This window comes from Streptomyces sp. NPDC024698 (assembly GCF_055559015.1).
The window spans coordinates 1-113666 of sequence record NZ_JBVHLK010000011.1; the positions used below are offsets into that span (position 1 = coordinate 1).

Annotated in this window: 99 protein-coding genes and 1 pseudogene (1 of these 100 running past the window's edge); 63 read left to right on the top strand and 37 right to left on the bottom strand. The window is 72.4% G+C overall.

Annotation, left to right across the window (positions count from 1 at the left end; translation table 11 throughout):
- Nucleotides 1-199 precede the first annotated feature (199 nt).
- The gene (locus tag ACZ4AA_RS23675) at nt 200-1114 is read left to right on the top strand and encodes a HipA family kinase (protein ID WP_467605982.1); all 915 of its coding nucleotides are present in this window, start codon (nt 200-202) and stop codon (nt 1112-1114) included.
- A 46-nt stretch (nt 1115-1160) separates the two neighbouring features.
- On the opposite strand, the gene aceB is transcribed toward ACZ4AA_RS23675, so the two are convergent.
- Both aceB and ACZ4AA_RS23685 read right to left on the bottom strand, forming a co-directional pair.
- Entirely contained in the window at nt 1161-2795 is a 1635-nt protein-coding gene (aceB, locus tag ACZ4AA_RS23680; RefSeq protein ID WP_467605987.1) for a malate synthase A, read from the bottom strand.
- 306 nt (nt 2796-3101) lie between these two features.
- Nucleotides 3102-3701, bottom strand: coding sequence for a nucleotidyltransferase family protein (locus tag ACZ4AA_RS23685; protein ID WP_467605991.1), 600 nt, complete (start codon nt 3699-3701; stop codon nt 3102-3104).
- Between the two features lie 210 nt (nt 3702-3911).
- Between ACZ4AA_RS23685 and ACZ4AA_RS23690 the strand changes: the two genes are divergently transcribed.
- On the top strand, nt 3912-4235 hold the full coding sequence (locus ACZ4AA_RS23690) for a DUF5955 family protein (protein ID WP_467605997.1): 324 nt from the start codon (nt 3912-3914) through the stop codon (nt 4233-4235).
- A 56-nt stretch (nt 4236-4291) separates the two neighbouring features.
- Here the strand turns inward: ACZ4AA_RS23690 and ACZ4AA_RS23695 are convergent, their stop codons facing one another.
- On the bottom strand, nt 4292-4924 hold the full coding sequence (locus ACZ4AA_RS23695) for a response regulator (RefSeq protein ID WP_467606000.1): 633 nt from the start codon (nt 4922-4924) through the stop codon (nt 4292-4294).
- The gene (locus ACZ4AA_RS23700; RefSeq protein WP_467606004.1) at nt 4921-6279 is read right to left on the bottom strand and encodes a sensor histidine kinase; all 1359 of its coding nucleotides are present in this window, start codon (nt 6277-6279) and stop codon (nt 4921-4923) included. Before ACZ4AA_RS23700 ends, ACZ4AA_RS23695 begins: the two co-directional genes overlap by 4 nt.
- A 156-nt stretch (nt 6280-6435) precedes the next feature.
- On the opposite strand from ACZ4AA_RS23700, the gene ACZ4AA_RS23705 reads away from it, so the two are divergent.
- Together ACZ4AA_RS23705 and ACZ4AA_RS23710 are read left to right on the top strand one after the other, a co-directional pair.
- Entirely contained in the window at nt 6436-7476 is a 1041-nt protein-coding gene (locus tag ACZ4AA_RS23705; protein ID WP_467606009.1) for an ABC transporter permease, read from the top strand.
- A gap of 17 nt (nt 7477-7493) precedes the next feature.
- Nucleotides 7494-8192, top strand: coding sequence for an ABC transporter ATP-binding protein (locus ACZ4AA_RS23710; RefSeq protein WP_467606013.1), 699 nt, complete (start codon nt 7494-7496; stop codon nt 8190-8192).
- Nucleotides 8193-8314: 122 nt separating this feature from the next.
- Here ACZ4AA_RS23710 and ACZ4AA_RS23715 read toward each other — a convergent pair whose 3' ends face one another.
- A complete protein-coding gene (locus ACZ4AA_RS23715) occupies nt 8315-9118 on the bottom strand; it encodes an IclR family transcriptional regulator (protein WP_467606017.1) in 804 nt (267 codons plus the stop codon).
- Nucleotides 9119-9350: 232 nt separating this feature from the next.
- On the opposite strand from ACZ4AA_RS23715, the gene allB reads away from it, so the two are divergent.
- Both allB and alc read left to right on the top strand, forming a co-directional pair.
- Nucleotides 9351-10691: an allantoinase AllB gene (gene allB, locus ACZ4AA_RS23720; RefSeq protein WP_467606021.1), complete on the top strand. Its 1341-nt coding sequence runs from the start codon at nt 9351-9353 to the stop codon at nt 10689-10691.
- Between the two features lie 46 nt (nt 10692-10737).
- Nucleotides 10738-11862, top strand: a complete 1125-nt coding sequence (gene alc, locus ACZ4AA_RS23725; protein ID WP_467606026.1) for an allantoicase — start codon at nt 10738-10740, stop codon at nt 11860-11862.
- A gap of 48 nt (nt 11863-11910) precedes the next feature.
- On the opposite strand, the gene ACZ4AA_RS23730 is transcribed toward alc, so the two are convergent.
- Entirely contained in the window at nt 11911-13386 is a 1476-nt protein-coding gene (locus tag ACZ4AA_RS23730; RefSeq protein WP_467606030.1) for a sensor histidine kinase, read from the bottom strand.
- Nucleotides 13379-14056, bottom strand: a complete 678-nt coding sequence (locus ACZ4AA_RS23735; RefSeq protein ID WP_467606033.1) for a response regulator transcription factor — start codon at nt 14054-14056, stop codon at nt 13379-13381. The genes ACZ4AA_RS23730 and ACZ4AA_RS23735 overlap by 8 nt, the downstream gene beginning before the upstream one ends.
- 149 nt (nt 14057-14205) lie before the next feature.
- On the opposite strand from ACZ4AA_RS23735, the gene ACZ4AA_RS23740 reads away from it, so the two are divergent.
- The gene (locus tag ACZ4AA_RS23740) at nt 14206-14790 is read left to right on the top strand and encodes a hypothetical protein (protein ID WP_467606036.1); all 585 of its coding nucleotides are present in this window, start codon (nt 14206-14208) and stop codon (nt 14788-14790) included.
- A 142-nt stretch (nt 14791-14932) separates the two neighbouring features.
- On the opposite strand, the gene ACZ4AA_RS23745 is transcribed toward ACZ4AA_RS23740, so the two are convergent.
- Together ACZ4AA_RS23745 and ACZ4AA_RS23750 are read right to left on the bottom strand one after the other, a co-directional pair.
- Nucleotides 14933-15904, bottom strand: coding sequence for a M56 family metallopeptidase (locus tag ACZ4AA_RS23745; RefSeq protein WP_467606040.1), 972 nt, complete (start codon nt 15902-15904; stop codon nt 14933-14935).
- A 4-nt stretch (nt 15905-15908) separates the two neighbouring features.
- Nucleotides 15909-16337 carry a BlaI/MecI/CopY family transcriptional regulator gene (locus ACZ4AA_RS23750; RefSeq protein WP_467606044.1) on the bottom strand — a complete coding sequence of 143 codons (429 nt, stop codon included), beginning with the start codon at nt 16335-16337 and terminating at the stop codon, nt 15909-15911.
- Between the two features lie 141 nt (nt 16338-16478).
- Here ACZ4AA_RS23750 and ACZ4AA_RS23755 point away from each other — a divergent pair, with 141 nt between their 5' ends.
- From ACZ4AA_RS23755 to ACZ4AA_RS23770, 4 genes are all read left to right on the top strand, one after another.
- A complete protein-coding gene (locus tag ACZ4AA_RS23755; RefSeq protein WP_467606048.1) occupies nt 16479-17864 on the top strand; it encodes a glycosyltransferase in 1386 nt (461 codons plus the stop codon).
- Entirely contained in the window at nt 17861-18766 is a 906-nt protein-coding gene (locus ACZ4AA_RS23760) for a polysaccharide deacetylase family protein (protein ID WP_467606051.1), read from the top strand. The genes ACZ4AA_RS23755 and ACZ4AA_RS23760 overlap by 4 nt, the downstream gene beginning before the upstream one ends.
- Nucleotides 18763-19578: an AIM24 family protein gene (locus ACZ4AA_RS23765; RefSeq protein ID WP_467606054.1), complete on the top strand. Its 816-nt coding sequence runs from the start codon at nt 18763-18765 to the stop codon at nt 19576-19578. The genes ACZ4AA_RS23760 and ACZ4AA_RS23765 overlap by 4 nt, the downstream gene beginning before the upstream one ends.
- 121 nt (nt 19579-19699) lie before the next feature.
- The gene (locus tag ACZ4AA_RS23770) at nt 19700-20308 is read left to right on the top strand and encodes a dihydrofolate reductase family protein (protein ID WP_467606057.1); all 609 of its coding nucleotides are present in this window, start codon (nt 19700-19702) and stop codon (nt 20306-20308) included.
- 85 nt (nt 20309-20393) lie between these two features.
- Here the strand turns inward: ACZ4AA_RS23770 and ACZ4AA_RS23775 are convergent, their stop codons facing one another.
- Together ACZ4AA_RS23775 and ACZ4AA_RS23780 are read right to left on the bottom strand one after the other, a co-directional pair.
- Nucleotides 20394-22022, bottom strand: coding sequence for a S53 family peptidase (locus ACZ4AA_RS23775; RefSeq protein ID WP_467606061.1), 1629 nt, complete (start codon nt 22020-22022; stop codon nt 20394-20396).
- Nucleotides 22023-22142: 120 nt separating this feature from the next.
- Nucleotides 22143-25082, bottom strand: a complete 2940-nt coding sequence (locus ACZ4AA_RS23780; RefSeq protein WP_467606065.1) for a helix-turn-helix transcriptional regulator — start codon at nt 25080-25082, stop codon at nt 22143-22145.
- Nucleotides 25083-25494: 412 nt separating this feature from the next.
- On the opposite strand from ACZ4AA_RS23780, the gene ACZ4AA_RS23785 reads away from it, so the two are divergent.
- Complete coding sequence (locus tag ACZ4AA_RS23785; RefSeq protein WP_467606068.1) at nt 25495-26670, top strand: cytochrome P450 family protein; 1176 nt, start codon at nt 25495-25497, stop codon at nt 26668-26670.
- Nucleotides 26671-26836: 166 nt separating this feature from the next.
- Here the strand turns inward: ACZ4AA_RS23785 and ACZ4AA_RS23790 are convergent, their stop codons facing one another.
- A complete protein-coding gene (locus ACZ4AA_RS23790; RefSeq protein ID WP_467606071.1) occupies nt 26837-27850 on the bottom strand; it encodes a Gfo/Idh/MocA family protein in 1014 nt (337 codons plus the stop codon).
- A 116-nt stretch (nt 27851-27966) separates the two neighbouring features.
- Here ACZ4AA_RS23790 and ACZ4AA_RS23795 point away from each other — a divergent pair, with 116 nt between their 5' ends.
- The 14 genes and pseudogenes from ACZ4AA_RS23795 to ACZ4AA_RS23860 form a co-directional block, all read left to right on the top strand.
- The gene (locus ACZ4AA_RS23795; RefSeq protein WP_467606619.1) at nt 27967-28716 is read left to right on the top strand and encodes a GntR family transcriptional regulator; all 750 of its coding nucleotides are present in this window, start codon (nt 27967-27969) and stop codon (nt 28714-28716) included.
- Between the two features lie 256 nt (nt 28717-28972).
- Entirely contained in the window at nt 28973-29977 is a 1005-nt protein-coding gene (locus ACZ4AA_RS23800) for a sugar ABC transporter substrate-binding protein (protein WP_467606074.1), read from the top strand.
- Nucleotides 29974-31029 (top strand): ABC transporter permease, encoded by a 1056-nt coding sequence (locus ACZ4AA_RS23805; RefSeq protein WP_467606078.1) that lies wholly within the window; start codon nt 29974-29976, stop codon nt 31027-31029. Before ACZ4AA_RS23800 ends, ACZ4AA_RS23805 begins: the two co-directional genes overlap by 4 nt.
- Before the next feature lie 14 nt (nt 31030-31043).
- A complete protein-coding gene (locus tag ACZ4AA_RS23810) occupies nt 31044-31850 on the top strand; it encodes an ATP-binding cassette domain-containing protein (protein WP_467606081.1) in 807 nt (268 codons plus the stop codon).
- 129 nt (nt 31851-31979) lie between these two features.
- The gene (locus tag ACZ4AA_RS23815) at nt 31980-33167 is read left to right on the top strand and encodes an ROK family glucokinase (protein ID WP_467606087.1); all 1188 of its coding nucleotides are present in this window, start codon (nt 31980-31982) and stop codon (nt 33165-33167) included.
- Nucleotides 33164-33745: a sugar kinase gene (locus ACZ4AA_RS23820; RefSeq protein ID WP_467606092.1), complete on the top strand. Its 582-nt coding sequence runs from the start codon at nt 33164-33166 to the stop codon at nt 33743-33745. The genes ACZ4AA_RS23815 and ACZ4AA_RS23820 overlap by 4 nt, the downstream gene beginning before the upstream one ends.
- A gap of 111 nt (nt 33746-33856) precedes the next feature.
- The gene (locus ACZ4AA_RS23825) at nt 33857-36901 is read left to right on the top strand and encodes a DEAD/DEAH box helicase (RefSeq protein ID WP_467606097.1); all 3045 of its coding nucleotides are present in this window, start codon (nt 33857-33859) and stop codon (nt 36899-36901) included.
- On the top strand, nt 36898-39393 hold the full coding sequence (locus ACZ4AA_RS23830; protein WP_467606102.1) for an SWIM zinc finger family protein: 2496 nt from the start codon (nt 36898-36900) through the stop codon (nt 39391-39393). Before ACZ4AA_RS23825 ends, ACZ4AA_RS23830 begins: the two co-directional genes overlap by 4 nt.
- A 389-nt stretch (nt 39394-39782) precedes the next feature.
- Nucleotides 39783-40037 carry a DUF6059 family protein gene (locus tag ACZ4AA_RS23835; protein ID WP_467606106.1) on the top strand — a complete coding sequence of 85 codons (255 nt, stop codon included), beginning with the start codon at nt 39783-39785 and terminating at the stop codon, nt 40035-40037.
- A gap of 107 nt (nt 40038-40144) precedes the next feature.
- A complete protein-coding gene (gene pcaDC, locus ACZ4AA_RS23840; protein WP_467606109.1) occupies nt 40145-41437 on the top strand; it encodes a bifunctional 3-oxoadipate enol-lactonase/4-carboxymuconolactone decarboxylase PcaDC in 1293 nt (430 codons plus the stop codon).
- Nucleotides 41438-41531: 94 nt separating this feature from the next.
- Nucleotides 41532-42167, top strand: a complete 636-nt coding sequence (locus ACZ4AA_RS23845; RefSeq protein WP_467606112.1) for an MBL fold metallo-hydrolase — start codon at nt 41532-41534, stop codon at nt 42165-42167.
- A gap of 111 nt (nt 42168-42278) precedes the next feature.
- The gene (locus ACZ4AA_RS23850; protein ID WP_467606116.1) at nt 42279-43058 is read left to right on the top strand and encodes an exodeoxyribonuclease III; all 780 of its coding nucleotides are present in this window, start codon (nt 42279-42281) and stop codon (nt 43056-43058) included.
- Between the two features lie 267 nt (nt 43059-43325).
- Nucleotides 43326-43766, top strand: coding sequence for a DUF6278 family protein (locus tag ACZ4AA_RS23855; protein ID WP_467606120.1), 441 nt, complete (start codon nt 43326-43328; stop codon nt 43764-43766).
- Nucleotides 43767-44117: 351 nt separating this feature from the next.
- Nucleotides 44118-44321, top strand: a pseudogene (locus ACZ4AA_RS23860) (amino acid ABC transporter permease); the annotation flags it as partial.
- A gap of 46 nt (nt 44322-44367) precedes the next feature.
- Here ACZ4AA_RS23860 and ACZ4AA_RS23865 read toward each other — a convergent pair.
- Both ACZ4AA_RS23865 and ACZ4AA_RS23870 read right to left on the bottom strand, forming a co-directional pair.
- Nucleotides 44368-45942, bottom strand: a complete 1575-nt coding sequence (locus tag ACZ4AA_RS23865) for an alpha/beta fold hydrolase (protein ID WP_467606122.1) — start codon at nt 45940-45942, stop codon at nt 44368-44370.
- Between the two features lie 138 nt (nt 45943-46080).
- The gene (locus ACZ4AA_RS23870; RefSeq protein ID WP_467606124.1) at nt 46081-46905 is read right to left on the bottom strand and encodes a hypothetical protein; all 825 of its coding nucleotides are present in this window, start codon (nt 46903-46905) and stop codon (nt 46081-46083) included.
- Nucleotides 46906-47008: 103 nt separating this feature from the next.
- Here ACZ4AA_RS23870 and ggt point away from each other — a divergent pair, with 103 nt between their 5' ends.
- Nucleotides 47009-48826, top strand: coding sequence for a gamma-glutamyltransferase (ggt, locus tag ACZ4AA_RS23875; protein ID WP_467606130.1), 1818 nt, complete (start codon nt 47009-47011; stop codon nt 48824-48826).
- 229 nt (nt 48827-49055) lie between these two features.
- Here the strand turns inward: ggt and map are convergent, their stop codons facing one another.
- The gene (map, locus tag ACZ4AA_RS23880; protein ID WP_467606134.1) at nt 49056-49823 is read right to left on the bottom strand and encodes a type I methionyl aminopeptidase; all 768 of its coding nucleotides are present in this window, start codon (nt 49821-49823) and stop codon (nt 49056-49058) included.
- A gap of 32 nt (nt 49824-49855) precedes the next feature.
- Here map and ACZ4AA_RS23885 point away from each other — a divergent pair, with 32 nt between their 5' ends.
- The 10 genes from ACZ4AA_RS23885 (at nt 49856) to ACZ4AA_RS23930 (ending at nt 63053) form a co-directional block, all read left to right on the top strand.
- Nucleotides 49856-50110 (top strand): helix-turn-helix domain-containing protein, encoded by a 255-nt coding sequence (locus tag ACZ4AA_RS23885; RefSeq protein ID WP_467606139.1) that lies wholly within the window; start codon nt 49856-49858, stop codon nt 50108-50110.
- Between the two features lie 203 nt (nt 50111-50313).
- On the top strand, nt 50314-51276 hold the full coding sequence (locus tag ACZ4AA_RS23890) for an HAD family hydrolase (protein WP_467606142.1): 963 nt from the start codon (nt 50314-50316) through the stop codon (nt 51274-51276).
- 258 nt (nt 51277-51534) lie between these two features.
- Nucleotides 51535-53577, top strand: a complete 2043-nt coding sequence (locus ACZ4AA_RS23895) for a hypothetical protein (RefSeq protein ID WP_467606145.1) — start codon at nt 51535-51537, stop codon at nt 53575-53577.
- A 332-nt stretch (nt 53578-53909) separates the two neighbouring features.
- Nucleotides 53910-54752: a nitrilase-related carbon-nitrogen hydrolase gene (locus ACZ4AA_RS23900; protein ID WP_467606148.1), complete on the top strand. Its 843-nt coding sequence runs from the start codon at nt 53910-53912 to the stop codon at nt 54750-54752.
- Nucleotides 54749-56032, top strand: coding sequence for an aspartate aminotransferase family protein (locus ACZ4AA_RS23905; RefSeq protein WP_467606154.1), 1284 nt, complete (start codon nt 54749-54751; stop codon nt 56030-56032). Before ACZ4AA_RS23900 ends, ACZ4AA_RS23905 begins: the two co-directional genes overlap by 4 nt.
- Before the next feature lie 149 nt (nt 56033-56181).
- Nucleotides 56182-57771, top strand: a complete 1590-nt coding sequence (locus ACZ4AA_RS23910) for a PucR family transcriptional regulator (protein ID WP_467606157.1) — start codon at nt 56182-56184, stop codon at nt 57769-57771.
- 145 nt (nt 57772-57916) lie between these two features.
- Entirely contained in the window at nt 57917-58759 is an 843-nt protein-coding gene (locus ACZ4AA_RS23915) for a nitrilase-related carbon-nitrogen hydrolase (protein WP_037621540.1), read from the top strand.
- A 196-nt stretch (nt 58760-58955) separates the two neighbouring features.
- Complete coding sequence (gene hydA / locus ACZ4AA_RS23920) at nt 58956-60356, top strand: dihydropyrimidinase (RefSeq protein ID WP_467606167.1); 1401 nt, start codon at nt 58956-58958, stop codon at nt 60354-60356.
- Nucleotides 60357-60374: 18 nt separating this feature from the next.
- Nucleotides 60375-61397 (top strand): TIGR03842 family LLM class F420-dependent oxidoreductase, encoded by a 1023-nt coding sequence (locus tag ACZ4AA_RS23925; protein WP_467606170.1) that lies wholly within the window; start codon nt 60375-60377, stop codon nt 61395-61397.
- A 129-nt stretch (nt 61398-61526) separates the two neighbouring features.
- Nucleotides 61527-63053, top strand: coding sequence for an NCS1 family nucleobase:cation symporter-1 (locus tag ACZ4AA_RS23930; protein WP_467606174.1), 1527 nt, complete (start codon nt 61527-61529; stop codon nt 63051-63053).
- A 20-nt stretch (nt 63054-63073) separates the two neighbouring features.
- Here the strand turns inward: ACZ4AA_RS23930 and ACZ4AA_RS23935 are convergent, their stop codons facing one another.
- Nucleotides 63074-63742, bottom strand: coding sequence for a hypothetical protein (locus ACZ4AA_RS23935; protein ID WP_467606178.1), 669 nt, complete (start codon nt 63740-63742; stop codon nt 63074-63076).
- Between the two features lie 391 nt (nt 63743-64133).
- Here ACZ4AA_RS23935 and ACZ4AA_RS23940 point away from each other — a divergent pair, with 391 nt between their 5' ends.
- The 5 genes from ACZ4AA_RS23940 (at nt 64134) to ACZ4AA_RS23960 (ending at nt 69965) form a co-directional block, all read left to right on the top strand.
- Nucleotides 64134-64955 carry a DUF4232 domain-containing protein gene (locus ACZ4AA_RS23940; protein WP_467606184.1) on the top strand — a complete coding sequence of 274 codons (822 nt, stop codon included), beginning with the start codon at nt 64134-64136 and terminating at the stop codon, nt 64953-64955.
- Nucleotides 64956-65071: 116 nt separating this feature from the next.
- A complete protein-coding gene (locus tag ACZ4AA_RS23945; RefSeq protein ID WP_467606189.1) occupies nt 65072-66799 on the top strand; it encodes a gamma-glutamyltransferase family protein in 1728 nt (575 codons plus the stop codon).
- Nucleotides 66800-67021: 222 nt separating this feature from the next.
- A complete protein-coding gene (locus tag ACZ4AA_RS23950; RefSeq protein WP_467606193.1) occupies nt 67022-67888 on the top strand; it encodes an inositol monophosphatase family protein in 867 nt (288 codons plus the stop codon).
- Between the two features lie 164 nt (nt 67889-68052).
- Nucleotides 68053-69462, top strand: a complete 1410-nt coding sequence (locus tag ACZ4AA_RS23955) for a phytoene desaturase family protein (RefSeq protein ID WP_467606196.1) — start codon at nt 68053-68055, stop codon at nt 69460-69462.
- Complete coding sequence (locus ACZ4AA_RS23960) at nt 69459-69965, top strand: O-acetyl-ADP-ribose deacetylase (RefSeq protein WP_467606199.1); 507 nt, start codon at nt 69459-69461, stop codon at nt 69963-69965. The genes ACZ4AA_RS23955 and ACZ4AA_RS23960 overlap by 4 nt, the downstream gene beginning before the upstream one ends.
- Before the next feature lie 107 nt (nt 69966-70072).
- Here the strand turns inward: ACZ4AA_RS23960 and ACZ4AA_RS23965 are convergent, their stop codons facing one another.
- From ACZ4AA_RS23965 to ACZ4AA_RS23975, 3 genes are all read right to left on the bottom strand, one after another.
- Nucleotides 70073-71005, bottom strand: coding sequence for an endonuclease/exonuclease/phosphatase family protein (locus tag ACZ4AA_RS23965; protein WP_467606204.1), 933 nt, complete (start codon nt 71003-71005; stop codon nt 70073-70075).
- A 132-nt stretch (nt 71006-71137) separates the two neighbouring features.
- Nucleotides 71138-72037 carry a M48 family metalloprotease gene (locus tag ACZ4AA_RS23970; RefSeq protein ID WP_467606206.1) on the bottom strand — a complete coding sequence of 300 codons (900 nt, stop codon included), beginning with the start codon at nt 72035-72037 and terminating at the stop codon, nt 71138-71140.
- Nucleotides 72034-72417: a BlaI/MecI/CopY family transcriptional regulator gene (locus ACZ4AA_RS23975; RefSeq protein WP_339132380.1), complete on the bottom strand. Its 384-nt coding sequence runs from the start codon at nt 72415-72417 to the stop codon at nt 72034-72036. Before ACZ4AA_RS23975 ends, ACZ4AA_RS23970 begins: the two co-directional genes overlap by 4 nt.
- A 244-nt stretch (nt 72418-72661) precedes the next feature.
- Between ACZ4AA_RS23975 and ACZ4AA_RS23980 the strand changes: the two genes are divergently transcribed.
- From ACZ4AA_RS23980 to ACZ4AA_RS23990, 3 genes are all read left to right on the top strand, one after another.
- Nucleotides 72662-74167 carry a hypothetical protein gene (locus ACZ4AA_RS23980; protein WP_467606210.1) on the top strand — a complete coding sequence of 502 codons (1506 nt, stop codon included), beginning with the start codon at nt 72662-72664 and terminating at the stop codon, nt 74165-74167.
- A 308-nt stretch (nt 74168-74475) separates the two neighbouring features.
- Nucleotides 74476-75402: a lysylphosphatidylglycerol synthase transmembrane domain-containing protein gene (locus tag ACZ4AA_RS23985; RefSeq protein ID WP_467606622.1), complete on the top strand. Its 927-nt coding sequence runs from the start codon at nt 74476-74478 to the stop codon at nt 75400-75402.
- Between the two features lie 70 nt (nt 75403-75472).
- Complete coding sequence (locus ACZ4AA_RS23990) at nt 75473-76321, top strand: COG4705 family protein (RefSeq protein ID WP_467606214.1); 849 nt, start codon at nt 75473-75475, stop codon at nt 76319-76321.
- Nucleotides 76322-76365: 44 nt separating this feature from the next.
- Here the strand turns inward: ACZ4AA_RS23990 and ACZ4AA_RS23995 are convergent, their stop codons facing one another.
- The 4 genes from ACZ4AA_RS23995 to ACZ4AA_RS24010 are packed head-to-tail and all read right to left on the bottom strand — an operon-like array spanning nt 76366 to nt 79756.
- Entirely contained in the window at nt 76366-77793 is a 1428-nt protein-coding gene (locus ACZ4AA_RS23995; protein ID WP_467606217.1) for a sensor histidine kinase, read from the bottom strand.
- Entirely contained in the window at nt 77790-78452 is a 663-nt protein-coding gene (locus ACZ4AA_RS24000) for a response regulator transcription factor (RefSeq protein ID WP_467606221.1), read from the bottom strand. Before ACZ4AA_RS24000 ends, ACZ4AA_RS23995 begins: the two co-directional genes overlap by 4 nt.
- Nucleotides 78453-78461: 9 nt before the next feature.
- Nucleotides 78462-79085, bottom strand: a complete 624-nt coding sequence (locus tag ACZ4AA_RS24005; protein ID WP_467606224.1) for a phosphatase PAP2 family protein — start codon at nt 79083-79085, stop codon at nt 78462-78464.
- Entirely contained in the window at nt 79082-79756 is a 675-nt protein-coding gene (locus tag ACZ4AA_RS24010) for a DedA family protein (protein WP_467606227.1), read from the bottom strand. Before ACZ4AA_RS24010 ends, ACZ4AA_RS24005 begins: the two co-directional genes overlap by 4 nt.
- A gap of 118 nt (nt 79757-79874) precedes the next feature.
- Here ACZ4AA_RS24010 and ACZ4AA_RS24015 point away from each other — a divergent pair, with 118 nt between their 5' ends.
- The 8 genes from ACZ4AA_RS24015 (at nt 79875) to ACZ4AA_RS24050 (ending at nt 87321) form a co-directional block, all read left to right on the top strand.
- Nucleotides 79875-80270, top strand: a complete 396-nt coding sequence (locus ACZ4AA_RS24015) for a BlaI/MecI/CopY family transcriptional regulator (protein ID WP_467606231.1) — start codon at nt 79875-79877, stop codon at nt 80268-80270.
- Nucleotides 80267-81196 (top strand): M48 family metalloprotease, encoded by a 930-nt coding sequence (locus tag ACZ4AA_RS24020; protein WP_467606234.1) that lies wholly within the window; start codon nt 80267-80269, stop codon nt 81194-81196. Before ACZ4AA_RS24015 ends, ACZ4AA_RS24020 begins: the two co-directional genes overlap by 4 nt.
- Nucleotides 81197-81333: 137 nt before the next feature.
- Nucleotides 81334-82920 carry an AlkA N-terminal domain-containing protein gene (locus ACZ4AA_RS24025; RefSeq protein ID WP_467606237.1) on the top strand — a complete coding sequence of 529 codons (1587 nt, stop codon included), beginning with the start codon at nt 81334-81336 and terminating at the stop codon, nt 82918-82920.
- The gene (locus tag ACZ4AA_RS24030; protein ID WP_467606240.1) at nt 82917-83402 is read left to right on the top strand and encodes a methylated-DNA--[protein]-cysteine S-methyltransferase; all 486 of its coding nucleotides are present in this window, start codon (nt 82917-82919) and stop codon (nt 83400-83402) included. The genes ACZ4AA_RS24025 and ACZ4AA_RS24030 overlap by 4 nt, the downstream gene beginning before the upstream one ends.
- 180 nt (nt 83403-83582) lie before the next feature.
- Nucleotides 83583-84215, top strand: coding sequence for a hypothetical protein (locus ACZ4AA_RS24035; RefSeq protein WP_467606242.1), 633 nt, complete (start codon nt 83583-83585; stop codon nt 84213-84215).
- A 126-nt stretch (nt 84216-84341) separates the two neighbouring features.
- Complete coding sequence (locus ACZ4AA_RS24040; RefSeq protein ID WP_467606244.1) at nt 84342-84671, top strand: ferredoxin; 330 nt, start codon at nt 84342-84344, stop codon at nt 84669-84671.
- Complete coding sequence (locus ACZ4AA_RS24045; RefSeq protein ID WP_467606248.1) at nt 84661-86052, top strand: NAD(P)/FAD-dependent oxidoreductase; 1392 nt, start codon at nt 84661-84663, stop codon at nt 86050-86052. Before ACZ4AA_RS24040 ends, ACZ4AA_RS24045 begins: the two co-directional genes overlap by 11 nt.
- A 30-nt stretch (nt 86053-86082) precedes the next feature.
- The gene (locus ACZ4AA_RS24050) at nt 86083-87321 is read left to right on the top strand and encodes a cytochrome P450 (RefSeq protein ID WP_467606251.1); all 1239 of its coding nucleotides are present in this window, start codon (nt 86083-86085) and stop codon (nt 87319-87321) included.
- 243 nt (nt 87322-87564) lie between these two features.
- Here ACZ4AA_RS24050 and ACZ4AA_RS24055 read toward each other — a convergent pair whose 3' ends face one another.
- Complete coding sequence (locus ACZ4AA_RS24055; protein ID WP_467606254.1) at nt 87565-88299, bottom strand: SIR2 family NAD-dependent protein deacylase; 735 nt, start codon at nt 88297-88299, stop codon at nt 87565-87567.
- 119 nt (nt 88300-88418) lie between these two features.
- A complete protein-coding gene (locus ACZ4AA_RS24060; RefSeq protein ID WP_467606257.1) occupies nt 88419-89849 on the bottom strand; it encodes a DUF2252 domain-containing protein in 1431 nt (476 codons plus the stop codon).
- A gap of 625 nt (nt 89850-90474) precedes the next feature.
- On the opposite strand from ACZ4AA_RS24060, the gene ACZ4AA_RS24065 reads away from it, so the two are divergent.
- Nucleotides 90475-91809, top strand: a complete 1335-nt coding sequence (locus ACZ4AA_RS24065) for a chloride channel protein (protein WP_467606262.1) — start codon at nt 90475-90477, stop codon at nt 91807-91809.
- Here ACZ4AA_RS24065 and ACZ4AA_RS24070 read toward each other — a convergent pair.
- Both ACZ4AA_RS24070 and ACZ4AA_RS24075 read right to left on the bottom strand, forming a co-directional pair.
- Nucleotides 91763-93577, bottom strand: a complete 1815-nt coding sequence (locus ACZ4AA_RS24070; protein WP_467606265.1) for a glycoside hydrolase family 15 protein — start codon at nt 93575-93577, stop codon at nt 91763-91765. The genes ACZ4AA_RS24065 and ACZ4AA_RS24070 overlap by 47 nt on opposite strands.
- Before the next feature lie 14 nt (nt 93578-93591).
- On the bottom strand, nt 93592-95010 hold the full coding sequence (locus ACZ4AA_RS24075; protein WP_467606269.1) for a DUF2252 domain-containing protein: 1419 nt from the start codon (nt 95008-95010) through the stop codon (nt 93592-93594).
- A gap of 370 nt (nt 95011-95380) precedes the next feature.
- On the opposite strand from ACZ4AA_RS24075, the gene ACZ4AA_RS24080 reads away from it, so the two are divergent.
- Both ACZ4AA_RS24080 and ACZ4AA_RS24085 read left to right on the top strand, forming a co-directional pair.
- Nucleotides 95381-96025 carry a GAP family protein gene (locus ACZ4AA_RS24080; protein WP_467606271.1) on the top strand — a complete coding sequence of 215 codons (645 nt, stop codon included), beginning with the start codon at nt 95381-95383 and terminating at the stop codon, nt 96023-96025.
- Between the two features lie 184 nt (nt 96026-96209).
- Complete coding sequence (locus ACZ4AA_RS24085; RefSeq protein ID WP_467606625.1) at nt 96210-96629, top strand: DUF6325 family protein; 420 nt, start codon at nt 96210-96212, stop codon at nt 96627-96629.
- 81 nt (nt 96630-96710) lie between these two features.
- Here ACZ4AA_RS24085 and ACZ4AA_RS24090 read toward each other — a convergent pair whose 3' ends face one another.
- Nucleotides 96711-97142 (bottom strand): DUF7144 family membrane protein, encoded by a 432-nt coding sequence (locus tag ACZ4AA_RS24090; protein ID WP_467606275.1) that lies wholly within the window; start codon nt 97140-97142, stop codon nt 96711-96713.
- A gap of 252 nt (nt 97143-97394) precedes the next feature.
- Here ACZ4AA_RS24090 and ACZ4AA_RS24095 point away from each other — a divergent pair, with 252 nt between their 5' ends.
- Entirely contained in the window at nt 97395-97670 is a 276-nt protein-coding gene (locus ACZ4AA_RS24095) for an SHOCT domain-containing protein (RefSeq protein ID WP_467606279.1), read from the top strand.
- 140 nt (nt 97671-97810) lie between these two features.
- Here the strand turns inward: ACZ4AA_RS24095 and ACZ4AA_RS24100 are convergent, their stop codons facing one another.
- Both ACZ4AA_RS24100 and ACZ4AA_RS24105 read right to left on the bottom strand, forming a co-directional pair.
- A complete protein-coding gene (locus ACZ4AA_RS24100; RefSeq protein WP_467606282.1) occupies nt 97811-98302 on the bottom strand; it encodes an NUDIX domain-containing protein in 492 nt (163 codons plus the stop codon).
- A gap of 204 nt (nt 98303-98506) precedes the next feature.
- Nucleotides 98507-99571 carry an ADP-ribosylglycohydrolase family protein gene (locus ACZ4AA_RS24105; protein ID WP_467606284.1) on the bottom strand — a complete coding sequence of 355 codons (1065 nt, stop codon included), beginning with the start codon at nt 99569-99571 and terminating at the stop codon, nt 98507-98509.
- Nucleotides 99572-99738: 167 nt separating this feature from the next.
- Between ACZ4AA_RS24105 and ACZ4AA_RS24110 the strand changes: the two genes are divergently transcribed.
- Nucleotides 99739-100857 (top strand): glycerate kinase, encoded by a 1119-nt coding sequence (locus ACZ4AA_RS24110; protein WP_467606628.1) that lies wholly within the window; start codon nt 99739-99741, stop codon nt 100855-100857.
- Between the two features lie 33 nt (nt 100858-100890).
- Here ACZ4AA_RS24110 and ACZ4AA_RS24115 read toward each other — a convergent pair whose 3' ends face one another.
- Nucleotides 100891-102120, bottom strand: a complete 1230-nt coding sequence (locus ACZ4AA_RS24115; protein WP_467606288.1) for a PucR family transcriptional regulator — start codon at nt 102118-102120, stop codon at nt 100891-100893.
- Between the two features lie 180 nt (nt 102121-102300).
- Here ACZ4AA_RS24115 and ACZ4AA_RS24120 point away from each other — a divergent pair, with 180 nt between their 5' ends.
- The 5 genes from ACZ4AA_RS24120 to ACZ4AA_RS24140 all read left to right on the top strand — a co-directional run bounded on the left by ACZ4AA_RS24120 (nt 102301) and on the right by ACZ4AA_RS24140 (nt 107412).
- A complete protein-coding gene (locus ACZ4AA_RS24120) occupies nt 102301-103107 on the top strand; it encodes an ABC transporter ATP-binding protein (RefSeq protein ID WP_467606291.1) in 807 nt (268 codons plus the stop codon).
- Nucleotides 103108-103306: 199 nt separating this feature from the next.
- The gene (locus ACZ4AA_RS24125; protein ID WP_467606630.1) at nt 103307-104092 is read left to right on the top strand and encodes an ABC transporter ATP-binding protein; all 786 of its coding nucleotides are present in this window, start codon (nt 103307-103309) and stop codon (nt 104090-104092) included.
- Nucleotides 104089-104979, top strand: coding sequence for a branched-chain amino acid ABC transporter permease (locus ACZ4AA_RS24130; protein WP_467606295.1), 891 nt, complete (start codon nt 104089-104091; stop codon nt 104977-104979). Before ACZ4AA_RS24125 ends, ACZ4AA_RS24130 begins: the two co-directional genes overlap by 4 nt.
- Before the next feature lie 61 nt (nt 104980-105040).
- Nucleotides 105041-106153, top strand: coding sequence for a branched-chain amino acid ABC transporter permease (locus ACZ4AA_RS24135; RefSeq protein ID WP_467606634.1), 1113 nt, complete (start codon nt 105041-105043; stop codon nt 106151-106153).
- Entirely contained in the window at nt 106150-107412 is a 1263-nt protein-coding gene (locus ACZ4AA_RS24140; protein WP_467606301.1) for an ABC transporter substrate-binding protein, read from the top strand. The genes ACZ4AA_RS24135 and ACZ4AA_RS24140 overlap by 4 nt, the downstream gene beginning before the upstream one ends.
- Nucleotides 107413-107508: 96 nt before the next feature.
- Here the strand turns inward: ACZ4AA_RS24140 and pssA are convergent, their stop codons facing one another.
- The 6 genes from pssA to ACZ4AA_RS24170 form a co-directional block, all read right to left on the bottom strand.
- The gene (pssA, locus tag ACZ4AA_RS24145) at nt 107509-108327 is read right to left on the bottom strand and encodes a CDP-diacylglycerol--serine O-phosphatidyltransferase (RefSeq protein WP_339135874.1); all 819 of its coding nucleotides are present in this window, start codon (nt 108325-108327) and stop codon (nt 107509-107511) included.
- Between the two features lie 22 nt (nt 108328-108349).
- Complete coding sequence (locus tag ACZ4AA_RS24150; RefSeq protein WP_328552592.1) at nt 108350-108997, bottom strand: phosphatidylserine decarboxylase; 648 nt, start codon at nt 108995-108997, stop codon at nt 108350-108352.
- Between the two features lie 170 nt (nt 108998-109167).
- The gene (locus ACZ4AA_RS24155) at nt 109168-110373 is read right to left on the bottom strand and encodes an acyl-CoA dehydrogenase family protein (RefSeq protein ID WP_467606307.1); all 1206 of its coding nucleotides are present in this window, start codon (nt 110371-110373) and stop codon (nt 109168-109170) included.
- 2 nt (nt 110374-110375) lie between these two features.
- A complete protein-coding gene (locus ACZ4AA_RS24160; RefSeq protein ID WP_261705053.1) occupies nt 110376-110903 on the bottom strand; it encodes a MaoC family dehydratase in 528 nt (175 codons plus the stop codon).
- Nucleotides 110904-110908: 5 nt separating this feature from the next.
- Nucleotides 110909-111928, bottom strand: coding sequence for an HpcH/HpaI aldolase/citrate lyase family protein (locus ACZ4AA_RS24165; RefSeq protein ID WP_467606314.1), 1020 nt, complete (start codon nt 111926-111928; stop codon nt 110909-110911).
- On the bottom strand, nt 111925-113666 hold the 3' portion of the coding sequence (locus tag ACZ4AA_RS24170) for a protein meaA (protein WP_467606318.1). The gene runs 328 nt beyond the window's last position; only the last 1742 of its 2070 coding nucleotides appear in the window; the start codon falls outside the window, past its right edge; the stop codon is at nt 111925-111927. Before ACZ4AA_RS24170 ends, ACZ4AA_RS24165 begins: the two co-directional genes overlap by 4 nt.

A 113666-nucleotide genomic window follows, 5' to 3' on the forward strand; every position in this document is an offset into this window, starting at 1 on the left:
TGGCCGACCAGCTCGACGCCGCCATCGAACAGAACGGCAAGGGCGACCTCGCCGCCCTCCTCGCCGGCGGCGACACCTGGACCGTCATCGGCTGATCACTGCCGGCATCCGGCGGACCGATCCGGGAGTATTCGCGGGGTCGCGACGCGTTGGAACGTGTCGTGGAAGGTACGACGAAAGAACCGTGGGGTCCTGGATCATGCTGAGGACGGTCGCTGCAACGCGCTATGTCGCGCCCCTGCACTCGGGCGGCTCCGTGCCGGGGGTCGTCGAGGCCGACGACCTCGGGACCTACGTCGTGAAGTTCACGGGGGCCGCGCAGGGCCACAAGGCGCTGGTCGCGGAGATCATCGTCGGGGAGCTGGCCCGGGCCCTCGGGCTGCGCTTCCCCGAGCTGGTCCTCGTGCACTTCGATCCCGCCGTCGGCGGCCACGAACCCCATCAGGAGGTCCAGGACCTGCTGAGGGCCAGCGCCGGCCTCAACCTCGGCATGGACTATCTGCCGGGCGCGAAGGACTTCACCCCGGAGGTCGCGCGGACGTTCCGGGTCGACCCGCTGGAGGCCGGCAAGGTGGTCTGGCTGGACGCCCTCACCGTCAACGTGGACCGGACGGTGCACAGCTCGAACCTCATGATCTGGCCCACCCTCGGCGTCGCGCCGCCCCGGCTGTGGCTGATCGACCACGGTGCCGCCCTCGTCTTCCACCACCGCTGGGACGGCTCGGCGCCCGAGAAGGCCTACGACTTCAGGAGCCACGCGCTCGGCGGCCACGGCCCCGACACCCGCGCGGCCGACGCCGAGCTCGCCCCCAAGGTCACCGAGGAGCTGCTGCGCACGGTTCTGGCCCAGGTGCCCGACGCCTGGCTCATGGACGAGCCGGGCTTCGCGAGCCCGGACGCGGTCCGTGACGCGTACGCCGGGTATCTCCTCGCCCGTGTCCGCGCCTCGGCGGCCTGGCTCCCCACCGACTTCCCGAGCCGTGAACAGCTCGCCGCCGAGGACGCCGACCGCGCCCGGCGCACCCGCAGCGGCCGCCCGGACTGGCTCAAGCACGTCCCGGACCTGCACGGCAAACCGGCCGCCGAGCAGGACTGGACGGTGCACCTGGGGTGACGGGCCGGCCGGGGGACCCGGTCGGCCCGTCACGGCACGCCCGGGGTCAGCCGGTCAGCTGCTCGTAGGCGGGCAGGGTCAGGAAGTCCGCGTAGTCCTCGTCCAGCGCGACCTTCAAAAGCAGGTCGTGCGCCTGCTGCCAGCGGCCGGCCGCGAAGGCCTCCTCGCCGATCTCGGCGCGGATGTCGGCGAGCTCCCGCGCGGCGATCTCACGCGCCAGCTCCGGGGTGGCCGGCACGGTCTCGCCGTCGTGCTCGAAGACGACACCCGCGTTGATCCACTGCCAGATCTGCGAACGGGAGATCTCGGCGGTGGCCGCGTCCTCCATGAGATTGAAGATGGCGACCGCGCCCAGGCCGCGCAGCCAGGCCTCGATGTAACGGATGCCGACCTGCACGGCGTTGACCAGACCGTCGTACGTCGGGCGCGCGTCGAGCGAGTCGACGGCGATGAGGTCACCGGCCGCGACCGACACGTCCTCGCGCAGCCGGTCCTTCTGGTTCGGCCGGTCGCCGAGGACCGCGTCGAAGGAGGCCATCGCGATCGGGACGAGGTCGGGGTGGGCCACCCACGAGCCGTCGAAGCCGTCGCCCGCCTCACGGTCCTTGTCCGCCTTGACCTTCTCGAAGGCCACCTTGTTGACCGCCTCGTCGCGCCGCGAGGGGATGAACGCGGCCATGCCCCCGATGGCGTGGGCACCCCGCTTGTGGCAGGTGCGGACGAGGAGTTCGGTGTACGCCCGCATGAACGGGGCCGTCATCGTCACCGCGTTGCGGTCCGGAAGGACGAACTTGGTCCCGCCGTCACGGAAGTTCTTGACGATGGAGAAGAGGTAGTCCCACCGGCCGGCGTTCAACCCCGAGGCGTGGTCGCGGAGTTCGTAGAGGATCTCGTCCATCTCGTAGGCGGCCGTGATCGTCTCGATCAGGACGGTCGCGCGGACCGAGCCCTGGGGGACGCCGACGTAGTCCTGGGCGAACACGAACACGTCGTTCCACAGGCGGGCTTCGAGGTGGGACTCGGTCTTGGGCAGATAGAAGTACGGGCCCTTGCCGAGGTCGAGCAGCCGCCGGGCGTTGTGGAAGAAGTAGAGACCGAAGTCCACGAGCGCGCCGGGCACGGACGTGCCGTCGGCGGCGACGAGGTGACGCTCGTTCAGATGCCAGCCGCGCGGGCGCATCACGACGGTCGCGAGCTCCGCGTCCGGCCCGAGCGCGTACGACTTGCCGGAGCCCGGGTCGGTGAAGTCGATGCTCCGGGTGTAGGCGTCGATCAGGTTCAGCTGGCCCAGGATCACGTTCTCCCAGGTGGGTGCCGAGGCGTCCTCGAAGTCCGCGAGCCACACCCGGGCGCCCGAGTTGAGCGCGTTGATCGTCATCTTGCGGTCGGTGGGCCCGGTGATCTCGACCCGCCGGTCGTTCAGCGCGGCCGGAGCGGGGGCCACCCTCCAGGTCTCGTCGGCGCGGATCGCGGCGGTCTCCGGGAGGAAGTCGAGCGTGGAGGTGCGGGCGATCTCGGCGCGCCGCTCCGCGCGGCGGACGAGGAGCTCGTCACGCCGGGGCGTGAACAGCCGGTGCAGCTCGGCCACGAAGGCGAGGGCCGCCTCGGTGAGGACCTCCTCCTGCCGGGGCAGGGGCTCGGCGTCGACGATGGCCAGCGGGGACGGCGCTGGTGCGGACATGAGCAGTCACTTCCTTCAGCGAGCTTCGTGCGGGCGAGCCGGCCACGGGCGGGCCGCGTACGGGTCCTGCGGGAGCGCCGTACACCGGTCGAACGAGCGAATCATGGACGGCGTCACCGCGCCCGGCACTCCGTGCCACGGCGTGCCGTGTCGGCGAGCGGCCGGAAACGGATGCCTACGGCGTACGGCTGACCCGCGAGGCGCTTCTGATCAGTGGATACTAATTTCCTCATGGTGGAAGTTCAATGGTTTGTTGATGTCGAGACTCTTCAGGTCGACCGAAGGTGGCGCCCGGTGCCACCCCGCTCACTCGAGGTGGACCAGATCGGCCTCCGTGTCGATGTCGTACGCGCGGGCCACGTCCCCGCACTCGACGAGGGTGATCTCGTCGTCGTGGGCCCGCAGATAGGCGCGCGCACCCCGGTCGCCGACGGCCGTCGCCGCGATCCCGGCCCAGTGACCGGCCCCGAACAGCACCGGATGGCCGCGCTCACCGTCGTACGCCGCCGCGGCGAGTGTCAGCGGAGAGGTGTACGCGGCCAGCACCCGGGCCACCGCCTCCCCGCCGATCCCCGGCTGGTCGACCAGCGAGACCAGTGCGGCCCGCGCGCCCGAGTCCGCCAGCGAGTCGAGCCCGGCCCGCAGCGAGGAACCCATTCCCTCCTCCCAGCCGGGGTTGTCCACCAGGACGCACCCGGCCAGGGACGCCCGCTCCCGCACGTCCTCGGCCCGCGCGCCGAGGACGACATGGATACGGGCGCAGCCGCCGGCGCGCAGCACCCCCACCGCGTGTTCGACGAGAGGCCGCCCCCGGTGGGGCAGGAGTGCCTTGGGTCGGCCCCCGAGACGCCGTCCGCCTCCGGCCGCCAGCACCAGCCCCGCCACCTCGCCCTCGTTCTCCGTCATGCCCCCTGCATACCCGACCCGGCCGCGGCACGCCCCGGAAGCCGGCCGTCACCTCGGCGTCCCCGGGCTGAATTTCGGTCCGCGCAGTGGCGCCCGGCGCACCGGGTGGCGTTTACTGACCCGCGTCCCCCGGCGCCCGACCACCGCCACGGGGAACCGGATACCGGCATGGGCGGGACCGACGCACAGCGGCGTGCGAGGGGGAGAGCTGTGTTGCGGAGCTTGGGGCAGAGACCGTTGACGGGCAGCGACGAGGATCCGAGGGTGGCGGGGTTGCGTACCGCCGTCGCCCGGCTGCGCCGTGAACTCGCCGTGCATCCGGTCGAGTTCCCCGACCGGGGCATCGCCGAGGACGAACTCGCGTCCCTCGCCGCGATGGCCGCCGGAGGCCTCCCGGAGATTCCCCGGCTGCGCCGATCGCTCCTCCTGGTCGCGGGAGCGATCGGCTCGGTGAGCGCTCTCGCGACCCGCCTGGCCGACGTCCGCGACGCGGTCGAACTCTTCGGGGAACCCCCGCACCGCAGCCGACGGTGACCCCCAGGCGCCGCAGCCGACGGTGCCCCCCGCACCGCAGCCGACGGTGACCCTCCTCAGCGCCCCCGGCGGATGACACCCCGCTCGGTTGCCGCCGCCACGGCCGAGGTGCGGGAGTCCACACCCAACTTCGCGTAGATGTGCACCAGATGGGACTTCACGGTCGCCTGGCTCAGAAACAGTTCCTTGCTGATCCGCTGGTTCGACATCCCGTCCTTGACCAGTTCGAGGACCTCCAGTTCCCGGCGGCTGAGGGCGGCCGCGGGGGCGCGCATACGGTCCATGAGCCGGTCGGCGACCTTCGGGGCGAGGGCCGAGTGACCCGAGGCGGCGGTGCGCACGGCGGCGGACAGCTCCTCCGGAGGGGCGTCCTTGAGGAGGTAGCCACAGGCGCCCGCCTCGACCGCGGCGAGGATGTCCGCGTCGGTGTCGTACGTGGTCAGGACGAGGACCCGGGGCGCCCCGGGGCGGGCCGCGATGGCCGCCGTGGCCTCCGCCCCGTGCATCCCGGCGCCGAACTGGAGGTCCATGAGCACGACGTCCACGCCGCCGGCCCCGGCCCGCTCCACCGCGGCCTCCGCCGTCGGAGCCTCCGCGACGATCTCGAAGTCCGGCTCCGCGGACAGCACCGCGCGCAGTCCGGCACGCACGACGGGGTGGTCGTCCGCGAGCAGCAGGCGGACGGTCATGCCCGGCTCCCCGCGGTGCGCGCCGATCCGGGCCGTGCGCCGAGGACGGGGGACGCGGCGGCAGCCGGGGGTGCCTTCGGCCCCTCCCCGGAGACCGGGAGGGGCAGCGTGACCGCCACCGCCGTGCCCTGTCCTGGCGCCGACTCGACGGTGAACGTCCCGCCCAGCGACCGCGCGCGCGAGCGCATCGCGGGAAGCCCGAAGCCGCCGTCCACCCGGTCTCCCTCCACCCGGTCTCCCTCCACCCGGTCTCCCTCCACTTGGTCTCCCTCCCCCCTGGCTCCGTCCACGCCGTCCCTGGCCACGCACTCCCCGTCCGGGCCTATGCCTCCCGGGGTGAAGCCGGTCCCGTCGTCCACCACGTCCAGCGTGACGGAGCCGTCCATGAAGCTGAGCGTGATCTCCGCGCGATCGGCGTGCGCGTGGCGCAGCGTGTTGCCGAGCGCCGACTGCGCGATCCGCAGCAGGGCCACCTCGTACGGCGTCGGAAGCCCGGCAGGCGTGCCGCTCACCGAGAAGCGGACCTTCGGTGTGTCCACGGCGGCCGACCGGCACAGCCGCTCCAGCGCGGCGGCCAGCGAGCCGTGCTCCAGACCCGGCGGGGTGAGCGCGCGGACGAAGCGGCGGGCCTCGGCGAGGTTGTCCTGCGCGGTCACCCGGGCCTGCTCCAGATGCGGGGCGGCCGGGGAGTCCGCGGGCAGCAGCCGCTGGGCCGCCCGCATCAGCAGCTGGATGCTGGACAGGCCCTGGGCGAGGGTGTCGTGGATCTCGCGGGCGAGCCGCTCCCGTTCGGCGAGCGTGCCCGCCGCGCGTTCGGCCTCGGCCAGCTCCGCGCGCGTGGCGATCAGCTCCTCGATCAGCTCGCGGCGGCGCTCGCTCTCCCGGTACAGGGCCTCGTACCCGAGGACCGTGGCGACCGCGACCCCCGCGCCGAGCAGGGGACCGATGAACGCGCCGGGGGTGAGCGGCGCGCCGTGCGCCACGAAGCTCGCGACGGCCGCCCCCGCGGTCAGGGCGACCGCGGGCAGGCTCCAGCGCACCGGCAGCAGATGCAGTTGCAGGAAGTAGAGCGGGAACGCCACCCACAGCCCGTCCGGTGAGAGCGCGACCAGCGCCAGCCAGCTCGCGCCGAGCGCGGCCACCCACAGCGCGGCCGCACGCCGTGAGCGGCGCACCGCGGGCGAGACCGCGCCCGCCACGAGCACGGCGCCCGTCACCAGGACCGACAGGACGACCGCGGTCGGGTGCCCGGTGTCCCCGCTGCGGACGGCGGCCAGCAGCAGGAGGCCCGCGAGCAGGGCGTACAGACACAGCCGCAGGACGGCGACGACGGGGGAGTGGCGGCGGACGTTCATGGTCGTTCCAGGGTAGGCGGGGCGGGCCCGGACCCGGTCAACCGAAAGGTTGAAAGCGGGCCGCTCCCTTCGACGGCGGCGGGCCGCCCCTTCGGCCCGGGGGAACCGAGCGGCGGGGTGATGCCCGGGGCCCGGCCCGGACGGCAGGGTCGAGGCATGTTCGTCGCATGGAGAGACCTGCTGTTCGCCAAGGGGCGGTTCGCCCTGATGGGATCCGTGGTCGTACTGATCACCCTGCTCGTGGGGCTGCTGTCCGGGCTGACCGCCGGGCTCGCCGAGGAGAACACCTCGGCCGTCACCGCGCTGCCCGCCGACCACCTGGCCTTCGCCGCGCCGGCCGCGGGACAGCCCGTGTCGTTCACCGGCGTCCCGGTGCCCGCCCGCGCCCGGGAGAGCTGGGCCGGCAGGCCAGGCGTCCTCTCGGCCGAACCGATCGGCGTCCGCACCCTGAACGCGGCCGCCGGGAGCCGTACGACCGCGGTGTCCTCGTTCGCCGTACGGCCGGGCTCGGGCATCGCACCGCCGGGAGTCGCGCCCGGCCGGGCCGTGCTGTCCGGAAAGGCCGCCGCCGCGCTCGGTGTGACCTCCGGGGACCGGATACGGCTCGGCGGCGCCGAGCTGACCGTCGCGGCCGTCGCCGGCCGGGCCTCGTACAGCCACACCCCGGTCGTGTGGACCGCCTTCTCCGGTACGGCGACCGTGATCGCCCTGCGCACCCACGGCGCCGACCTGCGGGCGGCCGACCGCGCCGCCGGTACGAGGACCTTCACCCGGGGCGACGCCCTCACCGCCATCGGCTCCTACCGGGCCGAGAACGGCTCCCTCCAGCTCATGCGCGGATTCCTGTTCGTCATCTCTGCGCTCGTCACCGGGGCGTTCTTCACCGTCTGGACGATCCAGCGGTCGCCCGACATCGCGGTCCTGAAGGCGCTGGGCGCCTCCACGCCGTACCTGCTGCGCGACGCGCTCGGGCAGGCGGTGTTCCTGCTCGTCACCGGGACGCTGCTCGGCACCGGGCTCGCCGCCGTGGCGGGCGCGCTCGTGCGACGCGGGGGCGAGGTGCCCTTCGCCCTGGACGCCCCGACCGTGCTCGGCCCCGTCGCCGTCACCATCGCCCTCGGGGCGCTCGGCGCGGGCCTGTCCGTCCGCCGGATCACCGCCGTCGACCCCCTGACCGCGCTGGCGAGCGCCCGATGAGAACGGGAAGTCCCCTCATGAGCCTGACCCTCGAAGACATCACCCTCACCTACCCCGACGGCGACGGCCGTCTGACCGCTCTGGACCGAGTCGGCCTCCTGGTGCCGGCCGGAACGGTGACGGCCGTCGTGGGGCCCTCCGGTTCCGGCAAGTCCAGCCTCCTCGCGGTCGCCGCGACCCTGGTCGCCCCGGACCGCGGGCGCGTTCTCGTCGGCGGTACGGAGACGGGGGCGCTCACCGCGGCGGAGCGGGCCGTCCTGCGGCGGCGCGAGATCGGCATCGTGTTCCAGCAGCCGAACCTGCTCCCCTCACTGACCGTGCTGGAGCAGCTCCAGGTGATGGGTCACCTGGACGGGCGGCGCCGAGTGACGGGCCGAGCGCGGGAGTTGCTGGACGCGGTCGGACTCGGCGATCTGGCGCACCGGCGCCCGCATCAGCTGTCCGGCGGCCAGCGGCAGCGGGTGAACATCGCCCGCGCCCTGGTCAACGAGCCGTCGGTGCTCCTGGTCGACGAACCGACCAGCGCCCTCGACCACGAACGCGGCACCGCCGTGCTCGATCTGCTGCTCGGGCTCACGCGCGAACGCGGCACGGCGACCGTCCTCGTGACGCACGACCGCGCCCACCTCGGCGAGGTGGACGCGGTGCGGGAGATGACGGACGGGCGCCTGGAGACACCCGCCACCGTGCCCGCCGCGGGGCGCGGGGCGCTCTGAGCCGGGCGGGGAACGAGGTGCGGCCCGCCGCTCCCCGCCGCACCGCCCGCCCCCGCGGGCACGGCCTGGGCCCGCGCCCGCCTGGTTCGGCTCGGCCCGCGCCTGGTTCGGATCCGCCTGATTCAGCCGGCGCCCGGACCCGAGCTCGCCAGGGCCTCCGACAATTCCACCGCGACCTGCTGGAGCACCGGCACGATCGTGTCGGTGGCGGCCTCGGTGACCCGGCCGGCCGGGCCCGAGATCGAGATGGCGGCGGCGGTCGGGGAGTCGGGCACGGAGACGGCCAGACAGCGGACGCCGATCTCCTGCTCGTTGTCGTCGATGGCGTATCCGGTCCGGCGGACCTCGGCGAGCGCGGCGAGGAAGCCGTCCGGCGTGGTGATCGTCTTCTCCGTCGCGGCGGGCATGCCCGTACGGGAGAGCAGCGCGCGCACCTCGTCGTCCGGGGTGTGCGCCAGGAGGGCCTTGCCGACGCCCGTGGAGTGCGGCAGGACCCGGCGGCCCACCTCGGTGAACATGCGCATCGAGTGCTTGGAGGGGACCTGGGCCACGTAGACGATCTCGTCCCCGTCGAGCAGCGCCATGTTCGCGGTCTCGCCGGTCTCCTCCACCAGGCGCGCCAGATAGGGGCGGGCCCAGGTGCCGAGCAGCCGGGAGGCGGACTCGCCGAGCCGGATCAGACGGGGGCCGAGCGCGTACCGGCGGTTGGCCTGCTGCCGTACGTATCCGCAGGCCACGAGGGTGCGCATGAGCCGGTGAATGGTGGGCAGCGGCAGCCCGCTACTCGCGGAGAGCTCGCTCAGACCGACCTCGCCCCCGGCGTCCGCCATGCGCTCCAGCAGATCGAAGGCGCGCTCGAGGGACTGGACGCCGCCACTGGGAGCGGAGGATCGGGCGTCGGTGGTGCTGGCGCTGGACGGCGGCACGGCGGCGGTCCTTTCGGGGCGCGGAATCGAGCGGGGTGACCCGAAGAGTCTCGAAGGGGGCGGCGGCGGGGCGGGCAGAGACGCAGCCTACCCGGCAGCGGACAGGCCGCCGGGGGACCCCTTGACGGCGCGGGGGCCGGAGTGAAGACTTCTTCAACAGAAAGTTGAATTCCGTTCCGCGGAAGCAACCCGGCGGCAACGGGAGTCGACGGAGGCGGAGAGAGGGGTCCGGGTGTCCGAAGCCGAACTGGTGCTGCGCTCGACGCGTGTCATCACTCCCGAAGGGACGCGCGCCGCGTCGGTCGCGGTCTCCGCGGGGAAGATCACGGCCGTGCTGCCGTACGACGTCGAGGTGCCCTCCGGAGCCCGCTCGGAGGACTTCGGCGACGACGTCCTGCTGCCCGGTCTCGTCGACACCCACGTCCATGTGAACGACCCCGGCCGCACCGAGTGGGAGGGGTTCTGGACCGCGACCCGCTCCGCGGCCGCCGGCGGCATCACCACGCTCATCGACATGCCGCTCAACTCCCTCCCGCCGACGACGACGGTCGCGGGCCTGCGCGCGAAGCAGGACGTGGCCCGCTCCAGGGCGCACATCGACGTGGGCTTCTGGGGCGGTGCGCTGCCCGGCAACGTCAAGGATCTCCAACCCCTGCACGAGGCAGGGGTGTTCGGGTTCAAGGCGTTCCTGTCGCCGTCCGGGGTCGAGGAGTTCCCCGAGCTGGACCAGGACCAACTCGCCCGTTCCCTGGCCGAGATCGCCGGCTTCGGCGGCCTGCTGATCGTGCACGCCGAGGACCCGCACCACCTGGCCGCCGCCCCGCAGAAGGGCGGTCCCGACTACGCCGACTTCCTCGCCTCGCGCCCCCGTGACGCCGAGGACACCGCCGTCGAGAACCTCGTCGCCCAGGCCAGGAGACTCGACGCCCGGGTGCACGTCCTGCACCTGTCGTCGAGCGACGCGCTCCCGGTCATCGCCGCGGCCAAGGCCGACGGGGTCCGGCTCACCGTGGAGACCTGCCCGCACTACCTCACCCTGACCGCCGAGGAAGTCCCGGACGGCGCGAGCGAGTTCAAGTGCTGCCCGCCGATTCGCGAGGCCGCCAACCAGGACCTGCTGTGGCGGGCGCTGGCCGACGGCACGATCGACTGCGTGGTCACCGACCACTCGCCGTCGACCGCCGACCTCAAGACGGACGACTTCGCCACCGCGTGGGGCGGCATCTCCGGCCTCCAACTGAGCCTGTCCGCCGTCTGGACCGAGGCCAGCGGGCGCGGCCACGGTCTGGAGGACGTGGTCCGCTGGATGTCCTCGCGCACGGCACAGCTGGTCGGCCTGGACGGCCGCAAGGGTGCCATCGCGCCGGGCCACGACGCCGACTTCGCGGTGTTCGCCCCCGAGGAGACGTTCACCGTCGACCCGGCCGCGCTCCAGCACCGCAACCGGGTGACGGCCTACGCGGGCAAGACCCTCGGCGGCGTCGTGAAGTCGACGTGGCTGCGCGGCGAACGCGTCTTCGCGGACGGCGAGTTCACCGCTCCGAAGGGTCATCTGCTGACCCGTACGACCTGACCCGCGCCCCCCACCAGCCGACTCCCGAAAGGAACCCCTGATCACCGTGACGGCGACCCAGAGCTTCACCGGAGACGCGCGACCCTACGGAGGCGGCGACCCGTACGCGGACTACCGCACCGCCGACTTCCCCTTCACCCGGTACGCCGACCTCGCGGACCGGCGGCTCGGCGCCGGAGTCGTCGCCGCCAACGACGAGTTCTTCGCCCAGCGCGAGAACCTCCTCCTGGCCGGGGCGGCGGAGTTCGACCCCGAGCACTTCGGCCACAAGGGCAAGATCATGGACGGCTGGGAGACCCGGCGGCGCCGCGGTGTCTCGGCCGAGCACCCGTGGCCGACGGCCGAGGACCACGACTGGGCCCTGGTACGCCTCGGTGCCCCCGGTGTCGTCCGCGGGATCGTCGTCGACACCGCCCACTTCCGCGGCAACTATCCGCAGGCGGTGTCGGTCGAGGGCGCCTCGGTGCCCGGTTCGCCCTCGCCCGAGGAACTCCTGGCGGACGAGGTGAAGTGGACGACTCTGGTACCGCGCACGCCGGTAGGCGGTCACGCGGCCAACGGGTTCGCCGTCTCCGTCGAACAGCGTTTCACCCATCTGCGGGTCAACCAGCACCCCGACGGGGGGATCGCGCGCCTGCGCGTGCACGGCGAGGTCGTGCCCGACCCGCGCTGGCTGTCCGCCCTCGGCACCTTCGACGTGGTCGCCCTGGAGAACGGCGGACAGGTCGAGGACGCCTCCGACCTCTTCTACTCACCCGCCACCAACACCATCCAGCCGGGCCGCTCGCGCAAGATGGACGACGGCTGGGAGACACGCAGGCGACGCGACCGGGGCAACGACTGGATCCGCTACCGGCTCGTCGCCCCGTCCGAGATCCGTGCCGTCGAGATCGACACGGCGTATCTGAAGGGCAACAGCGCCGGCTGGGCCTCGGTGTCGGTGCGGAACGGTGACGAAGGGGACGCGGGGGAGTGGACGGAGATCCTGCCCCGCACCCGCCTCCAGCCCGACACCGACCACCGCTTCACCCTCACGGCGCCCACCCTCGCCACGCACGCGCGCGTGGACATCTTCCCGGACGGCGGAATCTCCCGCCTGCGCCTCTTCGGCTCCCTGACCGAGGAGGGGAGGTCGGCCCTGACGGCCCGGCACCAGGAACTGGGCGGCTGAGCGGTACCGGAAGCCGGCCCGGGCCCGCTCCGCGGGTGCCGCCCGGCCTCAGTCCCGGGTGCCCGTCGTGAGGCGGGTGCGGAACGTGGTGCCGGCCGGGGTGTCCAGGACCGTGATCGTGCCGCCGTGGAGGGCGGCGATGTCCAGGGCTATGGGCAGGCCGAGGCCTGTGCCGCCGTCGTCACGGCTGCGGGCGTCGTCGAGACGGGCGAACCGTTCGAAGATCTTCTCCCGGTCGGCGGCGGCGATCGGAGGGCCGTCGTTGGTGACGTCCAGGACCGCGTCGCCGGTCTCCCGGTCCTCCGACAGCCGGACCACGACGGTGTGCCGGGCGTGACGCTGGGCGTTGTCGAGGAGGTTGGTCAGCAGCCGGCCGATCCACAGGGCGTTGCCGGGGACGGTGACGCAGCCCACGGCGTGCAGGGTGACCGGGTGGGGGTCGGTGGAGCGGACGGCGACGGTCGTGCGGGCGAGTTCGGTGAGGTCGACGGGTTCGGTGGGCCCGCTTCGGCCCGTGGCGTCCAGGCGGGCGAGCAGCAGCAGGTCGGCGGAGAGCGCCTGGAGGCGCTCGGTGTCCTGGAGGGCACCCGCCACCAGGGTGTCCCGCACCTGCGGATCGGGGTGGGTGAGCGCGACCTCCAGCTGGGTGCGCAACACCGCGAGGGGGCTGCGCAGTTCGTGCGAGGCGTCGGCGATGAACTGCCGCTGCCGCGTACCGGCGGCCTCCAGCCGTTCGAGCATGGCGTTCATGGTGTCGGCGAGACGGGCGATCTCGTCGTCCCCGCGCGGGGCGGGAACCCGGCGGTCCAGGCCGCGGTCCCCGATGGCGGCGACCTCGGCGCGGATGGCCTCGACCGGCCGCAGCGCGCGTCCGGTCGTACGCCAGGTCAGGGCGCCGACGGTGAACAGCAGCAGGGCGCTCAGCGCGGCGAGGGCCGCGGCGGTGGTGTCCTCGGCGGCGTCGGCGGTGCGCAGAGAGGCCCCGACGTGGATGGTGACCGGGCCGGCGGAGGTGGGGGTGGTGACCGTGGTGACGCGCTGGTGGCGCTCCTTGCCGAGGGCGTCGAGGTCGTACGTCCGGTGGCCGTTGTGGGTTCCGGTGGGGGTGAGGGCGGGCCTGCCGGTGAGGTTCTGGCTCTGCGCGACCACGTTGCCGTGGTCGTCGACGACCTGGATGAAGTCGGTGCCGGGGCCGAGCGTCAGCGGCTCGGGGAGGCGTCCGGTGGAGGCCAGGCGGGCGACGTCCTTCGCCTGCGCGAGGCCGCCGGTCTCCACGGTGCGCTCCAGGTTGCCGCGTAGCATCATCAGGACGACGGCCGACGCGGCGACCATGACGACGGCGACGCTGACACAGGCGGCGAGCGTGGTGCGGGTCCGGACCGAGCGCGGTGCGAGCCGGCGTATCAGCGCGGCCGCCCGGGGACGACCCGTCAGGCGGTGCAGCGCGGTACGGGCCCGGCGGCGCGTGGCGGCGACGATCCCCGGGCGCCCGGGTTCCCGGGGGGAGACGTCCGGCTCAGCCACCGTCGGCCGCCAGTCGGTATCCGGCGCCGCGGACGGTCTGCACCGCGGCGCGTCCGAACGGGGTGTCGATCTTGCGCCGCAGGGCGCTGACATGGACCTCGACGGTGTTGGGGTCGCTGTCCTGGCCGCTGTCCCACACCTCGTCCAGGATCTCCCGCTTGGAGACGGCCTCCCCGGCGCGCCGGGCCAGGTGGTCCAGCACGGCGAACTCGCGCGGGGTCAGCGGGACGGCCACGCCCCCGCGGGTGCAGGTGCGGGCGGCGGAGTCGACCACCAGGTCGCCCAGCACGGTGCGCCGCGGGGCCCGGCTGCCGATCCGGCGGGCCAGTGCCCGCAGACGGGCGACGAGGACCACGAAGGAGAAGGGTTTGGACAGGTAGTCGTCGGCGCCGGTGTCCAGCGCCTCGGCCTCGTCCCACTCGCCGTCCTTGGCGGTCAGCATGAGGATGCCGACGTTGCTGCCGGTGGCCCGCAGCCGCTGGCACACCCGGTAGCCGTTGAGGCCGGGCAGCATGATGTCGAGCACGACGACGTCGTAGGCGCGCTCGGTGGCCTTGGCGAGCCCGGTGAGACCGTCGTGCGCGATGTCCACGCTGAAGCCCTCGGCGGTCAGGCCGTGCTGAAGCGCCAGGGCCAGCCGGCGCTCGTCTTCCACCACCAGTACACGCATGCCCCCAGGGTGGCAGGTCGCCGGGTGGGGAAGGCGCCAAGCTGAAGGCGTCTTCAGGTCTTCAGGAAGTCTTCAGCACGTTACGGCGATGCTGTGCCCGGACGACCGGGCGCAGGGCCCGGACTCTCCAGGAGATCGGGGTGGGCGCAGTGAGTGAATCCATCGGCGCGGGGGAACCGCAGCAGCAGCCGGACGAGGACGATCCGGGTACGACGGCGACGAAGCCGGCCCGCGGGCGCGTCCTGCGCGGACGCCGGGCGCGCTGGACCGTGGCCGGTGCCGCGGCCGTGGTGGTGATCGGCGGCGGTGTGGCCGCGGCGGCCTTCCACCACCACGAGGAGGGACACGGCGACCGCAAGATGGTGTCCGCCGAGGGCCCCGGGTGGCGCGGCGGGTTCCGTGCGGAGCCCGGAGGCCGTGACGGCCAGGACGGCCCGAAGCCGTTCGACGGCCGGATCCGGGAGGGCCAGGACGGCTCGCGTGGTGAGGACGGCCCCGCGTCGTCGGCGGGCGAGGCCCCGGCCCCGCTGCCCTCGCTCTCCGCGGCGGACGCCGTGGACAAGGCGGCCGCCGCCATCAAGGACGGCAAGGTCGAGTCGCTGGCGCCGGTCACGGAGCAGGGTGGCGGCCGGGCCTGGCGGATCGTGGTCGTCGGACCCGACGGGGTGCGGCACGCGGTCACGATCGACGGCACCGGCGGCACGGTGACCGGCAACACCGTCCTGAACGGCTGAACCGGAACCCCCGAGCGGCGCGGCCCCGGCCGCGCCGCACAGGTACGAGGGCGGCTTCGCACCGAAGGAGCCACGCAGGTACGAGGGCGGCTTCGCACCGAAGGAGCCGCACGGGAACGAGGGTGACCTGGCTCCGTGGGAGCTACGGCCTTTCGTCGTGACAGGCACAACGCGGCTCGGCCGGGTGCGGTGCGACGGCCTGGCACTGGGCGCGCTGGGCGTCGTCGAGCAGGTCGTCGCTGTCGGCCGCCGCGTTGGCCAGACCGGCACAGCACAGGAGCAGCAGCAGCGCTCCGGCGGCGATGGGCAGCACCCGGCGCGGCGGGGGCGGTGCCAGCAGGGCTCGTACCCGCTGCGGTACGACACCGCCGGTGAGGGCGAGTGCCCCGGTGCCGCCCGAGGGGCGGGCCGCGGCCGCGAGAGCCGCGCGTCCGACCGCCCGGGCCACCACACCGCGGTCGCCGACGCGGGCCGCCGCGTCCTCGTCTGCCCAGCGTTCCAGGGCGAAGCCGCCGGCGACGGCGAGCGGCCGCAGCAACGGGTTGGCGGCGGCCGTGAGGTGCCACAGGGTCTGGAAGTGGTGATGGCGGTGGATCAGATGGGCCCTCTCGTGGGCGAGCAGGGCCTCGCGTTCGGCGGGGGCGAGGCACTGGAGCATGCCGCGCGAGACGACGATCCGGCCGGGCGATCCGGGCAGGGCGAAGGCCCGCGGTCTGTCGTCGTCGACGACGGACAGCTCGCTGTCACCGGTCAGCGCGGCGCATTCGCGGCGCGCCCACAGGATCTGGCGGGTACGGCGGACGAGAGCGAGGCCCAGGGAGACCAGCTGGGCCGTCAGGACGAGGGCGCTGACCACCGCGACCGTGAGGTGGACCGGATCCTCGGCCCGCAGTGCGGGGACGGACCAGCGTCCCGCCTCCGCCACCTCGGGGATCTGGGCGACGGCGGTGAAGGCGAGCAGCGCCATCGATCCCATCCAGCCGACGGTGGTCACCACCGCCGCGCAGGCGAGGGCCAGGGCGGCGGGACGCGGAGCGAGCAGGCGGGCCACCGGGGACGCGAGCACGGTCAGCACGGCGGTGACGACGAGCGGAACGTACACGCTGATCAGCACCGGTTCACTTCCCGCCGTCGACGTCGCTTCGGCGGCCCTGGTGCCCCTCGTGCGCGGACAGTAGTTCGTGCAGCAATCGCTCGTCCTGATCGGACAGTTCGGAGACGAAACGGCTCAGCACCGCCTCGCGGTCGGAGCCCTCGTCCAGCAGGGACCGCATCCGCCGCGCCGTGTGCGAGGCCTCGTCGCGCACCGCCGCGTAGGCGTAACCGCGGCCCTCGGGCCGCCGGACGAGCATGCCCTTGTCGTAGAGCCGCGACAGGATCGTCAGGACGGTCGTGTAGGCCAGTCCGCCCGGTAGCCGCTGAAGCACCTGACGGGCGGTCAAGGGGTGGTCGGCCGACCAGAGCGCGGCGAGTACGGAGCCCTCGAGTTCGCCTCGGGCGCGCCTGCCGGTCGTGCCGGAGGCTGCCTCGCTCCTGGGTTCCTTCACCGTTCGCCCTTCCGACGCCCTGTCTTCGGGCAAGGCTACCCCGGTGACCTACTACTAGTTGTAGGAGGTATGCTCCGGTCTCGATCTCGGCCTACTACATCATGTAGTTGCTCGGTCTCCCACCTACGCAGAGGACAGCCCATGGCCAACGGCGGACGAGCGCACCTGACACCGGCGGGCACGGGTGTGTCCCCCGGACGTCTCGCGGAGGCGCACCGGGACCGTGTCGCGATCGTCTCGGCGAGCGTCGGCGCCGGCCACGACGGCGCCGCCACCGAACTCCAGCGCCGCCTGACGGCGGAGGGGATCGCCGTCGACCGGTACGACCTGCTCGACCTCCTGCCCGCTCGCCTCGGCCGGACCGCCAGGGACGCCTACCACCTGATGCTCGACCGCGCCCCCTGGCTCTACCAGCGGATCTACTCCGGCACCGAGCGCGCCGGAGGCGGTGGCCGCGGCGCGCGAGCCCTGCTGAGGTCCGCCGAGAACCGCGTCCTGAAGGCCCTGCACCCCGGGACCGGCGCCGTCGTGTCGACCTACCCCGGTGCCAGCCGCGTCCTGGGCAACCTCCGGCTCGACGGCCGCCTCGGCATCCCCGTGATCACCTATCTCACCGACTTCTCGGTGCACCCCCTGTGGGTGGCGGCCGGCGTGGACGTCCATCTCGCCGCCCACGCCGTACCCGCCGCACAGGCGCGGGCGGCGGGAGCCGAGGACGTCCGCGTCCGCGGACCCGTGGCCGACCCCCGCTTCCACCCCTGCGACACCCGGCGGCGCCGGCGCGCGCGGGAGAAGTTCGGGCTCCCCGACGGCGCCCCGCTCGCGCTCCTGGTGGCCGGCTCCTGGGGAGTCGGCCCCGTCCGGCGGGTCGCCCGGGAGCTGCGCGACTGCGGCGCGGTCGTCCCGGTCGTCGTCTGCGGCCGCAACCAGGCGCTGGCCGCGCGGTTGCGCGCCGACGGGATCGAGCACGTCCACGGCTGGGTCGACGACATGCCCGCCCTGATGCACGCGGCCGACGTCCTCGTGCAGAACGCGGGCGGACTCACCACCCTCGAAGCCTTCTCCGCGGGGCTGCCCGTGGCCAGTTACGGCTGCATACCCGGCCATGGCCTGACGAACGCCGAAGCCCTCGACGAGGCCGGTGTGGCGGTCTGGATCCGCGACCGGGCCCAACTCAAGGAAGTTCTCGCCGACTTGGTCGACGGACCGCTCGGGCCGCGCCAACGCGCCGCGGGACTCGCGCTGTTCGCGGACTCCCCGGACCGCGGCCCGGCGGCGGAGACCGCCCGCGTGCTGCGCTCCGCGCGGCCGCCCGTGCTGCCGCCGCCCACCGGACGGCGACGCGTACGGGTCCGACGGCTGGTCACCACGGCCACCGTGGCCTGCGCCGTGTGGGCGTCCGCCGTCGCCACCGGGGTCGCCACCAGCTATCAGGGCCCCACGCTGGTGCACACGGTGAGCTGGCACCTCGACCTGGACCTCGTCTCCAGCGTGGCCGGTCACGGCCCGGAAGGACACCACTCATGACCCGGCCGCGCATGACCCGATCCCTCACGACGAGCCCCCTCACGACGAGCCCCGTCACGACGCTCTCCCTCGTGACGCGGCCGCTCACGACACGGCCGCTCAGGACGGCGTTCCTGCTCACGGCCGTCGCCGCGGCCGTGCCGGCTGCGCTGGCCGCCGCCCACTGCGCGCCGGTCGTCTCCACGTTCGGGCCGCTGCGCAACCGGGTGATGCCCCGCCTCGCCGGCAAGGGCCGCGCGGATCACGTGGCCCTCACCTTCGACGACGGCCCCGACCCCCGCTCCACGCCCTCGTTCCTGCGCCTCCTCGCCGCGAGGCACGTACACGCCACCTTCTTCCTGCTCGGCAGCCAGGCGCACCGCTCACCCGGCCTGGTCCGCGAGATCGCGGCGGCGGGCCATGAGATAGGCGTGCACGGCTGGGCGCACCGCCCGCTGCTGCTGCGCGGTCCGCGCGCGACCCACACGGATCTGGCCCGCGCGCGTGACACCGTCGCCGAGATCACGGGCACACCGCCCACGCTCTTCCGGCCCCCGTACGGCGTCATGTCAGGCCCGGCCCACCTGGCCGCCCGCCGTCTCGGACTCACCCCGGTCCTCTGGACGTGCTGGGGCGAGGACTGGACCGCCAGGGCCACCCCGGAATCGGTCCACCGCACCGTCGTCGCCGACCTGCGCGGCGGCGGCACCGTGCTGCTCCACGACTCGGACTGCACCTCGGCGCCGGGTGCGTGGCGCTCCGCCCTCGGCGCCCTTCCGCGCATTCTCGACACGTGCGAGCGACGCGGGTACGAGGTCGGTCCGCTCCGCGAGCACGGATCCCCGCCTCCCCGGCCCGTCGTCCCGCATCTCACCCGGCCGGCCGGAACTCTTCGCTCCGTCTCCCGCGTTCTTCCGGCGTGACCCTTCAGCAAGAAATCGTCGGCAACGCCATGCAGATGGCGGTCGTCAACCTGCGTCCCGGCCAGACCGTGTACTGCGAAGCGGGAAAGTTCCTGTTCAAGACGACCAACGTGACCATGGAGACACGGCTCTCCGGGCCGTCGGGCGGCGGGGGCGGCGGGCAGCAGGGCGGCGGTGGCGGCATGGGCGGCATGCTGCGCCAGGCCGTGGGCACCGCCATGCAGGCGGGCCAGCGCGCCCTCGCGGGCGAGTCGCTGGCGTTCCAGTACTTCACGTGCACGGGCGGTGAGGGCACGGTCGGTTTCGCGGGGGTGCTGCCCGGTGAGATGCGCGCGCTGGAGCTCGACGGCACGCGCGCGTGGTTCGCCGAGAAGGACGCCTTCGTGGCGGCGGAGTCGACCGTCCTGTTCGGCATCGCCTTCCAGGGCGGGCGGACCGGGCGCAGCGGCGGGGAGGGATTCGTGCTGGAGAAGTTCACCGGACACGGCACGGTGATCATCGCCGGCGCGGGCAATTTCATCGATCTGAACCCCGCCGACTTCGGCGGCCGCATCGAGGTCGACACGGGCTGCGTGGTCGCCTTCGAGGAGGGCATCCGGTACGGCGTCCAGCGCATCGGCGGCCTCAACCGCCAGGGGCTGATGAACGCCGTCTTCGGCGGCGAGGGCCTGTCACTGGCCACCCTGGAGGGCAATGGACGGGTGATCCTCCAGTCCCTCACCATCGAGAGCCTCGCCAACGCCCTCAGAAAGGCCCAGGGCGGCGACAAGCAGGGCCCGACGGGCGGACTGTTCTCGACCGACGCGGGGTGAGCCGGGAGCGGGCCCCGTGGACGGAATCCGCAGGACCGTGTCGCGGGACCGATGAGTTGCGGGCGCCGGTGGGGTCTGCCCTGATGTCAGCAGACCCCACCGCAAGGAAGCAGGCACCGCCATGGGCAAGCTCACCCTCACCGCGTTCGTCAGCATCGACGGAGTCCACCAGGCGCCGGGCGGTCCCGAGGAGGACCCCAGCGGCGGCTTCGACCAGGGCGGCTGGAGCGTTCCCTTCGGTGACGAGGACTTCGGGAACTTCGTCGTCGACAACTTCTCGCGCGTCGACGCGTTCCTGCTGGGCCGGCGCACGTACGAGATCTTCGCGGGCTACTGGCCGAAGATGACCGACCCGGCCGACCCGATCGCCTCCAAGCTGAACGCGCTGCCCAAGTACGTCGTCTCCTCGACCCTCACGGAGCCCGCCTGGGAGGGCACCACCGTGATCACCGGCGACCTCGGCAAGGAGGTCACCGCCCTCAAGGAGCGCACCGGGGGCGAGCTCCAGATCCACGGCAGTGCCTCCCTCGCCCAGTCCCTGCTGGCGCTCGGCCTCATCGACACCCTGCACCTGATGACCTTCCCGGTCGTGCTCGGGGCGGGCCGCCGCCTCTTCGCCGACGGCGCGCTGCCCACCGCGTTCCGCCGGACCGGCGGCACGATCACCGGCTCGGGGGTCACCGTCAACACGTACGAGCGCGAAGGCCGCCCCACGTACGGCAGTTACTAGCTTCGCGGCCCGCTCATGGCGACGCGGCGCGGGTGGGAGTGATCCCGGCCCGCGCCGCGTCGGCCGCTCCTCGGCCTTCGTGGGGTCAGCCGAGCAGCTTGCTCGCCAGCGTCGAGGCGTTGTACGAGCCCCATCCGCTGGTGAAGTCCCATCCGGTGGCGGCGGAATAGGCGCCGTTGCTGCCGCTGGTGACGTCGTGGAAGCCGGTGCCGTTGGCCGTGTACAGAGCGGGGTTGGCGAACCCGAGGTTGGCCTTGCCGGCCGCCGCGGCCTGCTGGTTGTACAGCGCGGCGAACGCCGCCCACTCGGGCGCGGCGGCGCTGGTGCCGCCGACCGAGGTCCAGGAGCCCTGCGAGTAGACCGAGACACCGGGGCTCGGGTTGGCGTGGGCCGAGACGTCCGGCACCTGGCGGAAGCCGCCGCCGGCGCTCTTCTGCACCGCGGTCTGCCAGCTGGGGATCTTGAAGACGGAGGACTTGCCGCCACCGCCGCCGGACCAGGCCACCTCCTTGCTCCAGGCGTTGGACGAGGTGACGGTCAGCTTGGTGCCGCCGACACCGGTGACGTACGGGTCGCTGGCCGGGAAGTCGACGGCCGTGCCGCCGTTGCCCGCGTCGTCGGAGCCGTCGTCGCCGGAGGCCGCGTAGAAGCCGAGGCCCTGGGCGGCGCCCGCCTTGAAGACGGCGTCCACGGCGTTGATGTTGGACGTGGTGCGCGCGCTCTCGGCGGCGCCCCAGCTGATCGAGGTGGTGGGGATCCCGCTGTCGACGATGGCCTGGTAGGTGTCGACCTCACCGGCGTCGGAGTTGGGGCCCTCGAAGACGGTGACGTTCGCCTTGGGCGCGATCGCGTGCAGGACCTCGATGTCCAGCTCGACCTCGACCTGGCCGTCGCCGAGCGCGCCCGAACCGCCGTCCACCTTCTGCACCGCCGGGGTGGGGGAGCCCAGGCTGTAGTTGGTGTCGTACTTGGTGATGTTGGACTGCTGGAAACCGTCGAACTCGATCAGCGCGATCTTCTGGCCGCTGCCGGTGTACGTGCCGGAGACGTTGTAGCCGCCCTTGAGCTGGGCCGGGGTGTAGCCGCCGCCCGGGCCGTTGTGGGGGGTCACGGTGGAGGGCCCCTGGTGGCGCAGCTGGGCGCGGTTGTTGAGTCCGGCCACGTCGCTGACGAGGGAGGCGACGGCGGCCGGCAGGGTCGGCGCCGCGTCGTTGGCGTAGAACGAGCGTCCCGAAGCGCCGTCCTTCCAGGTCGACAGCTTCGTACCGAAGGCCTTCTCCAGCTGGGCCGCGGTGCCGCTCGCGTCGACCAGCAGGTTCCCCGAGTGGACGGCGGTGACGGTGAGCCCCTGCGCCCGCAGGTAGTCCTTGAGCCGCTTGACCTCGGCGTCGGTCCGGCCGAAGCGGGCGGCGAACTGGTGCTTCGTCAGATAGTGGCCGTACGAACTCGACCGCGGGTTGCTGACCTTCGCCACGAAGGTGTCAAGTGCCTTGGCGTCTCTGGGAGTCAGGCTGATCGCCACCGATATCCGCTTCCCGGCGGCGACCTTGCCGGTGCGGGTCGCGTTGCTGTTCAGGCCCTTCAGGACATCTCCGGTGACGGCGGCGCGGGCCGGGTGCGGCTCGGAGGCGCCGACGGCGTAGGCGGTGGGGACGGCGGCGGCGAGCAGAGCCGGCGCGGCGACCAGGCCGACCAGTTTCAGGCGTGACTTCACTGAGGTCCTCCGGAGAGTGGGGGTGATGTCCCGAAACGGAACTGCTTCAACGTAGGAACATCAGCCCCACCCGCATAAGCGGGGGAACCCTTGCATCACGTGTTAACTGCTGATGTCACGTCAACGGCGTGTGTCGAGCGCACGGGGAATCCGCAGGGCGCCGGACTGACTGATCGTCACTGTTTGCGCAGGCGGCCTCACTTGGTCGTCCTCGCCGGCATCCACCGCCGCGCCCGAAGCGATCACGGCGGCCGCCATCGCGTGCGCCAGCGCGGTGCGCGAGCGGACGCCGAACTTGCGGTAGACCCGCGACAGGGCGCCTTCCACCGTCTTCACGCTGATGAACAGCTCGGCCGCGACTTCCCTGTTGGTGGCACCGCCGCCGACCAGTCCGGCGATCCTGGCCTCCGTGGGGGTGAGTTCGGGCCCGTCCGTGCCCGGCTCACCTCTGCGCTCCCCGGCCTCCAGCCGCGTCAGCTCCTCCCTGGCCCGCGCGGCGAGCGGAGCGGCGCCGATACGGGTGGCGGTCTCCAGCGCCTCGGCGAGGGCCGTCCGCGCCGCGTTCCTGCGGCGCCCGCGACGCTCGACCGCGCCGAGCGCGATGAGGGTGCGCACCAGCTCCACGGGCAGCGGAAGCCGGCGCAGCAGCTCCACCGCGGCACGCAGCCGCAGCGCCCCCTCCTTCGCCCGCCCGAGCCCCGCCTCACGCAGCCCCTCCGCGCGTTCGAGAGCCGCCAGTACGCTCCCTGGCGCGTCGCCCGACACCCGCGCGCGGGCCTCGCCGATCACCGCCCCGGCGGCGTCCGACTCGCCCAGCACGACCAGCGCCTCGGCCAGATCGCCGTACCAGCGCAGCAGCGGCGGATCGGCCGCGGACATGGCCTCGCCGAGTTCCTTGACGCGGTGCAGCGCCTCGACCGCCGCGGCCGCTCCGTGCGGGTCGCCGGGCAGCAGCTGGGCCTGACCGAGCACCGCGAGCGCGCGCAGCAGGAACAGCCGGTCGCCGTCCGCCTCCGAGGCCCGTACCGCCTCTCCGGCCAGCCGCCGGGCCTCGTCGACGCTGCCGCCCGCGGTGGCCGCGAGCGCCGCCGCGTACAGCGTCGGAGCCGCCTGTACGCCCGTCTCGGCCAGGGCGCGCGAGCAGCGGGCGGCGGTGCGCAGCGCCTCACGGCAGTCCCCGGAGCGCACCTGGATGCGGGTCAGCGCCACCAGCGTCGCCATGACCTCCTCGACCCCGGCGAACTCGCCTATGTCCGCGAGGAGTCCGGTGACCTGCTCCCGGGCCTCGGTCACCTTGTCGGAGTCCAGGGCGAGGATCGCCCGCATCCGGATCAGCCCCCAGCTCTCCGGGCCGGCGTCGGCGCCGCCGACCAGGGCGAGCGCCTCCTCGAGCGCGGCGTCGGCGGCGACCGGCTCCCCGGCCAGGGACCGCACCCGGGCGAGGGTCGCGAGCGCCCCGATCCGGGTGTCCGTGTCTCCCGTCCGGGCCGCCTGCCGGGCGGCGCGCCGGGCGAACCGGGCCGCGTCCTCCAGCTCCCCGCACAACAGGCCGCGCAGTGCCGCCCAGTGGTGCATCCACGCCTGCGCCTGCGGATCGCCCTCGGCGTCCCTGAGGCCCTCCTGGATCAGATCGTGGGTGCCCTCCAGCGCCTGCCCGGCATTGCGCAGCAGGATCAGCCGGGCCCGTACCCGCTGCCGCGGCGCACCCGACGTGGCGAGGACGGCCCCGGCCACCTGGCCGGCCTCCTCCAGCCGACCGGCGTCGCAGGCGTAGTCGGCGGCCGCCAGCAGCCGTTCGCCGCGGTCCACGGGGTGGTCGCCCGGAGTGCGCCGGGCGGCGAACCCGGCCAGTTCGAAGGCGGCGTCGGGTGCTCCGTCGCGGCGTGCGTACGCGGCCGCGGACATCAGCGCGCGGGCGACGGACTCGTCCTCGTGCGGCTCGGAGAGGGCGAGGTGGCGGGCCTGTTCCACGGGCTCGGTGACCACGCGGGCCAGCAGGGCGTGTGCCTCCCGGCGGCTGTGCTCCGGGGCGTCGGCGTAGACGGCCGCCCGGAGCATCGGATGCCGGAAGCGTACGGTGCCGTCCGTGTCGACCGCCGCGACGCCTGACCGGTCGCCGTCCGCGAGGTCCGCGATGGGGTCCGCGCGGTGTACGGCGGGGTTCGCGGAGAGATCCGCGGCCGGGTCGGGGAGTCCTGCGGCCCGCAGCAGGGTGAGGCTGGGGCGGGCGGCGGCGCTCGCGACGAGCAGGGTGTGCCGTGCCGCCTCCGGCAGCGTGCGCACCCGGTCGAGCAGCAGGGCGCGCAGCCCTCGCGGCACGGGCAGCGCCCGGCCGGAGCCGAGGGGTGCTCCGCCGCGCAGTGCCTCCCGCGCCAACTCCGAGGCGTACCAGGGGTTCCCGGCGGCCGTGTCCTGAACGGCCCGCAGCAGTGCGGGCGGCAGGCCGGGCCCGAAGCCGGTGCGCACGAGGTGGGCCACCTCGTCGTCCGTCAGCGGGGGCACGGGAAGCGCGACCGTGCCCGGTGGGCAGCAGCGCAGTCGTTCGGGCTGCTCGCCCTCGGCCACCCGCTCGGTGGCGACGATCCGTGGACCGCTGCCCTCGACCCGGCGCGCGACGAAGGCGAGCACCTCGGCGCTGGGCTCGTCGAGCCACTGGAGGCCGTCGACGACCAGCAGAACGGGGCCGGTGGCGGCCAGGGTTCGCAGCACTTCGAGGACGGCGACGCGCACCGCGAGACGGCTCCGGTCGTCGGCCGGTTCGGGGCCGCGCATCAGCGCCGCCCGCAGTGCCGTCCGGGGCACGGGCGCCAGGGTCTCCAGGCAGCTCTCGGGGACGCGCGCGAACAGGTCGATGAGGCCGACGAAGGGGAGCCGGGCGTCCTCCTCCGCAGGCGAGCAGGAGAGCACCGTGCCGACAGGCCGTTCCCGCGCGGCCGAGGGCGTCAGGAGGGCGGCCACCAGCGTGGACTTGCCGATCCCCGGGGGACCGTGGAACAGCACCCCTGGACGGGCGGCCAACTCGGTGCGGGCGGTGTCGAGCAGCTCGCGGCGCCCGGTCAACGACCGTCCTTCCGCGGCGGCCGTACGTTCTGCGACCGGCGGGCGGCACCGGCCGTCCTCGCGCGTGCGGCACCCGGGTACGGGCGACGACGGACGCCGAGGGCGCAGCCGTCGGCTCGGTGGGCACGGCGGATCCCCAGGCATCGCGGCAGCATATGTTCATGACAACCGCCGCGGATTCGGCTTGTCAATGACGTCCGTCACGTGGCCGGCCGACGTCGCGGGATCTCCTTGCCCGGCTCGACCAAGGTCCGAACCGGGGCGACTCCGGCCGACTTTGGCCGACGACCGGGCTCGGCCCCTCCACTCCTGGGGGCGGATCGCGCTGCCGGCGTACGACGCGGGACTGCCGGAGGAGGACGGGCACTGACCGGGGGCCCCGCGCGTTGAGCGGTGTGACGAGAGGAGAGCCGTGATCGATCTGAGCGAGTACGGACCGGGGTTCGCCGAGGACCCCCATCCCGTCTACGCCGAGTTACGCACGCTCGGTCCCGTGCACCGGGTGCGGCTGCCGGCGCCGGACGAGACCCACGAGACCTGGCTCGTCGTCGGGTACGAGGAGGCGCGGGCCGCGTTGGCCGACCAGCGGCTGGCCAAGAACCCGAACACGGCGGGCTTCGTCTTCGTCGGCGAGGAGCTGATCGGCGAGCACATGCTCCTGTCCGACCCGCCGCAGCACACCCGTCTCCGGACGCTAATCGCGGGCGAGTTCACCGGCCGGCGGGTGGCGGCCCTGCGCCCCAGAGTCCAGGAGATCACCGACGAACTGCTCGACGCGATGCTCCCGCGCGGGCGGGCCGACCTCGTCGAGTCCTTCGCCTATCCGCTGCCGCTGACCGTCATCTGCGAACTGCTCGGCGTGCCCGAGCCGGACCGGGCCGCGTTCCGCGCGCTGTCCACCGAGACGGTGGCTCCCACCAGCGCCGAGAGCCATGAGAAGGCCTTCGTCGAACTGGCCTCCTATCTGAGTGATCTGATCGAGGACAAGCGGTGCGCAGGCCCCACGGACGATCTGCTCAGCGGGCTCATCCGCACCACCGCCGAGGACGGCGACCGGCTCTCACCGCGGGAACTGCGCGGCATGGCCTTCCTGCTCCTGATCGCCGGACACGAGACGACGGTCAACCTCATCACCGGCGTCGTCCGTTCCCTGCTCGGCCACCCCGATCAATTCGCCGCGCTGCGCGCCGACATGACCCTCCTCGACGGCACCATCGAGGAGACCCTGCGCCACGACGGACCGGTGGAGAACGCGACCTTCCGCTATGCCGCCGAGCCGCTCGACATCGGCGGCACGGCGATCGCGGCCGGGGAAGAGGTGATGATCTGCCTCACCGCGGCCGACCGTGACGCGGCGCGCTATCCGGCGCCCGACCGCTTCGACCTCCGCCGCGAGACCCGCGGCCATCTCGCCTTCGGGCACGGCATCCACTACTGCCTGGGCGCCCCGCTGGCCCGCCTCGAAGCCCAAGTGGCCCTCCGTTCCCTGCTGGAGCGGTGCCCGGACCTGGCGCTCGACGGACCGCCGAGCGGCTGGCTGCCCGGCATGCTGATGCGCGGCGTGCGCCATATGCCGGTGCGCTGGTGAGCGGCCCGGTGCCGGGTGGGGAGCGTCGCCCGCGCCGCGTACGGGGGAGATCACCGCGGAGCTGACCGGACCCGAGGAGAGCCACCGGCGCCGCCGGCGCTCCCGGCTGGAGTGAACCCGTCCGCCCGGCGGCCTTCGGCCCCGGGCGGACGGCGACGCGCGTTGCTCAGAGCCTGCCGCCCGGGATCTCCGCCGGGGAGACCGCGCGGCGCTCGCGTCGGGACAGTTCGCAGGCCTCGGCGATCCGCAGGGCCTCCAGTGCCTCGCGGCCGTCGCACGGATTGGCGCGCTCACCGCGGACCACCTCGACGAACGCGGCGAGCTCCGCTTCGTACGCGGGGCCGAAGCGTTCCAGGAAGCCCGTCCACGGCTTGTCCGCGGGCGGTGGCCCGGCCGGCTCGGTCGAGGCGATCGGCGTACGGTCGTCCAGACCGACGGCGATCTGGTCCAGTTCGCCGGAGAGCTCCATGCGGACGTCGTAGCCAGCGCCGTTCATCCGGGTCGCCGTCGCCGTGGCGAGCATGCCGTCGTCGAAGGTGAGGACGGCCGCGCCGGTGTCGATGTCGTTCGCCTCGCGGAACATCGCGGGCCCGGCGTCCGAGCCGGTCGCGTACACCTGGACGACCTCGCGGCCGCTGACCCAGCGCAGCATGTCGAAGTCGTGGATCAGACAGTCGCGGTAGAGCCCGCCGGAGAGCGGGAGGTAGCCGGCCGGGGGCGGCGACTGGTCCGAGGTCATCGCGCGTACGGTGTGCAGCCGGCCGAGCCGGCCGGAGCGCACCGCCTCGCGGGCGGCCGTGTATCCCACGTCGAAGCGGCGCTGGAAGCCCATCTGAAGAACTGTTCCGGCCGCGTCGACCTCGGCGAGCGCGGCGAGCGTCCCCGCCAGGTCGAGAGCTATGGGCTTCTCGCAGAAGACCGGGAGCCCGGAGCGCGCCGCCCGGCCGATCAGCTCGGAGTGGGCCGAGGTGGCGGCGGTGATGACCACCGCGTCCACGCCCCAGGTGAAGATCTCGTTCACGGTCGGCGCCGCCGTCGCGCCCAGCCGGTCCGCCAGCCGCTGGGCCCGTACGGGATCCGCGTCCGTGACGATGAGGGAGCCTCCGACCTCCCGGTGGCGGCTGAGCGTGGTCGCGTGAAATGTGCCGATACGGCCCGCTCCGATGAGTCCGATGCGCATGGAAACAAACTGGGGGGCGACCCGTCGCGCTGTCAATGGTTTGTCCGGACAATCGAACTTCACAACTTCCCGTCAACATGTCACGGGGCTACGCTCGATCCGTGGCCAAACCAGTTGTGGATCCGACCGTGTCGCTCCAGCTCGGCGTCGACCGCACCAGTCCGGTCCCGCTGTACTTCCAGCTGGCGCAGCAGCTCGAAGCGGCCATCGAGAACGGCGTGCTGACCCCCGGCAGCCTGCTCGGCAACGAGATCGAGCTCGCCGCGCGGCTCGGTCTGTCCCGCCCCACGGTCCGCCAGGCCATCCAGTCCCTCGTCGACAAGGGGCTGCTCGTACGGCGCCGAGGCGTCGGCACCCAGGTCGTGCACAGCCAGGTGAGGCGCCCCCTGGAGCTCAGCAGTCTCTACGACGACCTGGAATCGGCCGGCCAGCGCCCCGCGACCCAGGTGGTCCTCAACACCGTCGAACCGGCGTCCACCGAGGTCGCGGCCGCTCTCGGTGTCGCCGAGGGCAGCGAGGTCCACCGCGTCGAACGGCTGCGTCTCGCGCACGGCGAGCCGATGGCGTACCTCTGCAACTTCCTTCCCCCGAAGCTGCTGGAACTCGACGACGACCGGATGGAGGCCACCGGCCTGTACCGCCTGATGCGCGGCGCCGGCATCACCCTCCACAGCGCCCGGCAGTCCGTCGGCGCCCGCGCGGCCAGCGCCGAGGAGGGCGAGCGGCTCGGCGAACCCGCCGGGACTCCCGTCCTGACCATGCAGCGCACCACCTTCGACGACACCGGCCGTGCGGTCGAGTTCGGCACCCACATCTACCGCGCCTCGCGCTACTCCTTCGAGTTCCAGCTCCTCGTACGGTCCTGACGGGGCGGCCCCTCGTACGGTTCCGGCGCGGCGACCCGTCGTACGGTCCCGAGGCGCCTCACGCATCCCCGCGCGCCCACGGTCGCGGCCGTGGAACACCCTGCGCGTCGTTCGTGATTTGGGCGGATGATCCCAATGATCGATACTTGGCCGTTTGGGCTGGTACGAAACCGGCCACCAAGGGCCCGCCGGAGGGCCCCCGGGCCGGTCCTCACCGCCCGGTACACCAAGAGCACGGCAAGAAGGGCACGGCCTCGTGGCACGGACACGGACCTGGGTGGGCATCGCGCTGGCGGGGGCGCTGACGGCGTCCCTCGCGGGATGCAGCAGCACCGGGGGGAAGCGAGCCGAGGACGCCCGCAGAGCGGCGGCGGCCCAGGGGAGGGCCGCCGTGAACACACCCCGGTGGACCTTCGCGATGATCACCCACTCGGGCGACGGCGACACCTTCTGGGACATCGTCCAGAACGGCGCCGAGCAGGCCGCCGTCAAGGACAACATCAACTTCGTGTACTCGCACGACGACGAGGCCCAGCAGCAGGCTCAGCTCGTGGACGCGGCCGTGGACAAGAAGGTCGACGGCATCATCGTCACGCTGGCCAAGCCCGACGCCATGAAGGCCGCCGTCGCCCGCGCCCGCAAGGCCGGCATCCCGGTGATCACGGTGAACTCCGGCTCCGAGGAGTCCAAGGCCTTCGGGGCGATCACCCACATCGGCCAGGACGAGACGATCGCCGGAGAGGCCGTCGGCGAGGAACTGAACAAGCGGGGCCGCAAGAAGGCCCTGTGCGTCCTGCACGAGCAGGGCAACGTCGGCCACGAACAGCGCTGCGCGGGGGTGCGGAAGACCTTCGACGGGACCGTCGAGAACCTCTACGTCACCGGCACCGACATGCCCGACGTGCAGTCCTCCATCGGCGCCAAGCTCCAGGCCGACCGGTCGATCGACTCGGTCGTCACGCTCGGCGCGCCCTTCGCGGACACCGCCGTCAAGGCCAGGAACGACGCGGGCAGCAAGGCCGAGATCGACACCTTCGACCTGAACGCCAAGGTCGCCGCCGAGCTGAAGAACGGCACTCTCGGCTTCGCCGTCGACCAGCAGCCCTGGCTCCAGGGCTACGAGGCCGTCGACCTGCTCTGGCTGCACAAGTACAACGCCGACGTCCTCGGCGGCGGCAAGCCCGTCCTGACCGGACCGCAGATCATCACCAAGGACCAGGCCTCCGAGCTGGAGCAGTACGCGGACCGGGGGACCCGATGACCGCCACGGCACCCGCGCCGGCGCCCGGTCCCCGCACCGACGAGCGCCTGCTGAAGACCTCGCCCCTGCGCAAGCTGCTGAGCCGCCCCGAGCTCGGCTCCGTCGTCGGCGCGGTCGCGGTCTTCCTCTTCTTCGCCGTCTTCGCGGACAGCTTCGTACGGGCCGCGAGCCTCAGCACGGTCCTGTACGCGGCGTCGACCATCGGCATCATGGCCGTCCCGGTCGCGCTGCTGATGATCGGCGGGGAGTTCGACCTCTCCGCCGGCGTCATGGTGACCAGCTCCGCACTGATCTCCTCGATGTTCAGCTACCAGATGACCGCGAACGTCTGGGTCGGCGTGGTCGTCTCGCTCTTCGCCACCCTCGCGATCGGTGTCTTCAACGGCGTGATGCTGACCCGTACCGACCCGCCGAGCTTCATCATCACGCTCGGCACCTTCCTGATGCTGACCGGCATGAACCTCGGCTTCACCAAGCTGATCAGCGGCACCGTCTCCACCAAGTCGATCTCCGACATGGAGGGCTTCTCCTCCGCGAAGGACGTCTTCGCCTCGACGATCACCATCGGCGGTGTCGACTTCAAGATCACCATCCTGTGGTGGCTGGTCCTGGTCGCCGTGGCCACCTGGATCCTGCTGCGCACCCGCGCCGGCAACTGGATCTACGCCGTCGGCGGCGGCGAGGAGGCGGCCCGCGCGGTCGGTGTCCCGGTCGACAGGACCAAGATCGGCCTCTACATGGGCGTCGCCCTCGGCGCCTGGATCTCGGGCCAGCATCTGCTGTTCTCGTTCGACGTCGTGCAGTCAGGGGAGGGCGTCGGCAACGAGCTGATCTACATCATCGCGGCCGTCATCGGCGGCTGCCTGATCACCGGCGGCTACGGCTCCGCGGTCGGCGCGGCCGTCGGCGCACTGATCTTCGGCATGGTCGGCAAGGGCATCGTCTTCGCCGAGTGGAACCCGGACTGGTTCAAGTTCTTCCTGGGCGTGATGCTGCTCCTCGCGACCCTGCTCAACCACTGGGTCCGCAAGCGCGCGGAGGCCACGAAGTGACCACGGAGACCGACATGACGGAGGAACCCGCCGCCGCGCGACGCCCGGCGCTCGTCGAACTCGACGACGTCAGCAAGTACTACGGCACCGTCCGCGCCCTCGAAGGCGTCTCGATGGAGGTCCACGCGGGCGAGATCACCTGTGTCCTCGGCGACAACGGCGCGGGCAAGTCCACCCTCATCAAGATCATCGCGGGCCGGCACCGGCACGACGGGGGCACCCTGCGCGTCGAGGGCGAGGAGATCAGGCCGGCGTCCCCGCGCGAGGCACTGGACCGGGGCATCGCCACCGTCTACCAGGACCTCGCCGTCGTCCCGCTGATGCCGGTCTGGCGGAACTTCTTCCTGGGGTCCGAGCCCCGGAAGGGCTTCGGCCCGTTCAAGCGTCTCGACGTCGACCACATGCGGCGCACCACCCACGCGGAGCTCCTGCGGATGGGCATCGACCTGCGTGACGTCGACCAGCCGATCGGCACCCTGTCCGGAGGCGAGCGCCAGTGTGTGGCGATCGCCCGCGCCGTCCATTTCGGTGCCAAGGTCCTCGTGCTCGACGAGCCCACCGCCGCCCTCGGGGTGAAGCAGTCCGGGGTGGTCCTCAAATATGTGGCCGCCGCACGGGACGCCGGACTGGGTGTTGTTTTCATCACCCATAATCCGCATCACGCCTATCTCGTGGGTGATCGTTTCGTCCTGCTCAAGCGCGGCACCATGTCCGGCAGCCACCTCCGGGACGGGATCACTCTGGACGAGCTGACGCGCCAGATGGCGGGCGGGAGCGAGCTCGACGACCTGCGGCACGAGCTGGAGAGCCGGGGCGTCTGAGGGGCGCGGAACCGCGTCCCGGACGGCCGCGCGGACCGGCCGGGACGCGTCGCGGAGGCCGCACGCGTCACATGTGTCACGGCGCTTCCACGGTGCGGCCCCGGTGCGGCGTAGGGCAGAATCGGCGCGATGAGCACCTACCGCGACCTCGCGCTGCCCCGAGCGCTCGGCTCCGCCCGCGCGGGGGGCACCCCCATCGGTTCCGCGCGGGCCACCGTCCTGCGGACCGTGGGCACACGCGAGCGCCGTTCCCATCTGACGGCACCCCGCGTCCCCACCGTCGGCATCGACATCGGCGGCACGAAGGTGATGGCGGGCGTGGTGGACGCCGACGGCAACATCCTGGAGAAGGTCCGCGCCGAGACACCGGACAAGTCCAAGAGCCCCAAGGTCGTCGAGGACACCATCGTCGAGCTGGTGCTCGACCTGTCCGACCGGCACGACGTGCACGCCGTGGGCATCGGGGCGGCCGGGTGGGTGGACGCCGAGCGCAACCGCATCCTGTTCGCCCCCCACCTGTCCTGGCGCAACGAGCCGCTGCGCGACCGCCTCGCCGGGCGGCTCGCGGTGCCCGTCCTGGTCGACAACGACGCCAACGCCGCCGCCTGGGCCGAGTGGCGTTTCGGCGCCGGGCGCGGCGAGGACCACCTCGTGATGATCACGCTCGGCACCGGCATCGGTGGCGCGATCCTGGAGGACGGCCAGGTCAAGCGCGGCAAGTTCGGGGTCGCGGGAGAGTTCGGCCATATGCAGGTCGTGCCCGGCGGCCACCGCTGCCCGTGCGGCAACCGCGGGTGCTGGGAGCAGTACAGCTCCGGCAACGCGCTGGTCCGCGAGGCCCGCGAACTCGCCGCCGCCGACTCCCCGGTCGCGTACGGGATCATCGAGCACGTCAAGGGCAACATCGGCGACATCACCGGTCCGATGATCACCGAGCTGGCCCGCGACGGCGACGCCATGTGCGTCGAACTCCTCCAGGACATCGGTCAGTGGCTCGGCGTCGGCATCGCCAACCTGGCCGCCGCCCTCGACCCCTCCTGCTTCGTCATCGGCGGCGGGGTGAGCGCGGCCGACGACCTGCTGATCGGTCCCGCCCGCGACGCCTTCCGCCGGCACCTCACGGGCCGCGGCTACCGCCCCGAGGCCCGGATCGCGCGCGCCCAGCTCGGACCCGAGGCCGGCATGGTCGGCGCCGCGGACCTCGCGCGGCTGGTCGCCCGCCGCTTCCGGCGGGCCAAGCGCCGCCGCGTGGAGCGCTACGAACGCTACGAGCGCTACGCCGAGACCCGCCGCACCACGCAGCAGGAGTCGCGGTGACCGCCTCGCTCCCTCGCCAGGCCATGTCCCCGGACGAACCCCAGCGGCCCCCCGAGGACCCGCGCCACAGGTTCCGCCGCCGTGCCCTGACCCTGCTGATCATCGTGCTGCTCATCGGTGTACCGGCCGGCTATCTGGTCATCTCCGCCGACCAGAGCCGCAACAGCGGCAAGGACAAGGAGGCCAAGTACTCGGCGACCGGTCTCACCGCCGCCTGGCCCTCGCGCGTCCAGCGCCGCCTCTACCAGGTGCCCATGCCCGCCGACTCGACCCAGGTCGCGTACTACGAGACGAACAACTGGAAGACCAGCCGGCTGTACGTCCAGTTCCGCACCACCCCCGGGGGCCTCGACTGGTTCCTCAAGACCGTCGGCACCAGCAGATCCGCCCTCAAGAAGGACCACATCACCATCAACGACCGCAACCAGAAGGTCGTCGGCTGGGACTTCACGGGCGCCGGCCCCTGGTCGGGGCTCGTGCACAAGCAGAAGGACCCGGCACCGACCCAGGACATCGTGGTGAACGGCGTGGAGACGGACCACCCCATGGTGTACCTCGTCTCGCGCACGATCCCGTAGCCCGGGCGCGGTCCGTGGCCGCCCGCGGCGGCCGTGGGAGCCGATTGTCAGACCCCGCCCGTACAGTCGAAGACAAGTGATGCGACCGACGGGCGGGAGGTGACCAGACGTATGCGGGACGGTGTGGACGTGGTGAGCGCGCGGGTGCCGTCCGCGGGCGTCCCTTTGCTCCCGACGTACTCCGCGTCCGGCGCGGATCCGCGCCCGCGGGAGCTCGCGGGCCCTTCCTCCGGCCCGCCGCCCTCCGCGCGGCTGGCGGCCGTCTTCCTGCCCGCGCCGCTGCCCCGCGCGTCACGCGTCGCCTTCTGGGACCCGAGCGGCGCACACCTGCCCGCCCCGGACGACGGGGACAGCCCCCGGCCGGGGGAGCACCCCGACGGGCCGGCGCCGTCCCGACCCGGCACGGTGACGTCCGCGCGCGAGCACCCCGACGGGCCGATGCCCTCCTCACCCGGCACCGGCACGTCCGCGCGCGAGCACACCGAACTGACCGTCGTACGACCGCACGGCCAGGGAGTCCGCAGGAGCACCGTCCCCGCGCTGATCCTCTCCCTCGCCGAGGCCCTGCCCCTGCTCGCCGGGGCGCGGCGGGACCCCGCGGCCCATCCCGCCACCGTCTGCTGGGGTGCCGCCGCCCTGCACGCGCTGCGCCTCGTCGCCCGCGGACGCCTGCTGCCCGGGCTCACCCCGGAAGGCTTCGACGCCTGGCGCGCGGGCCCCCTGGACCCGGACGACATCGCGCACCTGAGGGCGGTCGCCGAGGCCCTTCCGTACGAGGGGCACGCCGTCCCCCTCCCCGGCAGGGGACCGCTCCGGCTGCCCGATCCCGAGACGCTGATGCGCGCCTTCCTGGACGCGGTCGCCGACACCCTGCCCCGCACCCCCGCCGCCCCCCACACCTCCGGCAAACCCTTCGCGGCCCGCGAGCCGCAGCGGCTGACCGGCGCCCAGGACTGGGCCGCCGAGGTGGCCGCCGGCATGGACGCGGGCGTCCGGATCTCACTGCGCCTCGACCTCTCGGCGCACCAGCTCTTCGACGACGGAGAGGGAGCACGGCGTGCGGGCGCCGCCGTCGTCCAGGTGCACAGCCTCGCCGACCCCACCCTCGTCGTCGACGCCGCTTCCCTGTGGGCGGGGGACGCCGACACGGTGTTCGGACCCCGCGCCCGCGTCGACGCGGCCCTGGCCGTCCGCCGCGCCGCCCGGGTCTGGCCACCCCTCGACCGCCTGTCCGAACAGGACGTGCCCGCCGTGCTCGCCCTCTCCGAGGACGAACTGTCGGATCTGCTCGGAGTCGTCGCGACCCGGCTCGGCGCCGCCGGTGTCGCCGTGCACTGGCCCCGGGACCTGGCGCACGACCTGAGCGCCACCGCCGTGGTGCGTCCCGCGCCCGGATCGGCGACCGACGGGACCGGATTCTTCGAGAGCGAGGAACTCCTCCAGTTCCGCTGGCAGTTGGCCCTCGGCGGAGACCCGCTCACCGAGGCCGAGATGGACACCCTGGCCGAGGCCCACCGGCCGGTCGTGCGGTTGCGCGACCAGTGGGTTCTGGTCGACCCCGCCCTCGTGCGCAAGGCCCGCAAGCGCGAACTGGGCCTGCTCGACCCGGTGGACGCCCTCTCCGTCGCCCTCACCGGAACCGCCGAGGTCGAAGGGGAGACCGTCGAAGCGGTCCCGGTCGGCGCCCTCGCCGCACTGCGCGACCGCCTCACGGCCGGGGTGACCCCCGTCGAGCCCCCGCCCGGCCTGGACGCCCGTCTGCGGGACTACCAACTCCGCGGTCTCGCCTGGCTGGACCTCATGACCTCCCTCGGACTCGGCGGCTGCCTCGCCGACGACATGGGGCTCGGAAAGACCGTCACGCTCATCGCGCTCCACCTGAAGCGGGCCCACAGCCAACCGACCCTGGTCATCTGCCCCGCCTCCCTCCTCGGCAACTGGCAGCGGGAGATCACCCGGTTCGCCCCCGGCGTCCCCGTGCGCCGGTTCCACGGCCCCGACCGCACCCTCGACGGACTCGACGGAGGCTTCGTCCTCACCACGTACGGCACGATGCGGTCCGCCGCCGCCCACCTCGCCGAACAGCCCTGGGGCATGGTCGTCGCCGACGAGGCGCAGCACGTCAAGAACCCCTACTCCGCGACGGCGAAAGCCCTGCGGACGATCCCGGCCCCGGCACGCGTCGCGCTCACCGGCACACCCGTGGAGAACAACCTCTCCGAACTGTGGGCGCTGCTCGACTGGACGACCCCGGGGCTGCTCGGCCCCCTCAAGTCCTTCCGCGCCCGGCACGCACGCGCCGTGGAGAACGGAGAGGACGAGGAGGCCGTGGCCCGACTCGCCCGCCTGATCCGCCCGTTCCTGCTGCGCCGCAAGAAGTCCGACCCCGGCATCGTGCCCGAACTCCCGCCCAAGACGGAGACCGACCACCCCGTCCCGCTCACCCGCGAACAGGCCTCTCTGTACGAGGCGGTGGTCCGCGAGTCCATGCTGGCCATCGAGACCACCGACGGCATCGCCCGCCGGGGACTGGTCCTGAAACTGCTGACCTCGCTCAAGCAGATCTGCGACCACCCGGCGCTGTTCCTGAAGGAGGACGCGCGGGCGGCCGCGCTCGGGACCTCCACGCGCTCGGGCAAACTGGCCCTGCTCGACGAGCTGTTGGACACCCTGCTCGCCGAGGACGGCTCGGCGCTCGTCTTCACCCAGTACGTGGGCATGGCCCGCCTCATCACGGAACACATGACCGCCCGCGCCGTCCCGGTCGAGCTTCTGCACGGCGGTACGCCGGTCGCCGACCGCGAACACATGGTGGACCGCTTCCAGAGCGGCGCGACCCCCGTCCTGGTGCTGTCGCTCAAGGCGGCCGGCACCGGTCTGAACCTCACCCGCGCCGGGCATGTCGTCCACTTCGACCGCTGGTGGAACCCCGCCGTCGAGGAGCAGGCCACCGACCGCGCCTACCGCATCGGCCAGACCCAGCCCGTCCAGGTGCACCGGCTCATCACCGAGGGCACGGTCGAGGACCGGATCGCCGAGATGCTGGAGGCCAAGCGGGCCCTCGCCGACGCGATCCTCGGCTCCGGCGAGGCGTCCCTGACGGAGCTGACCGACCGCGAGCTGTCGGACCTCGTCTCGCTGCGGAGGCCCGCATGAGCGGCACCGAGGAAGAGGAGCCCCGCGTGACCGGGGCCGACGGCGCTGAACCGGCCGACGGCGCTGAACCGGCCGACGGCGCTGAACCGGCCGAAGCCGCCGGACCGGCCGAAGCCGCCGGACCGGCCGAAGCCGTCGAACCGGCCGAAGCCGTCGAACCCGCCGAAGCCGCTGAACCGGCCGACGGCGCCGGGCCGCAGCGCGCCGCGACCGTGGACCGTCCCGCCGACGAGGCCCGCCGGGCCCTGCGCGCCGCACGCAGGACCGCGGCGGCCGACGAGCACGCGGGTACGGGCTCCGGCGGGCCTAGCTCTGGCCCTGGCCCTGGCCCTAGCTCTAGACCTGGCCCTGGATCCGGATCTGGCTCGGCGGACGAACGGGCCGAGAACGCGGACGGCACGCGACCCGGAGACATCGCTCGGGGGGCGTTGCGGGCGGCCGGCGTTTCGGCGGGACGGACGGTGGGACGGACGGGGACGGCGGAGTCGGCCGCGACAGCGCGTTCCGGCGGCGAGGCCGGGGGAGGCGCGCGACCCGGTGACATCGCCCGCGAGGCGCTGCGCGCGGCGCGGCGGCTTCGGGAGCGGGAGACGGAGGACGGCGGCGAGCCGTCGGCGGAGGGCAATGGCGGGGGAGCCGGGCCGAGGAGCCGGTCCGCCAGGACGTCCCCTGCCGGAGCCGGGGGGCGCCGGAATCCCGCGCACCCCGTGACCGCGGAACGGGTGTCCCAGCAGCGGCAGCTCCGCGATCTGCTCGCGGACGGCTTCCGGCTGCCCCCCGACCTGATGGACGAGAACGGGGAGCCGTCGAGTTCGTCCGACGACACAGGCGTGGCGCCCCGCGACTTGAGCGACGACCGGAGTGGCGTCCCGAACCACGATCGACCCGGGCGCCCTCGGCACGCCGAACCCGTCGATCACCCCGAACCCGTCACACACGCCGACCGCCCCTCCCGCCCCGAGCATTCCGCCCACCCCGACCGCCCCGAACACCCTTCGTTCCCGGCACACTTCACACACCCCGAAGACCATCCCGAAAGTCCCGCACCCGCCGAACCCTCCCCGCCCTCTGTCCCCGAGCGGGAGGAGCCGGCGGATGTCGAGCCCTTCACGGTCGGCTCCCTCGGCCTGGACTTCCTCACCGCCGAACCGGGCACCGAGGTGCGTGAACCCGGCACGGCTGCCCGCGAACCCGGGGCCGCGCCCCGCGAACCCGGGCCTCACCGCTCCATGGCATCCCCGCGCCGCGACGGCGAGTTGCGCCGGACCTTCCCCGCCTTCCCCGCGCGACTCCGGGGAGAGGACGGCTTCGCGGAGACCTGGTGGGGAAACGCGTGGGTCACGGCACTGGAGGAAGGAGCGCTGGACGCGGCACGGCTGGCGCGCGGGCGGACGTACGCCGGACAGGGGTATGTCGACGCCGTCACCGTCACACCGGGTCTGGTGCTCGCCTATGTGCACGGGAGCCGGCCGCGGCCGTACCGCGTCCAGGTCAGGGTGCGGACGCTGACGGACGGCGACTGGGACCGTTTCCTCGACGCCGCTGCCGAGCGGCCAGGACACATCGCGGCGCTGCTCGACAAGGAGATGCCCAGATCGCTCGCGGACTGTGGAGTCGACCTGCTTCCGGGCCCCGGCGAACTCGAACCGCAGTGCAGCTGCCCCGACTTCGGGCACCCGTGCAAGCACGCGGCCGCCCTCTGCTATCAGACGGCCCGTCTGCTGGACCAGGACCCGTTCGTCCTGTTCCTGCTGCGCGGCCGGGGCGAGCGCGAACTGCTCGACGCCCTTTCCCGGCGCAACGCCACCCGAGCCGCCCGTGCCGCCCAGGAGCGGGAACCGGCCCAGCCCGCCGGCGTCCCGGCCCGTGACGTTCTCGCGCGACGCGTGCTGCCGCCCCTGCCCGCTCCGCTGCCGCCGCCCGCGCACCCCGAGCAGCCGCCGGCCTACCCGGGCGCGCCGGGCGGCCCGGACGCGTTCGCGCTGGACCAGCTGGCCACGGACGCGGCGGCCCGCGCGTACACACTGCTCACCTCGGGCCGTGATCCCGTCGCGGAACTGACGCTCTGGCAGGACGCGGTGCGCGTCGCCGCGGCCCGTCCCGGGTCGGGGCTCACGGCCGCGACCCGCGCCCTGTACTCCTCGCTCGCCTTCGCGACCGGCCGTACCCCGATCGAGCTGGCCCGTGCGGTCGCCGCCTGGCGGCAGGGCGGCTTCGAGGCGCTCGGCGTGCTCGAAGAGCCCTGGGACCCCCCGGCGGGACGGTTCGACCGGGCCCGGCCGCTGCTCATGGCCGCCGACTTCCCGGCGTTCCGGCCGTGGCGCAACCACCTCACCCACCCGAGCGGCCACGCGCAGCTCCGCCTCGGCCGCAACGGCCTGTGGTACGCCTACGAGTCCGAGCCGGGCCGTGACGACTGGTGGCCCAGGGGCACCCCGGACCTCGACCCCGTCGGCGCACTGACGGGGCTCGGCGCACCGGAGGAGTTCTGACACCCGTCGCGTTCCCGTGACGCCCATCGGGCTGTCGCGGCAGTCGCCGTGACTCCGGCCCGGGTCCCGCCCCAACCAGCCTCCGGTGCGGGCGGGTTGGGAGCGCGGATGCCCGGGGTCACCCGCGCGGACCCCGGAGGGCGGCGGTCGACCCGGTGAGAATCCTCGGGTCGCCGACCGCTTCGTCGTCCTGCGCCGAGGCCGGGTCACCGCGTCCGGTTCGACGGCCGGGGTTCTGGGCAGATCTCAGGTCGACCACACCAGGCGCCTGGTCGCCGCCCTGCCCGTCCCCGACCCGGCAGAGCCGCCTCCGGCACCTGGCCACCGACGATCCCGAGACCCCGACACCCCCCCGCCAACCCCGAGACCTCCGCCGCGGTGAGCCCACGATGAGACACGCACGCCGATGGGCCGACGCCCTCGCCCGATGGACCCCGGGCCTGCTGGCGGTCGGCTGCCTGCTGTCCGGATGCCCGCTGCCCGGGCCGGCGCTCCACCAGGAGCAGCCGGAACCGGCCCCGGAGCCGTGCGGTCGGCCCCCCTCCGGCCATCCGGAATCGTGCGCCGCGCACATTCCGCCGACGGACGTGGAGCGGGAGCTGTGGTCCGCCCTGAGCCTCGGTCCCCCGCCGGCGCGTGGGTGAAGCCGGCCGGGAGAGACCTTCACGGGGCTATCACATGCGAGGACGGCTTGCACAGGGCCCGCGCCCCAAGGACGTGAGAATCGGCGAGATGTGAGAACGTGCAGGGCGTGAGTGAGACGAAGACCCCTGCCCTGCAATACCGCCTCGACGGCCCGGAAGACGCCCCGGTCCTCATACTCGGACCCTCGCTCGGCACCACCTGGCACATGTGGGACAGGCAGATCCCCGAGCTCGCGAAGAGTTGGCGGATCTTCCGCTTCGATCTGCCGGGACACGGCGGAGCGCCCGCCTATCCGGCCGGCTCGGTCTCCGAACTCGCCGGGCGGCTGCTGGCCACGCTCGACGGGCTGGGCATCCAGCACTTCGGCTACGCGGGCTGCGCCTTCGGCGGGGCCATCGGCCTCGAACTGGCGCTCCGCTGCCCGGAGCGCGTGGCTTCCCTCGCGCTGATCGCCGCCTCGCCCCGCTTCGGCACGGCCGACGAGTTCCGGCAGCGAGGAGTGATCGTGAGGTCGAACGGCCTCGACCCGATCGCCCGTACCTCGCCCGAACGCTGGTTCACGAGTGGCTTCGCGGCGGCCCAGCCCGCGATCACCGAGTGGGCCGTGCAGATGGTGCGCACCACCGATCCCGGCTGCTACATCGCGGCCTGCGAGGCGCTCGCCGCCTTCGACGTGCGGGACGAACTGGGCCTCGTGGGAGTGCCGACCCTCGTGCTGGCCGGCTCCGACGACCAGGTCACCGGTCCCGCGGAGGCGCGCACCCTGGTCGCCGGGATACCGGACGCCCGCCTCGCGGTCGTCCCCGGTGCCTCGCACCTGGTTCCCGTGGAACAGCCCGCCGCCGTGACGGATCTGCTCGTACGGCACTTCGCCGGCGCCTGGCTGCCCGCCTTCGACTCGGCCACCGGGCAGATGGCGGTCCAGGTCCCGCAGGCGTACCCCGTGCAGGCGCCGTCGCCTGTGGTGCCCTTCGCCGAGATCGCCCCGGCGCCCGTGGCGCCCGAGCTCGGGGGGCGTCAGGATCCGTACGACATCGGGATCAAGGTGCGCCGCGAGGTGCTGGGGGACGCGCACGTCGACGGGGTGCTCTCGTCGGCGGACGACTTCTCCGGGGACTTCCAGGAGCTCGTCACCCGCTACGCCTGGGGCGAGGTCTGGGACCGGCCCGGACTCGACCGGCGTTCGCGCAGCTGTGTGACGCTGACCGCGCTGGTCGCGGGCGGCCATCTCGACGAGCTCGCCGTCCACACTCGTGCCGCCCTGCGCAACGGTCTCACCCCGGTGGAGATCAAGGAGGTGCTGCTCCAGACGGCCGTCTACTGCGGTGTGCCGGCCGCGAACAGCGCCTTCCGGGTGGCGCAGAAGATCATCCACGAGGAGACGACCCCCCAGGAGTGAGCGAGCGCGGCTCCGCCCGCCCACTCCCGCGGTGGGCGGGCGGAGCCGTCCGCAGAAGTGACCTCCGGGGCGGGCGCGGGGGCAGGATGTACCCATGAAGCTCACGAAGAAGTCGCACGCCTGCGTCCGTCTGGAGAAGGACGGGCGGACGCTCGTCATCGATCCCGGGGGTTTCAGCGAGGAGGACGCGGCTCTGGGCGCCGACGTCATCCTCGTGACGCACGAGCACCCCGACCACTTCGACGAGGAACGGCTGCGCACGGCCATGGAGGCCGACCCGGCGGCCGAGATCTGGACCCTGCGGTCGGTGGCGGAGAAGATCTCCGCGGCCTTCCCCGGCCGGGTGCACACCGTCGGTCACGGCGACACCTTCACCGCCGCCGGGTTCGACGTCCAGGTGCACGGCGAACTGCACGCGGTGATCCATCCGGACATCCCGCGCATCACGAACGTCGGCTACCTCGTCGACGAAGGCCGCGTCTTCCACCCCGGGGACGCCCTCACCGTCCCCGGTCGTCCGGTCGAGACGCTGATGCTCCCCGTGATGGCCCCGTGGAACAAGATCTCCGAGGTCATCGAGTACGTCCGCGAGGTCGCGCCGCAGCGCGCGTACGACATCCACGACGCCCTGCTCACCGACCTCGCCCGGCCGATCTACGACCGCCAGATCGGTGCCCTCGGCGGTTCGGAGCATCTGAGGCTGACGCCGGGAGCGTCGGCGGAGGTCTGAGCCGGCCGCGCGGGGCCCCGGGGGCCCGCGTCCCGTCCCGGTGGCGCGGACGGGCGGCACGGGGTGTCCGGGGCGGACCCGTTGTCGTACCCGCCCGGTAGGTTGTGAGGCATGCGTATCGCGACCTGGAACGTGAACTCGATCACCGCCCGCCTCCCGAGGCTGCTGGCCTGGCTGGAGAGCAGCGGCACGGACGTGCTGTGCCTCCAGGAGGCCAAGGTCGCCGCGGAACAGTTCCCCTCCGAGCAGTTGCGGGAGCTGGGGTACGAGGCGGCCGTGCACGCCACGGGACGGTGGAACGGCGTGGCGGTGATCTCCCGGGTCGGCCTGGAGGACGTGGTCAAGGGCCTGCCCGGCGGCCCTCAGTACGACGGTGCGGAGGAGCCCCGGGCCGTGTCCGCTACATGCGGCCCGGTCCGTGTGTGGTCGGTGTACGTACCGAACGGCCGCGAGGTGGACCACGCCCACTACACGTACAAGCTGGAGTGGTTCGAGGCCCTGCGAGCGGCGGTGGCGGGCGACGCGGCGGGCAGCCGCCCGTTCGCGGTGATGGGCGACTACAACGTGGCGCCCACGGACGACGACGTGTACGACGTGGCGGCGTTCGAGGGCCTGACCCATGTCACGCCGGCCGAGCGTGCCGCGCTGGCGGCCCTGCGCGAGACGGGTCTGACGGACGTGGTCCCGCGTCCCCTCAAGTACGACCGCCCGTACACGTACTGGGACTACCGCCAGCTCTGCTTCCCGAAGAACCGCGGCATGCGCATCGACCTGGTCTACGGCAACGAAGCGTTCGCGGCGGCGGCCAAGGACGCGTACGTCGACCGTGAGGAGCGCAAGGGCAAGGGTGCCTCGGACCACGCACCGGTCGTGGTGGACCTGGACGTCTAGGACGTCCGCCCGGGCAACTGGGCGGCCTCGGCACCCCTGATGCCGCGACGGGCACGTAGCGCCTGTCGCGGCACAGGCATTCGACGGCGCGATCGCGGGCATCCTCTCCCCACGGACGGCTCGGGAAGCCGGTGGGGATCCCGGGTATCTTCGAGCACCATGATTCGCCTTGTTTGCCCGATTCCGTGATGAAATGCCGCTAGCTGTGTTGTGTTCACGTGACGGGACATGGAGCTTCGACGATCGCACCCCACGGAGAGGCCGGTCATGAACATCCCCTTCTTGGACAAGCTGCTCAAGCGGCATCCGGTGCGGCGGGACCGGCCCCTCGCCAAGGCCTTCGAGGACGATCCGGTGGGTGTGGCCGAGCTGCTCTCGGAGTGCGAACTGCTGCGCTCCCAGGCCGCGGCCGTGGGTCTCGAACTGGACGACACCCCTGACTCGTTGGTGGCGCTCGACCAGCTCCTGCCGCTGTGGCGCGACGACCCCGAGGCGCTGCCGTGGCTCGGCAACGACGCAGGCCTCTATCTCGGGACCGTCGTGGTGCGCACGGTGCCCGGTGCCTCCTGGCATGTCTGGCCCGGCGGCAGTCCGGCCGTCCGGCTCCCCTCGGGCCGTGAGATCCCGGTCGTCGAGGCGGGCCTCGACTGGGCCGTGCAGGGCGTCCCCGAGCTGTCCCAGATGTACGCCGAGGCCACGGAGGCCTGACCGAAGCGCCCGAAGGGGCGTCCCCATGATCGCCCGGAGCGTCGTGATCCGCTCTTCGTCCGGCCGCAAATACGGCTAATGCCCTGACGTGCGTGTCGCCCCATAAGTGACGATTTGCGCCGATAGTTTGCGGTGGCCGACGCGGCCGGAAGCGATCGGCACCGGCATGGCCGTCGATCCGCCGATCGACCTGTACGACGACACCACGCACTTCGGGGAGCCGCATGTTCCGCAGGACGACGACCTCGCCTTCGGTACGGGAGGGGTGGTCGATCACCGGCCCGTCGGACAGATCCCCGACCGTCCGGTGAGGCGGACTTCCCCGGGCCCGGGAGGCCGGGCCCGGCGATCCTCGACTACGATTTGCCGTTCATCCCCGTGGTGACGGTGACCTCGCCGATCCGCATCGGGATGTGTGTGCCGCTCTCCCGGTCCGCCCCCCGGGCGTACGGGCGGGTGCGGCACAGTCCCGAGACCGAGGCCGTGGGCATGGCTCCGGCCGAACCAGGGACGCTGCTGCCGGGTGGGGCACCCCACACAGCCTCGACGCTGTAGGGGGCAGCAGCTCACAGGGCCAGGCCCGACCGGCGCCAGCCGGAGATCACTGCTCGCGCAGGGGTACCGACACGTACGACGGGTCGTGCTCCGGCGAGGAGAAGGTCAGCTGCGCGCCGGACGGGTTGTGCTCGATGTACAGCGGGTCGACCGTGTCGACGACCACGGCCAGGTGATGCCCGGCCGGCACGTCGTAGGCCGTGGAGAACAGGTCCAGGTCCACCCCGAACGGCTCGCCGGGCGTCCGGCCGTGGAAGGTGTACGGCGCGTTGCTGATCAGCTTGCCGATGCCGAGCGGGCCCACGTCGTAGAGATAGGCGATGAACGTGCCGCTCTCCTTGGTGCCGGTGACCGTGGTGTGGAGTCTGACGGTGCCCCGCACGCGCTGGGGGTTCGCGTACGTCTCCGAGCGCCACACCGCGGCCCAGTAGCGCGGCAGCAGCGGGATCGAGGCCATCGGCGGGATCCGGGTGAGCTGGTCGAGGATGCTGGACAGGAAGATGACCCCGCCGTCCGCGCCCGAGTCGACGTTCGTGTGGATCCTGGTGGTGCCCTCCAGGGCGATCTTCCGGGTGGTCGCGCCGACCGACTTCCAGTCCGGGTAGCCCTCGTAACCGCCCGTGGAGCGGGACTTGAGCTGCACCGGCTGTTCCCGGTCGATGCCGTTGTCCTTGCCCGCCAGATAGTGGTCGAACCAGCGGCCGGTGTCGGTCCACACGTCGTTGGGGAGCCCGAACAGGCCCGTGATCTCGGCGGTCGCGTGGTCGCCCGGGCGGAACTCCAGCCGCTTGGGCCCGGTCAGCTCGTCGTAGAACTTCGCGTACTGGTTGGCCGAGAAGATCGTGTCGCCCCAGGTGTTGGCCATGAAGACGGCGGGGCGGTTCTTGTCGAGCTGATCGAGGTAGGTCTCGGGTGAACGTTTCTTCCCCCAGTCGATCAGATCCTGTTCCTTCGACAGATTCGAGGCGAAGAAGTCCTTGAAGACCTGCTGGGTCTCGGCGCTGGGGCGCCCCGTGATGTGCCCGACGCCGTCCAGCAGGGCGGCCGCCTGGACGTGTTCGGTGCGTCCGGAGTAGATCGACGTGGTCAGATCCGCCCAGCCGCTCAGGGCCGCGACCGCCTTGATGCGCTTGTCGTGCGCGGCGGCCAGCAGACTGATCCCGGCGCCGTACGAGACGCCCGCCACGCCCACCTTCTTGGCGTCGGCCGGGGTGTTGGCGAGCGCCCAGTCGATCACCTTCGACACGTCGGCGGTGTCCTGGGGGCCGGCGACGTCGATCTCCCCGCCCGACTGCCAGAAGCCGCGGACGTTGTAACTGACGACGACATAGCCGGAGTTCGCGAGCTTCTGAGCCTGCGCGAGGTACTCGACCTGCGGCAGGCCCCAGCTCGTGGGCAGCACGATGAGCGGATAGGAGCGGGTGTCGTCCGCTCCCGCGGGGGTGACGACGTTGGCCTTGAGGGTCGTGCCGCCGTCACCGGAGATGTCCACGAAGCGGATGCCGCCCGAGCCGCCGGCGGCCAGGGCGGCGGGCGCGAGGCCCAGGCCCGCGGCGGCGATCAGGGTGGCGGAGAGGGCGCCGACGGCGGATGTGCGCAGGGGGTTGCGACCGTTTCCCAACGGGTCACTCCTCACTTGGTCAGTGCAAGGTGACCCGACGGTAACCGCGGCGGCTTACTCGAAGTAACCCGTCGGTAAGTTACGTGCGAGTAACGATTGTTGAAGTGTTCATTGCCGACCCGTGTGATCGGGGGGCCGTCAGGTACGGCGACGGGCCCTCGGTGTGGCCGACTTCGCCGCGGCCTCCCCGTCCTGACCGGTCTCCGACTCCGGGTCCGGTGCCGGTTCCAGGGCGGGCGGCGTCGGCAGCGGGGCCTGGGCGGCGCGGGTGACGTCCGCGACGACCTCGACGACATCGGGGCCGTACGCCTGGGAGTTCACGACCTTCAGCAGCAGGACGAAGCTGTTGCCGCCGTGCTTGCGGGCCAGGCGCGCGTGGTTGCGGGCGAGATAGCGGGTGGCCGCCTGGTTGGTGATCGCGCGCTGCCCGCAGAAGAGGAAGACCGGTCTCACGTCACGGCTCTGGCCCGCGGTGAGCCGGGCCAGGATCACGTACTCCGCCTGGCCCGAATCCAGACGGTAGCGCTCGCTGCCTATCTGGAAGGCGCCCCGGTCGGGTCCGCGTCCCGAGTCGGTGTTGACCTGCACACCGGGCAGCAGCGACTGAAGGTGCGCGGCCATGCGCCGGTTCGAGGCCGGCCCGCCCACGCAGAACTCCGTGCGTTCGCCGAATCCCTGCTGGGTCGCGTCGTGCGCGATGACCTGGGCGTGCGCGCCGCAGTCCTTGATCAGCGCGGACAGTTCGAGGAGCGCGAAGACGTCGTGCCGCATCACCGTGAGCTCGGGGCCGCCCGCCTCGCGGTTCACCACAAGGAGTGACTCGGCGTTGTCGGGCAGCCCGAAGAACGCCTGCTTGCGGCGGAGCTTGCGCTTCCACAGGTAGGTGCGGGCGAGCCAGCCGAGCGCGGCACTGAGGCCGGCGGCCAGGACACCGAGGACGATGTTGCGCACGTCGTCATTCATGTGCGCGCATGCTAGCGGTCCCACGGAACCGTGTTCGAGGGGGCCTGACGCGGTGGTGGCGGTGAAGTTACGCTGCGCGGACGACTGTTGACTGGAGGTATTGATGCGACGTCCTCTTGCGCGGAATCTGACGGTCCTGGCGGTTTCGGCCGCGACGGCATTAGTGGGCGCGGCGGCGCCGCCCGGGGCACCGGCGGCGGCCACGGCCGCGAGAACGCCCACGGCGAAGGTGCCCGTCGCGGTCGGGTACGGAGGCGCCGTCGCGAGTGTCGACGCGGACGCTTCGGCCGCGGGCATCGAGGTGCTGAGGAAGGGCGGCAACGCGGTCGACGCGGCCGTCGCCACGGCGGCGGCCCTGGGCGTCACCGAGCCCTACTCGTCCGGCATCGGCGGAGGCGGCTACTTCGTCTACTACGACGCCAAGTCCCGTACGGTGCACACGATCGACGGGCGGGAGACGGCCCCCCTGACCGCCGACTCGGGGCTGTTCCTGGAGAACGGCAAGCCGCTCGCCTTCGCGGACGCCGTCACCAGCGGACTCAGCGTGGGCACCCCGGGCACGCCGGCGACCTGGCAGAGCGCCCTGGACTCCTGGGGCAGCAGGAGCCTCGGCACCGTCCTGAAGCCGGCCGAGCGGATCGCCCGTTCAGGGTTCACCGTCGACGCGACGTTCCGCGCGCAGACCGAGCTGAACCAGGCCCGCTTCTCGAACTTCCCCGACACCGCGAAGCTGTTCCTGCCCGGTGGCTCGCTGCCGGTCGTGGGGTCGACCTTCAAGAACCCCGATCTGGCGCGCACGTACGAGGAGTTGGGACGCAAGGGTACGCGGGCCGTCTACGCCGGCGAGCTGGGCCGGGAGATCGTCGACACGGTCGACAAGCCGCCCGTGGACCCGGCTTCCGGCTACAACGCCCGGCCGGGCCAACTGTCCTTGAGGGATCTCGCGGCCTACGGGGCCAAGCAGCAGGCGCCGACGAGGACGTCGTACCGCGGTCTGAACGTGTACTCGATCGCTCCCTCCTCCTCCGGTGGCACGACCGTCGGTGAAGCGCTCAACATCCTTGAGCGAACTGACCTCTCGAAGGCGAGCGAGACGCAGTACCTGCACCACTACATCGAGGCGAGCAGGATCGCCTTCGCGGACCGGGGCCGCTGGGTGGGCGACCCGGCCTTCGAGGACGTGCCGACCAAGGGCCTGCTCTCGCAGCGGTACGCGGACGGTCGGGCCTGCCTCATCAAGGACGACGCGGTGCTGACGAGCCCGCTGGCACCCGGTGACCCGAGCCGTCCCGCCGCCTGCGGTGCCACCGGAACGGCCGCCCCGACCACGTACGAGGGCGAGAACACGACCCATCTGACGGTGGCCGACAAGTGGGGCGACGTCGTCGCCTACACGCTGACCATCGAGCAGACCGGCGGCAGCGGGATCACCGTCCCGGGGCGCGGCTTCCTCCTCAACAACGAACTGACGGACTTCTCCTTCGCGCCGGCCAGCCCGGCCGTGCACGACCCCAATCTGCCGGGTCCCGGCAAGCGCCCGCGCTCGTCGATCTCGCCGACCATCGTCCTCGACCGGCACGACAGGCCCGTGGTTGCGCTCGGTTCGCCCGGCGGTGCGAGCATCATCACCACCGTTCTCCAGACCCTGACCGAGTTCGTCGACCGCGGCCTCCCGCTGGTCGACGCGATCGCCGCGCCTCGCGCAAGCCAACGCAACGCGGCCCAGACCGAGCTCGAACCGGGCCTGTACGACAGCCCGTTGCGGGCGCAGCTCGAAGCCATCGGCCACTCCTTCAAGCCGAACCCGGAGATCGGCGCGGCCACGGGCGTCCAGCGTCTGCCGAACGGCACCTGGCTGGCCGCGGCGGAGAAGGTGCGGCGGGGCGGAGGCTCGGCCATGGTGGTGCGACCCGCGCCTTAGGCCGCGGACCCACGCCTCAGGCCGCGTCCGCGGGGCGTATCAGCGGGCCGTATCAGCGGGTTGTGTCCCGCAGGTCGTGTCTCGCGGGTTGTGTCTCGTGGGTCGTGGGTCGGGACCGCCGCACCTCGGCGGCCCCGACCCACGGTCCGCCGCGTCGGGCGGTGGGGGGTGGCGGTCGTGCCGTGGAGCGGGACCGTCGAGGTGCCCTGCGGCCCCGACGCCCGGGAGGTCAGCGCGCCGTCAGGATGCGCGGACCCGAGTTCGTGATGGCCACGGTGTGCTCGGCGTGGGCCGCCCGGGAGCCGTCGTTCGTACGCAGCGTCCAGCCGTCGGGAGCCGGGTGGTAGTCGTCCGTGCCGCCGCCGATGAGCATCGGCTCGATGGCGAGGACCATGCCGTGCCGCAGCGGCATTCCCCGCCCGGGCCGGCCCTCGTTCGGGACGCCTGGGTCCTCGTGCATGCGGCGCCCGATGCCGTGGCCGCCGAACCCGTCCGGGATCCCGTATCCGGCCGTGCGGCACACCGTGCCGATGGCGTGCGCGATGTCCCCGATGCGGTTGCCCACGACGGCCGCCTCGATCCCCGCGGCCAGGGCCCGCTCCGCGGTCTCCACGAGCCGCGCGTCGGCGGGGCGCGGCCTGCCCACGATGAAGCTGATCGCCGAGTCCCCGACCCAGCCGCCGAGCTCGGCGCCGAAGTCGATGGAGACCAGGTCGCCGTCGCTCAGCCGGTAGCCCGTCGGGATGCCGTGCACGATCGCCTCGTTCACCGACGCGCAGACGACCGCGGGGAAGGGCGTGGGCGCGAAGGAGGGGTGATAGCCGAGGAAGGGCGACGTCGCGCCCGCGTCCCGCAGCACCTGGTGCGCGATCTCGTCCAGCTCCAGCAGGGAGACGCCCACGTCGGCCGCCTCGCGCACGGCCGTGAGCGCGCTGCCCACGACCTGGCCGGCCGCGTACATCTCGTCGATCGATGTGTCGGTCTTCAGTTCCACCATGCCAATTACTATACCGGTATTAGAATGGTGTCATGGTGCGAACCCCCCTGACCCCCGAAGAGCGCGAACGCGGCGAGCGGCTCGGGCAACTGCTGCGCGTGGCCCGCGGCGGCCGCAGCATGGCGGACGTCGCCGGGGTGGCCGGGATCTCCGCGGAGACCCTGCGCAAGATCGAGACCGGGCGGGCGCCCACACCGGCCTTCTTCACGGTCGCGGCGCTCGCACGTGCCCTCGGGCTCTCGATGGACGAGATCGTCGTGAGGTGCGCGCTGGTGCCGGTGGCCTGAAGGGCGTACGCGCCCCCGCTCGGCCCATGGGTGACCCGGGGGCGGCTCGTCGGTCGGCCGATCCGCCGATCGATCCGCTGACCAGTCCGCCGGCCGATGTGTCGACGAGGCGGGCGGTTCGGCCGGCCGACCGGTGCTGAGAAATTGTTGAATTCATTGACCGTTCCCTTGTCGTCTACGCGCGTAGTCACTAGCCTCCGGCCATGTCGAACACCAACGCCCGCTCCGGCGTGGCGACTTCGGGTCAGCCGGCGCTCGGCGAGGCGCGGTCCTCCGCTCCGGCGGAACCCGTCCCGGGCGCTCGCCCGCTCACCCGCACGTTCGGGCGCGGACGCCGTGCGCGTACCGTCGTACGGCTCGTCTGCACCGATCTCGACGGGACCCTGCTCGACTCGGCAGGCGCCATCCGCGCACGCACCCTGAGCACGCTCGCCGAGGCGGGACGGGCGGAGGTCGCCGTGGTGGGGGTGACCGGACGGCCCGTCCGCGACACCCTGGACCTGGCCCGGCGCTACGGCCTCACCGGTCCGGTGGTGTGCAGCAACGGCGCGGTGACCGTGGACGCCGCCTCCGGGCGGCTGCTGGACTGCCGCGGATTCGGCCCCGGCGGCGCGGAGCGCGTCCTGCGCGCGATCCGTGACGCGGTGCCCGGGGTCGCGCTGGGGGTCGACTCGGTGTCCGGGCTCCGTCTGGAGACGGCGTTCGTGCGGCTGGTGCCGAACGACTGGCGCCGTACGGTGCTGGAGGGTGTGTCGGCGCCGGGGAGCGCGGACCCGGTGGTCAAGATCCTCGCCGCCCATCCGATGCTCCTCGTCGACGAACTGGCCGCGCTGATCGGCTCGGTCGTCGACGACCGGGCGGTGATCACGAGGTCCACCGGTGACTTCCTCGAACTGTCCGCGCCCGGCGTGGACAAGGGGGAGGCGCTGCGGTCGCTCGCCGAGCGGAACGGCCTTCCGCTGGAACACACCGCGGCGGTCGGCGACATGCCCAACGACATCCCGATGCTGCGTGCCGCCGGGCTGGCCGCCGCCGTCGCCAACGCTCACGAGGACACCCTCCGGGCCGCCGACATCGTGCTGCCCAGCAACGACGACGAGGGGGTCGCCGCCCTCATCCGGCTCGTGCTGCCCCGCGCGTCTGCGGTGGAGGCCTGCCGCATCTGAGGGCGCGGCGGTGGCGGCCGTGGTGGCCCGAGGGTCCGGATGCGGGCCCGAGGGCGTGTCCAGGCGTGCGCCCCGGGCTGCGTCCGGGCGTGCGCCCCCTGCTGTGCGGGCGTGCCGGTGTGCGCCCGCGCGGCGCTTCGACGCGCCCCCTCGGTGCACGTCGGGGAGGCCGTGCCGAAAACTCCCCGTAGTCGATCCGTAACACGACTGGTGTTTCGTGTCGGGTCGAAGTGCTCACGTCGGGCGGGGAGTTGGGTAATGGACGTAGGACAACTCCCGGTACAGGTGCTGGAGTTCGCGCGGTACCTGAACGGGCTGGTGGGGCGGCTCGACCGGGGCGGCTGGTACGGAGTCTTCTGGCACCGCGACCCTGAAGGGATGCGGGCCTGCCTCGAAGGCCGCGAGATGCCACCGTGGGACGTCGTGGAGGCGCTCCTCCAGGACGTCCTCACGCAGTACGGGGAGCGTGCCGCCGCCCAGGAGACGGTACGGGCCCGGGCGCTGTACGAGGCGTCGCTGGCGGCGTACGACGTCCGTCCCGGCGGCCGGGAGGCCCTCGGCGACCGTCTGGACGTCATGCTCCGCGAACAGCGGTACGCCGCCGAACGCCGGGCCGAACTGGACGGGCGGATCGCGGCGTCGGCCTCCCGCGCGGAGGCCGAGGCGATCGGAGTGGACCTCGCCTGGGCCGAGGACGACCACGAACGGGCCGTCGCCCGCTGCGCCGAACTGCGCCACCGCATGGACGACGTCGACCGCCGGCTCCGTCACGCCCGTGCGCAGGGCGCGCCGAACGTCCCGCCCGCGGCGGCGGGGAACGGCGCGTGGCCGCGGCAGCCGGAGAACTGGGCCGACGCGTCGCAGGAGCACCCGGCCGGGCACCACCCGGCGGACGGGAGCCGACCTGGCCGGGACCTGGCGGCGGGCGGCGGGTCCGGCGGCGGAGGTGCCCCGCGGGGCGAGGGGGACCTGTCCGGTGGCGACGGTGTCTCCTGGGGCGTGGGGGACGCGTCCGGAGGGGGAGGGATCACGCGTGGCGCGGGGAACCCGTCCGGGGGTGGAGGTGTCCTGCGGGGTGTGGGGGACGTGCCCGGAGGTGGCGGTGGCCCGTGGGGCCGGGAGGCGGGTGTGCCCGACGCGAACTCCGGTGTGCGTTCCGGCGCGCACGCCGGCGTGCACGGCGCCGGAGCCGAGTGGGCCGGTCATGATTCCGGGCTCGGTTCCGGCGTGGAGCCGGGTGGCGGCTCGCGTGCGACGGCCGCCGATCCGGCGACCGGGCCCCGGCCGCCGTCGACGGACCAGGTGCCGAGCGGCCACGATCACCCCGGCCCCCGCCCCACGGGCATGGTGACGGGCGGCGCCGCACAGCCCATGGCCCGGCCCGCGCCCCACGCACCGACCCGCGACCCGCGACCGGACCACCCGCCGACGGCCCCCCTTCCGACGGTCAGCCCGACGGCGGGCGCCCTGCCGGGCGGCGCGCGGGCAGGGGGCCCGGCCGCCGCGCCCGCCCCGGCGTACGACGGGACCCCGCCCGAGGCTCACCTGTCGCCGCCCCAGGCGAAGCGGTCCAAGCGGCGTCGGCGCGGGGGCGCGCGGTTCGCCGGCATGGTGGAGACGGACGTGGCACCCGTGGCCGTACCGCAGCCCGCTCCCGTGCTGCCCGCGGCACCCGCGCCGGGCAGGCGCACGCCCCGTGGCGCGCGTTTCGCGGGAGCGGCCGAGGAACCCGTGAGCCCGCGCCCGACGGCCGTGCCGGAGCCGTTGGACGCGGACGCGCGCCGACTCACCGCGGGGACCGTCGCGTCGCTCACGCGGCTGCGGAGCGAGGGCCGCAGCGGCGAGGCGCACGCCCTGCTCGTCGAAGCGGCGTACTGGCCCCCCGCCCGCTTCCCCCTGCTCGCCGCCGAACTGCACCGCGCCGGGCTCGACGCCGACTGGGCCACCCTGCTCTGGGAGGCGGCCTCGCTGCCCGCCGGCCGTCTCGTCGCCGCGGCCGACGCGCTCACCGCCGCCGGCCGCACCGGCGACGGCCACCAGATGCTGCGCCAGGGCGCCGTCAGGCCCGCGCCCGAGATCGGCGCCGCGGTGCTCGGCCTCGCCGACGAGGGCCGCGGACGCGAGATCAGCGCTCTCCTCGACGCGTACGTCCGCGTGCGTACTCCGGAGGAGGCGGCCCGTAGCGTCGAGGTGGACCCGGAGCGCCTCGTACCTCTCCTTCTCCGGGCGGCCCGGGGCGTGTCAGAGGAATGCCAGTGGGACCTGGTCCACGCCCTGCGCGTCGCCGGGTTCACGACCTGACGGCGGCGCGGTGCGGGGGCGTACCGCAGGGCGGCGGTGATGCCGCCGGTCTCCGCACCGGAGCCCCTGCCCGCCCGCCCGGGATGCCTCTCCCGGCCGCGTCCGGGCTCCCTCGTGCGCCCGCGTGCGCGGGCGCACGCGCGCCCCCCGGTCGGCCGTACCTCCGGCTCCACCGGCCACGTCACTCACCCGTGAGGGTCAGAAACGTGATCGACTCAGCGGGTTAACGACGATGGTCTTGGCAAGGCTGTCCGGGGGGCTTACTTTCGAGCCTCTACAGCCTTTGTCTACGGGCGTAGAGGCTCTCTGACGTCCCGTCGAAGGAGCAGCTCATGGGCAACGTCGTACGTGCCGCCCTGGTCCAGGCCACCTGGACCGGCGACACCGCATCCATGGTCGCCAAGCACGAGGAACACGCCCGTGAGGCGGCCCGGCAGGGTGCGAAGGTCATCGGGTTCCAGGAAGTCTTCAACGCCCCCTATTTCTGCCAGGTCCAGGAGCCGGAGCACTACGCCTGGGCGGAGCCGGTCCCCGAGGGGCCCACCGTCACCCGGATGCGGGAGCTCGCGCGCGAGACCGGCATGGTGATCGTCGTGCCCGTGTTCGAGGTCGAGCAGTCCGGCTTCTACTACAACACCGCGGCCGTGATCGACGCCGACGGCACCTACCTCGGCAAGTACCGCAAGCACCACATCCCGCAGGTGAAGGGCTTCTGGGAGAAGTACTACTTCAAGCCCGGCAATCTGGGCTGGCCCGTCTTCGACACGGCGGTCGGCCGGATCGGCGTCTACATCTGCTACGACCGCCACTTCCCCGAAGGCTGGCGGCAACTCGGTCTGAACGGCGCCCAGCTCGTCTACAACCCCTCCGCCACCTCCCGCGGCCTCTCCGCCCACCTCTGGCAGCTGGAACAGCCCGCGGCGGCCGTCGCCAACGAGTACTTCATCGCCGCGATCAACCGGGTCGGCCAGGAGGAGTACGGCGACAACGACTTCTACGGGACCTCGTACTTCGTCGACCCGCGCGGACAGTTCGTCGGTGACCGCGCGAGCGACAAGGGCGAGGAACTCCTCGTCCGGGACCTGGACTTCGGGCTCATCGAGGAAGTCCGCCAGCAGTGGGCGTTCTACCGCGACCGGCGCCCCGACGCCTACGAAGGGCTGGTGCAGCCATGACCGACCTGTACACCCGCCACCAGGCCGTCCTGCCCGACTGGCTCGCCGTCTACTACAAGGACCCGATCGAGATCACCCACGGCGAGGGCCGGTACGTCTGGGACGCCAAGGGCAACAAGTACCTCGACTTCTTCGGCGGCATCCTCACCACGATGACCGCGCACGCCCTGCCCGAGGTGACGAAGGCGGTCAGCGAGCAGGCCGGCCGGATCATCCACTCCTCGACGCTCTACCTCAACCGGCCGATGGTCGAACTCGCCGAGCGCGTCGCGCAGTTGTCCGGCATTCCCGACGCGCGCGTCTTCTTCACCACCTCCGGCACCGAGGCCAACGACACAGCCCTGCTGCTCGCCACCGCCCACCGCCGCAGCAACCAGATCCTCGCCATGCGCAACAGCTACCACGGCCGGTCGTTCAGCGCGGTCGGGATCACCGGCAACAAGGGCTGGTCACCCACTTCCCTGTCGCCGCTCCAGACGCTGTACGTGCACGGCGGCGTGCGCACCCGCGGCCCCTACGCCGACCTGGACGACGCTTCCTTCGTCGCGGCCTGTGTCGAGGACCTGAGGGACCTGCTCGGCCATGTCCGCCCGCCCGCCGCGCTGATCGCCGAACCCGTCCAGGGCGTCGGAGGCTTCACCGCACCGCCGGACGGCCTCTACGCGGCCTTCCGCGAGGTCCTCGACGAGCACGGCGTCCTCTGGATCTCCGACGAGGTCCAGACGGGCTGGGGCCGCACCGGCGAGCACTTCTGGGGCTGGCAGGCCCACGCCGCCTCCGGGCCGCCCGACATGCTCACCTTCGCCAAGGGCATCGGCAACGGCATGTCCATCGGCGGAGTCGTGGCCCGCGCCGAGATCATGAACAGCCTCGACTCCAACTCGATCTCGACCTTCGGCGGTTCACCGGTCACGATGGCGGCGGGGCTCGCGAACCTCACCTACCTCCTCGAACACGACCTCCAGGGCAACGCCCGGCGCGTCGGCGGTCTGCTCATCGAACGGCTCCGGGCGGTCGCCGCGCAGTTCGACGGCGTACGCGAGGTGCGCGGGCGCGGGCTGATGATCGGCATCGAGCTGGTGGTGCCCGGCACCGACCGCGCGAACCCCGAAGCGGCCGCGGCCGTACTCGAAGCGGCCCGCGAGGAAGGCCTGTTGATCGGCAAGGGCGGCGGTCACGACACCAGTGTGCTGCGCATCGCGCCGCCGCTCTCCCTGACCGTCGCGGAGGCGGAGGAGGGCGCGTCGATCCTCGAACGTGCCCTGAGGCGGGCCCAGTAACGGATGAGCGAGGGCGGGTGAGCCGAAGGGGCGGTGGTCTCGAAGGCCCGGCGCGAAAGGACCCGAGGGTCCCGCCACGCGCCGAGGTCCCGAGACCGCCCGCAGCGCCACGGAGGCGAACCGAGCCACGGACAAAGGGGAACGCCGCCATGACCACCGCCTTGGAACCCGCCCTCTCGGTACGCCAGGTCCTCGCCCTGGACCGGGTGCTCGCCGGAGAGCCGGAGGTGGTGGCCGGCGCCGGCCACCTCGACCGCTCCGTCCGCTGGGTGCACGTCGCCGAGGCGGCCGACGTGGGCGTCATGCTCAGCGGCGGCGAGATGGTCCTGACCACCGGCGTGCTGCTCGCCGGTGACCCCGACGCCCAGACCGAGTACATCCGTTCGCTGCACCGCGCCGAGGCCGCGGCCGTCGTCCTCGGACTCGGCCGGGCCTTCCCGGCGCCCCCGGACGTGATGCGCCGGGCCGCCGAACGCTGCGGGCTGCCGATGGTGGTGCTCCACCGTCCTTTCCCCTTCGCCGAGTTGACGGAGGAGGTCCAGTCCCGGCTGGTGCGGCAGAAGTTCGCGGCCGTGAGCCTCTCCGAGACCGTACGCACCGCGCTCACCGGGCTGATCACCACCGGTGCCCCGCTCCAGCGCCTGCTCGACGAGATCGCCGTGCACGCCGCCTGCCCCGTCGTCGTCACCAACCTCGCCCACCGGGTGCTCGCCACCGCCGGTGAGCGCTCCGCCGTCGACGACGTCCTGCGTGACTGGGACCGCATCGCCCGGCAGGCATGGGGGTACCACCCAGGCTGTTCAGGCACCGGGGCAGGCAGTGAGGGCGACGGATGGATCCGCGCCGAACTGGGCGGTCGGGGAGAGCGATGGGGCCGGATCGTGCTGTGCGGCCACCGGGGCGACGCGGCGACCGGGCGGCTGCTCGCCGACCGTGCCGCCGAGGCCCTGATCCTGCACCGCATGCTCGCGGGCCCCGCCCACTCCTGGGAGGAGGAGTCGGCGCAGGGCCTGCTGACCGACCTGGTGAGCGGGGTCGTACCGGCCCGCCAGCTCCTGCCGCGGGCGCGCGCCGCCGGGCTCCCGGTGAACCGCCGCACCTTCGTCCCGCTGGTCGTACGGGGCGGCGACCCGGCTCAACTCGACCGTGTGCTCCGGCTGCTGGGGCTGCCGGGGCTCGTCGCCGACCTGTCCGACGGGGCCACCGCCCTGCTGCTCAGCCTCCCGCGCGACCAGGACGCGGAGGCACTGGCCGAGCACTTCGCCGTGCGGCTGCGGCACGAGACCGGGACGCCCGCGACCGTGGCCGCCGCCGCACCCCGTACCGCCTGGGACGACGTGCCCTCCGGGCTGCGTGAGGCCCTCCATGTCGCCGAGGCCGCCGCCGGCACCCCCGCCGACGGGGACGGGCCCGCACTGGTCAGGCTGCGGGACGTCCATCTGCGCGGTCTCGTCCGGCTGCTCCGGGACGACCCGCACGTCCAGTCCTTCGCGGAACGCGAACTGGACGGCCTGCTCTGCGGCCCCGAGGCGGACCCGCGGCTGCTGCCCGTCCTGCGGACCTACCTCGCCACCGGCCGCAACAAGTCGCGCACCGCCGAGCTCCACCACGTCAGCCGGCCCGCGCTCTACCGCCGTCTGGAGGCCATACAGGCCCGGCTCGGTGTCGACCTCGACGACTTCGAACAGGCAGCCTCCGTCCACATCGCCCTGCTCGCGCACGACGCGCAACAGCGGTGAGACACGGAACCACTCGGGCGCGACACGGGAGAACACGGAGGTGACACCGTGGAACGGCACAGCACTTCGGACGTGACACGGTGCAACTCAAAGAAAGCGCCAGGACTTTCTAGTCTCCTCGCACACCGAGCGACCGGAGGTCCCGATGAGCAGAGTGATCCGCGCCGCCGTCTTCCAGACCGCATGGACCGGCGACAAGGAATCGATGATCCAGGTCCACGAGCAGGCGGCCCGCGACGCGGCCGCGCAGGGCGCCCAAGTCCTGTGCTTCCAGGAGCTGTTCTACGGACCGTACTTCTGCCAGGTGCAGGACAAGGAGTTCTACGCCTACGCCGAGCAGATCCCCGAGGGTCCCATCGTGCGGCGCTTCCAGGCGCTGGCGAAGGAACTGGGCCTCGTCCTGGTGCTGCCGATGTACGAGGAGGAACAGCCCGGAGTCCTGTACAACACGGCGGCCGTGATCGACGCCGACGGCTCCTACCTGGGCAAGTACCGCAAGACCCACATTCCCCAAGTGCCGGGATTCTGGGAGAAGTTCTACTTCCGGCCCGGGAACTCCGGCTGGCCCGTGTTCGACACGGCCGTCGGCCGGATCGGCGTCTACATCTGCTACGACCGGCACTTCCCGGAAGGCTGGCGTGCGCTCGGTCTCGCGGGTGCCGAGATCGTCTTCAACCCGTCGGCCACCTCGCGCGGACTGTCCGGCTACCTCTGGCAGCTGGAACAGCCGGCCGCGGCCGTCGCCAACGAGTACTTCGTGGGGGCGATCAACCGGGTCGGGCAGGAGGAGTACGGCGACAACGACTTCTACGGGACCTCCTACTTCGTGGACCCCGAAGCGCAGTTCGTCGGCGAGGTGGCGAGCGACAAGGAGAGCGAACTCGTCGTCCGGGACCTGGACATGGCGAGGCTCCGCGAGGTCCGCGACCGCTGGCAGTTCTACCGCGACCGCGCCCCGGGCGCGTACGGGCCGCTGACCGCGCCCTGACCCTCCCGACCGGGCACGCTCCAGTCCGCCGTGCCGCGGGTCCCGCGATCCGAGCGCGAGGCCCGCGGCACGGCACCCGGCACACGCCGTCCCGCGCACCACCCCACGGGCCCCCTCGCCGGGACGCGGTGACGGCCCCGGCCCCCGACAGCCCCGCAAGGCCCCCAGCGCACGTACGACCGGAAGGAGAGGGAGCATGAGCCGTACCGTCATCCGGGGTGGTCTCGTCATCACCGCGTCCGACGAGATCCACGCCGACGTCCTGATCGAGGACGGCCGGATCGCCGCCCTCGCCGCGACGGGCACGCCCGCGGCCCAGTCGTGGACGGCAGAGAGGGCCATCGACGCCACCGGCAAGTACGTGATCCCGGGCGGTGTCGACGCCCACACCCACATGGAGCTGCCCTTCGGCGGCACCTTCGCCTCCGACACCTTCGAGACCGGTACCCGGGCCGCCGCCTGGGGCGGTACGACCACCATCATCGACTTCGCCGTCCAGAGCGTCGGCCGTTCCCTGCGGGAGGGCCTGGACGCCTGGAACGCCAAGGCCGACGGCAACTGCGCCATCGACTACGGCTTCCACATGATCGTCTCCGATGTGAACCAGGAGACGCTCAAGGAGATGGACCTGCTCGTCGAGGAAGGGGTCACCTCCTTCAAGCAGTTCATGGCCTACCCCGGCGTCTTCTACAGCGACGACGGCCAGATCCTGCGCGCCATGCAGCGCTCCGCCGAGAACGGCGGCCTGATCATGATGCACGCCGAGAACGGCATCGCGATCGACGTGCTCGTCGAACAGGCACTGGCCCGCGGCGAGACCGACCCGCGCTTCCACGGAGAGGTGCGCAAGGCGCTCCTCGAAGCCGAGGCCACCCATCGCGCCATCAAGCTCGCCCAGGTCGCGGGCGCCCCGCTCTACGTCGTGCACGTCTCGGCGACCGAGGCCGTCGCCGAGATCACCCGAGCGCGCGACGAGGGCCTGAACGTCTTCGGCGAGACCTGCCCCCAGTACCTGTTCCTGTCGACCGACAACCTCGCGGAGCCCGACTTCGAGGGCGCCAAGTACGTGTGCAGCACGCCCCTTCGGCCCAAGGAGCACCAAGCGGCCCTGTGGCGCGGTCTGCGCACCAACGACCTCCAGGTCGTCTCGACGGACCACTGCCCGTTCTGCTTCACCGGCCAGAAGGAACTGGGCCGCGGCGACTTCTCGAAGATCCCCAACGGCCTTCCCGGCGTGGAGAACCGCATGGATCTCCTGCACCAGGCCGTCGTCGACGGGCACATCTCCCGGCGCCGCTGGATCGAGATCGCGTGCGCCACGCCGGCCCGGATGTTCGGCCTGTACCCCAAGAAGGGAACCATCGCCCCCGGTGCCGACGCCGACGTCGTCATCTACGACCCGCACGCCGAGCAGACGCTGTCGGCCGAGACCCACCACATGAACGTCGACTACTCGGCGTACGAGGGCAGGCGCGTCACCGGACGGGTCGAGACCGTGCTGTCGCGCGGCGAGATGGTCATCACCGACCGGGAGTTCACCGGACGCGCGGGCCACGGTGTCTACACCCCCCGTTCCACCTGTCAGTACCTTCTCTGAGCGACCAGGAGTGGCGCCATGGACTTCGGACTCGTCCTTCAGACAGACCCCCCGGCCTCCCGTGTCATCGACCTGATGAAGCGGGCCGAGGCCAACGGCTTCACGTACGGCTGGACCTTCGACTCGGCCGTGCTGTGGCAGGAACCGTTCGTGATCTACAGTCAGATCCTGGCCAATACGGAGAAGTTGACGGTCGGCCCGATGGTCACCAACCCGGGCACCCGCACCTGGGAGGTCACCGCCTCCACCTTCGCGACCCTCAACGACATGTACGGCAACCGCACGGTGTGCGGGATCGGGCGCGGCGACTCGGCGATGCGCGTCGCCGGACGCAAGCCCAACACGCTCGCCCGGATCAGCGGCGCGATGAAGGTCATCCGCGCGCTCGGCCGGGGCGAGGAGGCCGACCTCGGCGGCACCGTGGTCAAGTTCCCCTGGGTCAGGCCGGGTGCCGAACTGCCGGTCTGGATGGCCGCGTACGGTCCGAAGGCGCTGAAGATGACGGGGGAGGAGGCCGACGGCTTCATCCTCCAGCTCGCGGACCTCTATCTCACCGAGTACATGGTCAAGGCCGTGAAGGACGCGGCGGCCGGGGCCGGGCGCGATCCCGCCGAGGTGAAGATCTGCGTGGCCGCGCCCGCGTACATCACCGAGGACGACTCGCCCGAGGCGCTCGCCCACGCACGCGATCAGTGCCGCTGGTTCGGCGGCATGGTCGGCAACCACGTCGCCGACCTGGTCTCCAAGTACGGCGAGCACTCGGCGGCCGTACCCGACGAACTCACGGACTACATCAAGGCCCGTGAGGGCTACGACTACTCCCACCACGGACGGACCGACAACCCCGACACCGCGTTCGTGCCCGACGAGATCGTCGAACGGTTCTGTCTGATCGGCCCCGCCGAGCGGCACATCGAGAAGCTGAACGCTCTGCGCGCGCTGGGCGTCGACCAGTTCGCGCTCTACGACATGCACGATGCCCAGGAGGCCACGATCGACGCGTACGGAACGCGGGTCATCCCCGGCGTCAACGGGCGGTAGCCGAAGGCCGATCCCCTCAGTCGTCCCCTTCCCGCCGTCCCGGGAAGGGGATCAGGGCGCTCTGTGCGTACCCCCCACTCCGTCCCCCGCGCGGCCTTTCCCGTTCACTCCTCATTGATTGGCCTGCCCATGACAGAAATAGTCTCCCCGGGCGCCCCGCCCGCCGGACAAGTCACGCTCCCCGACGGCCGGGTGGAGATCGCACCCGACGCTCCCGCGCCCACCGGCCCCTACGCCAACGACGACCTGCTGCCGGTCCCGGTCGAGAAGCGCACCTGGACCACGTACAACTTCTCCGCCCTGTGGGTCGGCATGGCCCACAACACCGCTTCCTGGACGCTGGCTTCGGGCCTGATCGCCGTCGGCATGGACTGGAAGCAGGCCGTCCTCACCATCGCGCTCGCCAACCTGATCGTGCTGGTCCCGATGCTGCTCACCGGACACGCGGGCCCCAAGTACGGCATCCCCTTCCCCGTCTTCGCCCGCGCCTCCTTCGGCGTCCGTGGCGCCAACCTGCCCGCCGTCGTGCGGGCGTTGGTGGCGTGCGGCTGGTTCGGCATCCAGACCTGGATCGGCGGCGAGGCGATCTACTTCCTCGCGGGCAAGCTCTTCGGCGACAGCTGGGCGAACGCCTCCGAGATCGGCGGCCACGCGTGGACGATGTGGCTGTCGTTCGCCGTCTTCTGGGTGCTCCAGGTCGCCATCATCTACCGGGGGATGGAGACGATCCGCCGGTTCGAGAACTGGGCCGCGCCCTTCGTCCTCGTCGGCGCGGGCGTGATGCTGTGGTGGATGAGCAGCAAGGCCGGCGGCTTCGGGCCGCTGCTCGACCAGCCGTCGAAGCTCGGCTGGGGCGGGGGCTTCTGGAAGCTGTTCTGGCCCTCGCTCATGGGCATGATCGGCTTCTGGTCCACCCTGTCGCTGAACATCCCGGACTTCACCCGCTACGGCAGGAGCCAGAAGGCGCAGACGGTCGGGCAGGCCCTGGGGCTTCCGACCACCATGACGCTCTTCGCCTTCCTGTCCGTCATGGTCACCTCGGGTTCGCAGGCCGTCTACGGCAAGGCGATCTGGGACCCGGTCCAGCTGGCCGCGAAGACCGACAACGTGGTCGGCATCGTCTTCGCGCTGGTCACCGTGCTGGTCGCCACGCTGTCCGTGAACATCGCGGCGAACCTCGTCTCCCCGGCCTTCGACTTCTCCAACATCGCCCCGCGAAGGATCAACTTCCGGGCCGGCGCGCTCACCACGTGCGTCCTCGGCGTGCTGATCTTCCCGTGGAAGCTGTACTCCGACCCCCAGGGCTACATCTTCACCTGGCTGGGCCTGGTCGGCGGTCTGCTGGGGACGGTCGCCGGCATCCTCATCGCCGACTACTGGATCCTGCGCCGCACCCGGCTCGACCTCGCCGATCTCTACCGTACGGGCGGCCGGTACTGGTACGACGGCGGCTGGAACTGGCGCGCCGTGGCCGCTTTCGTCACCGGGGGTGTCCTCGCCGTCGGCGGCGCGGACTTCCATCCCCTGATCGACGGACGGCCCATCCCGGCGCTCAAGTCGCTCGCCGACTACGGATGGGCGGTCGGCCTCGGCACGTCGATGGTGCTCTACCTGGTCCTGATGCTGTCACGCGGAAAGGACGCGGCCGCGGCCTGACCGCGGCGAGCGAAGGGCGGTCAGGCCTTCTGGCCGCCCTTCAGCGTCGCCGTCGCGTCCTTTGCGGCCTTGATGGCACCCTTGTTGATCTCGTCGCTGCCGGGTGCCTTCTTGGTCTCGAAGTCGCTGCCGTTGTACGTGACGACCACCAGCGCGTTGGCCGCCCGGACGATCACCACGCCCTCACGGGTGTCCTGCTTGTCCTCCGTGCTGATATTGACCACGGAGTAGGCCTCGTCGCCGACGCCCGGCACCGCCCCGCCGCCGCTCTTGTCGGCGACGCGTTCCTTGTAGGCCTTCTCCGCCGCGGCGTTCGACTCCTTGATCTCGTACGAGACGTCGAGCCAGCGGTAGTCGAAGCCCTTCAGGGCGTTCCACGAGCAGGTGCGGCGCACCGCCTTGTCGGTCGAGGCGATCTCCTGGCCGGCCGTCTTGGCGCCGGGGACCAGGGACTTGATCGTCGCGAGCTGAATGCCGGTGCACGGGGCGGGCGACGCGGCGAACGTCTTGACGGCGGCGGAGGCCGAAGGAGCCGACGGCGAGTCGGATGTCTGTTTCTGCGTCGATTTGTCCTCGGCGTTGGGGGTCGCTTCGGACGGGCCCGTTGCCAGGGCCCAGCCCGCGGAGGCGAGCAGAGCGACCGGCAAAAGGCGCGCGGCGAGCGCGAGCGGCAGAGGAAGAGAACCCAAAGCGCACTTCTCGTGGGGGATGGTGCGGAGGAGGTCCGCACTGCGGACGGGACGCCAGTGTCACATGAGACGCGATGGTGCGGAAGGGCCGACGGGCGGCATGCCCGTGTGATGGCAGCGACTCACCTTGGCGCCGATTGACTGAAGCTGCGACAAGATGTCCGCTTTGTTCGACGCGGTGATCACCGTCTTCTCTGTATCGCATCACTTGGTGGTCGTTTCGTGCGGGGACCCGGCGGCGCCGGGTGCTGCGCTCCGGCTGCGCGACGGGGAGGGAGCCTGATCGTCGGCCTTTCAACTCGCCCTGTGCGTAAGGGAATCGGGAGCAGGAGTGCGTGCCGGAGCAGACGGGACGATGCCCTTCGCGGAGCTTCCGTGCCATGATCGGCGCATGATCGCGACGAACCGGCGACGAGCCGGCGCGGCAGCCCCCGCCGGACCTTGGGCCCGGTCCGAAGTCCGCACCGTCTCCTTACCTGCGGGCGGTGCCGCTTCCCGTGCCGCCGTGCGCCGGGGGGCGTGGGCGCGCCCGGTCCTGGTCCTCGGTCTGGTCGCGACGGCCGTCAGCGGGTGCGGTCTGTCCGCGGAGATCGACCGTGAGCGCGACCCCGGGCGGACCTCCGTACCGGACCCGGTCCCGAGCGTCGTCGGGACCGATGCCGCTCACCTCCCGCGGCCGTCCGGCGGTTCCACCGACGGCTCGCTCGTCATCGAGGTGCCCGAGCCGTCGAGGGCGGCGCCCTCCGGAGCCGTGCCGACACAGCAGGCCCGCGGCTGCCCGCCGTCCGGCCTGCGCCTCGGCACCGGAGCCGTCGACGCGGCCATGGGCCTGCGCGGCATGACCCTGACCCTCACCGACTGCGGCGAGCGGCCCTACGAGGTGAACGGATACCCGGCCGTCCTCCATGTGCTCGCCCCGGACGGCGCCCCGATCACGGGCGTGCACACCGTGACCGGGACCGACAAGGTGTTCATGGCCCCCGCCGATCCGGGCCCCAAGCCCTTCACGCTCCACCCGGGACAGAGCGCGCAGGCGTCCGTGTACTGGCGGATGGCGGCCCAGGAGGGGGCGTATCTGCGGATCGCACCCCAACGGGGGCAGCCCGCCGTCACCCTGTGGCTGCCCGACCCCCTCGACATCGGGCCCGAGAACACGCTGGGAGCCACGGCCTGGGCACCCCTTCCCCGAACCGGGCCCACGGCCACTCCCTGAACCGGACCCACGGCCGCTCCCTGAACCGGACCCACGGCCGCTCCCTGCCGTCCCGGTGCGGGGGGATGCCATAGTCGGGACCGAAGCCGATCGCTCCGTACCGTGAGGTGGCAGGCATGTTCACGACCCGACCCACCCTCCAGGGCACCTTCGGCATGGTGTCCTCCACGCACTGGCTCGCCTCGCAGTCCGCGATGGCCGTCCTGGAGAGCGGCGGCAACGCCTACGACGCCGCCGTCGCGGCCGGCTTCGTCCTGCACGTCGTGGAACCCCACCTCAACGGGCCCGCGGGCGAGGTCCCGATCGTCCTCGCTCCCGCGGACGGCCCGGTGAGGGTGCTGTGCGGGCAGGGCGCGTTCGACGCCTGGATGCTGCTCCTGCGCGACCACGGCACCCGGTCCCTGGCCGACGTCCTGAAGTACGCCGTCGGATACGCCGAGGACGGACACGCGCCCGTGGAACGCGTCGGCGAGACGGTGGAAGCCGTACGCGCGCTGTTCGAGACGGAGTGGACCTCCTCGGCCCAGGTGTACCTGCCGGACGGCAGGTCACCGCGCCCCGGCGAGCTGTTCCGCAATCCGGCCCTCGCCGCGACCTGGCGACGGCTGCTCGACGAGGTCTCCGGAGCGGGGGACCGGGTGGCCGAGATCGAGGCGGCCCGCGAGGTGTGGCGCTCCGGATTCATCGCCGAGGCGCTGGTACGGCAGGCCGCGCGGCCCACCATGGACACCAGCTGCGAGCGCCGCACCGGCACCCTGACCGCCGCCGACCTGGCGGGCTGGTCCGCAACCTACGAGGCCCCGGCGACGTACGACTGGCGGGGCTGGACCCTGTGCAAGGCGGGCCCCTGGAGCCAGGGTCCCGTCCTGCTCCAGCAACTGGCACTGCTCCCGCCGGAACTGCCCCGCTACGGTTCCGCCGCGTACGTCCACCTGCTCGTCGAAGGCTGCAAGCTCGCCATGGCCGACCGGGAGGCCTGGTACGGGGACGCGGCGGAGGTGCCGCTCGCCGAACTGCTGTCGGAGCCCTACAACGCGGCCCGGCGGGCACTCGTCGGGGACAAGGCCTCGTACGAACTGCGCCCCGGCGGTCCCGGCGGCCGGGAGCCGCGGCTGAGCGGGCACGCGTGCGGGGCGGCCGCCGGCGAGCCCGGTTTCGACGCCCTCGCGGTGCCGGGCGCCGGTGAGCCCACCATGGCCCGCGCGGCCGGGGACCCCGAGCCCGCGTCCGACGGCGGCACCCGGGGCGACACCTGCCACCTGGACGTCGTCGACCGCTGGGGCAACATGGTCGCCGCCACCCCCAGCGGCGGCTGGCTCCAGTCCAACCCGGTCGTCCCGGAACTGGGATTCCCGCTCGGCACCCGGCTCCAGATGGCTTGGCTGGAGGAAGGGCTGCCCAACTCCCTGACCCCGGGCCGCCGGCCGCGCACCACGCTCACGCCCTCCGTGGCCCTGCGCGACGGCGTCCCGGTGATGGCGTTCGGCACCCCGGGCGGCGACCAGCAGGACCAGTGGCAGACGCACTTCTTCCTGTCGGTGGCGCTGCGCCCGCGGGTGCGCGGCGGGCTCGACCTCCAGGGCGCGATCGATGCCCCGAACTGGCACAACGACAGTTTTCCCGGCTCCTTCTATCCGCGCGGCATGCTCCCGGGCAGTCTCACCGTCGAGTCCCGCATGGACGCCGAGGTCGTGGAGGACCTGCGCCGCAGGGGGCACGACGTCACGGTCGCCGGGGCCTGGTCCGAGGGACGGCTGTGCGCGGTGGCCCGCGACCCCGCCACCGGCGTGCTGTCGGCGGGAGCCAATCCGCGCGGGATGCAGGGGTACGCGGTCGGGCGGTGAGGCCGCGACGGCCTCCGCGACCATGACCGTCGTCGGCGTCGGCCTCGGTGAGCGTTACCGGCGGCGGTGAGTGTCACCGGCGTCACCGGGGTCACCGGGGTCGGCGGTGTCGGTGAGCGGCGTCGGCGGCAGTGATCGTTCCGCCCCGGGAATTCATGGTGATTCCACCCCGAGTACCCCGGAGGGGTGGGGATTGTCAGAGGGGCGTGCTGTCATGGAGCCATGATCGAAGACATCGAAACCATCGACGAGTTTCTCGCACACCGTGCGTCCGACGTGGAACACGCCATCCGCGCGGCCGCCGCCGCCGAGATCATGCCCCGGTTCCGGCAGCTCTCCGCCGACGAGATCGACCAGAAGTCCGGCCCGCACGACCTGGTGACGGACGCCGACCGGCTGGCCGAGAAGTACCTGACCGCGGCGCTCACCGAACTGCTGCCCGGCTCGGTCGTCGTCGGCGAGGAGGCGGTGCACGCCGACCCGGCCGTCTACGAGGCGATCCGCGGCACGGCGCCCGTCTGGATCGTCGACCCCGTCGACGGCACCCGGCAGTTCGTGCACGGCGACCCCGGGTTCTGCACACTGGTCGCGCTCGTGCTGGACGGCGTGGTGCGGGCCTCGTGGACGTACGCGCCCGCTCGCGGCCAGTTCGCCACCGCGATCCGGGGACAAGGGGCCGTGCTCGACGGCGTGCCGCTGCGGTCCGGTTCGCCCGAACCCGGCCGCGACCTCCACATAGCGACCTCGCACCCGGACTACACCACGGACGAGCAGAAGCGCGCGCTCCTCGGACTGTGGGTCGAGGGAGTCGCCCCGCGCCCGTGCGGTTCGGCGGGCCTTGAGTATCTCGCCATAGCACGCGGGGAGTTGGACGCCACGGCCTTCTCCTGGGAAGCCGCCTGGGACCACGCGGCGGGGCTGCTGCTGGTCGAGGAGGCGGGCGGCGCCCATCTGACGCTCGGCGGCGAGCCGTTCCGCGTCACCGGGGGCAACGCCCTGCCGTTCACGGCCGCCCGGGACGAGGTCACGGCCCGCCGGGTGACCGCCCTGCTGACGGCACAGCCCGCGTGGGTGGCGACCGGCGCCTGAGCGGGAGGTCCACGGCCCGCGCGGGGCCGTGTTCGCCTCCGATGACGGGCGCGAAGAACGGGGCGTGCGCTTCCAACCCCCCGTACCGCCAAGGCTGTCAGTCCTCCGGCATATCCTGATGTCCAGTGGCCGTCGGCTGACGAAGGAGTCCGAAGGTGCCGTCGATGCTCGATGCGGTCGTGGTGGGTGCGGGGCCGAACGGACTGACGGCTGCCGTGGAGCTGGCCCGCCGGGGTCTGTCGGTTGCCTTGTTCGAGGCCCGCGACACGGTGGGCGGGGGATCGCGCACCGAAGAGCTGACCCTGCCCGGGTTCCGGCACGACCCCTGTGCGGCGGCGCATCCGCTCGGCGTCAACTCGCCCGCCTTCCGTGCGATGCCCCTGGGGCGGTACGGCCTGGAGTGGCTGCACCCGGAGCTCCCCATGGCGCACCCGTTCAGGGACGGCTCGGCGGCGGTGCTCGCCCGGTCCGTGGCCGAGACGGCGGCCTCCTTCGGGCCCCGGGACGCGGGCGCGTACCGCAGGCTCGTCGCGCCGTTCCTGAGCAAGTGGGACACCCTGGCGCACGACTTCATGTCGCTGCCGCTGACCTCGCTGCCCCGGGACCCCGTCACCCTCGCCCGGTTCGGTCTGGCCGGGCTGCCGCCGTCGACCTGGCTGATGCGCCGCTTCCGCGACGAGCGGGCCAGAGCCCTGTTCGCGGGTCTGGTGGCGCATGTCATGGCGCCGCTGGAGGGTGTCGGCACCAGTGCCGTCGGCCTGGTCTTCGCGCTGGCCGCGCACGCCCGGGGCTGGCCCGTCGCCCGCGGCGGCTCCCAGTCCATCTCGGACGCGCTCGCCGCGTATCTCAAGGACCTGGGCGGCACCGTCCACACCGACTACGAGGTCAAGCGCCTGGACGACCTGCCCCCCGCGCGGGCGTACGTCTTCGACACCTCGCCCACGGCCCTGGCCCGTATCGCGGGCTTCGGGCGGTACTACGAGGGCTATCGGTACGGAGCGGCCGCATTCAAGATCGATTACGCGCTGGACGGGCCCGTGCCGTGGACCGCCGAGCGGGCCCGCGTCGCCGGGACCGTCCAGGTCGGCGCGAGCCGGGCGGAGATCGGCACCGCGCTGCGGGCCGCCTCGCGCGAGGGCCGGGCACCCGACGCGCCGTTCCTGATCACCGTGCAGCCGAGCGTCGTGGACCCGTCGCGCGCCCCCGAGGGCAAACACGTCTTCTGGGCGTACGGCCATGTCCCGAACGGCTGGACCGGAGACCTCACCGACGCGATCGAGCGCCAGCTGGAGCGGTTCGCGCCCGGCTTCCGCGACCGGGTGCTGGCCCGCGCGATCGCGGGACCGCCCGTCCTCGCGGCCCGCAACGCCAACTACGTGGGCGGGGACATTGCCTGCGGGGCCGCTTCCGGACTCCAGCTCCTGCTCCGCCCCAGACTGTCCCTGTCCCCGTACGCCACTCCGCACCCCGCCGTCTTCCTGTGCTCCTCGGCCACCCCGCCGGGCCCCGGGGTTCACGGGATGTCGGGACACAACGCGGCGAAGGCCGTATGGAGGAGGCTGAGGGAGTCATGACCACGATCACGCTGGTGAGGGGTGACATCACCCGGCAGAGCGTCGACGCCGTCGTCAACGCGGCGAACTCCTCACTGCTCGGCGGCGGAGGCGTCGACGGGGCCATTCACCGCCGCGGCGGCCCGGCCATCCTCGCCGAGTGCCGCAAGCTGCGCGCCGGTCACTACGGCAAGGGCCTGCCGACCGGCCGGGCGATCGCCACGACCGCCGGTGACCTCGACGCCCGCTGGGTGATCCACACGGTGGGTCCCCGCTATGCCCGGGAGGACGACCGGTCGGAGCTGCTGGCTTCCTGCTACCGCGAGTCGCTGCGGGTCGCGGACGAGCTCGGCGCCCGTACGGTCGCCTTCCCCGCCGTCTCCGCGGGCATCTACGGCTGGCCGATGGACGACGCGGCGCGCATCGCGGTGGAGACCGTCCGGGCGGCGCGGACCGATGTCGAGGAGGTCCGCTTCGTGCTCTTCGACGAACAGGCGTACGGCGCGTTCGCCGGGCAGCTGTGACCCCCGGCCGGGCGTCGGCTGTGACCCCCGGCCCACCGCTGACCGGGACCGCCTGACCGGCCAGGAGGCCGGCGCCGTGCCCTGACGGCCCGGGGCACAGGGGCTGGTCACAGGGGCAGTTCGACCACCAGCGGCCGGTGATCCGAGACCGGCGTGGCGGGAGCGCACCCTCCGACGGCCGCGCCCGCCGCGATCCCGCTGGCCAGCACATGGTCGAGCTGGACGACAGGGCGGTGCGCGGGATACGTGGGGGTGCGGGCCATGTCCCGCCAGCCGCGCGGCAGTGGCCCGCCGCCACCGGGCCGGGTCCTGGTGCGGTCCGGGCCGAGGGCCGCGCGGGGGAGCGCGCCGGGCAGATTGAAGTCGCCGAGGAGCACCCGTGGTCCGGGCAGGTCGGCGATCCAGGCACGGACGGCGCGCAGCTGGAGGAGGTTCCAGCCGGGCACGAACGACAGGTGCACCGCCACCACCGTGAACGGCCCGCGGCCTCCCTCCAGTACGGCTGCCAGCGCGGCCCGCGGCTGGTCCCTGGACACGGTGAGTCCTCGGTGTCCAGGCGTTCGCAGCGGCATGGGGACGGGCGCCGGTGCCAGCCGCCGTGCCCGCCAGTGCCGTACGGGCAGCCGGGACAGCAGGGCGATGCCGTGCGAGGGGACCCGGTCGCCCGCCTCCGCCTCGCGCGGCCCGTAGACCCTGAGGCCGGGGACCGACCGTTCCGGGACCCAGCCGCCGTCCGCCCTGGCCATGCCGTGGAAGGCGGACGCGTAGCGCCAGTACGGTGCGCCGGACCCGTCGGCCGCGGCGGACGCCTGGTCCACCGTGCCCGAGCGTTCCTGGAACCGGTCCACCTCCTGGAGCGCCACCACGTCGGCGTCCAGCGACGCCACGGCCCGCACGAGTGGCACCTCGGGGCCGCCCGGGTCCCGGACGGAGACGGGTCTGCCGTCCACCAGCGTCCGTCCGTGCAGCACGTTGAACGTCGCGAACCGCACCGGCCCGGAAGGTCGTGAACCCGGGTGAGCCGCCTCGGAAGGTGTCATGAGCGCGACGGTACTCGGGCCCCGGGGCCCGAGGGACGGGACGGGCTCCTGGGGGAGAGGGGGCAGGAGTGATCCCGCCGGGCGAATCGGGGCCACCGACGGGGGCGCGGGCCGGGGTGCGACCCGGCGGGGTCACAGACCGGGCAGTGTCTGCGCCAGCAGTCGCAGCAGGTCGCCCGTGGCGTCGGCCGCGCCCAGGGCGGGCAGGGCGCCGAGCGCGAGCACGGCCGCTCCGACGGACCTCACGACCGGCGGGGGAGCGGTCTGGAGCGCCGCGATCCGGCGGGTGACGGCGTGCTCGGAGAAGTGCAAGGCGCATCCGGGGCGGGCGCGCTGCGAGACGAGGGCGGCACGCGCCAGGGCGCGGGCCGTCGTCCGCCGGTCGCCGACGCTGCTCGCCGCCTCCTCGTCGGCCCATCGCTCCAGCAGGAAGGAGACGGTGTCGCGGACCGGGACGAGCAGCGGGTTCGCCGCCGCGGCCAGGGCCACGGCGGTGGACAGCGCCGCGTGCCGGTGCCGCAGATGGGCGCGCTCGTGGGCGAGCAGAACCCGTCGTTCGGCGGGCTCCAGGGCGCCCAGCATCGCGGCCGTGACCAGGATCCGGCCCGGCTTCCCGGGGATCGCGAACGCATGCGGGGTCGGCGAGGCCGCGACGACGAGCTCGCTGTCCGGCGGGTGCCCCTCGCACAGCTTGCGCAGGACGCGGCGGGTCGAGATCCGCGCTCGTACGACGCGAAGAAGCCGGTGGGTGATCACGGCGAGGGCGGCCATCGCCAGCACGGCCACGGTCTCCGGAACCGGCTCGGGCAGCGTCCGGCCCTCCTCACCGGCCTCGGCGATCACCGCCGGCGCCTGGTCGATCAGCGTGGCCCCGAGCAGCAGCAGCGCCCAGGTGGACGCGGCCGCGGTCAGCGCGGCGGCCGTGACGAGCACGCGGGCCGCCAGGGCGGGCGACACCCGCCTGCCGACGAGTGGGGCGATCGAGGTGAGGAGCAGGGCCAGTACGAGCGGAACGTAGACGTCGATCCTCATGGCCCGTTCCCTCCGAGGAGATCGCGCAGGGCTTCCTCCTCCTGGCGGCTGAGCCCGGTGACGAACTGCTGGAGGGCCGCGATCGGGTCGGGTCCGCGGTCGAGTGCCTCGTGCATGGCCTCGGCGGTCAGCTGGGCCGCGTTCTTCGCGGGGCGGTACGCGCCGCGCCGGCCGTCAACGTCCCGGAGCACAAGGCCCTTGTCGTACAGACGTTTGAGGATGGTGTGCACGGTGTTGTAGGCGAGGCCGCCGCCGATCTCGGCCTGGATCTCCGCGGGTGTCAGTGCGTCGTCTGTGGCCCACAGGGCGGCGAGGACTTCACTCTCCAGTTCGCCCGCGCTGCGCCGTTCCGCCCTTCCGTGGGGACCTGTGCCAGCCATGCCCGTCACCTTACAGCGCGTAGTCAAGACCGGAAGGGTGCCGGTCCGGGGGTGTGCGCCCGGGGGCGCCTCGAACGGTGGCGGTCGGGCAGATACCACCCCCGGGTATCGCCTCGGATGGCTGTCCCGTTCGGCCGCTTCTCCCGGCGGGCGGTAGTTTGTCCGTGATTCCACGGCTCCCGACCTCCCCCTACGTCTTGTAGGGTGATGAAACCCTACAGTGTGTAGGGCTGAAGGGTGGACGATGGCCAAGACCCTGAACGTGCCGCTCATCGGCACCCGGCGGCCCCGACCGTCGGACCGGACGGCCCGCGTGGCCCGGCGCCGCAGTGATCCGGGCCTCCTCGCTCTGGTCGCGGCCGGCTTCGTCCTGGCCCAACTGCTCCTCGTGCACCCCTGGATGGGCCTCGGCTGGGACGAGACCGTGTACATCAGCCAGGTCTCCCCGCACGCTCCCGCGGCGTTCTTCAGCGCGCCCCGCGCCCGCGGTGTCTCCCTGCTCGTCGCGCCGGTGGCCTCCTGGTCGTCCTCCACCACGCTGCTGCGCGTCTACCTCGCCGTCCTCTCCGGACTCGGCCTGTTCGTGGCCCTGCGCGTCTGGCGCGGACTGTTCCCGGTGCGCGTCCTGGCCCTGGCCGGCGCCCTGTTCGCGACGCTGTGGGTGACCCTCTTCTACGGGCCCCAGGCCATGCCCAACTACTGGGTCGCGATCGGCGCACTGGTCTGCGTCGGGTGCTTCCTGCGGGCCCAGGCCGGCGGCCGTGACCGGGCGGCGCTGTGGGGGACCGCACTGGGTGCCGCGCTCATGGCGTGGATGCGGCCCCCCGACGCGGTCTGGGTGACCCTGCCGCTTCTCGTCCTCGCGGTGGCGGCCCCCCGCCGGCGACGCGCCCGGCCGCTGCTCGCGCTCGTCGCGGGCCTGCTCGCCGGGGCGGCCGAATGGATCGTCGAGGCGTACGTCAGCTACGGCGGCCTGGGGCAACGGCTGGCCGACGGTTCGCGCATCCAGGGCGGCCTCGGCTGGAACATCGCGATCGGCGACCAGATGCGCAGCCTCGGCGGACGCGTGCTGTGCCGGCCGTGCGGCGGCGCGATGCCGAACCCCACCGTGATGGCGTGGTGGTTCGTCCTGCCGCTGCTCGCCCTCCTCGGCCTGGTGATCGCCGTCAGGGCCCGTCGCCGGGTGCCCACGGCGCTGCTCCTCGCCTGCGCCACGACGGCCGGGATCCCGTACCTCTTCATGATCGGGTACGCGGCCCCGCGCTTCCTCCTGCCGCTCTACGCCCTCGCCGCGATCCCCGTCGCCGACGCCCTCGCACATCTGCTCACCGTCCCCGCCGGGCGGTGGCGGCCGGTGATCGTGACCCTGGTGGCCGTCGGTCTCGCCGGGCATCTGGCCGTGCAGTTCGCGGTGCTGGAGGCCACGGTGCGGCGCACCGGCGGCAGTCACCACGGCTGGGCGGCGACCGCGGCGGAGCTGCACCGGCTCGGGGTGCGGCCGCCCTGTGCGCTGAGCGGCGCCGAGTCCGTGCCGATCGCCTTCTACGCCGGCTGTTCCTCCGTGGCGACCGGCGGCCACAACGCCAACGCCACCGCGGCGGGCATCACGCGATCGGCCCGCCACATGCCGGTCGCCGTCGTCACGGCCCCCGGAGGCGAGCCGCCCGCGTACGCCCGTACCTGGACACCGCATCGCGCCGGTGACGTCGACCTGTACGTCTCCCCGGGAACGAGGAGCGGTACGCCGTGACCCTTCCGCCGAAGCCGCCCCCACCGGCCGAGCGGGCGCGGCCGGACCTCCGTGGCCGTGCGGCGGGCCCGGGCCGGTCCGTCCGCGGCGAACCCGCGGGCGCGGCGACGCGGGTTCCGGCCGGGACCGGGGCGTCAGCCGCGTCCCGCACCGCCGGTCCGTCGGGCATCTCCCGCGCGTTCGACGTGGGTGCCGTGCCGACGGGCGGTGACGCCCACGGGACGTCACCGCCCGAGCCCGTACCCGGTCCGGGCGGCCCGTCGGCCCCCGCGACGACCGACGGCAGGTGGACGGCCGTCGGACGGCGACTGGCCGTGTGCGACGGGCGGGTGGGCCGGCACGCCGGGCTCTCGCTGCTCGTGCTGGTGTGCGCCGCGTTCCTCGCCCACCGGCATTGGCCGGTGCTGGAGGCGGGAGCCGGCCGGCTCGCCCACGCCGACCGGGGCTGGCTGCTGGTGGCGGCCGTCGCCACCCTGGCGACCTGGGTGTGCTCCGCGCTCGCCCAGCAGGGCGCGGTCCCGGAGCCGCTGCCCGCACGACGCCTGGTGACGGTCCAGTTCGCGGCAGCCTCCGCCAACCATCTGCTGCCCTCGGGGCTCGGCGCGGGTGCCGTCAATCTGCGCTTCCTGACCCGGTGCGGACTGCCGCTGGCCCGTTCCGCCACGGCGCTCGCGGTCAAGGCCTGCGCCGGAACCGTCGTACGCGGCTGTCTGATCGGCGGACTCGCCCTGACCTGTCCCGGCGCGCTGCGGCTCCCGAGACTCACGCCGAGCGCCTGGACCGTGGCCGCCTGGACGGCCGGTGCCGTGACGGTCGCCGTCGGCGGCGCTCTCCTCGCGGGACCGCTGAGGCGGGCCGTACGCCGTGTGCTCCTGGACGTCCGGGCCGTGCACGAGCTCCCCGCACGGGCCGCCGCGCTCTGGGGCGGCTCGTTCGCCTTCGCCGCGCTGCACACCACCGTGGTCGTCGCCGTCGCCCAGGCCGTCGGCCTGCCGCAGTCCCCGGCCCGGGTGGCCCTCGCCTATCTCGTCGCGAGCAGCGCCGCCGTCCTGCTGCCCACCCCGGGCGGCCTCGGCTCGCTGGACGCGGCGCTGGTACTGGCCCTCACCCTCGCCGGGGCACCCGCCGACGCGGCGGCGTCCACGGTCATCGGCTACCGGCTGCTCACCGTATGGCTCCCGTTGATCCCCGGTCTGGTGGCGCTCGGTCTGCTGATCCGCCGCCGGGTGCTGTGAACGGGGAGAGCGCCCCGGGCCGTACGGCGGTCAGGACGTGTTCAGACTTCCGCTGACAGCCTCGGGCCTCATGAGCCATGAGACGACAGAGGCCCAGGGGACTCCCGAGTCCTTCGGCCGCCCCGGCGCCCCGGACACCACCGGGCGCCGCGTGCGCTGGAACAAGGTGCCCGAGGTCACCGCGTACTTCTGGATCATCAAGGTGCTGTGCACGACGGTCGGTGAGACCGCCGCCGACCTCCTGAACGAGAAGATGGGGCTCGGTCTGACCGGTGTCTCCCTGCTGATGAGCGCCCTCCTGGCGGCCGTCCTGGTGGTCCAGTTCCGGACGAAGGGCTACCGGGCGGGCGTGTACTGGCTGGCGGTGGCGCTGATCAGCGTCGTGGGGACGCTGATCAGCGACAACCTGACCGACAACCTGGGCGTGCCGCTGGAGACCAGCACCGCGGTCTTCGGCGTCGCCCTCGCCGTGACGTTCTTCGTCTGGTACCGCCGCGAGGGGACGCTGTCCATCCACAGCGTCGACACCCTGTCCCGTGAGGCCTACTACTGGCTGGCGGTGCTGTTCACCTTCGCTCTCGGCACCGCGGCCGGTGACCTGGTCGCCGAGCGCATGGCCCTCGGGTACCGGGTCTCCGCCGTGCTGTTCGCCCTGGCGATCGCCGCGGTCGCCGTCGCGCGCTTCGCGCTCGGCCTGAACGCCGTGCTCAGCTTCTGGATCGCGTACATCCTGACCCGTCCGCTGGGCGCGTCGATCGGCGACTACCTCTCGCAGCCGACCGGCGACGGCGGTCTGGGCTTCGGTACCGTCGTCACCAGCGTGCTGTTCCTGGCGGTCATCATCGGACTGGTCGTGTACCTCTCGATCACCCGTCGCGACATCACGGACACCGACAGGTCGGCCCTTCAGGAGGGCTGACCCTTCGGCCGGCCGGCCACGACGGCCCGTACGCGTCGGACCCCTCACCCCGACGGAAGACGGACCACGAAGCGCGCGCCCCCGGCCCGTGCCTCCTCGTGGTGGACCTCGCCCCCGGCGGAGCGGGCCAGGCGTCGCGCGAGCGGCAGACCGAGCCCGGCTCCGCCGTGTCCGTCCCCGGGATCGGCACGGCGGCCGGGCTGGAAGAGCTGCGGCACGAACGACGCGGGTACGCCCGCTCCGTCGTCCCCGACCTCCACGCGGACCCCGCCGCGCCGCGCGCCGGCCCGGATCTCGACCCGGGCGGAGGCGTGCCGCAGCGCGTTGTCGAGCAGCGGGCTGACGATGCGCTCCAGCAGGGCGTCCGGAACCCCGGCGATCAGCCCCGCCTCGGGGCCGGCGACGCCGATCTCCACCTCGGGCCGCGTCGGGCCGGAACGGTCCGCGAGCCGGCGCAGCACGGAGACGACCTCGGTGGTGCCCGGCGCGGCGGACGCGCCGTCCCGGGCGTCGTCGAGCAGCGTGTCGCAGATCGTGCGCATGGACCGGGCGGCGTCCGAGATGGCCTCCTGCGCGATCCGGGTCTCCTCCGCGGACCGCGGCCGGGACTGCCACCAGTCGAGTTCGGCGATGATCCGCGCGAGCGGATTGCGCAGCTCGTGCGACAGCTCCTGGGTGAGCTGCCGCTCATGACGCAGCAGGGCCCGGATGCGGTCCAGGAGGGCGTCGAGCGACCCGCCCAGCCGGGCGAGCTCGTCGGGCCGCGCGACGCTCCCGAAGCGTTCCTCGGAGGCCACGGCGCTCCACCGGGTGGCCTGGTCGGTCATGGTGCGCACGGGCCGCAGGGCGCGCCCCACGGCGAGGCGCGTCAGCGCGTACGTGCAGGCGAGCATGACGGCGTCCAGTGCCAGCGAGGCGAACAGCAGGGTGTCGGCCGAACCGAGGTACGGGGACAGGTCGAGGGCGGTGACGACGGTCGCGCCGGTGCCGTCCCCCGGCACCGGCCGCGCGCACAGCCGGACCGGATCCTGTCCGCCGGAGGTGACGCAGCGGGTCCCGCCCCGGGCGGCGAGCGCGCCGGCCGCGCGGGTGAGGGGCCCCGTGCCCGTGGCCGCCGGGGGCTTCTCCAGGAGCCGCCCGCCCGCGTAGATCCACACGTTCGCGTCGAGCAGTTCCTCGCCCGGCGTCTCCAGGACGCGCGGCCGGGGGCCGCTGGTGTCGACCGTCGCGGCGACGGCGGTGCCCCGGGTGCGCAGCTCGTCGTCCGCCTGGTGCTGGAGGTGCTGCCGCACGACGGTGTTGAAGGCGACCGTGAGGATCACCATCAGGAGGGTGGCGGTGGTGAGCGCGACCAGCGAGAGCCGGCCGCGCAGGGTGCCCGGACGCCATGAGGCGAACACCCCGCGGCGCGCGGACCGGGCCGGGGAGCCGGCCGCTGCGGCCTGCTCCCCGCTCGCGGGATCCGGCCTCATGACAGCCGGTGTCCGATGCCTCGCGCGGTCGTGACCGTCAGCTCGCTGCCGCCGTCCCGGAGCTTGCGGCGCAGCCGGGTCAGATACTGGTCGAGCGTGTTGTCGCTGACCTGGGCGCCCTCGGGCCAGCCGGCCCGGGTCAGCTCGCGACGGCCGACGATCGCCCCGGACGCCGCCATCAGCGCCGCCAGCAGCCGGAACTCCGTCGGAGTCAGCGCGACGCGACGGCCCCGCACGGTCAGGCTGTGCGCCACCGGGTCGAGGACGAGGTCGCCCGCGGTGTCGGACGGACCCGGTCCGGCGCGCTTGAGGGCCGCCCGCAGCCGGGCCGCCAGCTCCGGCAGATGGAACGGCTTGGGCAGATAGTCGTCGCCCCCGGCCGCGAAGCCGGCCAGCCGGTCGGTGAGGTGGTGGTGCGCGGTCAGGAAGATCACGGGGGAGAGGAAGCCGTTGGCGCGGATCGCCTGGCACACGTCCCGCCCGTCGGCGTCGGGCAGGCCGACGTCGAGGACGACCGCGTCGACGCCGTCCCCGGCCAGCCGCAGCGCGGTCGCGCCGTCCGGCGCCGGCACGGTGTCGAAGCCCTCGTCCCGCAGCCCCCGCCGCAGCACGTCACGCAGCGCGTGGTCGTCCTCGACGACCAGGATCCGCCGCCTCATACGGTCCGCTCACCCGCTCTTGGCGAGCCGGGGCGCGAGGAGCAGGACCCCGAGCCGTGACGCGGTCAGCGGGTGTCCCGACACGTCGGGCAGTCTTCGTACGGCCGCCACCGTCGCCATCGCGACCAGGGTGCCGACCAGCAGACCGGCCGCCACGTCGTGCGGATAGTGCACACCCACCCAGACCCGGGAGGCGGCCATCGCGCCGGCGGCCACGACGGCGACCGTGCCGAGGCGGCGCGAGAGGAGGAACAGGGCGACGGCCGCCGCGGCCGCGATCGCCGCGTGATTGCTCGGGAACGACCAGTCCCCGTGGGCCGGGCATGCCTCCAGCGTGGTCACCCGCAGGCTCTGGCAGGGGCGGTCCTCGCGCACCAGCAGCTTCACACCGAGATCCACTCCGTACGCCACGACCACGACCACGGGTACGGCGAGCGCGAGCAGGGCCGCCCTGGGGCTCTCGCGGCGGGCGCGCCACCAGGTCAGCACCATCAGCACGGCGAACAGGCCGAGCCCGTACGTCGACCAGAGGGACACCGTGCTGTCGAGCCACGAGGGGGAGGACTGGGCGAGTCCGGTCACGTACCGGTACGCGGAGCCGTCGATGGCCGATCCGTCGAAAGCAAGGTTCATCCCCGCACCTCCTCCTCGCTCGGGGTGCCCCGGCGGCGCGAGCGGTACAGCTCGATGGCGAGGGGGGTCAGGGACACGAGGACGATGACGGCGACGATCGGGAGCAGATACTTGTCGACGTTCGGGATGGACGAGCCCAGCGCGTAGCCCGCGAGGGTGAGGCCGATGCTCCAGACGAGGCCGCCGACCACCTGCCAGAGGGTGAAGGTCCGCACCGGCACGCCCAGGGCGCCCGCCATCGGGTTCAGCACCGTACGCACGACGGGGACGAAGCGGGCCAGCACGATCGCCTTGGCGTGGCCGTACCGGTGGAGGAGCTCCTCGGCGCGGTGCGCCCCCGACTGGAGGCGGGGGGAGGAACCGCGGGCGAGCAGCGCGCCGCCCGCCTTCCGGCCGATCAGATAACCCGTCTGGGCGCCGATCAGGGCGCCCAGAGCCGCCGCGATCAGCAGCGGGGGGAGCGACAGCTTCAGGCCGTGCTGTCCCGAACCCGTGCAGAGCAGGCCCGCCGTGAACAGCAGGGAGTCACCGGGCAGGAAGAAGCCGATCAGCAGGCCGGTCTCCGCGAACATCACCACGCCCACCCCCAGCACACCGAAGGCGGCGAGCAGGGACTGAGCGCTGAGAATATTCACGGCGAGGTCGGACGCTGTGAACAATGGTGCGGCCATCGTCGCGGACCCTCTCATACTGGTAGGGACGGGCAGGGCCGAAACCCGGACCCGACTGACTACAATTCTGTAGACGGTCTACTGAACTGTAGACGATGGTGGGGTGAGGATCGTTCCCATGAGCAGTGACAAGGACGAACGCCGGCCGGCCGGAGAGCTGGAGGCCAGCGTGATGGCGGCGCTCTGGGCCGCGGGCGTGCCGCTCACGCCCGGCCGCGTGCAGAGCGAGCTGGACTCCGGACTGGCCCGCACGACGGTGACGACGATCCTGTCCCGGCTGCACGAGAAGGGAATCGTCGGCCGCGAGAGGCTCGGGCGGGGTTACGCGTACTTCCCCGTCCAGGACCCGCACGGCCTCACCGCGCGCCGCATGCACACCGAGCTCGACCGCGACGACGACAGGGAGACCGCGCTGGCCCGCTTCGTCGCCCAGCTCAGCCCCGACGACGAGCAACTCCTGCGGGACCTGCTGGAGCCGGACCTCGACGTGCGCCCGGAACCGGGTGAGGGATGATCCTTCTCCTGCTGGTGCCGCTGCTGGTCCCCTTCGCGCTGGGACCGCTGGCCCGCCGCTGCCTGGACCGGCTCACCCCGGTGGCCGCGCTGTGGTCGGTGACCCTCGCGCTCGTCGTGCTGGCCGGGGCCTCCGTGGCCGCGCTGGGCGCACTCGTCCTGACGGGGCTGCTCAAGGTGCCGCTGCTTGCCGGTCTCGGCAACCTCGTCCACCCGCTGCGCACGGCCTCGGACCTCGTCGTACTGCCCGCGGCCGCCGCCGCGACCGGCGTGCTCACCGTCGGCGCCTGGACCGTCGTCCGCTCGGCCCTGCGCCAGCTGCGCGCCTTCCGCTCCGCCCGCAGCCAGGCGGACCGCCGTCCCGCCGCGGGCGACCTGTGCGTCATCGAATCACCGCACCCCGACGCCTACGCCCTCCCGGGGCGCCCGCACCGCATCGTCGTCACCACCGCGATGCTGCGCAGCCTCGGCGCCGACGAGCGCGAGGCCCTCTTCGCCCACGAGCGGGCCCACAACGCGGGCGGCCATCACCACTTCCTCGTCGTCGCCGAACTGGCGGCCCACTGCCACCCGGGGCTGCGCACGGTCCGCGCGACCGTCGCGCTCGCGGCGGAGCGTGCCGCGGACGAGGCCGCCGCCGTCACCGTGGGGGACCGCAGGCTGATCGCCCGGGCCATCGCCCGCGCCGCCCTGGCCACGGGCGAGGCCCGCTCCGAGCGCCCCGACTTCGCCCCCGCGGCCACCGCCGGGCCCGTCCCCCAGCGGGTCGCGGCCCTTCTCTCCACGCCCCGGCACCGCCCCCGCGCCGCCGCCTGGATCGCCGTCCTGCTCGCCGCCTGCGCCGCCGTGTCGGCCGGCGCGGCCGGTGCGGGCGTCGTGGCCTTCCACCACCAGGTGGAGGTCGCCCAGGGCGAGGAGACACGCTGACGGTTTCCGGGAAGCCCGGCCGTTCCGGACCCGCGCGCCCCCCGTGCGGCCGGCGCTCCCGTGCAGGTCGCCGGGCCCGCGAGGTTGATGTCGGATTCTCGCCAGCCCCGGTGCGCGGGGTGCCCGATGCTTGAGGGATGCGGAACGGGATGCACACGGACGAGGAGCGCTGCGTGCGGGCCGTCCAGTCGAAGGACGCGCGGTTCGACGGATGGTTCTTCACCGCGGTGACGACGACGAGGATCTACTGCCGGCCCAGCTGCCCGGTCGTGCCGCCGAAGCCCAGGAACATGACCTTCTACCCGAGCGCCGCCGCCTGCCAGCAGGCCGGATTCCGGGCCTGCAAGCGGTGCCGCCCGGACACCAGCCCCGGCTCACCCGAATGGAACCATCGCGCCGACCTGGTGGCCCGCGCGATGCGGCTGATCGCCGACGGGGTCGTCGACCGCGACGGCGTACCGGGCCTGGCCGCCCGGCTCGGCTACAGCACCCGCCAGATCGAGCGGCAGCTCCTGGCCGAGCTGGGCGCGGGACCCCTGGCGCTCGCCCGCGCCCAGCGGGCCCAGACCGCCCGGCTGCTCATCGAGACGACACCGCTCCCGATGGCCGAGGTCGCCTTCGCCGCCGGCTTCTCCTCCATCCGCACCTTCAACGACACGGTCCGCGAGGTCTTCGCCCTGTCCCCGAGCGAGCTGCGCGCCCGCCTGCCGCGCAACCGGGCCGGAGCCACGACCGCGGCCCCCGGCCTGCCGGGCGTACTGAATCTCCGGCTCCCCTTCCGTGCCCCGCTCAACCCCGACAACCTCTTCGGACACCTCGCGGCGACCGCCGTACCCGGAGTCGAGGAGTGGCGCGACGGCGCGTACCGGCGGACCCTGCGGCTGCCGTACGGGCACGGGGTCGCCGCGCTGACACCGATGCCGGACCACATCGCGTGCCGGCTGACCCTCAGCGACCTGCGCGACCTGTCCGTCGCCATCAGCCGCTGCCGCCGCCTGCTGGACCTGGACGCCGATCCCGTGGCGGTAGACGACCAGCTGCGCACGGATCCCCTGCTGGCGCCGCTGGTCGACAAGGCCCCCGGCCGCCGGGTGCCGCGCACGGTCGACGAGGCCGAGTTCGCCGTACGGGCGGTGCTCGGGCAGCAGGTCTCCACGGCCGCCGCCCGTACCCACGCCGCTCGACTGGTCACCGCGTACGGCGACCCGGTGGACGACCCCGAGGGCGGCCTCACCCATCTCTTCCCCTCCCCTGAGGCACTTGCCGCGGGGGACCCCGCCTCGCTCGCGATGCCCCGCACCCGGCGTACGACCTTCACCACACTGGTCGGTCAACTCGCCTCGGGGGAGCTTCATCTGGGAGTGGAGAGCGACTGGGCGGAGGCGCGGGCCAGGCTTCTCGCGCTTCCCGGCTTCGGCCCCTGGACCGCCGACGTGATCGCGATGCGCGCCCTCGGGGACCCGGACGCCTTCCTCCCCACCGACCTCGGAATCCGGCGCGCCGCACAGGAGTTGGGGCTTCCCTCCACCCCGGCCGCCCTGACGGCCAGGGCCGCGGCCTGGCGCCCCTGGAGGGCCTACGCGGTCCAGTACCTGTGGGCCACGGACAGCCACCCGATCAACTTCCTCCCGGCGCCGGCCGGCGCCCCGAGCTCCTCGGGAAAGCCCAGCGCCCCGAAGAGCTCCAGCACCTCAAGCACCCCGCGCGGCAAGGACGTTCAGTGAAACGGCACACGGTCATCGACAGCCCCTACGACCCCCTCACCCTGGTCGCCGACGACGACGGCGTCCTATGCGGGCTCCACATGGTCGGCCAGCGCCACCGTCCGCCCGAGGAGAGCTTCGGCGAGCGAGACGACACCCTCTTCGACGAGGTCACGGAGCAGCTGAACGCCTACTTCGAGGGTGAGTTGAAGGAGTTCACGATCGAACTCCGCCTGATCGGGACACCGTTCCAGCGCAGCGTGTGGGACCAGCTGCGGAGGATCCCGTACGGCGAGACCCGGTCGTACGGCGAACTCGCCGAAGCCCTGGGCAACATGGGCGCCTCCCGCGCCGTGGGCCTGGCCAACGGCAAGAACCCGATCGGGATCATCGTGCCGTGTCACCGCGTGATCGGCGCGAGCGGCGGCCTCACCGGCTACGGCGGCGGGCTGGACCGCAAGCGACACCTTCTCGACTTCGAGAGCGGATCGGCACTCTTCTGACACCGCTCCGCCCACACCGCCGCTCTCGCACCGTTTCGCTCACACCGTTCCCCTCACACAGCCGGACCAGCGCCATGACCCGTATGGCGCACCGCGCTCTTCTCCCGAGTGACCCCGGTGGCGGGTCCCGCGATGGGCTGGTGTCTGGAGGAAGGGGGAGCAGGCAGAGAGCGGGAGACCATGGAGCGGAAGTTCAAGCGCCTCGCGACGGCCCGGGCCGCCGGGGCCGCCGGGGTGGCGTTCGCCGTCCTGACGGCCGCGGCGATCGTGCTGGTGCGCATCGCCCTGCCCGGCAGCGGGGACGGCGTGACCCTCGACGCCGGACAGCGCAGCGGCGTCCGCACGGCGCTGGAACTGGTGCCGTTCGCCGGGATCGCGTTCCTGTGGTTCATGGGCGCTCTGCGCGAGCAGGCCGGCCAGGCCGAGGACCGGTTCGTCGCCACCGTGTTTCTGGGCAGCGGCCTGGTCTTCGTCGCCACGCTGTTCGGCGCGGCCGCGGCGGCGGGGACCGTGCTGGGCGAGGGCGGCCAGGGCCCGTCCTTCGGCAGCCACTTCGCCTACGCGCTGCTGACCACGTACGCGATGCGGATGGCGGCCGTGTTCATCATCGCGACCTCGACCATCGGCCGCAGGCTGGGCGTCCTCCCGCGCCCGCTCGTCGTCGTCGGCTACCTGGCGGGTCTGACGCTGCTCGTGGCGGGATCGGGCGTGCCCTGGTCCGAGCTGGTCTTCCCGGCCTGGGCGCTCCTCATCAGCCTGAACATCCTGTCGGGCCGGCGCGCGGACACGGCGCCGCCCACGGCCCCGACCTGAACCGACCTGGTCAAGCCTGATTCCGTCCCGTCCCGTCCCGTCCACTCCGATCCGGTCCAGTCCGGCCGCATCGCTCACTCGAACGGTCTCCCCTCGTCGCGGCCCCCGGCCGGGCCGCCGAGAGTGATGGCAGGAGGGTTGACCGGGCCCTTGGAGAGGACCGATCCCGTGGTACGGATTGCCGTCGATCTGAACCGCTGTCAGGGGTACGCGCAGTGCGCCTTCCTCGCCCCCGAGATCTTCGCCATGCACGGCGAGGAGGCGCTGCTCTACGACCCGGACGCCGACGAGGCGCACCGCGAGAAACTGGACCGGGCCGCCGCGGCCTGTCCGGTCGGCGCCATCCTCGTGGACGCCGTGGAATCCGACGATGTGCCCCGCACCGCGGCGGCACCTGGCGGCGCGGCACCCGACTCGGCGGACGCCCCGGCCGAGGAGGTGTCCCGTGCTGGGTGACGGATCCCTGGAGAGGTTCAAGCGCGACGGCCGCATCGTCGTCGTCGGCGCCTCGCTGGCCGGGCTGCGGGCCGCCGAGACACTGCGGGAGAAGGGCTTCGCCGGGTCACTGACCATGATCGGCGACGAGCCCGGCGAACCGTACGACCGGCCGCCGCTGTCGAAGCAGGTGCTGCTCGGCCGGGCGGGCGCCGAGCGCACCGCACTGCCCAGGCTCCGGCCGCTCGACGCGACCTGGCGCCTCGGCGTGGCGGCCGCCGGCCTGGACATGGCCGCCCGGCGGGTGCGGCTGGCCGACGGCGACGAGGTCCCCTACGACCGGCTCCTGATCGCCACCGGCGTACGGGCGCGACCCTGGCCGAACGAGACCGAGGCGGAGCTCGACGGCGTCTTCGTGCTGCGCACCCGCGAGGACAGTGCCGCGCTCGCGCGCCGGCTCGACGCGGGCCCCCGGCGGGTTCTGGTCATCGGAGCCGGATTCACCGGCTCCGAGATCGCCTCCGCGTGCCGCGAACGCGGCCTGCCCGTCACCGTCGCCGAACGCGGCGCCGCGCCCCTGGTCGGCGCGCTCGGCGGGGTCGTCGGCGCGGTCGCCGCCGAGATGCAGCGCGACCACGGCGTGGACCTGAGGACCGGGGTCATGGTGACCGCCCTGGAGGGCGACGCCGCGGGACGCGTACGCGTCGCGCGGCTGTCCGACGGCTCCACCGTGGAGACCGACGTGGTGATCGTCTCGCTCGGCGCCCTCCGCAACACCGAGTGGCTCGCCGGGTCAGGACTCGGCGCGGGCCCCCGCGGCATCGCCTGCGACGCCGGATGCCGCGCCTTCGACATCCGCGGCATCGTCACCGACGACATCTACGCCGCCGGTGACGTCGCCCGCTGTCCGAACGCCCTCTTCGGCTACCAGTTCCTCTCCCTGGAGCACTGGGGCAACGCCGTCTCGCAGGCCAGGACCGCGGCGCACAACATGCTCAGCGAGAGCACCGACCGCCTGCCCCACATGGAGGTTCCGGCGTTCTGGTCCTCGCAGTTCGGCGTCAACATCAAGTCCGTCGGCATCCCCTCGATGGGGACGGAGATCCTCATCTCCCAGGGCTCGCTGACCGATCACCGGTTCCTCGGGGTCTACGGGTACCAGGGCCGCGTCATCGGCGCCGTCTCCTTCGACCAGGGACGATGGCTGCCGTTCTACCAGGAGCTGATCGAGGCCAACGCGCCGTTCCCGCCGATGTTCGCCACGGTCGACCGGCGCCCGGAAGGACGGCGGCCGCTCGACGCGGACTTCCCGGACCCCTCGGTCCCCACCCACGGCCCCACCGTGACCCTCAGCGGATACGCGCCCGCCGACCGCCGGCTGACGTTCGTCCCGGCGCACTGACCGCAGGCCACGAGGACTCTAGGACTCGCCATGACGCAATCCCTGCTGCACCAGATCCTGGACTACGCCAACCGGGCCGACCCCTACCCGATCTACGAGGAGCTGCGCAGGACGCCGGTCCATCACGAGGCCGACGGGCCGTACGTGATCAGCACGTACTACGAGATCCGCAGCCTGCTGCACGATCCCCGGATCAGCTCCGAAGCCCGCAACCTGGCCTCGAACGCGGCCGACCCGCTGGCCTCCGAGGCGCCCGCCGAGGAGAGCACGCTGCCACCGAGCTTCCTGCGGCTCGACCCGCCGGAGCACGACCGGCTGCGGCGCATGACGAACCGTCCCTTCGGGCCGCCGCACTCCCCGCACCGGGTCGACGGGATGCGCGGGGAACTCCACGACATCGTCACCGGCCTCATCGACGGCATCGGCGACCCCGACCGGATCGACCTGGTGGAACAGTTCTCGTACCCCTTCCCGGTGACGGTGATCTGCCGCCTGCTCGGGGTGCCGCGCGAGGACGAGGCGCGCTTCCACTCCTGGGCGGACACCATCGCCGCGAGCCTGGACCCCGACCCGGGCGCCGATTCCGGCGACCGCGACAAGGACACCCAGGACGCCCGGATGCAGCTGGGCATGTACCTGGCCGGACTGATCGAGGACCGCCGCAAGAACCCGGGCGAGGACATGCTCTCCCAACTGGCCACGGCCAAGGGCGAGGACGGTCCGATGACCACGATGGAGCTCCTCAGCACCGCGGCGCTGCTGCTGATCGCGGGACACGAGACCACCGTCAATCTGATCACCAACGGGATGCTCACCCTGCTGCGCAACCCCGACGTCCTCCAGCGGCTGCGCGCCGATCCGCGGCTGGCCGTGCCCGTCGTCGAGGAACTGCTGCGCTTCGAACCGCCGGTGCAACTGATCCCGCAGCGCACCGCCCTCGCCGACATCGAGATCCGCGGGGTCACGATCCCCAAGGGCGCCCCGGTGTGGCTGGTCCTGGCGTCGGGCAACCGCGATCCCCAGCGTTTCGAGGACCCGGACCGCTTCGACCCGGACCGCCGGGACATCCAGCACCTGGGCCTCGGCAGTGGCATCCACAGCTGCTTCGGCGCACCCCTCGCCCGCCTGGAGACCCAGTTCGCCCTCGCCGAGCTGGCCCGGAGACTGGAGAACCCGCGGCTGCTGGACGACCCGCCCCCGTACCGGCGCAACGCGGTGCTCCGCGGACCGCGCCGGCTGCACCTGACCTGCGACGGGATCCGCCCCTGACGGGGCGCCTCGGGTCAGCGCCCGTGCCCGTCGTCCCAGCTGGTGTCAGGCCCACGCGGTCCGCCACGTGATCACTGCCGAACACAGCGGTGGTCGGGAGTCGGCGGCCGCCCGCATGAGCCGGAACTCCTCGCGGGTGCACGCCAGTTCGAAGAGCTCCTTTCCGGACGCCCGGCCGCGACGGGGAAGCGCGGCGAGCGCCCGCGCGCGTAGCCACATCGCGGCCGGACAAGGCGTTCGTGGCTAGCGGTTCGCCGTGTGCAGCCGCCGCAGCAGTTCCGGCAGCGCGGTGCCGATCGGTTCGCGCACGATCTCGTCGGCGCGTTCGTCGTACGGGGTCGGTTCGGCGTTCACGACGACGAGCCGGGCTCCGTGGTCGGCGGCCACACCGGCGAGGCCGGCGGCCGGCTGGACCTGGAGACTGCTGCCGACGGCGATGAACACCTGGCAGGCTTTGGCGACGGCTGCGGCCTGGCCGAGGACGACGGGGTCGAGATTCTCACCGAACATGACGGTCGCGGGCTTGAGGATGCCACCGCACCTCGAACACTCCGGGTCGTCCTCACCGGCGTCGACGCGGGCGAGAGCGTCCTCCATGGATGTCTTCGTGTGGCACCGGGTGCACATCACTGTCCTTGCGGTGCCGTGGAGTTCGAGAACCTTGCGGGCGGGCATCCCGGCGAGTTGGTGCAGTCCGTCGACGTTCTGGGTGAGGACCCGCACCGGCACCCCGGCCCGCTCCAGCTCGGCCACGGCCCGGTGCGCGGCGTTGGGCTCGGCCCGCAAGGCACCGCTCTCCCGCCGCATCAGCCACGCCCGGCGCCTGATCTCCGGATCGCTCATGTAGTACTCGTACGTCACGAGCTTCTCGGCCTCGGGATCCTTCCGCCACAGCCCGTTGGGCCCGCGATAGTCGGGGATCCCGGAATCGGTGGAGATCCCGGCTCCGCTGAGGATGGCGACGAGGGGCCTGTTCATGGGCCGAGAGTAGGGCGCCTTCCTGTTCGGATCGAGCGATTATGAGGCGTGGCCACTCCGGCGGGCCGTGCTGAAGGACCGAGATCCACATCGGTTCGCGCCGGGCGTCCGAAGACCGGTCAGCCGGGCGCGACGTCCTCCGCGGGCAGCCGTCCCGCCCGTACCGCGTCGACGAGTGCCTGATGGTCGCGCTCGTTCTGGTCGGCGTACGCCTCCGCGAAGGTAACGAGGGCCCGGTCGAAGGAGTCCTTCGCGCCCAGGTAGGAGGCGATCGCGATCCGGTCGCCGGACCGTGCGTGCGCGCGGGCGAGCGTGAGGCCGCAGACGCCGCCGAAGGTCTCCAGCTGCCTGGGCGACATCGTCTCCGGCATCGCGATGCCCTTCCAGTCGCGCAGTTGCCGTACGTAGAAGTCGCGGCGCTTGCCGTCGACACCGTCCACGCGTTCCCAGCCGAGGAAGATGTCGCTCGCCGCCTGCATCAACCGCTGCCCCGCGACCACGCGTTCGCCCTGGTTGCGATACCGGCTGGCTCCGACGTGGTCGGCGAGGACGGAGGTGTCGGCTTCCTTGGCCTGGAGGAACAGCGGGTCGCGGCCGTCCCGTCCGAGGAGCAGGAAGATCCAGCACCGGGTGCCGACACTGCCGACTCCGACCACCTTGCGGGCGACGTCCGCGAGCTGGTAATCGTCCAGGAGGGCGCGCCGGTCGGACGGCAGCGTGACCCCGTACCGCTCGATGAGTCCCCGGAACTGGCGCTCCAGTGCGGCGCGTTCTGCGTCAGGCAACAGGTCGGCCGCGGGCACCAGGAGCGGGGGATCCGGGGCGATCATCGGCCGGCCGTCGACCAGACGCGTGAGTTTGTCGAAGACCTGCACGGTGTCGCGCGAGCGAGCCTTCACCAGGGCGTGGTCCAGCTTCTTCTGCCCGCTCTTGCGGAGCTGGCCCGTCGTGAGGGACCGGAGACGATCGGCGTCGATCTTGGCGTACCAGACGTCGAGGTTGCTCATGCCGGCGAAGCGGATCATCGCTTCGCGGTACGAGCGCACGGTGCCGCTCACGATGCGGGCGCGCTCGGTGGCCTCGAAGCCGTTCGCCCGAGCGGCGATGACGAAGCTCGCCGACAGCCGTTTGACGTCCCATTCCCAGGGGCCGGGCAGCGTCTCGTCGAAGTCGTTGATGTCGAACATCAACTTCCGCTCCGGTGAGGCCAGCAGCCGGAAGTTGAGCAGATGGGCGTCCCCGCACAGTTGGGCCGTGATTCCCGAGTCGGGGCTGCCGGCCAGGTCGGATGCCATGATCGCCGCGGCGCCCCGGTAGAAGCGGAACGGGGACTCGGTCATCCGGCTGTACCGGATCGGCACCAGCTCCTGCACCCGGGCCGCGGACTGCTCCTCCAGAATCGCCAGCGGGTCCGGTCTCTTCCGACCGGGTTCGTACACCGCGTGTCCCGACCTGGGAGAGCGGCGCCGCGCCCCCCTGCCGAGTGCCGCGCGTTCCTCGGGTGTCGCGTGTGGTGACGTTCGCATCGCGGTGGTCGCGTGCTTGGGCATCGGAGTCTCTCCTGCCTGGCACTGCGACCCCGGGTGATCACGGCAGTCGAACCGCTGTCGTGTTCCCCTCACGTGGGCGCCGCGCCGATCGTCTGTTCACAGCCCTGCGCTTCGATCCCGGCGTCGGCGACACGGGCAGCCTCCACCCAACAGTAGGTCTGCCCCCGGCACCCCGCACGGCGGCGAGGCCGTGCGGGGCGAGGCCGTGCGCGGGGAGGCACGCGCCCTCGCTGCGACCGGCGGTCGTGCATTGTTGCCCGGTACCGCGGCCCGGCCCTTCCGAGTGCTCGGGTGCCGGCCGGGTCGCCCGCCGCCGTCGTGATCGAGCAGCGAAGGCAGGGTACGGCTGCCTCCCCGACACTCGGACGGTCCAACCGGAGCGTGATGGACGGCAGGGAGGACCCACGGCCCGTTCCCTCGCGTCCGCACGAGCCGAGGAACCGGCCTGCGGATCGCTCCGCGCGCCGTCCGGCATCCGGCGTGGCAGCCTGAGGGCGGAGGTCTCCGACCAGGCCGCCTCTGCCGGTGGCAGGCGGCGCGACGGCGCGCGTACTCCGTGACATGTGATCCGGCCGGAGGCGTTCAGACATGCGCCCCCGGTCCCGTCTGCGAGGAGTGGATGCGTATGCCGGCCGGACCGGCAGCCGGGCCCGCCAGCGCCCCACAGAACCCGCTCGACGTCGTCCGCAGCCGCAGCTACATCTCCCTGCTGGTCATCGCGGCCGTTCTGGGCGTCCCCATCTCCTGCGTGGCCTACGGGTTCCTCGCCCTCGTCTCGGAACTCCAGTCCTTGCTCTACGAGGACCTGCCCAAGGGCCTCGGCTTCAGCGGAACACCGGACTGGTGGGCCGTGCCCCTGCTCGCCGTGGCCGGCGTGCTGGTCGCCCTCACCATTCGCCACCTGCCCGGAAAGGGCGGGCACGAGCCGGCCGAAGGCCTCAAGACAGGCGGCACACCATCGGTGACAGCGGTGCCCGGCGTCGCCCTCGCCGCGATCGCCACGCTCAGCCTCGGCGCCGTCCTGGGCCCTGAGGCCCCGCTCATCGCCCTCGGCGGCGGACTGGCGGTCGGCGTGGTCCGGATGCTGAAACGGGACGCCCCTCCCACCGCCCTCGCCGTCGTCGCGGCGGCGGGCAGTTTCGCGGCGATCAGCGAACTCCTCGGCTCCCCCCTGCTCGGAGCCTTCCTGCTGATGGAAGCCTCCGCCCTCGCCGGGCCGATGCTCGGCGTCGTGCTGGTGCCGGGCCTGCTCGCCGCGGGCGTCGGCTCGCTGATCTTCACCGGCCTGGACGCCTGGACCGGACTCGGCACCTACTCCCTGGCGCTGCACCAGGTGCCGCCAGCCGACCGGCCGACACTCGCCGCGTTCGGCTGGGCGATCCTCGTGGGCGTCGCCGCGGCGCTCATCGGTGAGGCCGTCCGCCGCTCGGCCCAGCGCCTGGAGGCGCAGGTGGAGCGGCGAAGGCTGACGCTCACCGTAGCGATGGGCGTGGTCGTCGGACTGCTCGCTCTGCTCTACGCCACGTTCACCGGCAAACCGATCTCCGGCGTCCTGTTCTCCGGCGAGAGCACCATCGGCCCCCTTCTGGCCGACCAGGCCACCTACTCCGTCGGTACCCTGCTCCTCCTCGTCGTGTTCAAGTCCCTCGCCTACAGCGCCTCGCTCAGCGCCTTCCGCGGAGGTCCGGTCTTCCCGTCCCTGTTCATCGGGGGTGCGGGCGGGCTGGCCATGTCCCATCTTCCGGGCCTCGACACCACCACCGGCTTCGCCCTGGGCGTGGGCGCGCTGAGCGTTGCCATGCTCAAACTGCCGATGACCTGCGTCCTGCTGGCCACCCTGCTCCTCGGTTCCGTGGGGCTGACCGTCATGCCGTTGGTGATCGTGGCGGTGGTGGTCTCCTACGTACTGACTCTCAGACTCGCCGGTCGAGCGCCTCGTCCAGCGTCGTCGCTGCCATGATGAGGGAGAGATGGGTGAACGCCTGCGGGAAGTTTCCCAGTTGCTCACCGCTCGGGCCGATCTCCTCGGCGAACAGACCGACATGGTTGGCGTACGTCTGCATCTTCTCGAAGGTGTAGCGGGCCTGCGGCAGCCGTCCCGCGCGGGCCAGCGCGTCGACGTACAGGAACGTACAGAGGCTGAACGTCCCCTCGGAGCCGCGCAGTCCGTCCGGCGAGGCCTCCGGGTCGTAGCGGTAGACGAGGCTGTCGGAGACGAGGACCCGCTCCATGGCGTCCAGCGTGCTCAGCCATCCGGGGCTGCGCGCGGCGACGAAGCCGACGCGGGGCGCCAGCAGCAGGGAGGCGTCCAGGACGTCGCTGCCGTAGTGCTGGACGATGGCCTGCTGCTTCTCGTTCCAGCCGTTCGCCATGACCTGTTCGAGGATCGCGTCCCGGGCCTTCGTCCAGCGGACCGTGTCGGCCGGCCGGCTGTACTCCATCGCCAGCTTCAGACCCCGGTCGAACGCGGCCCAGCACATGATCCGGCTGTAGGTGAAGTCCTTGCGGCCGCCCCGGGTCTCCCAGATGCCCTCGTCCGGGCGGTCCCAGGAGTCCGCGAGCCAGTCGAGGATGCCGGACAGCGCCTTCCAGCCCTGGTAGCCGCCCTGTTCCCGCACGGCGCGGCCCTCGGCCAGCGCGTAGAGGGCCTCGCCGTAGATGTCCAGCTGCAACTGGCCCGCGGCCCCGTTGCCCGCGCGTACGGGATACGAGCCACGGTAGCCCTCGAAGTGCTCCAGGATCTCCTCCGTCAGATGCGGGTCGCCGTCGACCCGGTACATGATCTGGAGGGGTTCGTCGTCGGGTCCTTCGCGTGCCGCCAGCCGGTCGCCGAGCCAGCGCGTGAAGTGGGTCGCCTCCTCGACGAAGCCGAGGTCGAGCAGTGCCCGCACGGACAGCGAGCCGTCCCGCACCCAGGTGTACCGGTAGTCCCAGTTGCGCTCACCGCCGATCTGCTCGGGCAGGCCCATCGTGGCTGCGGCGACCGGCGCCCCGGTCGGGGCGTAGGTCAGGAGCTTGAGGGTGATCGCGGAGCGGTGCACCATCTCCGTCCAGCGGCCGCGGTAGTTCGAGGTGCGGACCCACTGCTGCCAGAAGTCGACGTTGCTCCACAGCTCCTCGGTGACTCCGTCGAGCGTGGGGGGTGGCGGGGCCTCGCCGTCCGGCCCGCACACCGTGAACACCACGGCCGCCTGCTCGCCGTTGGCGAGGGTGATACCGCCCCGGACGTCCTGGCCGTCGCGTTCGAAGGGGATGTTGCCCTGGAGGTGACCGGTCGCTCCCGGGGACCTGAACGTGGCCTTGCCCGGCGCCAGTTCGAGTTCATGGGGCGCCCGCGCGTAGTCGAACCGCGGCCGGCACTCCAGGGTGAAGTGCACGGTGCCGCGCACCGAGCGGATCACCCGCACCAGACTGTGCCGGTCGCTGGGGGTCGGACCGGTGAGGACCGGCATGTGGTCGATGATCTCGCCCACGCCGTCCGGGGACATGAAGCGGGTCACCACGACCGCCGTGTCCGGGTAGTAGAGCTGCCGCCAGGATCCCTCGGGGTGATCGGGGGCGAGACGGAAGTAGCCGCCGCCGTCGTGGTCGAGGAGCGAGGCGAAGACGCTGGGGGAGTCGAAGCGCGGTGCGGCGAACCAGTTGATCACGCCGCGGGACGACACCAGGGCCGCGGTCTGAAGGTCCCCGACTAGACCGTGGTCGGCGATGGGCGGATAGCGATCCATACGGGCCTCCTTTGTCAGGCCGCCTGGGCCGTGACGCGTCCCGAGCGGACGGCGTCGACGAGCGCCTGATGGTCCTTCTCGTTCTGGTCGGCGTACGCCTCCGCGAACGGGACGATCGCCCGGTCGAAGACGTCACCCCCGCCCAGATAGGAGGCGATGGCGATCCGATCGCCCGACCTCGCGTGCGCGCGGGCCAGCGTGGCACCGCACAGCTCGCCGAACGCCCGCATGCCCGCCGGGACCATGAGCTCCGGCTCGGCGATGCCCTTCCAGTCGCGCAACTGCCGTACGTAGAAGTCCCGTCGGCGGCCGTCGATGCCCTCGGCCCGCTCCCAGCCGAGGAAGATGTCACTGGTGGCCTGCATCAGCCGCTGGCCCGCGACCACCCGCTCGCCCTGCGTCCGGAACTCGCTCGCGCCGACGTACTGCGCGAGCACCGACTCGTCCGCCTCCTTGGCCTGCAACAGCAGCGGATCCGAGTCGTCCCGGCCGAGCATGAGGATGATCCAGCAACGGGTGCCCACACTGCCGACCCCGACCACCTTGCGGGCCACGTCGGCGAACCGGTACTGCTCCAGCAGGAACCGCCGGTCCGAGTTCAGACTCCGGCCGTAGCTCCCGATCAGCCTGCGGAGCTGCTTCTCCAGAGCACCGCGTTCCATGTCGGGCAGCAGATCCTGCAACGGCATGACGAGCGGGGGATCGGCGGCGATACGCGCCTTGCCGTCGACCAGGTGCGTGAGCTTGTTGAACGCCTGGAGACTGTCCCGGCTGCGTGCCTTGTCGGTCGTCTTCTTCCAGCGGTCGCGGGCGTGCGAGCCCAGCTCCCCGGCGATGTGCGTCCGTACCCAGTCCTCGTCGAAGTGCGTGTACCAGACCGGGAGATTGCCCAGACCGGCGAAGCGCCTCATCCACTCGCGGTACGAACGCACCGTCGTACGGACGATGTCGGCGCGCTCCTTGCCGCTGTAGCCGTTCGCCCGGCCCGCGATGACGAAGCTGGCGGCCAGCCGTTTGACGTCCCACTCCCAGGGGCCGGGCAGCGTCTCGTCGAAGTCGTTGATGTCGAACATCATGCGGCGCTCCGGCGAGGCCAACAGGCGGAAGTTCAACAGGTGCGCGTCACCGCACAGTTGGACCCTGATACCGGACCGGGGAGTGCCCGCGAGGTCCGCGGCCATGATGGCGGCTGCCCCGCGGTAGAAACGGAAGGGCGACTCGGTCATCCGGCCGTAGCGGATCGGTACGAGGTCCTGCAATCGGGTCGCGGACTGCGCCTCCACGATGTCCACCGGGTCGGGCCGCTTCGGCCCGGGGGAGAAGTCGGCGTGACTCGAGCGCGGCACCGCGGACCGGGCGGCCTTGCCGAGCGCGGCGCGTTCCGCCGGGGTGTGGTGCGGGGGGTTGCTGCCCGCCGGGTGCTTGGGGGTCATTGCAGACGCTCCGCGATGAGGTCGACGGCGCGCGCGGCGCCGGCGAGGGTGGTCGGCGAGGGAGCACCGCGCCGATGATCGGGAGGGAGTTCCTGTCGGGGACGTGCGGGCGGTCGACGGCGTGGGGCTCGCCGGCCATGCTCGGCATGCCGGTGACCTGACGGCGGCCGCGGCGCAACATGGGTCGTCGTGGGAGGGGCCCGGTCCGATCACCAAGGTAGCCCCGGCTCATATGTCCGGCGAGTTGGGCCGTTCGGGGTCGGATGTCGGCGGCGGAACACCGGATTTGTGGAGGTGTTCCGGGGAGGTGACGATGAGGGCATGCGCGATACGGCGGCGCCGAGCCGCGCGAGACCACGCGGAGGCGGCGATGGTCCTTGACCTGGTCCTCATCGGTCTGGTGATCGCCCTGGACCCGCTGCCCGTCACAGGATTCGTGCTGGTCCTGTCGGCGCGCAACGGAATCTGGAAGGGCCTCGTCTTCATCCTGACCTGGCTGGCCACTTTCGTGGGCATCATCGCCGCGGTGCTGCTGATGACGGGCGGCCAGCCACCAGCCCCGAAGTCCGCGCCGTCCACGGCCTCCCTGGCCGCCAAACTGGCCATCGGCCTCGGAATGATCTGCTACGCGGAGCGGACGCGACGCAACATCGGAAAGCGGCAGAAGTCGGCCGGCTTCATGGCGCGGATCGAGCGGATCTCCCCCTGGTCCGCCGCGGGACTGGCGCTGCTGCTCCAGCCGTGGGGGATGGTGGCGGCCGGAGCCGCGACCGTCGTGGATGCCGACCTCGCGCAGGCCGCGTCGTACGCGGCACTGATGGGCTACGTCCTGCTGGCCAGTTCCAGCCTGCTGACGATGGAGCTCTACGCGACGTTCGCGCGGCGGTCGGCGCAGGTTCGGCTCGCCAAGCTGCGTACCTGGCTGGAGGGGCACCAGGAGCAGGCGCTGGTGTCGCTGGTCCTCTTCCTGGGGCTGTGGCTGGTGGGCAAGAGCATCTACCAGCTGACCGCGTGAACCACCCGAAAGGCCCGAACGGCTCCCTCGGCCAGGGCCCGCTCGGCGTTCGGCGGAGGCTGCGGGGAGCCGTCGTACCGAAATGCGGCCGCTTCCGTCCGGTGCTGCAATGGCAGGGACCTGGGGCAGGGCAAAACCATGACCACGCAGGGGTGAAGCCGTGAGCGAAGATGAATTTGTCGAGATGGGACCGATCGACTATATCGTCGTGGAGTTTCCCGGTAACCGAATGACCGGTGAGGGACTTCCGATCCTGGTCGATCTGGTGGACCGGGGCCTCATTCGGATTCTCGACCTTCTGTTCGTGAGGAAGGACGAGGACGGGTCCGTGGCCGGCATGGAGATCGCCGACTTCGACGGAGACGGTGCCCTCGACCTCGCCGTGTTCGAGGGCGTGTCCTCCGGTCTCCTCGGCGAGGACGACATCGCGGAGGCCGGGAAGGCGCTGGAGCCCGGCAACGCCGCCGGAATCCTGGTCTACGAGAACGTGTGGGCGGCGCCCTTCGCCGCCGCGCTGCGGCGTGGAGGAGCCCAGATGGTCGCCTCCGGACGCATCCCGGTGCCCGCCGTGCTGGCGGCGCTCGAGGACACGGACGCCGGATAGCCGTCGCACGAACGGGCAGCGGCCCCGCACGTGGTGCGGGGCCGCTGCCCGTTCCCGGTTGTTCCGGGGGAGTGCGGTCGGCTACGCGGTACGGGCGTCCCGGCCGGATCCGACGCACAGCGCCCAGATGACGAACGCGTCCACGGCGATCAGCACGCTGGCCCACACCGGGGAGTACGGCAGCCACATGAAGTTGGCGACCATGGCCAGCCCCGCCAGGGTGATGCCGACGATCCGGGCCCACAGCATGCCGCGGAACACGGCTATGCCGGCGAAGACGATCAGGACGCCGAGGGTGAGGTGGATCCAGCCCCAGCTCGTGAGGTTGAAGGTGTAGACGTAGTTGCGGGTGGTGACGAAGACGTCGTCCTTGGCGATGGCGGCGATGCCCTGGAATATCGCCATCGCACCTCCGAAGATCATCATGACTCCGGCGAAGGCGGTCCAGCCGGACACCCACGCCCCCGAACTGCCGGCGGATTCCTGTTGGTGGTGCATACCCGTCGTAGCCATTGCGAGCTCCTCCTGCGTAGGTCTCGCCACTGACCGGGCGACGGTCGGTGGCCCACATTTCAGCTTGCCATGGGAATGAGGGACCGGCAGATCGTCGCAAAGCCCGTCCGACGGGAGCGGGATCGGGGTGCGGGGGATTCCGTTCGGTGTTCCAATGGTCCTGCCCGGTGCGCCGAGATGAATTCGGCGCGCAGAGGGGAAGGAATCCCTTTCGGGCTCGTTCCGTTTGTCTCGTGCCGGAAAGGAAACACCGTGCCAGGTCTCCTCCGCGGGGTCGCCCGCACCGCCGTGGTGGCCGGTACGGCCACCGCCGTCTCGAACCGCGTGTCACGTCGCCAGCAAGGTCGATGGGCTCAGCAGGAAGCACAGCAGCAGTACCAGGAGCAGCCGCCCCCGCCCCAGCCCGCCGCGCCGGCCGACGACATGAGCAGCAAGATGGATCAGCTGAAGCAACTGGGGGACCTCAAGACCCAGGGCGTCCTCACCGAGGCCGAGTTCGAGGCGCAGAAGGCCCGGATTCTCGGCTGATCGCACAGGACCCCCGTCGAGGAAACCTGACAGAACCTCGACGGGGACACACATGGTGAACACCGGCCCGGCGGCCGGGGGCCGAGCCCCCGGCCGCCGGGGCGTGCCGGGGGCTCGGCACGCCCCGGCGGCCTCGCCGGTCAGCCCACCCGGTGGCCGTTCTCCAGTTCCGCGGTGCCCGAGCCCTCCGCGAGGACGTCGAGCGCGGTGAGGACACGGCGGCCCGAGGCGCCCAGGAGGTGGGCGGCCACCTCCTCGCGCGGCACCAGCCGCCAGGACAGCAGCTCCTCCTGCTGGAGCCGGATCGCGCCGAGCTCCCGCTCGCCGAGCACCCCGCCGTCGTAGAGGTAGGCCACCAGCGGCGGGCGCTCAGGACCGAGGACCCAGTCGACGGCCAGCAGCCGTCCGAGCTCCACGTCGAGGCCGATCTCCTCGGCCGTCTCACGGCGCGCGCCCTGCCGGGGGCTCTCGCCGTCGTCCGACTCCACCGTTCCGCCCGGAAGCGTCCAGCCGTCGCGGTAGTTCGGTTCGACGAGCAGGACCCGCCCGTCGGCGTCACGGAAGAGCGCGGCGGCCCCGACGAGGACACGGGGCAGGCCGGCGATGTACGTGGCGAAGTCCGAAGTGGTCACGGGGGAAGCGTAACGAGAGGACCGGCGGGTTCCCGGTCTCCGGCGCCGCCGCCGACTCGGACGTCACCACCGACTCGGCGCTGCCCCTGCCCCGGCTCGGGCGCTGCCCCGCCCCCCGGATCGGGCAGCGCCCCGCCCTCCGCTCGGGCGGCGCCCCCGCCCCCTGCTCGGGTTCTCCCACCCGCTCCGGTGCCGTCTCCCGGCTCAGGCTTCGAGCAGGGCGACCGTGCGGGACGCGAGCTCGCTGATCCGTACCCCGTCGAAGCCGAACACGGCGCTGCGGACGGTGTCCTCCAGCGGGTCCTTCCACTGCGGGGGAATCGCCTCCGCCCCGCACAGCACGCCCGCGACGGAGCCCGCGGTAGCGCCGTTCGAGTCGGTGTCGAGACCACCGCGGACCGTCAGCGTGATGGTGCGGGTGAAGTCGCCGTCGCCGTACAGCAGCCCCGCGGTCAGCACCGCCGCGTTCGGGACCGTGTGGATCCAGCCCATCCCCGCGGTCTCCTCGGACACGGTGGCGAGCGTGTCCTCCCAGGTCATCCGGGTCTCGTGCAGCGCGATCACCCGCCGCACGGCGCGGGACAGACGGCTGCTCGCGGGGATCACGCCGAGCGCCGAGTCCAGCGCGTCCCGGACGGAGGGGGCGGTGAAGGCCGCGGAGATCAGCGCCGCCGCCCACATCGCGCCGTAGACACCGTTGCCGGTGTGGGACAGGACGGCGTCACGGCGGGCCAGCGAGGCCGCCCGCATGGGCAGCCCCGGGGACGTCCAGCCGTAGACGTCGGCCCGGATCAGCGCGCCGATCCACTCCTGGTACGGATTCTCGTACGTCGCCGTCACCGGCGGTTTCAGACCCTGGGCGAGATTGCGGTAGGCGGCGCGCTCCGCCGTGAACGTCTGGAGATACGGAAGTCGCGCCAGCCACAGGTCACCGACCTGCTCCGTGCTGAACGTGAAGCCGTGCGTCTCCAGCAGGTCGAGGCCGAGGATCGCGTAGTCCACGTCGTCGTCACGGCAGCTGCCGTGGATCCGGCCGCGCACACAGCTGCGCCACTCGGGCCGCAGCTCGAACTCGCCCGCGTGGTCGTCGGCGGGCCCGGGGAGATAGTCGGTCAGGGGCAGGGCCCCGGCCTGCCGCAGATAGCGGTCGATCCGGTCCCGCGTCCAGTGGTCGCCCTGCTCGACCGGCTTGCCGAGCATGTTGCCCGCGATCCGGCCCAGCCAGCCCCCGAGGACGCGGTCGGCGATGTCGGTGCCCACAGGGGTCATGGCTCCGGTCTACCCAATTCCGGGCGGTCCCGCAGGCCGGGCAGGGGCATGACGGCGAGGGTCCGCTCCGGTTATGGTCGCAGCGGCGCGACTGCCTTGACGTGTGCAAGGCCAGGAAGCAAGGGGAATGCAAGGTGGCGGACGCTGCTGTGGATCGGACCCCGCGTGTGCTCATCGCGGCGGACAAGTTCAAGGGATCGCTGACGGCCGTCCAGGTCGCGGAGCGGGTGACGGCCGGACTGCGCCGGGCCGCGCCGCACGCCGAGATCGAGTCGCTGCCCGTGGCGGACGGCGGCGACGGCACCGTCGACGCGGCGGTCGCGGCCGGATTCGAGCGCCGCGAGGTGCGCGTCGCCGGACCACTGGGCCACGAGATCACCGCCGCGTTCGCGCTGCGCGGGCGGACCGCGGTCGTGGAGATGGCCGAGGCGAGCGGGCTGCAACGACTGCCCCGGGGCGTCTTCGCGCCACTGTCGTCCTCGACGTACGGCACCGGGGAACTCCTGCGCGCCGCGCTGGACACCGGCGCCGACACCATCGTCTTCGGTGTGGGCGGCAGCGCGACGACGGACGGCGGAGCCGGCATGCTCTCCGCGCTCGGCGCGTGCTTCCTCGACGCGGCGGGCGAGCCGGTGGCTCCCGGCGGTGCCGGTCTCGGCGAGCTGGCCAGGGCCGACCTGTCCGGCCTCGACGACCGGCTCGCCGGGGTCGACCTGGTCCTCGCGAGCGATGTGGACAACCCGTTGACCGGCCCCGGGGGCGCGCCCGCCGTCTACGGCCCGCAGAAGGGCGCGGGTCCCGACGACGTGGCGGTGCTGGACTCCGCCCTCGCCCATTTCGCCGGTGTCCTGGAGAAGGAGATCGGACCGGGGGCCGGCGGGTACGCCGCCGCGCCCGGCGCCGGTGCGGCGGGCGGGGTCGGCTACGGGGCTCTGGTCCTCGGTGCCCGCTTCCGGCCCGGGATCGAGGTGATGCTCGACGTGCTCGGCTTCGCGGCGGCGCTGGAGCGGGCCACGCTGGTGATCACCGGCGAGGGCTCGCTGGACGAGCAGACCCTGCACGGCAAGGCGCCCGCCGGGGTCGCGGCGGCCGCGCGGGCCAGGGGCAGGGAGGTCGTCGCGGTCTGCGGCCGTCTCGCGCTCCCGCCCGAGGCGCTGGGCAGGGCCGGTATCCGGCGGGCGTATCCGCTCACCGAGGCCGAGCCCGACATCGCGACCTGCATCGCCGACGCCGGCCCGATCCTGGAACGGGTGGCGGAGAACATCGGGCGGGACTTCCTGATCTGAACCGCCCGGTACGGGTCACGGGGGCACCGGGGTTCACCGTGCCGGACCCGCCCCCGTGCCCGCCGGGGTGCCCGCCAGCCGGTAGGCGTCCAGGGCCAGGGTCATCTCGATCAGGTCGCGGGGGCGGGCCAGTTGGCGTGAGGTCAGCTGTTCCAGCCGGCGCAGGCGGTTGAAGACGGTGTTCCGGTGGCAGTACAGACGTCCCGCCGCGCGCCCGGCGGACCCCTCGCAGGCCAGCCACATGTCCAGCGTCTCGATCAGCACCGCCCGGTCGCCGGGTTCGAGTTCGAGCAGCGCGCCGAACACCTCCGACACCAACTGCCCCGCCAGCTCCGGCTGGCTCACGACCAGCGCCGTGGGCATCCGCTGATCCAGGCGTACGACACCGGTCGCGTCCGGCGGACAGGTGCGCAGTGCCAGCTCGGCCCACCGCCGGGCCCGCCCCAGCTCGCCCAGCCCCGACACCACCGGACTGATGCCGCCCGGCCCCGAACGGCGTCCGTCCAGCAGCCGGGCCACCCCGTCCAGACCCTGCCCGGCGTCCAGCGCCACCACCGCGATCTCGCAGTCGGCCCGCATCCGCCAGATGAACCGCAGCCCCGCGCCCAGCACCGGCCGGACGCGGACGTCCCGTCCGTCGTGACGCTCGGCCCGCAGCACCACGACGGCGTACGGTCCGTGCTCGGGCAGATCGAGCCCGGCCGCCGCCCGAGCGGCGAGCCCCGGTGCCTGCCGGCCCTCAAGCAGGGCGTCGAGCAGCGCCTGCAACTGCTCGTCGGTGCGCCGCCGCAGCTCCCGTTCCGTGGCGAGATAGGACTCCGAGGCGGTCGCGGCCTGCGCGTCCACGGCCGACCACACCATCGTGGCGCACCGCATGAGCACCCCGAGCCGCTCGGGCTCACGGGCGGCCGCGCCCTCCATCAGCGCGTCCCACACCAGATAGCCCGCGGCCCGGTAGGCGTGCACGAGGAGTTCGAGCGGCAGCCCCTGCTGGGCCCGTCTGCGGCCCGCCTCCTCGGCGTGCTCCAGATCGCGGCGCGGTGAGTCCCGCGGCGCGAAGATCGCCTTGATGCCGATGCGCATCGCGGTCTCCGCCTCCCGCCACTGCTGGTCGTACGGCAGCACCTGTCCGTAGACGGGGGAGTACTCGGTGAGCTGCCTGACGTGCTCGTCGACGAGCTCGGGCAGCCGTTCCAGCAGAGCCGCACACGACTCCGCGAGCAGCTTCCAGTCATGACCGGTCCGCGGTCTGCGCCCTCCCATGGCCGGAGGATGCCACCGGGACCCGGGGTCGCACAGGCCCCTGACACGCGGTGTTGTGCGCGTGCACAACGGGCGGGTGCCACCGGTGGGCTCCCGCCGCGTATCGGCCGCGGCCCGTGGACGGGGGTGTCCGCCGGTGCTGAGGTGAGCGCCACACCGAGCGAGGACAAGGGAGATGCCATGGGCGGTTCCGCTCTGCTGGTGCGGGAACTGTCGGTCGGATACGGCCCCGTACGCGCGCTGCGCCATGTGTCGCTGGAGGTGCCCGAGGGAACGGTGGTCACGGTCCTCGGCGGCAACGGCGCGGGCAAGTCGACGCTGCTGCGGGCGGTGTGCCGGACCCTCTCCTTCCACGGGGGAGCGGTGACCGGCGGCACGGTCACCCTCGGCGGACGTCCGCTCGACCGACTGCCGCCGGACCGGGTGGTGGCCGCCGGCGTGTCCCAAGTCCCCGAAGGACGAAGGGTGTTCAGCCGGATGACGGTCGCGGACAATCTGCGTGCCGGAGCGCTCGGCGGCACCGGCGGGCGCTCCGGCCGGGCGCGTGCCCTGCGGCGGGTGCACGAGCTGTTCCCCGTTCTCGCCGACCGGGCCGAGCAGCGGGCCGGGCTGCTGTCCGGCGGGGAGCAGCAGATGCTCGCCGTCGGCCGGGCGCTCATGGGCGCCCCGAAGGTGCTGCTGCTCGACGAACCCTCCCTCGGGCTGGCCCCGTTGATGGCCGCCCGGATCGCCGACACCGTGCGGGAGATCAACGAGCAGGGCACCTCCGTCCTGCTCGTGGAACAGAACGCCGCCCTCGCCCTGCGGCTCGCCTCGACCGCCTATGTCCTGGAGGTCGGCGAGGTCACCCTGTCGGGCCCGGCGGCCGAACTCGCCGCCTCCGACGAGGTGCGCCGCCGCTATCTCGGCGTGGTCGACGAGGAGGCCGCGGCCGACGGCGAGGCCACCTCCCACGGGCTCTTGTCCCTGTCCCGCTGGAAGGGGTGAACCCGCCGTGGAAGAAGGCGACTTCACCGCGGCCCGCCCGGTGGTCCCGGCAGAATCGGTGGTCCCGGCAGACCCGGCAGACCCGGCGGTCCCGGCCGACCTGGCGGACCGGGCCGACCCGGCGACCGCGGGGGCCCGTGCCGCGGATCGGGCAACCGCCGTGGGCCGTAAGGCCGTTCAGGAGAGCGGGCCCGACGGCATCCCGGCGCTCGACATCCGCGACGTCACCGTCCGCTTCGCCGGGCTGACCGCGCTCGACGCGGTGAGCTTCACCGTGCGGCCGGGCACCGTGCACGCCCTCATCGGCCCCAACGGCGCCGGGAAATCGACCTGCTTCAACGTGCTGTCCGGTGTGTGCCGGCCCGCCGCCGGAAGCGTCCGCCTCGGCGGGCACGAGCTCACCGGCCTGCCGCCCCACAGGATCGCCGGGCTCGGGGTGGCCCGCATCTTCCAGAACCTCGCGCTGCCCCCGCACGCCACCGTCGAGGACTGTCTGATGCTCGGCCGCCACCGGCTGACCCGCGCCGGATTCCTCGCCGCCGGGCTGCGGCTGCCCTCGGCGGCCCGCGAGGACCGGCGCCACCGTGAACGTGTGCGCGAGATCGCCGCGTTCGTGGGCCTGGAGCGACAACTGGGGAAGCCCGCCGGTTCGCTCCCGTACGGACAGCAGAAGCTCGCCGAGCTCGCCCGTGCCCTGTGCATGGAACCCCGGGTCCTGCTCCTGGACGAACCCGTCGCCGGCATGACCGCCGACGAACGGCGCCGTACCGCCGCGGTCGTCGCGGGGGTCCGCGACAGCCTCGGCATCTCGATCGTGCTCGTCGAACACGACATGGGGGTGGTGATGCGGCTCGCGGACGCGGTGACCGTACTCGACTTCGGGCGCCGGATCGCCGACGGCGCCCCGGCGGACGTACAGAACGATCCGGCGGTGGTACGCGCCTATCTCGGCGAGCGCGGCGACCCGGAGGAGGACATCTCATGAGCACCTTCGCCGAACTCCTGCTCAACGGACTGTCGTTGGGCTCCGTCTACGCCCTCATCGCGCTCGGGTTCGTCGTCATCTTCCGGGCCACCGAGGTCGTCAACTTCGCGCACGCCTCCCTGCTGCTCGCGGGCGGCTATGTCACCGCGACCCTCCACGACGACCTCGGCTTCTGGCCCGCCCTGCTCGCCGGGGTCGCGGGCGCCGCCCTGGTCGGGGCCGCCGTGGAGTTCCTGGTGATGCGCCGCTACCGCGGCTCCGACCAGAGCGTCCTGGCGATCGTCACCATCGGCGTGGACATCCTGCTCACCACCGAACTGACCCGCCGGATCGGCACCGACGTCCTGGCGCTGGGCGACCCCTGGGGCGACGCCGTCCTCACCGTCGGACCCGTCTCCGTCGCCCACACCCGGATCGCCGCCTTCGTCACGGCGTCGCTGCTCATCACGGTCTTCCTGCTGGCCTTCCGGTACACCTCCTGGGGCGTGGCGATGCGCGCCGCAGCCGAGAGCCGGGAGACCGCCGCCCTGATGGGCGTCCGGCTCGGCCGGGTGTCGCTGGGGGCATGGGCGGTGGCGGGCGCTCTCGCGGCCGTCGCCGCCCTGTTCCTGACCGTCTTCCCCACCCCCGGACTGGAGCGCGCCACCTCGCTCGCCGCGCTCAAGGCGTTCCCGGCGGCGATCCTCGGCGGCCTGGACTCCACGACCGGCGCGCTGGTCGGCGGACTCCTCGTCGGCGTCACCGAGTCCCTGGCCACCGGCTACCAGAGCGACCTCACCTTCCTCGGACGCGGCCTCGGCGATCTCGCGCCCTACGTGGTGATGGTCGCGATCCTGCTCATCCGGCCCGCCGGGCTGTTCGGCACGAAGGAGCTCGCCCGTGTCTGAGGTCCTCACCCACGACGGGCCCGGCAGCGCGTCCCGCCCCGCCCGCCGGCGCCCGGTCCGGCTGCCCGCCGCCCGGACCGCCACCGGGGCCGCCTGTGCCGTCCTGCTGCTCGCGCTGCCCTTCTACGTCGACCGCTTCTGGCTGGAGGCCGGACTGTTCGCGATGGCCGCCGCGATCGGCGCGATCGGCCTGAACCTCCTGACCGGTGCGACCGGGCAGCTCTCCATGGGGCACGCCTTCTTCCTCGCGGTCGGCGCCTACGGCTACTGCGTGTTCGCCGCCGACGGCGGCGGCGGGCTGACCGGCCTCGGACTGCCCGCCTGGCTCGCCGCCGTGCTCGCCGTGGCCGTCTCCGGGATCGCCGGGGGCCTGTTCAGCCCGATCGCCGGACGGCTGCGCGGTGCCTACCTCGGTATCGCCACGCTCGCCCTGATCTTCATCGGCCAGCACGTCCTGTTCAACGCCCGGGTTCTGACGGGCGGCTTCAACGGCCGTGACGTTCCGCCGCTCAGCCTCTTCGGCCTCACCTTCGACGACCGCGAGCTGCTCGTCGCGGACGTGCCCTTCGGTTCGGCCGAGAAGCTCTGGTACGTGGGCCTGCTGCTGGTCCTGGGCTGCGCCCTGTTCGCCCGCGGGGTGCTGCGCGGACGGCCGGGCCGGGCCATGAACGCGATCCGCGACCACCGGATCGCGGCCGGGGTGATCGGCGTGCCCGTGGCCCGCTACCGGGCCGGGGTCTTCGTCCTGTCCTCGATGTACGCCGGCCTGGCGGGGGTGCTGCTCGCCCTGGTCTTCCAGCGCACGGTGCCCGACTACTTCGGGATCACGCTCTCGCTCGACTACCTCGCCATGATCGTCATCGGCGGGCTCGGCTCGGTCGCCGGGGCGGTGGCCGGGGCCGTGTTCGTCTCGCTGCTGCCCCAGCTGCTGACCCGCTACAGCGACAGCCTGCCGCTGGTCTCCGATCCGGGTACGGGCGGTATCGCGCCCGGCGAGGCGGCCCGGTACCTGTACGGCGCCGCCGTCGTGGCGGTGGTGCTCTTTCTTCCGGGCGGCCTGGTCAGGGTGGCCGCCCGGCTTCGCGTCACGCCCCGTCCCGGGGCACGCGTCACGCCCCGTCCGGGGTCCCGCGTCACGCCCCGTCCCGGGGCCACCGAAGGGGAGGAACGATGAGAACCACACACACCGCGAAGCTGGCCGCCGGAGCGCTGGCCGCCCTGCTCGTGCTGGCCGGGTGCAGCTCGAAGGCCCGGCACGACGACGGCGACAAGGCAGGCGCCGACGGGGTGAGGACCGGCCAGGGGATCTCGGGGAAGACCATCAGCCTAGGGGCGCTCACCGACATGAGCGGTGTCTACGCGACGCTCGGCAAGAGCGTCACCCAGGCCCAGCAGCTCTATGTGAAGCAGACCAACGCCGCCGGCGGCGTCTGCGGCTACAAACTGGCGCTGACGGTCCGCGACCACGGCTACGACCCGCAGAAGGCCGTCTCCGGCTACACGGAGCTGGCGCCGAAGGTGCTGGGCTTCACCCAGTTCATCGGCTCGCCGTTCGTGGCGGCCGTCAAGCAGCGCATCGACGGCCAGGACAAGGGTCTGGTCCTGCCGCAGGCCTGGTCGGCGACCCTGCTGGGCAGCCCGTACATCCGGCCCATCGGCTCCACGTACGACATCGAGACGATCAACGCGATCGACTTCCTGATGAAGGAGAAGGGGCTGAGGAAGGGCGACAGCATCGGCCATGTCTACTTCGAGGGCGACTACGGGGAGAACGCCCTGACCGGCTCCCGGTACATGGCGAAGCAGGCGGGGCTCAAGGTCGTCGAGCAGAAGATCAAGCCGACCGACAACGACATGACCGGTCAGGTCGTCGCGCTGAAGAAGGCAGGGGTGAAGGCCGTCGTGATCAGCGCGGGCCCGCGGCAGGCGGCCTCGCTCGTCGGGGTCGCGGCGGCCCTGAAGTTCGATGTGCCGGTGATCGGCAACAACTCGGCGTTCGCCCCGCAGCTCCTGGCCACCGCGGCGGCCCCGGCCCTGGAGGCGAACTTCTACGTGGCCAATCCCTCGCTCCCGATCGGCGCGGACACCCCGAAGGCGAAGCGGCTGGTCGCCGACTACCGGGCCGCCTATCCGAAGGACGCCCTGGACAACGGCGTGGTCGCCGGCTGGACGGCCGCGTCGGCGTTCGGCGAGGCGCTGAAGAAGGCCTGCGCGGCCAAGGACCTCACCCGTGAGGGCGTCGACAAGGCCCTGCTGACCATCGACGCGTTCGACCCCGGATTCGGCGTCTCCCAGAACTTCACGGACCCGAAGTCCGCGTCGTCGAAGGAGAGCGTGATCCTCCAGCCGGACAAGAACGCGGTCGGCGGGATGAAGGTCGTCCGTGAGGCGGAGACCTCGTCCGTCGCACAGGGGTACACACCCGGCGCCTGACCCCGGCGCGCGCCCGGTGCCCGATCCTCCGCGCCCCGGACAGACGCAAGGGCCCCGAACCGTGCGGTTCGGGGCCCTTCGACGTACTGCGGGGTGTTACGGGAGCTGCGCGGCTCGCGCCTCGCGGCGGTTGCCCCGGAAGTTGTTCACCCGGCGGGCCGTGGCGAACAGCGGGATCACCGCGCCCATCACCAGCTGAAGCGCGCAGCCGGTCTGGAGGAGCAGCTGGCCGCCCGGGGCGTCGAACGCCCACGCGGCCAGGAGCCCCATCGAGAGCACGATCCAGGAGAGCATCGCGACCGCGAGGCGGCCCCGCGGCTTGGGGTACTCGACCCGGCTCACCATCAGCCAGGCGGTGCCCATGATCGCCATGAGCGTGGCGACGAAGGGCAGCTCCAGCAGGATGATCGAGACGACCGTGAGCGCGCCGAACGGGCTCGGCATGCCCTGGAACGTGCCGTCCTTCACCGTGACGCAGGAGAATCTCGCGAGCCTGAGGACCACGGCGAGCAGCACCACGATCGCTCCGACCGCCGCCACCTTCTGGTACGCGTCGTCCGCGACCATGCCGTACACGAGCACGAAGTAGGCCGGCGCGAGACCGAAGCTGATCAGGTCGGACAGGTTGTCCAGCTCGGCGCCCATGGGGGAGGAGCGCAGCTTGCGGGCCACCAGACCGTCGAACAGGTCGAAGATCGCGGCGCAGAGCATCAGGATCACGGCCGTGGCGGCGGAGTGACGGGCCATGCCCGACTCGTCGCTGCCCGTGAGATGCGGGATCAGGATGCCGGTGGTGGTGAAGTACACCGCCATGAAGCCGCACGTGGCGTTGCCGAGTGTGAGCGTGTCCGCTATCGAGAGGCGGAGCGAGAGAGGCATCTCCTCCTCGTCGTCCAGCTCATCGGCCTCCGGCACCCAGCCGGCCTGTGTCTCGGGATCAATCACGGTCAATTCGAGTCACCCCAGCCACGGTCTTCTGACCGACCTCCACGTCGACCTCGACACCCTCGGGGAGGTAGATGTCCACGCGCGAGCCGAAGCGGATCAGACCGATCCGGTCACCCTGCTCGACCTTCGTCCCCTGGGGGATGTACGGCACGATGCGACGGGCGACGGCGCCGGCGATCTGGATCATCTCGATGTCACCGAGCTCGGTGTCGAAGTGCCAGACGACGCGTTCGTTGTTCTCGCTCTCCTTGTTGAACGCCGGGACGAACCCACCGGGGATGTGCTCGACCGAGGTCACCGTGCCGGAGAGGGGCGCGCGGTTGACGTGGACGTTGAGCGGGCTCATGAAGATCGCGACGCGGGTGCGTCCGTCCTTCCACGGCATGATGCTCTGCACCACACCGTCGGCGGGCGAGATGACCCGGCCCTGCGTGATCTCACGCTCGGGGTCGCGGAAGAACCACAGCATCCCGGCTGCGAGCGCAGTGACGGGTACGGCCACGGCCTTGGCCGCGCCGGAACGGCGCGAACGGGCCAGGCTGAGTGCTGCGGTGGCAACGGTCGGGAGAAGCCACGGCGATGCTCCGCGCGCGAGGCGGACCCGGCCGCGAGGTGCAGAGGTTTGGCTGTGGGGCATGGATGACCTTCGTAGCGGATGATGCCGCGCTCGAACGGGGGACGGCGGCTTTCACGCGATCGTACCGGTCGCAGACCGCAACTGGGCAAGCCAAGATGCGGAGTCGACGGCTGAAGAGAGCTGACGGGGTGTGATCTTCTTCGCGATGAAAACACCCCGAACCCGGACATCTAGCCCTGGAGTCGATACTCTTCGAGCAGCCGGCGCCCGATGATCATTTTCTGGATTTCGGCGGTACCTTCGCCGATCAGCAGCATCGGCGCCTCACGGTAGAGGCGCTCGATCTCGTACTCCTTGGAGAAGCCGTAGCCGCCGTGGATCCGGAACGCATCTTCCACGACCTCTTTGCAGTACTCGGAGGCGAGGTACTTCGCCATCCCTGCTTCGAGGTCGTTTCGTTCCCCGGAGTCCTTTTTGCGAGCTGCGTTCACCATCATTGCATGGGCGGCCTCGACCTTGGTAGCCATTTCGGCCAGCTTGAACTGGATGGCCTGATGCTGGGCGATCGCCTTGCCGAAAGTGTGACGTTGCTGGGCGTATGAGACGCCGAGCTCGAATGCGCGCTGTGCGACACCGCAGCCACGGGCCGCGACGTTGACCCGGCCGACCTCGACTCCGTCCATCATTTGGTAAAACCCTCGGCCGGTGGTGCCGCCGAGGACGCGATCGGCCGGAATGCGCAGTCCGTCCATGATGAGTTCGGTGGTGTCGACCCCCTTGTAACCCATCTTGTCGATCTTGCCGGGGATGGTGAGGCCGGGGCGGACCTCTCCGAAGCCGGGCTCCTTCTCCACGAGGAAGGTCGTCATCGACTTGTGGGGTGCCGTGCCCTCGGGGTGTCCTTCGTCACTCCGGACGAGAACGGCCACCAGATTCGATGATCCACCGTTCGTCAGCCACATCTTCTGGCCGTTCAGGACGTACTCGTCGCCGTCCTTCACCGCCTTCGACGTGATCGCCGACACATCCGAGCCGAGCGCCGGCTCCGACATCGAGAAGGCGCCACGCGTCTCACCGAGCGCCATGCGCGGCAGGAAGTGGTCCTTCTGCTCCTGCGTTCCGTGCTGCTTGAGCATGTACGCCACGATGAAGTGGGTGTTGATGATGCCGGAGACCGACATCCAGCCGCGGGCGATCTCCTCGACGCACAGCGCGTACGTGAGGAGGGACTCGCCCAGACCGCCGTACTCCTCGGGGATCATCAGCCCGAAGAGGCCGAGCTCCTTGAGGCCGTCGACGATCGCTTGCGGATACTCGTCGCGGTGCTCCAGCTCGGTGGCAACCGGGATGATCTCCTTGTCCACGAAATCGCGGACCGTGGAGAGGATCTCCTGCTGGACGTCGGTCAGACCGGCGGTCTGGGCGAGTCGCGCCATGACTACTTCTCCGTCTTCTTTTCCGCGGGTGCGGTGAGTTCGGGCCGGCCGGGCTGCTCGCCGCCGCGCTCCTTGATGTACGTCTCGGTGGGGACCATCACCTTGCGGCGGAACACGCAGACCAGCGTGCCGTCCTGCTTGTAGCCCTTGGTCTCGACGTAGACGATCCCGCGGTCCGACTTGGACCGGGAGGGCGTCTTGTCGAGGACCGTGGTCTCGCCGTAGATCGTGTCGCCGTGGAAGGTCGGCGCCACGTGCTTCAGTGACTCGACCTCCAGGTTGGCGATCGCCTTGCCCGAGACGTCCGGCACGGACATGCCCAGCAGCAGCGAGTAGATGTAGTTGCCGACGACGACGTTCTTACCGAAATCGGTCGTCTTCTCCGCGTAGTTGCTGTCCATGTGGAGCGGGTGGTGGTTCATGGTCAGCAGACAGAAGAGGTGGTCGTCGTACTCCGTGACCGTCTTTCCGGGCCAGTGCTTGTAGACCGCCCCGACCTCGAACTCTTCGTAGGTGCGTCCGAACTGCATGGTGCTCAGGCCTCCGGGGCTTCGAACGAGGTGGTGCGCCGCATACCGGCGGCCCGGCCCTTGCCCGAGATGACGAGCGCCATCTTGCGGCTGGCCTCGTCGATCATCTCGTCGCCGAGCATCGCGGAGCCCTTCTTGCCGCCGGCCTCGGACGTGTAGTAGTCGTACGCGTCGAGGATCAGCTCTGCGTGGTCGAAGTCCTCCTGCGAGGGGGAGAAGATCTCGTTCGAGGCCTCCACCTGACCCGGGTGCAACACCCACTTGCCGTCGAAGCCGAGCGCGGCGGCGCGCTGGGCGACCGCGCGGTAGCCGTCGATGTTGCGGATCTGGAGGTAGGGGCCGTCGATCGCCTGGAGGTTGTTGGCGCGGGCGGCCATCAGGATCTTCATCAGGATGTAGTGGTAAGCGTCCGCCGGGTAGCCGGGCGGCTGCTCACCGACGACCAGCGACTTCATGTTGATCGACGCCATGAAGTCGGCCGGGCCGAAGATGATCGTCTCCACGCGCTGCGAGGCGGTGGCGATCTCGTTGACGTTGTTCAGACCCTGGGCGTTCTCGATCTGCGCCTCGATGCCGATCTTGCCGACCTCGAAGCCCATCGTCTTCTCGATCTGCGTCAGCAGGAGGTCGAGCGCCACGACCTGCTGGGCGCTCTGGACCTTCGGCAGCATGATGCAGTCGAGGTTCTGCCCCGCGCCCTCGACGACCGTGACGACATCGCGGTACGTCCACTCGGTCGTCCAGTCGTTCACGCGCACGACCCGGGTCTTGCCGGTCCAGTCACCCTCGTTGAGGAACTTGACGATGGTGTGCCGGGCGTCGGGCTTGGCCAGCGGCGCGCACGCGTCCTCCAGGTCGAGGAAGACCTGGTCCGCGGGGAGGCCCTGGGCCTTCTCCAGGAAGCGGGGGTTGCTTCCGGGGACCGCGAGACAGGAGCGCCTGGGACGCAGACGGTTGACCGAAGGAAGGTGTGCGGCGGAGCCGCTCCCCAGAAGGGTGGTGCTGGGAGACGGGTGGGCGGTCATGCGGGGACCTCCAGGGGGTCGAGCTTGTTCGCTTTGCGGATCTCGTCGACGATACGGCCGATGATTCCGGTGATGTCGAAGTCCTTCGGGGTGAAGACCGCGGCCACTCCCGCGGCCCGCAGCTGTTCGGCGTCCGCGTTCGGGATGATCCCGCCCGCGATCACCGGAACGTCCTCCGCGCCGGCCGCGCGCATCTTCTCCAGGACGTCCGGCACGAGCTGGGCGTGCGAGCCGGACAGGATGGAGAGGCCCACGGCGTGCACGTCCTCGGCCACGGCCGCGTCCACGATCTGCTCCGGGGTGAGCCGGATGCCCTGGTAGACCACCTCGAAGCCGGCGTCACGCGCCCGCACGGCGATCTGCTCGGCGCCGTTGGAGTGCCCGTCAAGGCCCGGCTTGCCCACCAGGAACCGGAGGTTGCCGACGTTCAGGTCCTTCGCGGTCAGCTCCACCTTGCGGCGCACCAGGGCCAGAGCGGTGCCCTCCTCGGCGGTGACCGCGACGGGCGCGGACGAGACACCGGTCGGGGCGCGGAACTCGCCGAACACCTCGCGCAGGGCCCCGGCCCACTCGCCGGTGGTGACACCGGCGCGGGCGCACTCCAGGGTGGCCTCCATGAGGTTGGCGGTGCCCTTCGCGGCCTCCTTCAGCTTCTCCAGCGCCTTGCACGGACGCGGGTGGTTGAAGGGCGGCTGGTACCGCGTGTCGCGCCAGGTCCCCAGCGCGGAGATCACCCGGGCCTCGACCGCGGGGTCGACCGTCATGATCGCCGCGTCCAGGTCCGCCGTGAGCGGGTTCGGCTCGGTCGACTGGAAGACGTTGACACCGACGATCTTGTCGGTGCCGCCCTCGATACGGCCCCGGCGCTCGGCGTGCGAGGAGACGAGCTGCGACTTGAGGTAGCCGGACTCGACGGCCGCCATCGCGCCGCCCATCTCCTCGATCCGCGCGATCTCGGCCAGCGACTCCTCCACGAGGGCGGTCACCTTGGCCTCGATGACGTGCGAGCCCTCGAAGATGTCCTCGTACTCCAGCAGGTCGCTCTCGTGCGCCAGCACCTGCTGGATGCGCAGCGACCACTGCTGGTCCCACGGGCGCGGCAGACCGAGCGCCTCGTTCCAGGCGGGCAGCTGGACGGCCCGCGCGCGGGCGTCCTTGGACAGGGTGACGGCCAGCATCTCCAGGACGATCCGCTGGACGTTGTTCTCCGGCTGCGCCTCGGTCAGACCGAGGGAGTTGACCTGGACGCCGTACCGGAAACGCCGCTGCTTGGAGTCCTCGATGCCGTACCGCTCACGCGTGATCTTGTCCCAGATCCGCCCGAACGCCCGCATCTTGCACATCTCCTCGATGAAGCGGACACCCGCGTTCACGAAGAAGGAGATACGGGCCACGACCTCGCCCTTGCGGTCCTCGGCGATCTGCCCGGACGCGAACACCGCGTCCAGGACGGCGATCGCGGTGGACATCGCGTACGCGATCTCCTGGACCGGCGTGGCTCCCGCCTCCTGGAGGTGGTAGCTACAGATGTTGATCGGGTTCCACTTGGGGATGTGGTTGACCGTGTACGTGATCATGTCCGTCGTCAGACGGAGGGAGGGCACCGGCGGGAAGACGTGCGTCCCCCGCGAGAGGTACTCCTTCACGATGTCGTTCTGGGTCGTGCCCTGGAGCTGGGTGATGTCCGCACCCTGCTCCTCGGCGACGACCTGATAGAGCGCCAGCAGCCACATGGCGG

What these genes read in the sequence shown, in the direction of transcription:
- ACZ4AA_RS23675 (WP_467605982.1), top strand. Translation starts at nt 200, where the DNA reads ATGCTGAGGACGGTCGCTGCAACGCGCTATGTCGCGCCCCTGCACTCG.
- aceB (WP_467605987.1), bottom strand. Translation starts at nt 2,795, where the DNA reads ATGTCCGCACCAGCGCCGTCCCCGCTGGCCATCGTCGACGCCGAGCCC.
- ACZ4AA_RS23685 (WP_467605991.1), bottom strand. Translation starts at nt 3,701, where the DNA reads ATGACGGAGAACGAGGGCGAGGTGGCGGGGCTGGTGCTGGCGGCCGGA.
- ACZ4AA_RS23695 (WP_467606000.1), bottom strand. Translation starts at nt 4,924, where the DNA reads ATGACCGTCCGCCTGCTGCTCGCGGACGACCACCCCGTCGTGCGTGCC.
- ACZ4AA_RS23700 (WP_467606004.1), bottom strand. Translation starts at nt 6,279, where the DNA reads ATGAACGTCCGCCGCCACTCCCCCGTCGTCGCCGTCCTGCGGCTGTGT.
- ACZ4AA_RS23705 (WP_467606009.1), top strand. Translation starts at nt 6,436, where the DNA reads ATGTTCGTCGCATGGAGAGACCTGCTGTTCGCCAAGGGGCGGTTCGCC.
- ACZ4AA_RS23710 (WP_467606013.1), top strand. Translation starts at nt 7,494, where the DNA reads ATGAGCCTGACCCTCGAAGACATCACCCTCACCTACCCCGACGGCGAC.
- ACZ4AA_RS23735 (WP_467606033.1), bottom strand. Translation starts at nt 14,056, where the DNA reads ATGCGTGTACTGGTGGTGGAAGACGAGCGCCGGCTGGCCCTGGCGCTT.
- ACZ4AA_RS23755 (WP_467606048.1), top strand. Translation starts at nt 16,479, where the DNA reads ATGGCCAACGGCGGACGAGCGCACCTGACACCGGCGGGCACGGGTGTG.
- ACZ4AA_RS23760 (WP_467606051.1), top strand. Translation starts at nt 17,861, where the DNA reads ATGACCCGGCCGCGCATGACCCGATCCCTCACGACGAGCCCCCTCACG.
- ACZ4AA_RS23770 (WP_467606057.1), top strand. Translation starts at nt 19,700, where the DNA reads ATGGGCAAGCTCACCCTCACCGCGTTCGTCAGCATCGACGGAGTCCAC.
- ACZ4AA_RS23790 (WP_467606071.1), bottom strand. Translation starts at nt 27,850, where the DNA reads ATGCGCATCGGACTCATCGGAGCGGGCCGTATCGGCACATTTCACGCG.
- ACZ4AA_RS23805 (WP_467606078.1), top strand. Translation starts at nt 29,974, where the DNA reads ATGACCGCCACGGCACCCGCGCCGGCGCCCGGTCCCCGCACCGACGAG.
- ACZ4AA_RS23810 (WP_467606081.1), top strand. Translation starts at nt 31,044, where the DNA reads ATGACGGAGGAACCCGCCGCCGCGCGACGCCCGGCGCTCGTCGAACTC.
- ACZ4AA_RS23815 (WP_467606087.1), top strand. Translation starts at nt 31,980, where the DNA reads ATGAGCACCTACCGCGACCTCGCGCTGCCCCGAGCGCTCGGCTCCGCC.
- ACZ4AA_RS23825 (WP_467606097.1), top strand. Translation starts at nt 33,857, where the DNA reads ATGCGGGACGGTGTGGACGTGGTGAGCGCGCGGGTGCCGTCCGCGGGC.
- ACZ4AA_RS23830 (WP_467606102.1), top strand. Translation starts at nt 36,898, where the DNA reads ATGAGCGGCACCGAGGAAGAGGAGCCCCGCGTGACCGGGGCCGACGGC.
- ACZ4AA_RS23835 (WP_467606106.1), top strand. Translation starts at nt 39,783, where the DNA reads ATGAGACACGCACGCCGATGGGCCGACGCCCTCGCCCGATGGACCCCG.
- ACZ4AA_RS23845 (WP_467606112.1), top strand. Translation starts at nt 41,532, where the DNA reads ATGAAGCTCACGAAGAAGTCGCACGCCTGCGTCCGTCTGGAGAAGGAC.
- ACZ4AA_RS23850 (WP_467606116.1), top strand. Translation starts at nt 42,279, where the DNA reads ATGCGTATCGCGACCTGGAACGTGAACTCGATCACCGCCCGCCTCCCG.
- ACZ4AA_RS23855 (WP_467606120.1), top strand. Translation starts at nt 43,326, where the DNA reads ATGAACATCCCCTTCTTGGACAAGCTGCTCAAGCGGCATCCGGTGCGG.
- ACZ4AA_RS23870 (WP_467606124.1), bottom strand. Translation starts at nt 46,905, where the DNA reads ATGAATGACGACGTGCGCAACATCGTCCTCGGTGTCCTGGCCGCCGGC.
- ggt (WP_467606130.1), top strand. Translation starts at nt 47,009, where the DNA reads ATGCGACGTCCTCTTGCGCGGAATCTGACGGTCCTGGCGGTTTCGGCC.
- map (WP_467606134.1), bottom strand. Translation starts at nt 49,823, where the DNA reads ATGGTGGAACTGAAGACCGACACATCGATCGACGAGATGTACGCGGCC.
- ACZ4AA_RS23885 (WP_467606139.1), top strand. Translation starts at nt 49,856, where the DNA reads ATGGTGCGAACCCCCCTGACCCCCGAAGAGCGCGAACGCGGCGAGCGG.
- ACZ4AA_RS23890 (WP_467606142.1), top strand. Translation starts at nt 50,314, where the DNA reads ATGTCGAACACCAACGCCCGCTCCGGCGTGGCGACTTCGGGTCAGCCG.
- ACZ4AA_RS23895 (WP_467606145.1), top strand. Translation starts at nt 51,535, where the DNA reads ATGGACGTAGGACAACTCCCGGTACAGGTGCTGGAGTTCGCGCGGTAC.
- ACZ4AA_RS23900 (WP_467606148.1), top strand. Translation starts at nt 53,910, where the DNA reads ATGGGCAACGTCGTACGTGCCGCCCTGGTCCAGGCCACCTGGACCGGC.
- ACZ4AA_RS23905 (WP_467606154.1), top strand. Translation starts at nt 54,749, where the DNA reads ATGACCGACCTGTACACCCGCCACCAGGCCGTCCTGCCCGACTGGCTC.
- ACZ4AA_RS23910 (WP_467606157.1), top strand. Translation starts at nt 56,182, where the DNA reads ATGACCACCGCCTTGGAACCCGCCCTCTCGGTACGCCAGGTCCTCGCC.
- ACZ4AA_RS23915 (WP_037621540.1), top strand. Translation starts at nt 57,917, where the DNA reads ATGAGCAGAGTGATCCGCGCCGCCGTCTTCCAGACCGCATGGACCGGC.
- hydA (WP_467606167.1), top strand. Translation starts at nt 58,956, where the DNA reads ATGAGCCGTACCGTCATCCGGGGTGGTCTCGTCATCACCGCGTCCGAC.
- ACZ4AA_RS23925 (WP_467606170.1), top strand. Translation starts at nt 60,375, where the DNA reads ATGGACTTCGGACTCGTCCTTCAGACAGACCCCCCGGCCTCCCGTGTC.
- ACZ4AA_RS23930 (WP_467606174.1), top strand. Translation starts at nt 61,527, where the DNA reads ATGACAGAAATAGTCTCCCCGGGCGCCCCGCCCGCCGGACAAGTCACG.
- ACZ4AA_RS23940 (WP_467606184.1), top strand. Translation starts at nt 64,134, where the DNA reads ATGATCGCGACGAACCGGCGACGAGCCGGCGCGGCAGCCCCCGCCGGA.
- ACZ4AA_RS23945 (WP_467606189.1), top strand. Translation starts at nt 65,072, where the DNA reads ATGTTCACGACCCGACCCACCCTCCAGGGCACCTTCGGCATGGTGTCC.
- ACZ4AA_RS23950 (WP_467606193.1), top strand. Translation starts at nt 67,022, where the DNA reads ATGATCGAAGACATCGAAACCATCGACGAGTTTCTCGCACACCGTGCG.
- ACZ4AA_RS23955 (WP_467606196.1), top strand. Translation starts at nt 68,053, where the DNA reads ATGCTCGATGCGGTCGTGGTGGGTGCGGGGCCGAACGGACTGACGGCT.
- ACZ4AA_RS23960 (WP_467606199.1), top strand. Translation starts at nt 69,459, where the DNA reads ATGACCACGATCACGCTGGTGAGGGGTGACATCACCCGGCAGAGCGTC.
- ACZ4AA_RS23965 (WP_467606204.1), bottom strand. Translation starts at nt 71,005, where the DNA reads ATGACACCTTCCGAGGCGGCTCACCCGGGTTCACGACCTTCCGGGCCG.
- ACZ4AA_RS23970 (WP_467606206.1), bottom strand. Translation starts at nt 72,037, where the DNA reads ATGAGGATCGACGTCTACGTTCCGCTCGTACTGGCCCTGCTCCTCACC.
- ACZ4AA_RS23975 (WP_339132380.1), bottom strand. Translation starts at nt 72,417, where the DNA reads ATGGCTGGCACAGGTCCCCACGGAAGGGCGGAACGGCGCAGCGCGGGC.
- ACZ4AA_RS23980 (WP_467606210.1), top strand. Translation starts at nt 72,662, where the DNA reads ATGGCCAAGACCCTGAACGTGCCGCTCATCGGCACCCGGCGGCCCCGA.
- ACZ4AA_RS23990 (WP_467606214.1), top strand. Translation starts at nt 75,473, where the DNA reads ATGAGCCATGAGACGACAGAGGCCCAGGGGACTCCCGAGTCCTTCGGC.
- ACZ4AA_RS23995 (WP_467606217.1), bottom strand. Translation starts at nt 77,793, where the DNA reads ATGAGGCCGGATCCCGCGAGCGGGGAGCAGGCCGCAGCGGCCGGCTCC.
- ACZ4AA_RS24000 (WP_467606221.1), bottom strand. Translation starts at nt 78,452, where the DNA reads ATGAGGCGGCGGATCCTGGTCGTCGAGGACGACCACGCGCTGCGTGAC.
- ACZ4AA_RS24005 (WP_467606224.1), bottom strand. Translation starts at nt 79,085, where the DNA reads ATGAACCTTGCTTTCGACGGATCGGCCATCGACGGCTCCGCGTACCGG.
- ACZ4AA_RS24010 (WP_467606227.1), bottom strand. Translation starts at nt 79,756, where the DNA reads ATGGCCGCACCATTGTTCACAGCGTCCGACCTCGCCGTGAATATTCTC.
- ACZ4AA_RS24015 (WP_467606231.1), top strand. Translation starts at nt 79,875, where the DNA reads ATGAGCAGTGACAAGGACGAACGCCGGCCGGCCGGAGAGCTGGAGGCC.
- ACZ4AA_RS24020 (WP_467606234.1), top strand. Translation starts at nt 80,267, where the DNA reads ATGATCCTTCTCCTGCTGGTGCCGCTGCTGGTCCCCTTCGCGCTGGGA.
- ACZ4AA_RS24025 (WP_467606237.1), top strand. Translation starts at nt 81,334, where the DNA reads ATGCGGAACGGGATGCACACGGACGAGGAGCGCTGCGTGCGGGCCGTC.
- ACZ4AA_RS24035 (WP_467606242.1), top strand. Translation starts at nt 83,583, where the DNA reads ATGGAGCGGAAGTTCAAGCGCCTCGCGACGGCCCGGGCCGCCGGGGCC.
- ACZ4AA_RS24040 (WP_467606244.1), top strand. Translation starts at nt 84,342, where the DNA reads ATGGCAGGAGGGTTGACCGGGCCCTTGGAGAGGACCGATCCCGTGGTA.
- ACZ4AA_RS24050 (WP_467606251.1), top strand. Translation starts at nt 86,083, where the DNA reads ATGACGCAATCCCTGCTGCACCAGATCCTGGACTACGCCAACCGGGCC.
- ACZ4AA_RS24055 (WP_467606254.1), bottom strand. Translation starts at nt 88,299, where the DNA reads ATGAACAGGCCCCTCGTCGCCATCCTCAGCGGAGCCGGGATCTCCACC.
- ACZ4AA_RS24060 (WP_467606257.1), bottom strand. Translation starts at nt 89,849, where the DNA reads ATGCCCAAGCACGCGACCACCGCGATGCGAACGTCACCACACGCGACA.
- ACZ4AA_RS24065 (WP_467606262.1), top strand. Translation starts at nt 90,475, where the DNA reads ATGCCGGCCGGACCGGCAGCCGGGCCCGCCAGCGCCCCACAGAACCCG.
- ACZ4AA_RS24070 (WP_467606265.1), bottom strand. Translation starts at nt 93,577, where the DNA reads ATGGATCGCTATCCGCCCATCGCCGACCACGGTCTAGTCGGGGACCTT.
- ACZ4AA_RS24075 (WP_467606269.1), bottom strand. Translation starts at nt 95,010, where the DNA reads ATGACCCCCAAGCACCCGGCGGGCAGCAACCCCCCGCACCACACCCCG.
- ACZ4AA_RS24080 (WP_467606271.1), top strand. Translation starts at nt 95,381, where the DNA reads ATGGTCCTTGACCTGGTCCTCATCGGTCTGGTGATCGCCCTGGACCCG.
- ACZ4AA_RS24085 (WP_467606625.1), top strand. Translation starts at nt 96,210, where the DNA reads ATGGGACCGATCGACTATATCGTCGTGGAGTTTCCCGGTAACCGAATG.
- ACZ4AA_RS24090 (WP_467606275.1), bottom strand. Translation starts at nt 97,142, where the DNA reads ATGGCTACGACGGGTATGCACCACCAACAGGAATCCGCCGGCAGTTCG.
- ACZ4AA_RS24105 (WP_467606284.1), bottom strand. Translation starts at nt 99,571, where the DNA reads ATGACCCCTGTGGGCACCGACATCGCCGACCGCGTCCTCGGGGGCTGG.
- ACZ4AA_RS24115 (WP_467606288.1), bottom strand. Translation starts at nt 102,120, where the DNA reads ATGGGAGGGCGCAGACCGCGGACCGGTCATGACTGGAAGCTGCTCGCG.
- ACZ4AA_RS24120 (WP_467606291.1), top strand. Translation starts at nt 102,301, where the DNA reads ATGGGCGGTTCCGCTCTGCTGGTGCGGGAACTGTCGGTCGGATACGGC.
- ACZ4AA_RS24130 (WP_467606295.1), top strand. Translation starts at nt 104,089, where the DNA reads ATGAGCACCTTCGCCGAACTCCTGCTCAACGGACTGTCGTTGGGCTCC.
- ACZ4AA_RS24140 (WP_467606301.1), top strand. Translation starts at nt 106,150, where the DNA reads ATGAGAACCACACACACCGCGAAGCTGGCCGCCGGAGCGCTGGCCGCC.
- ACZ4AA_RS24150 (WP_328552592.1), bottom strand. Translation starts at nt 108,997, where the DNA reads ATGCCCCACAGCCAAACCTCTGCACCTCGCGGCCGGGTCCGCCTCGCG.
- ACZ4AA_RS24155 (WP_467606307.1), bottom strand. Translation starts at nt 110,373, where the DNA reads ATGGCGCGACTCGCCCAGACCGCCGGTCTGACCGACGTCCAGCAGGAG.
- ACZ4AA_RS24160 (WP_261705053.1), bottom strand. Translation starts at nt 110,903, where the DNA reads ATGCAGTTCGGACGCACCTACGAAGAGTTCGAGGTCGGGGCGGTCTAC.
- ACZ4AA_RS24165 (WP_467606314.1), bottom strand. Translation starts at nt 111,928, where the DNA reads ATGACCGCCCACCCGTCTCCCAGCACCACCCTTCTGGGGAGCGGCTCC.